Here is a 113,360-nt window from a genome sequence, read left to right as displayed (position 1 = left end):
TCAACGCCGTCAAGGGCGTCGAAATCGGCGAAGGGTTTGCGTCCGCCGAGCTGACCGGAGAGGAAAATGCCGACGAGATGCGCATGGGCAATGACGGCAAACGCATCTTCCTGTCAAATCACGCCGGCGGCATTTTGGGCGGTATTTCCACCGGCGAACCGATCGTTGCGCGCTTCGCCATCAAGCCGACCTCCTCGATCCTGACCGAGCGTCAGTCGATCGATGCCGACGGCAACAATGTCGATGTGCGCACCAAGGGCCGCCACGATCCGTGCGTCGGCATTCGCGCCGTGCCGATCGGCGAGGCAATGGTTGCCTGCGCCGTTGCCGATCATTATCTGAGGGATCGCGGCCAGACGGGCCGGCAGAGGTAGGAAATTCGAAATGTCTTACGACCAGAAGCGTGTTGTCGATGCCATCCGGGCTTTCGAAGCCGGCGAGATCGTCGTCGTCATGGACGATAACGACCGCGAAAACGAAGGCGACCTGATCGTCGCCGCTGTTCATTGCACGCCGGACAAGATGGCCTTCATCGTCCGGCACACATCCGGCATCGTCTGCACGCCGATGCCGCGCGAGGAAGCCAAACGGCTGAACCTCAACGCCATGGTGGCGGAAAACGACTCCGCCCATACCACGGCCTTCACCGTCTCCGTCGATTTCAAGCACGGCACGACGACAGGCATTTCCGCCGACGACCGGACGCTGACCGTGCGCAACCTCGCCAACCCGAATGTCGGCCCGGCGGATTTCGTCCGTCCCGGCCACATCTTTCCGCTGGTTGCCCGCGAAGGCGGCGTGTTGATGCGCTCCGGTCATACGGAAGCCGCCGTCGATCTCTGCAAGCTTGCCGGCCTGCCGCCGATCGGCGTCATCTGCGAACTCGTCAATGACGACGGCACGGTGACGCGCGGCCAGCAGGTGGTCGAATTCGCCGAGCAGCACGGGCTGAAGCTCGTCTCCGTCGCCGACCTCATCGCCTATCGCCAGCGCAAGGAAACACTGATCGAGCTCGGCACCAGCTTCGATATCGAAACGCCATTCGGCAAGGCACGCGCCCATACCTATTCGCTGCCCTGGGACCCGATGCAGCATCTCGCCGTCGTCTTCGGCGATATCCGCGACGGCGTCGATATCCCGGTGCGCCTGCATCCCGAAAGCGTCGCCGAGGATCTGTTCGGCAAACGCCGTCCGGTCGATTTCTACATGAAGAAGATCGCCGAGGAAGGCCGCGGCATCATCGTCTACCTGCGCGAAGGTTCCGTCGGTGTCGGTCATTTCGACAATGGCCGCAAGGCGCGCCAGGCTGAACGCGAAAGCCATGCCGAGGCACAGGTGCGCGACAGCGAATGGCTGGAAATCGGGCTGGGCGCACAGATCCTGAAGGATCTCGGTGTCAGCTCGATCAAGCTGCTCACCAGCCGCGAACGGCACTATGTCGGTCTCGAAGGCTTCGGCATCAAGATCGCCACGACGGAAATCTGCTGATTCCACCCTCCCCTCGAGGGGGAGGGTCGGAGCGAAGCTCCGGGGTGGGGTGATGCCCCACACGATCACCCCCACCCACCGCTGCGCGGCGACCTCCCCCCTCCAGGGGGAGGTACCTAAAACTCGCGATCCAGCAGGCCCATCATGATGTCGTCGTGCCAGCTGCCATTGACGTAAGCGGTCTCCCGCTCCCTTCCTTCAACGACGAAGCCGCATTTTTCATAGGCTCGGATGGCGCGCTTGTTGTAGGCGAGCACGCGTATTCCGATGCGATGCAGCTTCATCTCGCCAAAGGCGTGATCCAGCAGAAGCGCAATCGCTTCCGTGCCAAAGCCTTTGCCAAGCAACGCCGGATCATAAATCCCGATTGCCATCGTCGCGCGCCGGTCCTGGCGATTGACGTTGTCCAATCTGATCACGCCGGCAAAGGCGCCGTCGATTTCGATGACCCATGCGTGAAGGTGATCGGCAATACCTTGAACCCATCGCGCCGCGCCCTCCCGGGTGACGGGCTTGATGTCCTCCTTGTTGACGCCATACATCTCCGCGATCTCTGCATTCGTACCCAAAGCGAAGCGCACTTCGGCGTCGTCGGCACACGGCGGGCGGAGCCTGACATTTCTGCCCTCGAGAATTGGTGACGACAACGAACCCTCCGTTTTCAGGTGCTCCTCCGACTATTCGCCCCCATGAGCATGCCCTCCACCAGAGGTGGCGGTCTGAAACGCGCTGCATCCGAACTAATAGAAGTGGTTTTGCTGCAGCTTGCAAGTGTTGAGCGGCACTATGTCGGCCTCGAAAGCTTCGGCATCAAGATCGCCACAACGGAAATCTGCTGATTTCCACCCTCCCCTCGATGGGGAGGGTCGGAGCGTAGCTCCGGGGTGGGGTGATGCTCCACACGATCACCCCCACCCGCCGCTACGCGGCGACCTCCCCCCTCAAGGGGGAGGTGACAAAGCCTGGGATCAATTCCGCCACGTGCGGCCGAATACGCGAAGCCAATTATCATAGGCGAATTTTCGCAAAGCCTGTTCATCGAATCCGCTCTTGCTCATGGCCTCTATGAGGCGTGGCAGGCCACTTGCATCTCCGATCTCACGAGGCATGACCGCTCCGTCAAAATCTGATCCGAGCGCGACCCCATCCGCGCCGATGCGGGCGCTGAGATGGTCAATCTGGCGGATGACCGCTTCGAGCGGGGTGTCCTCGTCAAGATTGGCATCCGCGCGGATATCGTTGACGGCAAGATTCAGCCCGACGACGCCGCCTGTATCTCGAATGGCGTCCAATTGCCGATCGGTCAGGTTCCTGGTCGACGGACATATGGCATGGGCGCAGGTATGCGTGGCGACGAGCGGAGCGGTGCTCAATGCGGCGACATCCCAAAATCCGCGCTCATTCAGATGGGAAACATCGATCATGATCCCCAGCTCGTTACATCTTCTAACCAGATCCTTTCCCAAATCGGTGAGGCCGGGTCCGGTATCGGGCGATCTCGGATAGGTGAATGGAACGCCATAGCCGAAGATATTCGGACGGCTCCACACAATACCCAGGGACCGAAGGCCGGCATCATAGAGGCTATCCAGATAGGCGAGATCGGGGCCGATTGCGTCGGCGCCTTCCATATGGAGCACAATGGCAAAGGCGCCGTCATATCGAGCCGCCTCGATCTGGCTGACGCTCGTTGCCAGACGGATTCTATCACCCGAGCGCCCGATCAGCTTCCTTATGGCCGAAAGCTGCCCGTCGATTTGCCGGTGGGCATGGTCCGGAGGCAGGGCCTCGGCATAGCGGACTTCGTAGCCATCATGGGTGATCGTCAGATCGTCCACCGGCTTATGTTCCGGCGCGGCATACATCGCGAATAATCCGCCGGCCAAGCCGCCTTCGAGTGCTCGCGGAAGATCGAGATGCCCGGCCTCGGACCGAACCAGAAAATCGCGGCCGTCAGGTCTATAATCCAGCATGAACTGGACCGCGTCGTTATGCCCATCGAAAATCCGAATAGTGTCCATGCGATCGCAGTTCCCATAGATCAGAGGCCGCTTCGCTCTCCCGTCAACGCAATCCGCAGGCGATTTCCCGAACAAGGAATATCGGTCATTCTCGCCAGCCGTCGAGAAACACAACCTTCTCGACACCGGTGAAACGGGCAACGCGCTCCAGCTCTGCTTCCAGCTTCTCCAGCCGGCCGGAAGATGCTTTGACACCCGGTTCCAGCCACAGGCGTTTGACATCCAGTGTTCCCGCCTTGCGGTCGGCCTTCATGTCAATCCGTCCGATCAGACGGTCTCCTTCCAGGAGCGGAAAGACATAGTAGCCATATTCGCGCTTCGGCTCGGGCACGAAAATCTCGATGCGGTAGAAGAAGCCGAAGAGGCGTTCGGTGCGGTTGCGATCGCGTAGCGTGGGATCGAAGGGGCTGAGAACGCGGATGCGCGCCGGCGCTTCGGCGTGACTATCGAGCGTGTCATGAAAGTCGAGGAAAGCTAAGGAGGGTCGAGGCTTGCCGCCACCGGCAGGCTCGATCAGCACATCGGTCAATTCGTCGCGATGGGTCTCGACCCAGCTCTTGGCCTCCTGCGGCGTCACCAGATCCCAGAAAGCGGCGATTTCGCCCGAGGTGGCAAAGCCGAGGCGCTGCAGCGCGCTGCGGCAAGCCCAATCGACAAATTCGTCATGCTCCACTTCCGGCTCATGGAAATGGGCCGGCAGGACGCGTTCGACGAGATCGTAGACCTTCTGGAAATTGGTGCGGCCGGCAATGGCGAACTTGCCGGTGCGCCAGAAATATTCGAGCGCCGTCTTGTTCGGGTGCCAGTTCCACCAGCCGCCGGAGACGTGATCCTCCGCCTTGACCTCGCGGGCGGTAATGGCGCCGTTCTTCAGCACGCGCTCGTAGGTTTCCTCGAAAGCCGCCTCGAACCCCTCTCCGCGCCATTTGCGCCAGCGCGCAATGATCGCCTCCTCTTCACGGCGAAAGCGGTGCTTCCAATAGACGAAGAAGGCGCTCGGCAGGATCGAGGCATCATGCGTCCAGTTCTCGAAAAGCGCGCCATCCTTTTCCAGAAGCTCCGTCAGATGTTCGCGCCGATAGGTCTGGTTGCGCGAAAACAGGATCTGGTGATGGGCGCGCTCGACGGTTGCGATGCTGTCCACCTGCACGAAGCCGATGTCATGGATGAGCTGCAGCAGCCCCGCCTTTGTCAAGGCGCGGTTGGGCGGATTGGCAAGCCCCTGTTTGGCAAGAAACACGCGGCGGGCATCACGATTCGAAAGCAGATTCGTCATAAGCGGATCATAGGCATAAATTCCCATGCTTTCAAAGAGGCCCTGATTTGATAAATCGAAGCGATGCGCTATAGCTCCGCGATCACACTGTTGAACAGGGAAAGCGCTTGGATATCCGCTTCGACAACGCCGGCGTCGATTATGGCACGCGCACTGCGCTGTTTCCTTTGAATCTCACGCTTCAGGAGCGCCGCATCGGGGTGATCGGCCTCAACGGCTCCGGCAAGACGACCTTCGCGCGGCTGATCAACGGGCTCGTCAAGCCGACGACGGGACGCGTCTTGGTCGATGGGCTCGACACGGTCGGCAACGCCAGCGAGGTGCTTGGAAAAGTCGGCTATATCTTCCAGTCGCCGCAGAACCAGATCATCCTGCCCATCGTGCGCGACGATATCGCCTATGGGCTGAAGGCGCGCGGATATGACAAGACGCAAATCGAGGCGGCGGTCGAGGGTATTCTTGGCCGCTTTGGCGTCGGCCATCTCGGCGCGCGGCGGGCGCATGAGCTTTCCGGTGGCGAGCTGCAGATGGCCGCGCTCTGCTCTGTACTCGTGACCGGACCCGATATCCTCATTCTCGACGAACCGACCAACCAGCTCGATCTCAAGAACCGGGCGCTCGTGCGGAAGACCATGATGGAGCTGCCGGAAAGCATCATCGTCATCAGCCACGATCTGCCCCTGCTCGAGGATTTCGAGCGGGTGCTTTTGTTCGACCAGGGCCGGCTCGTCGCCGACGCTCCGGCAGAGGAGGCGATCGCTCGCTACAGGGGGATGGCAGGCTGATGCAGACGCTGCATGTCGATGTCGATACATGGTTGCACCGGCTTTCGCCGCGCGTAAAGCTCCTCACGTTGACTGCATTCGGCGTATTGCTTTTCCTGACGCAGTCCGTCGCGGTGCTTGCCTGTGCAAATCTTGTCGGCGCCGGCCTCTATTTCCGCAGTGGCCTGCCGATCCGAGACGCATTGAAGCGGCTGCGGCCGATCCTGATCTCGATTGCCGTGCTCGCCGTCTTCGCCGCACTCGTCGGCCCGCTGCACGCCGCCATCGTCACCGCCCTGCGATTGACCGCGCTCGCATTGTTTGCCGCCACGGTGACGGCGACGACATCGATGGCTGCTTTCATCGACGAGATCACGGCGCTTGCCATGCCGCTCCAAAAGTTCGGCCTGCTGAAGGCCGCCGATATTGGATTGGCGATCGGCCTCGTCATCCGGTTCGTCCCCGAGATCCTCGATCGCTACCGTGCGATCCGCGAGGCGCATCAGGCGCGCGGGATCAAGGTTCGCCTGGCGACCACGCTCGCGCCGCTGATCATCCTGACGCTGCGCGATGCGGACAATATCGCCGCCGCGATTGACGCGCGCGGCATTCGGCGTCAATGAACATAGATCTTTTTCGGAAGGAGCCGCCATGAACACCCGCGATCTCGTCCTCTCGGCACTTTTTGCCGCCATCATCGTGGCGCTCGGGCTCTTGCCGCCCATCCCGATCGGCATCATTCCGGTTCCGATCACGGCACAATCGCTCGGCGTCATGCTAGCCGGCGTCGTGCTCGGCGCCAAGCGCGGGGCGATCGCGGTGCTGCTGGTGGTCGTCCTTGTCAGCATCGGCCTGCCGGTGCTGTCGGGCGGTCGCGGTGGCCTTGCCGTCTTCGCCGGCCCGACGGCCGGCTTCTTCGTCGGCTGGATCTTCGCGGCCTTCGTCACCGGCTATTTCTCGGAGAGGCTGGTAAAGCCGGAACAGAGCGGCCTCGTTCAGGGCGTCGGCTTCTTCATCGCTGCCGTCATCGGCGGCGTGGTCGTGCTCTATGCGTTCGGCATCGCCTGGCTGACGATCAATATCGGTTTCAGCAAGGCGTTTCTCGGGTCCTTGGGCTTTGTGCCGGGAGATGTCATCAAGGCCGTCGTCGCGGCTCTCGTCGGCCGTGCCGTCATGGTCGGCTATCCGCTTCTGCCGCAGCGGAGCTAGGGCACGTCGCCTAAAAATGCGCGGCGGTTTTACGGCAGCGACGTGCGTCTCAGCGTGACTTACGTCAGGTATTTATAGAGCCAGTCGCGCGTGTCTTCCGGCAGCGGCGCCGGATCGTGTTCATCGCCACGGACCGCGAGCCAGAGAATTTCCACTTCCGCCGCCAGTTCGTTGCCGGTTTCGACCATGATCATGAAGCCGATCGACTTGCCGCCGATCTTGTTGACGCTGATCGAAAAGCGGGCAAGATCGTCATAGTGCAAGGCCCGGTGCAGCGAACAGGATGCCTTCCTGGCGATGTAGAGCGGTTCGTCCTCGACCAGCGGCCGGGTGCGCCAGAAATTCGAGAGCGCCGTTTCTGCCTGAGAGATATAGGAGGCGACAAACATCTGGCCGTGCCGGTCGACATCGCGCGGCGGCACCCTTACCTCGACGACATCGGATCGTTCTGCTCTCGCCATCACGCAATAACCCTGGCCGACGCCATACTCGCCTTAATGAAAGCTTAACACCGCGCCTCGATAAGTAAACGGCGCCACGCCAAAGTGGTTAAGATGGATTGTTGACATTGTAGTGACATGGTCCATGTCCTGTAATAGGCGTCACACCTCATTTATAGATTGGCCCCATGAGCACACGTCTTTACGAACACCCGATCTTCCTGGAACATATTGTTCCGCCTGGCCACCCGGAGCGGCCGGATCGGCTGCGCTCGCTGAATATCGCGCTGGAGCATCCGAATTTCGAGCGACTGGACCGGCGGAAAGCGCCTGCCGCACACGAGGATGCAGTCCTGCTTGCGCATCCCGAGGAGCATCTGGAGTTCGTGCTGCGTTCGATGCCGGACAGAGGCGACGACGGCGAGATCAACCAGCTCGAAGCCGATACCTATGCCAGCCCGAAGACGTTGCAGGCAATCATGCACGGCGTCGGCGGAGCCATGGCGGCGGTCGACGACGTCTTTTCCGGTGCGGCCGACAATGTCTTCGTCGCGGCCCGTCCGCCGGGGCACCATGCCGAGAAGACCAAGGCCATGGGCTTCTGCTTCTTCAACAATGCCGCAATCGCCGCCCGCCATGCGCAAAAGGCCCACGGCGCCGAGCGCGTCGCCATCGTCGACTGGGACGTGCACCACGGCAATGGCACTCAGGATATTTTCTGGGACGATCCGTCCGTGCTCTTCTGTTCCACCCACCAGATGCCGCTCTATCCAGGCACCGGCAAGAAGGATGAAAGTGGCACCCACAATACCATCGTCAATGCGCCGCTCTCTCCCAATACCGGCGGCGATCATTTCCGAGAGGCCTTCAAGTCGCGCATCCTGCCGGCGCTCGCCGACTTCAGCCCCGATCTCATCATCATCTCGGCCGGCTTCGACGCCCATCACCGCGATCCCCTGGCGCAATTGAACCTAACGGGCGAGGATTTCGACTGGGCGACCGGGCGGCTGCTCGAAGTTGCAGACCGCAGCGCCAAGAACCGGGTCGTCAGCCTGCTCGAAGGCGGCTATGATCTGGAAGGTCTCGCCGAGTCGGCGGGGATGCATATTCTACGCATGATGAAAGGTTGACGATGAGCGAGAACGCCAAGGCAGATGTTTCGGGCTATTCCTTCGAGAAGGCTGTGGCGGAGCTTGAAAGCATCGTTGCCCGGCTTGAGCGCGGCGATGTGGCGCTGGACGAATCCATCTCGATCTACGAGCGCGGCGAAGCGCTGAAGAAGCACTGCGAAGCGTTGCTTTCAGCGGCGGAAAACCGCATCGAGAAGATCCGGCTCGACCGCGCCGGCAAGCCACAGGGTACGGAAGCGCTGGACGGCGCATAGGATCAAAACGGGAAATTTGAGTTTGGCACGCATTCCCGATAGGTTGGGCCCCAACCGAAAGGAGAGCCTTCATGTCATTCTTCCCAGGCAACGATCCTCAGGCCGGCGATGCCTTCGCCTGCGATGCGATCGAGAACCTTATCATTCCGCGCACCAGCGACCTTGGCGGCTTCTCCGTGCGGCGCGCGCTTCCGAGCAGCCGGCGCCGGTTGGTAGGACCGTTCATCTTCTTCGACCGCATGGGACCTGCGATTTTACGGCCGGGCCAGGCGCTCGATGTGCGCCCACATCCGCATATCGGCCTTTCCACGGTCACCTATCTCTTCGACGGCGAGATCCGCCATATGGACAGCCTCGGCACGGCCAAGGTGATCCGTCCCGGCGACGTGAACCTGATGACGGCCGGGCGCGGTATCGTGCATTCCGAGCGCACGCCGGAGAACCTGCGCGATCACCCTTTCGCCATGTCCGGCCTGCAGACCTGGCTGGCGCTCCCCGACGACAAGGAGGAGATCGATCCCTCCTTTGCCCACACCGAGAAGGACGAGCTGCCTGTGATCGCCGATGGCGGCGTGACCGGGCGCGTTGTCATCGGCGAATTCGAGGGTCTGAAATCGTCGGTGAAATCCTTCTCCGACACGCTCTATGTCGATCTGCAGCTTCAGCCCAATACGACGTTTCCTTTTGGGTCAGCGCATGAGGAGCGGGCCCTCTATATTCTCTCCGGTTCGCTCATCGTCGCGGGCGACCGTTTCGAGCAGGATCAGCTCCTCGTCTTCCGTCCCGGCGATGCGATAACGCTGGAGGCAGGCGAAAAAGGCTGTCATCTCATGCTTTTTGGCGGTGCAGCGCTCAATTCGAAGCGCTATATCTGGTGGAATTTCGTCTCGTCCTCAAAGGAGCGCATCGAAAAGGCCAAGGAAGAATGGCGCACAGGCCGCTTCGATATCGTGCCGGGCGACGAGGAAGAGTTCATTCCCCTGCCGGAAGGCTAACGGGTTCATAACACTCCCACATGTTTCTTGTTCGGGAGCACCTTGAATTCGGCGCCTTTTGTCGCAATCTGTTTTGACGTAAAGGCGGACCACCGCCCAAGAATAGCAAGAAAGAGGCATCAGCCTTGACACAAATGCCACAGACGCCCCTGCTGGACCGGGTCCAATATCCTTCCGACCTGCGAAAGCTGGAGGACCGGGAATTGCCGCAACTCGCCCGCGAAGTCCGCGATGAGATGATCGATGCGGTGTCGCGTACCGGCGGACATCTCGGCGCCGGCCTCGGTGTCGTCGAATTGACCATCGCGATCCACAGCGTCTTCAACACGCCCGACGACCGGCTGATTTTCGATGTCGGGCATCAGTGTTATCCGCACAAGATCCTGACCGGCCGGCGGGACCGCATTCGCACGCTTCGCCAGGAAAACGGTCTTTCCGGCTTCACGCGCCGGGCTGAAAGCGAGTACGATCCCTTCGGCGCCGCGCATTCCTCGACATCCATTTCCGCCGGCCTCGGCATGGCGGTTGCCGCCGAGCTCGATAATACCGACCGCCGTGTGATCGCCGTCATCGGTGACGGCGCCATGTCGGCCGGCATGGCCTATGAGGCGCTGAACAATGCCGGTGCGCTCGATGCACGGCTGATCGTCATCCTCAACGACAACGACATGTCGATCGCCCCGCCGACGGGGGCCATGAGCGCCTATCTCGCGCGCCTCGCCTCCGGCCGCACCTATATGGGCTTCCGGGATTTCGGCAAGAAACTGACCGCCTATCTCGGCAAGAAGGTCGACCGCGCCATCACGCGGGCAGTCGAGCACGCACGGGGCTATGTGACCGGTGGCACCATGTTCGAGGAGATGGGCTTCTATCATATCGGCCCGATCGACGGTCACTCCTTCGAGCATCTGCTGCCCGTGCTGCGCAATGTGCGCGACAATGCGCAAGGCCCGGTGCTGATCCATGTCGTGACGCAAAAGGGCAAGGGTTATCCGCCGGCCGAGGCAGCTGCCGACAAATATCACGGCGTCAACAAGTTCGACGTCATTACCGGCGCGCAGACGAAGGTGAAGCCGAATGCGCCGAGCTACACAAGCGTCTTTGCGGACGCTTTGGTCCAGGAGGCAACCCTCGACGACAAAATCGTCGGTATCACCGCCGCCATGCCAAACGGCACCGGCCTCGACAAGCTGCAGGAATTCTTCCCCAAGCGCTGTTTCGACGTCGGCATTGCCGAGCAGCATGCCGTGACTTTCGCCGCGGGCCTTGCTGCCGAAGGCTACAAGCCCTTTGCCGCTCTTTATTCCACCTTCCTGCAGCGTGCCTATGACCAGGTGGTGCATGACGTGGCGATCCAGGGCCTGCCCGTCCGTTTCCCGATCGACCGCGCCGGCTTCGTCGGCGCCGATGGACCGACGCATGCCGGGTCCTTCGATACCGCCTTTCTTGCCACCCTGCCCGGCTTCGTCGTCATGGCCGCCGCCGACGAGGCGGAACTCAAGCATATGGTGCGCACGGCCGCCGCCTATGATCTCGGCCCGATTTCCTTCCGCTATCCGCGCGGTGAAGGCGTCGGCGTCGAGCTGCCGGAACGGGGCCAGATCCTCGAAATCGGCAAGGGGCGCGTCGTCAAGCAGGGTTCGAAAGTCGCGCTGCTGTCCTTCGGCACGCGCTTGGCCGACAGCCTTGCCGCAGCCGAGGATCTCGATGCCGCCGGCCTGTCGACGACGGTCGCCGATGCGCGCTTCGCCAAGCCGCTCGATCACGACCTCATCCGACAACTCGTGGCTCACCATGAAATGCTGATCACCGTCGAGGAAGGTTCGGTCGGCGGCTTCGGCAGCCAGGTCATGCAGTTCCTCGCCAATGAGGGCCTGCTCGACAATGGCCTGAAGATCCGCTCGCTCGTCATGCCGGATATGTGGATGGATCAGGCAAAGCCTGAAGCCATGAATGCCAGAGCCGGTCTCGACCGTGCCGGCATCGTGCAGACAGTATTCCGCACGCTCGGCCACGGCCGCATCGTCGAAGCCGCTGGATAAACGCAAACATCAGGCGGCCCCGGGGCTGCCTGATGTCGTCAACCATCGAGCCCGTTGAAGATCGCCACGCGGTCTCGACCGGCGGCCTTGGCCTGATAGAGCGCGGAATCGACATTTCTCAACAGCAAGGCACGTGTCGCGCCATCATCCGGCGCCAGTGCTGCGCCGATGCTCAATCGTGCGGAGACGGATACGCCCTCTACCGCGAATGGCGCTCGGAATGCAGCCAACAAACGCTCGGACAGGGAGACAAGCGCGCTCCTGTCGGTCGGGTCCGGCACGAAGATGGCGAATTCGTCGCCTCCCATACGAACGACGATGTCATCGGTGCGGATGACAGAGCGGATGCGGGATGCCGCCTCACAGAGAACTTCGTCGCCGACATTATGACCGAAGCGGTCATTGATGGATTTGAAGCCGTCCATGTCGAGATAGAGAACGCCGAAGTGGCGGCCAGCAGCAATGGCTGAACTCAATGCGCTATCAACCAGGTTTTCCAGTGCCGACCTGTTGAAGAAACGGGTCAGCGGATCGGTCATGGCAGCCGCCCGCAAGCTGTTCTCGGCGATTCCCATCAGCAGGTTTGACTTCTGCAGCCGCAGAAGCGCACTGGCAATCTGTGCAAACCGCATGAGACTCTCTTCTTCGCCTGGAGAGAACCGCCTCGGCTTCTGATCGAGAACGCAGAAGGCACCCACGGGCAAGCCGTTCTCCAGTCGCACCGGAGCGCCGGCATAAAAGCGGAAATAGGGATCATCGAGAACGAAGGGGGCAGCCTTCAGCTCCGGTTCCTCCATAAGATCTGGAAGGACCAGCAGTTCGTCGTCAAACACCACCCGCGTACAAATCGACATGTCGCGCGAGCATTCGGCAATCTTCAAACCCGCCTGCCCTGCGATGCGCTGCCAGTCCTCATCGATGATATTGATGGCTGCATAGGGCGTTTCGAACACACTCCTCGCCAGTTCGGCAAGGATCGCAAGCTCGGGTGTCGGGCTGTTGTGAATCGCATTCAGGGACCGTACGGCCAAAAGCCTCTGTGTTTCATTGGCCGGAACTCGGACCAGCTGTCCCATTCGAATCTCCCTCTGCGATCAGCGTGCGACTTACGGAATTAGCGGTTCTTCGCTCAGGGCAACCCTGCCGCCGATAAAATATCTAACAAATCTCGACCGAAAGGATGACTCACCAGCGCGCGAGAACGATCCCACGGCTCAAACAACCTATCCCCGAAAGGGAGACGCATTGCCCCAGCAAAACTGGGCAAGTTGTGGCAATGGAATAGTATCATCCATGAAAAACGAAACGGCCCGCCGCAAAGCGGCGGGCCGAGAACGTTAACGGCAGCGATTCGCAGAGATCGATCAGAATTCTTCCCAATCGTCCTGGGGCGCGGCAGCGGCAGCGGTTGCCTTGCCGGCAAAGGCCTTGGCGACCGTGCGCCCGAGAGCGCGGGCCGGAGACACCGCCGGCTTCGAACGCGCCGTTGCCGCGACGGGTCGGGCAAGCGTTGGCTGCGCGGGCGCCGCCTGAATGGAGTTGCCAAGGCGGAACTGCTGCAGCAGCTCGTTGAGCGCCGCGGCTTCGCGGGCGAGCGCATGGCTTGCGGCCGTCTGTTCTTCGACCATGGCCGCATTCTTCTGCGTGCCCTGATCCATGTTGTTGACGGCCGTGTTGATCTCCTGCAGACCGGTCGACTGTTCGCGGGTCGCCGTGACGATCGCGCCGACATGGCGGTTGATCTCCTGCACTTCGGAGACGATCAACTGGAGGGCCTTGCCGGTTTCGCCGACCAGCGAGACGCCGGTATTGACCTGATCGCTTGAAGTCGTGATCAGCGCCTTGATCTCCTTGGCGGCGTTGGCGGAGCGCTGGGCGAGCTCACGCACTTCCTGGGCAACGACCGCAAAGCCCTTGCCGGCCTCGCCAGCGCGGGCCGCCTCGACACCAGCGTTCAGCGCCAGCAGGTTGGTCTGGAAGGCGATGTCGTCGATGACGCTGATGATGTTGCTGATCTCGCCCGAGGATTTTTCGATCTGCTGCATGGCCGAGACGGCGTTGCGAACCACTTCGCCCGACCGTTCCGCACCCTGGCGGGCGCGCTCGACGAGATGGCCGACATCTTCGGCACGCTTGGCGGAGTCGCGGACCGTTATGGTGACCTGCTCCAGTGCGGCCGCCGTTTCCTCGACGGCAGCGGCCTGCTGTTCGGTGCGCTGCGCCAGATCATCGGCTGCAGAGCGGATCTCGTCGGCGCCGGCATTGATGGCGGAAGCATTGCGGCCGACGGACTGCAGAGCGGCTTCCAGCTTTTCCACCGCATTGTTGAAGTCGTTACGGACACTGTCGAACTGCGGCGCAAAGCTGTTGCGCAGGCGGGTCGCGACATTGCCGGAAGACAGGGCGGAGAGCCCATCCGCGAGCGCTTCCATGGCAAAGCGGATCTCGCCCTCCTCACGCGCCTTCTGTTCGTCATTCATCTGACGCTCGCGCTCGGCATCGCCACGCATGCGCTCGGTCTCGCCGGCGAGGCGCAGCTTCTCGATCCCCGCCTGCTTGAAGACCAGGACGGCATCGGCCATGCGGCCGACTTCGTCGCCACGGCCGACGGCCGGGACTTCGACATCATGCTCGCCATTCGCCAGTCGGCCCATCGCAGCGGTCATGCCGACGATCGGGCGCACGATGAGGCGCGACAGCAGCCAAGCGAGAACGGCGGCGGCGAGCGATACGAAGATGCCGCCGACGATAAGCGTCATGCGCAGATCGCCATTGGCGTCATCCTGCATGGCTGCCAGATCGCTCGCCTTGGCGCGGGCGGCCTGCTTGATCTTGGCGGCGGCGTCGCGGAAACTATCGAGCTGGCCCTTGGTTTCGTTCTGCCCGAGCTTGACGATCTGGTCGAGCGGCATCTCGGTTTCCTTGCGTGCCTTGGCCTGCGGCTCTGCCAGCTGATGGAAATAGACATCAGCGGCTTTCTGCATATTGTCGATCGCCTGCAACAGATCGGGGGAATCTGCCGCAATCTGCTTGGCGCTGGCGATGCTCTTCAGCATCCGCTCGCGATTGTTGAAGATATCGCCATAGGTGCTTTCGCTATGCAGCAGCAGGAAGCCGCGCAGATTGACGGCCTGTTCCAGCATCGCCTGCAGGGAGTCGTCGATCAGGCTGACGAGTTGCTGCGACTTGGTCTGCTCGGCGGCGGCACCGGCCGACGCTTCTTCCTTGGAATAGACGAATGCGGAAACGCAGGCGAAGATGGCGATCAATGCCGTGAACGTGATGGCAAGCTTGCCATTCAGCGAGAGTTTTTTCGCAAACATGGGCGAGCGCCTCCTGAGCGCCGGTCCTGGCGAGCCTCGTTAGGCCGCGATTGGGAGGAAACGCGACCGATGCTCGAAGAATTCAGGGAGGGGCATGATTGGGACGCAGACGCGCGAAGCCTTCATGGCAGGCGATGATCTCAAAACGATCACCGTAATCACAGGCATCAGTAGAGGCTCGGGCTTTAAATTTATTTAACTCCGCGCAACCGCACTGAGATGCCGCCGAACCACGGTGCGTTTCGTCTTCCGGCCGCTCTAATTCACCGCACGGCAGCGAGAATGAGAATATCCAGATCGTGTTCGGGATAGAAATCCTGCGCCGTCATCTGGAAGGTGGTCGCGCCGGTCTTTTTCACATCCTTGCCGCAGAAGCTGATGTAGTTGTCGGGACTGCCCTTATCGACCGTCAGCTCGAAATGCTTGATCGGACCGGACCAGTTGGCGCCCGTCGTCAGCACATAGGAGATCCAGCTTTCGGTATAGCCGCGCCCGCCCTTATCGACTGCGGCGGCAAGCTTGGTCGCCGTCTTCAGGAAAGGCTCATCGAGACAATACTTGGCGCGATAGGCCTGCAGCTGCTGCTTCTGATAGTCTTCCTCGCCGGCGAAGGTGATCGCCACGGTGCCGCCGACGCTGGGCTTGTAGCGATGTTCAACCGCGATCTTCACCTTGGCCGGAAACCTCGTGCGCCACCAATAGGTGGTGTGCAGCGTCCACATCGGCGTTGGGTGGTGCTTCATGCCCTGACCGTCAGCGTCGTATTCGTCATCGGCGATCAGGCCGCGGGCCGTCCAATCGTCGAGCACGTCGGCTGGCAGCTTGGCGACAGCATCTGCCGCCGCCTTGCTCAGCGGCAGCAGCGGGACACCGCGAGCGTTCAGCTCATCCGTCATGTCGACCCCGGCGACCGATACGCGCTGCTGTAAGGTCGGCGTGATGGCTTTGCCATCCTGCGTCACGGTGAAACCCAGGAAATTGTCGGAATCGACATTCCCTGCATCGACCATACTGTCTATATCGCCTTTGATATCGGGCATCGGAAAAGCGACGACGCTTTCGACATCCTTGTCGGAGGTATTTTCGAAGATGTAATCGACGCGGACCTGTTCCGCCGAAACGAACAGCTTTTCCTGCGCCATGCTGATATCTCCAGTGCGGACATAGGCGAGACCACCCGTCCTCAACTCGGCCATCGTGTCATTTGCCATAGCCGGAACGGCGAACATCGCCATTAGCGCCGCATAGCCACCGATCTTCCGCATGATGCCCTCGCCCGTTGATTGCAGCGATTATGGCCGGTTGCGATCCGTCGTCAACGCCGATATCAACATAAAGGGCTTGCAACATGGCCCATTGCCCGGCATGGACAGCCCATGTCCGAACCGCAACGCCTCGACCAGCTCCTCGTCACCCTTTCGCTCTTCGCCAGCCGCTCTCGCGCTCGCGATGCGATCCAGCGCGGCACGGTGACCGTGAACGGCAGGATCGTCACGAAGCCCGGCGCGCTGTTCACCGAAGACGCACAGATCAGCATTGATGATCCCGCGCAGGATTACGTCTCACGTGCGGCCTTGAAGCTGGTGGCGGCACTCGACCATTTCGGCCTCGATCCGCAAGGGCAGCATTGTCTCGATGTCGGCGCATCGACCGGAGGCTTTACCGAGGTGCTGCTGCAGCGTGGTGCTTCCCATGTCACGGCGATCGATGTCGGTCACGACCAGATGCATCCGCGCATAGTCGCCGATCCGCGCGTGACCAATATCGAGGGTTTGAACGCGCGCAATCTGACCGCCGAGGACATAGGCGAGCCCTTCTCCTTCGTCGTTTCCGATGTCTCGTTCATTTCGCTCAAGCTGGCGCTGGCGCCGGCCCTTGCGCTTGCCGAACCGGGCGCGCGGGCGGTACTGCTCGTAAAACCGCAATTCGAGGCGGGCCGCGATGCGATCGGTAAGGCCGGCCTCTTGAAGGACCCCACCTCCGCTCCGGCGGTGGCGGCCGAACTCGAGCGCTGGTTCACCGAAGACATGGGCTGGCAAAGCCTCGGCCTCATCGCCTCGCCCATCGCTGGCGGTGACGGCAATCAGGAATTTCTTCTCGCAGGGATCAAGCCATGAGCACCGAAACCGTTACCATCCAGAAGCTCGGCGCCCAGGGCGACGGCATCGCGCAGGGCGCCGATGGCCCGATCTACGTACCCTTCACGCTGCCGGGCGAAAGTGTCGCCATCGCGCGGGTGAAGAGCCAGGGCACGCTGATGTCGATCAGGGCGGCCTCGCCGGATCGCCAGGAGCCGCACTGTCGGCACTTCGGCCCGCATGGCGTCAACGGGACCTGTGGCGGATGTACCCTGCAGCATTATGCCGACGCCCCCTATCGCGCCTTCAAGCGCCAGCTCGTCGTCGATGCCCTGCGGTCGAAGGGTCTGACACCTGAAGTGGACGATATCGTCGCCGCGCATCCGGGCGAACGGCGCAGGGTCGTCTTCGCCGCGCGTAAGACTGAAAAGGATATGCTGATCGGCTTCAACCAGGCTGAAAGCCATCATATCGTCGCCATCGAGGAATGTCCCATCGCTTCGGCCGGCATCATGGCCCGTCTGCCGGCGATCAAGACGATCGCCGCCGCAATCGCCATTAACGCCGAAGCCTTCCGCATTTCCGTCTTGGAGACACAGACCGGCCTCGATCTCGCCGTCGACGGCATCAAATCGCTTTCGGACAAGCAGCGCCGCAGCACGATCGAAACGGTGCTGTCGCTTCGCGGCATCGCGCGCCTTTCGCTGAACGGCGAGATCCTGGTGGAACCGGTGAAGCCGATCATCGATTTCGGCGGCGTGCCGGTCGCACCGCCGCCGGGCGCCTTCACGCAGGCGACCAAGCAGGCCGAGGATGCCATGGCCGAGCTGGTCTCAACCCATGTCGGCAAGGCCAAGCGCATCGCCGATCTCTTCGCCGGCAGCGGCACCTTCTCGCTTCGCCTGGCGCGGATCGGGCGGGTGCATGCGGTGGAAGGTGAAGAAAAGCCGCTCGCCGCATTGGATCACGCCGCGCGCAACACGCAGGGGCTGAAGCCTGTCACCGTGGAACGCCGCGATCTCTTCCGCCGACCCTTGATGGCGCAGGAACTGAAGGTCTACGACGCCGTCGTCTTCGACCCGCCGCGCGCCGGCGCGGAATTCCAGTGCAAGGAGTTGGCCCGCTCGCAGGTCAAGAAGATCGTCGCCGTCTCCTGCAATCCGCTGACGCTTGCCCGCGACCTCGCCATTCTGGTCGAGGGAGGTTACCGCATTACGCGGGTGACGCCGATCGACCAGTTCCTGTGGACCTCGCATGTCGAAGTGGTTGCGGCGCTGGAGAAGTAGCTCTCTTCGCCAGAAGTCGGGTGGCCGACCCTCGTGGTTCGAGGCTACGCCCTTCGGGCTTCGCACCTCACCATGAGGGCGGAGTCGCTCACGATCGAGATGCGCCAGAGATTAGCCCTCATGCGGAGGCCCGAAGGGCCGTCTCGAAGCACGAGAGCGGGTGAGCTTCACCGCTTCATGAAGGCTTCGAAAGCCGCGCGGGCTTCGGCGCTTTTCAGCTGGGCGGCGAAATGCTCGGCTTCTTTCTGGATTCGGTCGAGAACAGAATCCGGTGACCCGCGCATCAGGTCGCGGGCGATCCGAAGCGCCTCTGGCGGCTTGGTGGCGAGTTTTGCGGCCAGCGACAGCGTTTCGGCCTCCACCGCGTCCGCCGACGTTACCTTCCAGATCAGTCCGGCTTCCCTGGCGTCAGCGGCGGAAAAGCCTTCACCAAGGGCGAGCAGGGCGAAGGCGCGCTGATGCCCCATGACGCGCGGAGCAAGCAGGCTCGAAGCCGCTTCGGGGACCAGCGCGAGATCGACGAAGGGTGTCTTGAACAGACTGCGGTCGGAGGCAACAGTCAGATCGCAATGCAGATGGATCGTGGTGCCGATGCCGATCGCGAGGCCATCGACGCCGGAGACGACCGGCTTCTTCGTGCTCGCCAGCGCGACGAGAAAATCAATCACTTCGCGCCCCATATTGCCGCTCATGGCGAAGGCGAGGAAATCGGCCAGATCGTTGCCGGCGGAAAAGCAGCCTTCCGTGCCGAGGAAGGCATGAACGCGGATATCCGCCGCGTCCTCCGCTGCTGTTAGCGCAGCGGTCATCGTCCGATACATTTCGCGGGTGATGGCATTCTTCTTTTCCGGTCGGTTGAACCGGATGACCTGGACCTGCGGCGCGGTCTCGGGGCGTTCGATGAGGATATGGTCGGTCATCATATATCCTTAGGCAAGCGCGATGCGAGCAGCTTCAAGGCTGCCGGCTCCGGCAACGACGCGATCGGCAAGGGCGGTGGTTTCAGCCAAAAGGTTCTCGGCGGCGAAGCGGCAAAGCGCGATGCGCTTGCCACCCTCGCCGTCGCCCGCATCGACGAGGCCGCCCTTGGCGAGATAGGATCCGGTCAGCACCAGTCCGAAGAGCCGCTGGTAAGGCGTGGCGCCCGCAAGGGCCTCAGCAATGGCGCCCTCGGCCTGCTTCGACAACAGCCAATCGCTCGCCTTTTCGAGATCGGCAATGGCCGCCCGCAGCCGCGGCGCAGTCTCCCCGAAACCGTCGAGATTGGACTTGGCGACCATATCGGCGATATCACGCAGTTCTGCGATGAAGCCGCGCACGTGATCACCATTGGCGATCGTCAGCTTGCGCGTTACCAGATCGATGGCCTGGATGCCGTTGGTGCCCTCGTAGATCGGCGCGATGCGCGCGTCGCGCAGCAGGCGCGCCGCACCGGTCTCTTCGATGAAGCCCATTCCGCCATGAACCTGGATGCCGAGCGAGGCGACATCGACGCCGGCATCGGTGGAGAAGGATTTGGCGATCGGCGTCAGCAGCGCGGCGCGCTCCTGCCAGAAACGGGCCTTCTGCGGATCGCGATGCGACATGTCGATCGCCTCGGCACAGGCGTAGCAGATGGCGCGCGCCCCTTGAGTCAGGGCTTTCATCGTCAGCAGCATGCGTGCGACATCGGGATGCTCGATGATCGGGCTCATGCCAGACGATGCCGTGCCGGGCGCGCGGCCCTGCGTACGCTCCCGGGCATAGGCAATAGCCTTTTGGGTCGCAGCCTCGGCAATCGCGACACCCTGGATGCCGACAGCGAGACGCGCGTTGTTCATCATCGTGAACATGCAGGCGAGGCCTTTATTTTCCTCGCCGACGAGCCAGGCGACGGCGCCCTTTTCCGACCCGTATTTTCCATCGCCATAGATCATCGTGCAGGTCGGCGAACCGTGGATGCCGAGCTTGTGTTCGAGCGAATGGGCGAAATAATCGTTGCGCGCGCCGAGCGAGCCATTGTCGTTGACAAGGAATTTCGGCACGAGGAACAGCGAAATGCCGCGCGTGCCGGCGGGCGCATCGGGAAGACGGGCGAGAACGAAATGAACGATATTCTCCGCCGCCTCGTGATCGCCCCAGGTGATGAAGATCTTCTGGCCGAAAAGGCGATAGGTGCCGTCGTCGCGGCGTTCGGCGCGGGTGCGCAGCGCCCCGACATCGGAGCCGGCATGCGGCTCGGTCAGGTTCATCGTGCCGGACCATTGTCCGGATACGAGCTTTTCCAGGTATTTTCTCTTGAGGTCGTCGCTGCCATGGGCAATCAGCGCCTCGACCGCGCCCATGGTCAGCGTCGGGGCGAGACCGAATGCCATGGAAGCGGAGTTCCACATTTCCAGCGTCGCGACATTCAGCATATGCGGCAGGCCCTGCCCGCCGAATTCCTCGGGCGCGGTCAAGCCGTTCCAGCCACCGGCGATCCAGTCGCGATAGAGCTTCTCCCAGCCATCCGGGAGCACCACCTTGCCATCGACCAGTTTCGCCCCCTGCTTGTCGCCAATCTCGGCAAGCGGCTCCATCTCCTCGCCGGCAAAACGACCGGCTTCCGACAGGATGGCATCGACGACATCGGCGCTCAAATCGCCAAGAATGCCCTCGTCCATCGCGCGCTCCATGCCCGCGATATGCTTTAGCGTGAACGCGATTTCTTCGACTGGCGCCTTGTACATGCTGCCTCCTCCGCATTGGTGCCGGCAATGACCCGCCTCACCCGGATCATCGCTCGTCTGTGGTCATAGCTAGTTTATTTTTACGTAAACGTCAATTTAAGTGAGGTGGCAAAGATGTTGATTCCACCGCCTCGCGAACCTTCAGCTCCCATACGTCTTGCGCGCGCCGCACGGCTGTGACATCGCCGCCCGCAGCCGCGATTATTCCACCAGCGCGCGGACTTGCATAAACAATCGTCATGAACGAAGACTAAGGCAACTGTTCAGAAACCGAATGATACAGCCATGAACACGATCACGTCAGTCAACACGATACCCGGCTTCATCTGGGCCTATCGTCTCCGCCCGGGCGAAGCCAAGCCGGAGCGGTTGCCCGACGATACCGATCGTTCAACGCTCTTTAGCGGCGACGGCTTCCTATGGCTGCATCTCAATCTTGTCGATGCGCGCGTTCCGGCTTTTCTGGAGGATGCGCCGGGCCTGAACGAAGCCGCACGCATCGCGCTGACAAGCCACGAGACACATGCAGCAGTCACCGTCGACGAACAGATGCTCTTCGGCACGCTGGTCGATTTTCAACGCGACTTTGCGAGGGATACCCATGATATCGGCTGGCTGCATTTTGCCGTGACCGATCGCATGCTCATCACCAGCCGGCTGCAGCCGCTTCGTAGCCTGGATCGGGCGCGAATGCTGATCGACAAGAATGCCACGAAGTTTTCCCGTCCCCTCGATATTTTCGAGCTGCTGGTCGTCGAATTCCAGCGCACCCTGATTTCGGTCGTCATCGAGATCGGCGAAGAGCTCAACCTCATCGAAGACTTCGTCCATGGAAATACGTCACGCGACGAACGCGCGCGGCTGCCGCCCGTGCGGCGGACGATCGTACGGCTCCATCGGCATCTGCGCACGGTGCTGTCGCTGATGCGCCATGCGGCCGCCTCCGACGATGAGGAAATGCCGCTCGGTTTCGAGGACGTCGCCGCGCGCTTGACGGGCCGGCTCGAGGCAGTCGAACACGATGTCTATGCATTGCAGGAGCGAGCCAGGCTGCTGCATGAAGAAATCGATTCGAAGCTTGGGTCCGAGATCAACCGACATCTCTACATCCTGTCGATCATGACCGCATTTCTGCTGCCGCCGACGCTGGTGACCGGCTTCTTCGGCATGAACACCTCAAACCTGCCGCTTTCCGGCGGCGTGGGTGGTACGGAATATGCCGTCGGCTTCATCGTCGCCTCCATGCTGCTGGCATGGTGGCTGCTCAAGCGGGTCAACATTCTCTAGGGCTGAGACATGGAAAAGCCGCCCGGAAGGGACCGGACGGCTGGTATCGGCAATCTGGAACCGCCGCTTAGAAATACGGCGAATAGCACTGGCGGCGCGGACCGTAGTTCGGCTGGAACGTATTATCGTAAGCACGGTAGGAGCGATAACGCGACTCGCACCAAGCAACGTGACGCGGATTGATCCCGGCGCTCGGAGCCGGAGCCGGCGCATAGTAACGCGGCTGGCTGGCGATCGCGCCGCCGATCAGCGCGCCTGCGCCGAAGGCTGCCAGCGGGAACCAATAGCCGTCGTGGTAGCGATAGCCATGGCGATAGCCGCCGCGATAGCCGCGGTAGCCGCCATACCAGCCGCGGCGATAGTAACCGTCATGGCGCCACTGCACCTGTTCGACATTACCGGGCGCGGCCTGGGTGGGCGCGGACTGTTTTACGATCGGTGCGGCGGGCATCTGCATGGCGAAAGACGGTGTGAAGCTCGTCAGAGCGACGGCGGCCGTTAAGGCGACAGTCGCGATTTTTGCACGGAAACCAAGCATTTTCATCTCCATTCCCTGGTTCGACTTGTACTCAAGCCTGTAGCGTTTCATGTCGGGAATGCTTCCCGAGCAAGGTTTCGCCGCCTGCTTCGTCGCATATCCGAATAGATGGCAAGAAACGCGGCAGCGCGTTATTTAGTTCCTCAAATCCCTACCGATTTAAGGAGTTACGAGGGGCTCCACGATGAATTTATAGTGATCGCTTTCTTAACCCAAGATTAACCAGCAATCCTTACTATTATTTCATGAAAGGATACCGAAAGAGTAACCTCCTCATTTACGGCTTGCTGACGATCCTGACCCTGATGGGGCCGGTCTCCAAGCCTTCGGCCGGTGAAAGCCAGCCCTGGGGCGATCCCAAAAACGCCCTGATCGTCGATGCTTACGAGCTGAACACCATCGACTGGAACGCGTTTCTACAGGACAAACGGATAGCCGGCTTCATCTCCAAGGCCTCAGACGGGTTGCCCGAAAGCTTCAGCTGCACCGGGGACCACGGCGGCGATACGGTGGCCCATTGTAGGACGATGTGGCGCAAATATGCTGTCAGCCGCGAGCTGTTCCAGACGCGGCGCATGCTGGCAAAGGCGAATGGCCTGTTGTGGGGCGCCTATCATCTGGGGCGACCCGGCAATCCGATCAATCAGGCCAATCATTTTCTCGATTATGCCGATCCGCAGCCCGATGAGTTGATGGTGCTCGATATCGACGGCATGGACACGACACAGTTCATGTCACTCGACGATGCGCAGATCTACGTCGCCCACATCAAGGTCAGAACCGGCCGCTACCCCATTCTCTACGTCAATCACAACACGGCGCGATACATAGCCGACCACCGCGGCACCTATCCGCTGCTGTCGCGGCTGCCCTTGTGGTATGCGCGCTACAAGCCGGATTTGAAAGGCACATTCCCGCTCGGCAACTGGGACAATTATGCCATCTGGCAGTTCGCTTCTTCGGACAATTGCTCGGAGAAGAGCTGTCCCTATCGCGTGCCGGGCACGCTCACCGACATCGATGTCAATGTCGTGCCGATGACGAAGGTTCAGCTCGCCAAGGTCTGGCCCCAGGGCGATCTCCTGCCGGCCAAGCCGCTGCCCGCGCCGGACCTGACGATCGCGCTTGCACGGATGTGCAACGGGCCGCGGCAGACGCTCGTTTCGCTCGTGGCCGATATCGACCCGGTCGTCACGGCGTCAACGCCGCAATCGACGCCGGTCGAGATCAACGAGCTGAACTATCAGGATTTCTAGAGCGTGATGCCGAAAAGTGTGGGCGGTTTTCGGACAACATCACGCTCTACTTCTTTGCTTCTAGAGCGGATTCAAATTTTAGGTCGAATAGACCTAAAATCGTCCGGCTCTAGGCCTCGACCTGGACGTCCGTCTTCGGACGCGAACAGCAGGCGAGGATATAGCCCTCGTCGATCTCGTCATCGAGGATGCCGCCATTGTGGCTCATCTCGACTTCGCCCGAAAGCTTCAACACCCGGCATGTGCCGCAGAGCCCCGATTCGCAGGCCGCACCGATGCGCACGCCGGCACCGCGCGCCGCCTGAAGCACGGTCTGTCCCGCCGCGCAGACGACATCCTTGCCAGCCATGGTGAAGCGAATCGTCGTCGCGGCCTCGCCCGATGCATCATCGGAAACCTCCGCAAGCGGTGTCGCCGCATTGGCCGGCTGGAAGCTTTCCTGATGGTAGCGCGACATGTCGAAGCCATGGGCTTCCAGCATGGAGCGCACGGCATCCATGAAGACTTCCGGGCCGCAGCAGAAGATCGTCCGATCCATAAAATCGGGCGCCAGCAGGCCGATCTTCGCCTTGTCGATGCGTCCCTTCAATCCCGACCAGAGATCGGTGCGGCCGCAGCCCTCGACGATGAAGCCGAGATTGAGGTTCGGCATGAAGCGCGCGAGATATTCGAGCTCGGACCGGAAGATGATATCGGCCGGGCCGCGCGAGCAGTTGACGAAGGTGATATCAGACAGCGGCGCGGTATCGGACATGTAGCGGGTCATCGACATCATCGGCGTGATGCCGGAGCCGGCGGAGATGAAGAGGTATTTCTCGCCGGGATGACGGATATGACTGAAATCGCCGAGCGGGCCGAACGCCTTGATGCGCATGCCGGGCTTCAGGTTCTCGAACATCCAGCGCGTGCCGATGCTGTCCTTCTGCGCCTTCACCGTCACGGCGACCGAGAAGGGCCGCGACGGCGTCGACGACAGCGTATAGGTGCGCATGACCGGCTCCGGAGCCGTGGGCAGCTCCAGCGTCACGAACTGGCCCGGCAGATAGCGGAACCAGTTATCCTTGTCGGAGCGGAACGTGAAGGTCATCACTTCGGGCGCTTCGGGCGTTGCCGAGAGGCATTCGAGCACATGCTGCCTGTCATTCCAGGGCTGCATCTGATCGAGGTGACGATGCGGAAGGGAGACGGTCATGTTCATGCTCAGGCAACCGCCGACAGCTTGGACTGGTCACCCTGCAGCCGGTTGATCATGAACGTCGTGTACCATTCGACGAATTGCATGACGCCGCCTTCGTGGATTTCCGAATAGGGGCCAGGCTCATAGGCCGGCGAGCGGATACCGAAGGCGTTTTCCTCGACGATGCGGCGATCCTGATCGTTGGTTTCGGTCCAGACGTGGGTCAATTCCTCGAGATTGTAGTCGACGCCCTCGACGGCATCCTTGTGGACGAGCCACTTCGTGGTGACGGCGGTTTCCTCGGCACTGATCGGCAGGACACGGAAGGAAATCGCATGGTCGCCGAGCATGTGGTTCCACGTGGTCGGGTAGTGGAACAGCAGCATCGTGCCGATGCCATTGATCGTCACATCCGGTGAAAGCGGCCGCCTGACGGCATTCTGGCCGGACATGGTGTAGCTCTCGGCTCCTTCGATCAGCGGCATGCGCGCGGCGCGAAACTGGCCATCCGGCGAAATCTTGAACTCGCTCGGCAGTCCGGCAGCTTCGCAGCGCTGCCAGTGCTCGGTGATGACAGGATCGCTCATCGCGCCCTGCACGCCGGTCACGGTCGGCGCTTCCGGGAAGGTGCGGCAAAGTTCGGGGTGGTTGGCCGCGCAATGATAGCATTCGCGGTTATTTTCCCAGACGAGCTTCCAGTTGCCCTTTTCGATGATGGTACTCTGGAAGGCGACCTTGGCTTCGCTGATGCGGTGTGGGGCCATGTAGGGCTCGATCGTGGCGCGAACCGGTGCGAAATCCGGAGCGTTCTGCGCCAGGCAGATGAAGATGTAGCCACCGACACTTTCGCAGTGAACCGGCTTCAGCGAATACTGGCTCTTGTCGAAATCCTCGGCCATCTGACGGGCAAAGAGCAGCGAGCCGTCGAGCTCGTAGGTCCACTGGTGATAAGGGCAGACGAGCTTCGCCGAGGAGCCGCGCTCGGTGGTGCAGACACGCGAGCCGCGATGGCGACAGCTGTTGTGGAAGGCGCGGATGACCTGATCGCGGCCACGGACGATGACGACGGGATAATCGCCGATCTGGACGGTGAAGTAGTTGCCCGCGCGCGGCACTTCGCAATCATGACCGATGAACAGCCAGTCGCGATAGTAGATCGTCTCCATATCGAGTTTGAAGTAATCCGGGTCGGTATAGAATGGTTGCTCCAGGCTGAAACCTGTCCGGTGGTTCTTCAATTGCCGCAGAACTTTGCTGCCGATATCCATTTGCCTATCCTTCGCAGTACCAGGAAACGGGCGAAGGACATGCATGGCTGGTTGAAGACAGCCGAAAGCAATGTCCCGGCCGCCCGCCGCGGTCAGTAAACCATATGTGCCCAAGGCTGGTTTCCGGGCTCTGGAGCGGCCCTGTTTCCAGAGCCCCATGGCACCTTCCCAGGTCGATCGACCCAGTGGCTTTATTCGCCATGCCTCACTCCACCACCGTTGCGGGGGCAGCGCCGGATTTTGACCGGCTTCCCAATTCTCCGTCTCCCTAGCAGACGGCACCTTGAGATTGATGTCATCATATCGCTCGGCCCGAGCGCCCGCTGTGCTGCAATGCGACATCGGCTTCGAAATTGACGACAGGCGAAACGGGACGCCGGGACGGTTCCAGAAAGAAGCGATATAGAAAAATAATTCAATCGCTTATACGGCCGCACCAAAATGCGGGCATGCGGTCAATCCGCCCCTAACTGATGACGCTTTATCCTGAATGCGACAGGGCTGTTATCGACGGGTCGCCTAGGTGGCGGCAAGCGCCAGCAGCGCGGTCATGGCGCGATCCGCGTCGGCGGCCGGAACGAAGATGTGATCGTGGTAATAGGCCGCGACGACATTGGCGCTAACGCCTTCATTTCCAAGGGCCGTGGCAAAGGCTGCGGTGAGTCCGACCGCCTCCAGGGACGAATGCACTTCGAGCGTGATCATGCGCATGGCGGGAGCGGCTGGAAATCCCGCCATGCGGGCCGTCTCCAGCGGAAGGATCAGCGTCACACCCTCCTTTTCCCGGAACAGCCCGATCGGATCCAGATGCAAATGATCCGCCAGTGTCGATGCCGGCACACTGCAATAGACGAATTCGCCCTCGGCGAGATTCGGTTTCATCTCGGACAGAAGCTGCTTGAGATCGATTATTCCAGGCATGTTCTCTGTCTCCTCAAGGTTCGGCGTCTCAAAACGGTTAAGCCCGGCTCAAGCTATTCCCTCTACAATGCCGTCCAGAGACATCTAAAGCGAGATCCGGCATGGCCAAACTCAGATATTTCGACGCTGGGAAGCCCGCCGAGCCCGAACCGGCGCCACCGGTATCGACGACGGGGTACAGCGAATTCCTGCGCACCGGCCGCATCAACCGCAACAGGCCGCATTGGCTGGCGGAAGAGCGGGAATACCTCACCCATGAACAGGTGGCTGAGCGTACGGCACAGAAGCTAAGGAATGCCGGCGAAAAGACCCATGACCGGCTCAACAACTTCCATAAGTCCATCCGCTTTCCGAAGCTTATCTTTCATCATACGCTGAAAGACACGCCGCATCTCGGCTATTGCCATGTCACGGCGGCGCGGACGCAGTTCGCACGATATGAGGAAGTGAACTGGGCTTTCTATATCGCCAACTTCTTTGCCCGCATCGGCCAGGAAGAGAACTTCTTCGAAGACATCAGCCTGAAATATTCGCGGATGTATTTCGCCGTCGCCATCCATCCGGACAGGCAAGCCGAAGACAAGAAGCTGACGATCAACCGCGACATCCGCGGCAATGGCGTGCTTTTTCATACCCACGATCCGCAGATCGCCATCCGCAATGTTCTTCTCCTCGGCGCCCGCAACGAGCAGCTTCGCGACATCATTCGCCAGCTTTGACGATTGATCCGAAAACTCGAAGAGCATAAGAAACGGCCTGAACTGCAAGCAGGCAGGCCATGGCACGACACATAGATATTCTCGAACATCCGCAAACGGCGATAGAAGTGGCGACGGCGACCCTTGCCGAGGGGCTGCCGATCGGACTGCCGACGGAGACGGTCTACGGCCTTGCCGCCGATGCCACCAATCCTGCCGCGATTACCCGGATCTACGAGACGAAGGGCCGTCCGCGCTTCAATCCGCTGATCTGCCACATGAGTGATCTCGCCATGGCCGAACGCTATGCGGTCTTCGATCCTATCTCCCGTAAATTGGCGGAAGCCTTCTGGCCCGGCCCGCTGACGCTGGTGCTGCCGCTGAGATCCGACAGCGGCATCCATCCGCTGGCGACCGCCGGCCTCGACACGGTCGGCATCCGCGTACCGCAGGGCTTTGCCGGCGAGCTGATCCGCGCCTTCGACCGGCCGCTTGCGGCGCCGAGCGCCAATACTTCGGGCAAGATCAGCGCCACAAGCGCCGATCATGTTAGTGACGACCTCGGGGAGCGGATCACGCTCATCCTCGACGCCGGAGCGTCAGCTGTCGGCGTGGAGTCGACCATCGTCAAGGTCGAGGATGGCGAGATGCGCCTCCTGCGGCCGGGTGGCCTCGCGGCAAGCGAGATCGAACGGGTGGCCGGCAAGGCGCTGAAGCGCAAGAAAAAGGCTTCGGCTGCCATTGAGGCACCCGGCATGCTAGCCTCGCATTATGCGCCGGGAGCGGCGGTGCGGCTCGACGCGACGGAGGTTTCCGCAAGCGAGGTGCTGATCCGCTTCGGGACGCCTGATATTCCTGGCACCGAAAAGGCTATTGCCGTGCTGGATCTGAGCGCCAACGGCGATCTCTCGGAAGCCGCCGCGAATCTTTTCGATTTCATGAAGCGCGCCGATGCTACGGGAGCCGCGACCATTGCTTTTTCGCATATTCCTGACGAGGGCCTCGGCGAGGCCATCAACGACCGGCTGCGCCGTGCGGCCGCGCCCAGAGAATAAATCCGCCCGACACCATCAGGCAAAGGACACGCCATGAGCAGCTCCGCCCCCTCTTCCGACCTTCTCGACCGCTTCACCGCCATCGTCGGCGAAAAACATGCCGTGCGGGACCCTGCGGAAATCGCGCCACATCTCGTAGAAAATCGCGGGCTCTATCACGGTGCCTCGCCGATGCTGCTGAAGCCCGGCTCGGTGGAAGAGGTTTCGGCCATCCTCAAGCTTGCCAGCGAAACCGGCGCGGCCATCGTTCCGCAGACCGGCAATACCGGCCTTGTCGGGGGCCAGACGCCGCGCGAGGGCGGCTCGGACATCATCCTGTCGCTGGAACGCATGAACCGCGTGCGCGATATCGATCCGGTCGGAAATACCATGATCGTCGACGGCGGCTGCGTTCTCGCCGATGTTCATAAGGCTGCGGCCGAGCACGGCCGCATGTTTCCGCTTTCGCTCGGTTCCGAAGGCTCCTGCCGCATCGCCGGCAATCTTTCCACCAATGCCGGGGGCACGGCCGTTCTCGCCTATGGCAATATGCGCCAGCTCTGCCTCGGCCTCGAAGTCGTGCTGCCCACGGGCGAGATCTGGAACGGCCTGCGCCGTTTGAAGAAGGACAATACCGGCTACGATCTGCGCGATCTCTTCATCGGCGCGGAAGGCACGCTCGGGGTCATCACCGGCGCAGTGCTAAAACTCTTTCCGCAGCCGCTCGGCCATCAGGTGGCCTTTGCCGGCCTGCAATCGGTCGATGACGCGCTGACTTTATTCAAGAATGCCTCCAGCCTCTGCGGCACGGCGCTGACCGGCTTCGAGCTGATGCCGCGCATCGGCGTCGAATTCACCACGCGACATATTCCGGGCGTGCGCGATCCGCTGGAGACGACCCATCCCTGGTATGTGCTGATCGACATCTCCACCTCGGATTCGGCCGAAACGGCCGAGCGGATGATGACGACGCTGCTGGAAAAGGGCTACGAAGACGGTCTGGTGCAGGATGCGACCATCGCCAGCTCCGAAGCGCAGCAGAAGGCCATCTGGCATATGCGCGAGAGCATGTCGGACGCCCAGAAGCCGGAGGGCGGCTCGATCAAGCACGATGTTTCCGTGCCGGTCGCGCAAATCCCCCAATTCATGGCGGAAGCCGAAAAGGCCGTTGTCGCCGCCATGCCTGGCGCGCGCGTCTGCGCCTTCGGCCACATGGGCGACGGCAATATCCACTACAACATCTCGCAACCCGTCGGCGCCGACAAGGCCGAGTTCATCGGCCGCTGGCGCGAGATCAACAAGATCGTGCACGGGCTTGTTCTGCAGCATGGCGGTTCGATCTCCGCCGAGCACGGCATCGGCCAGCTGAAGCGCGACGAACTGGCTTCGATCCGCTCCGATATCGAGATCGACCTGATGCGGCGGATCAAAACGGCCTTCGACCCGGCAGGCATCATGAATCCGGGCAAGGTTCTCAAGATCTGAGGTTTAGATCGTGACGACGACCCGCTCGGAAGCGAAGCAGCCGATCTGGCAGGAAATGACCGTACCATCGGCATCAATATCCTCGCCGGCATAGGCCAGCACTGGTGTCAGGCGCGATTGCTGCAGCAGGCGTGCTTCGGCTTCAGTCGGCATGCGCGCCGTGATGTCGGTGGAGCGCCGCCAATAATCCGTCACGCCATAATCTCTCAGGGCTGCCGTGAACGAGCCCATTGCGGCAAACTTCTCCGCCAGACCGGGGAAGCGCTTTGCCGAGCAGTTGCGCATGACGACGGAGACGGGAAGCGCGTCGGCATAGGCGACCAGGCACATGTCCAGCACGGCCTCGCCCGGCTGCAAATTCAGCCTTGCGGCGATATCGGCGGATGCCGGCCCCTCCTTCGCCGAGAAAACCTTGCGCGTGAGGTTCGCATCCGTCGCAGTCAGATCCTTGCTGAACCGCACCTTGTCGCCCAATTGGAAACGGACGGGCATGTCGGCGCGGACATAGGCGCCGCTGCCGCGCGCCACTCGCAGCAAGCCCTCCCCTTCCAGTTCTGCGATCGCACGCCGCATCGTCACCCTGGAGACGCCGAATTGTTCGGACAGGGTCCGCTCGCTCGGCAGGCGACTGCCTGGAGCATGACTGCCCTTGTCGATAGCGCGTCGGAGTTCCGCGGCAACGCTCACCCAGCCTCCAGCAACTTTTGCGCCTTCGCCCTGTCGATTTTTCTCGTCCATCACAATACTGTCGCCTTGAAATTGGTATATACCAATTTATAAAGATCCAGATCATTTATGGAAGGGTTCGGCATGGGCGACAAGCGCATATATGTGACTTCGGTCAGCAGCAGCGGCGTGCACGAGTTCAGCAAGCAGACCAAACATTACATTCAACTACTGACCGGGCTCGGCGTGGAGGGCGACGCGCATATGGGGGTGACGGTGAAGCATCGCTCACGCGTCGCGATCGATCCGACCCAACCCAACCTGCGCCAGGTGCACCTCATTCAGGAAGAGCTGTTCGACGAGCTTACTGAAAAGGGTTTTTCCGTTTCGCCGGGTGACATGGGCGAGAACATTGCGACCCGAGGGATCGACCTGCTCTCGCTGCCCCAGGGGACACGCCTGCATATCGGCGCGGAAGCGATCGTCGAGGTCACGGGCCTGCGCAACCCCTGCAAGCAGATCGACAATTTCCGGAAGGGCTTGCTGCACGCGGTGCTCGACAAGGATGCCGACGGCGGTCTGGTCCGCAAGGCGGGGATCATGAGTATTGTCGTACAGGGCGGCCGGGTGCAGCGCAATGATGCGATCCGCGTCGAGCTGCCGCCACTGCCGCATGTAAAGCTTGAGCGCGTTTGATATCGAGATCGATGTGATGCGTTCTGTGCAGGGAGAAGTCAGCTTTGAATATGCCGAGCGTCCGAGACCCCCTCTGTCACTTCGTGACATCTCCCCCACAAGGGGGGAGATCGTTGGGAGTTTGACGGCCGCGCTCGTTAAAAACAGAACTTCGATTTCAACAGACGCGATATCAGCTTGATGCGAAAGAGTGCTGTGGGCCGGTAATCTCCCCCCTTGTGGGGGAGATGTCCCGATAGGGACAGAGGGGGTGCGCACTCTCCGCGACGACCGCGGCCAGCGTCGCCCCCCAGCTGGATCAATCGAAATCCTCATTGCCCGAATTGCCGCCGCCATTGCGGTTGCCGGAGATGATCTCGCGTTTGCCGACATGGTTGGCGGGGCCGACCAGACCGTCCTTTTCCATGCGCTCGACCAGCGAGGCGGCGCGGTTGTAGCCGATGCCGAGGCGGCGCTGGATGTAGGAGGTCGAGCACTTCTTGTCGCGCATGACCACCTTGATCGCCTGCTCGTAGAGATCGTCGCCGTCTTCCGAGGCAATCGCACCCTTGTCGAAGACGGCCGTATCTTCTTCCTCGTCTTCTTCATCCTCGTCGGCGGTGACCGTGTCGAGATATTCCGGACGGCCCTGCAGTTTCAGGTGCGCCACGACCTTCTCGACTTCCTCATCCGAAACGAAGGGGCCGTGGACACGGGAGATACGGCCGCCGCCGGCCATGTGCAGCATGTCGCCCTGGCCGAGGAGCTGTTCGGCACCCTGCTCGCCGAGGATCGTGCGGCTGTCGATCTTCGACGTCACCTGGAAGGAAATGCGGGTCGGGAAGTTCGCCTTGATCGTGCCGGTGATGACGTCGACGGACGGACGCTGCGTCGCCATGATCAGATGGATACCTGCGGCACGCGCCATCTGTGCCAGACGCTGGATCGCACCTTCGATCTCCTTGCCGGCGACCATCATCAGATCGGCCATTTCGTCGACGATGACGACGATGTAAGGCATCGGCGTCAGGTCCATTTCCTGTTGCTCCTCGATCGGAGCGCCGGTGCCCTTGTCGAAGCCGGTCTGGACCATGACGTGGATCGTCTCGCCCTTTTCCTTGGCGGAGGCAACGCGGCTGTTGTAGCCGTCGATGTTGCGCACGCCGAGACGCGACATCTTCTTGTAGCGATCTTCCATTTCGCGCACCGCCCATTTCAGCGCCATGACGGCCTTCTTGGGATCGGTGACGACGGGGGTCAGGAGGTGCGGAATGCCGTCATAGACGGAGAGTTCGAGCATCTTCGGATCGACCATGATCAGACGGCACTGCTCCGGCGTCATGCGATAGAGCAGCGACAGGATCATCGTATTGATCGCGACGGACTTACCCGAGCCGGTGGTGCCGGCGACGAGCAGATGCGGCATCTTCGCAAGTTCGGCGATGACAGGCTCGCCGCCGATCGTCTTGCCGAGGCCAAGCGCCAGCTTGTAACCGCTCTTCTCGAAATCGGGCGAGTCGATCATCTCGCGGAAATAGACGGTCTCGCGATTGACGTTCGGCAGTTCGATGCCGATCACGTTGCGGCCGGGAACGACGGCAACGCGAGCCGACAGGGCCGACATCGAACGGGCGATATCGTCGGCGAGATTGATGACGCGCGAGGATTTGACGCCGGGCGCCGGCTCGAATTCATAGAGGGTTACGACCGGACCGGGGCGGACATGAATGATCTCGCCCTTGACGCCGAAGTCCTCCAGCACGCTTTCCAGCAAGCCGGCATTCTGCTCCAGCGTTTCCTGCGTCATGATCACGCCGGAACGGGCAACGGGTTCCTGCAGCAATTCACGCGGCGGCAGTTCGTATTCGCCGTCCATAGTACGGGCGATCGGGCGCCATTCGGGCGGCGTCAGGGAGACGGGCCGGCGCGGCGAGATCGGCGACGGTGGAGCATCGATCAAACGCTGAGCAGCGGCCTCGACCGCTGGAATGGTGGATGCAGCCTTGGCGACCGGTTCAACGGCAGCCGGAGCGGCGACTTTCGCCGGCATCGGTGCCACAACCATGACCGGAGCGGGGCGAGTTTCGACGGCAGGAGCGCTTTCAGCGCCATAAACGGCGGTGACAAAGGCAGGCGGTACGAATGTCTCGGCCGGCTCCGCCACAATCTGCTGCTCGGCTGGAGGAGCTTCAGCGACGACCGGCGTTTCTTCGATGGCGGGAGCCAAAACGGCGGCTTCCAATGCGGCGAGTTCATCCAGGGCGGGGTTGCTCAAATGCGCCGCCGCCTGGCTGGAAGCGGGTTCGGCGGGTGCCGCAACTTCGACCGCCGGAGCCGACATGACGATAGGCTGCGCCTCGACGGCGACAGTCGGGCGACGGCACTCGACGACGCGGAACTTGGCGATGATCGATTCGGCATCGACTTCCGGCTTGGACGGCGTCGCCGGCTGCTTCGGCTCACCCTTGAGGGCGGAGACGAACTCGCCGTCGAATGGCATCGCATCCCAGAAAGCGAAATCGGAAAGATGGGCAAGACGCGACTCGACCACAGGCGCGGCTAGGGACTCGGGAACACTTGACTGAACAGGGGAAGCATCCAGCGCGATCGCGGGAGCTTTCGAGAATGCGGTAGCGATAACGGTCATCTCCAATGCGTCCGGCTCGGTTGCCGGGGAATTCTGAATTACTGTCGGCATGTAGTTTTGCACCGCAAAGGGCATGTCCTCCAGCGGCGGCAGATGGAATTCGTCCGTCCGCGCGGACGGAACGATGGTTGCGGGCGGGGTTGCGGCCGCCTCGACAACCGGCGGCTCCATCACGCGCATGGTAGCGTGCGCGGAGACCTGTTGCCGAACCTCGGCCTTCGGCTCGACCGGCGGGCGACGGCTGATGATTTCGTTTTCGCGCGTGCGGGTGAAGCGCACGTTGGGACCCATCAGGAACGCGTTTTGCCAATCCGGTGATGCGAGGTCTTCCGCGGAGATTCCCTGCGGCAGAACCGGCATTTCCTGCTCGCTCGTAGCGGCGGCTGCCTTGAGCGCTTCCACGACCGGCGGCGGCGCGGCGGCGGTGCACCTCCTTACCTCTTCGGCAAGGCGCTTTTCCTCGGCGCGGCGCTGCTCTTCAGCCTTGCGCTTGGCTTCGCGGGCGTTGCGAATCTTCTCTTCCAGGAAGGCACGGCGAGCAGCGATCTGCTCGGCCCGGCGTGCCTCTTCGGCCGCCTGCTCCGGGTCGAGATCGCCCTCCGGCTGGACGCCTTGAGACGCATTGGAAAGTGTCGTTCGGGAAAGACGCATGAGACCTGCAACCCAGTCATTGATATTGCCGTTGGCTTCCCAAATCGAATAGGGCAAGGATGGTTAATAAGTTCCTTCCTGCCGTTGTGGAAAGCAGCCATCCTGCACCCGTCGAACGGCCCTGCGCATTCCAGAAAATCCTACGGAAACAAGCGCATGGCGGCCCCTTCCCCGCACGGAACGGGGACGGGAAGACGGGTTAAATTTTTTGCTGGAGCCTGCTATCGCGATGAGGACAGTTGCGCGATGGAAAACAGCGTGTCGGCGCTGATGCCGGAGCTGGAAGAGGAGCCCGTGAGAATCGAAAGTGCCGGCGATGTCGAGGAGGTCGTCTTGTTATCAAGGTCGTACATCGCGGAGAATCGCTGCAGCAGCTTGGTGACCTTGTCGGGATCCTGCAGGTCGGTAACGTCGATGAATTTGCTCAGCATCTTGGCCTGGGTATCGACATCCATGTTGGAGATCGAACTCGGCAAGTTGTAGGTCGTGGTAATGACTTCATAAAGCGCCGGATCGCCCATGATGTCGTAAACCGAATTGATATCCGACGCCTTGCGCTGGAAGTAGAGGGCCAGGCGCACGCCGGCATTGGTCTCGCCTTGCTGATCTTCCAGCGTTTGATGCAGGAAGAGATCATTGGTCGCCGCAAGAGCGCCCTGGTTTTGCGCCGCGCCGAGCTTGCTGTCTGTCAGGTTGCCGTCGGTGCCGAAATTGAAGGCCTCGACGATGCTCTTGAATTTGGCGCCGTCATTCGTGTTGATGAAGCTTTTCGGATCGGACGGATCGGAAGCAAACGCCTTCTTCAACGTCGCCGTATCGACGGTCTTGGGATCGATGCCGTTGGCGGTCAGGATGAAATTGGTCAGTTTGCTGTCGGCCAGCAGATCCGTGACACTGGTGATCTTGACGATATTGGTCGCAAAATAGGTGCCGGCGTCCTTGGCATCGCTGGTCGCCTTGGTCAGCTCGGCACCCGTCAGGCCGGCCCTAGTCCGGCTGGAATAATCGGAGATATAGCTGTTGATCTGCGTCTGCGACAGAGACTGGACGGGCGCCTTCAGATTACCCTTGCTGTCGAAGTTGAAGGCCTTGGCAAGCTCGGTAAAGCGTGGATCCTTCAGCGAGTTGACATAGCTCTTCGGATCGTAGGGATCGCTTTCGAGGATCTTCGTCAGCTGCGACTTCGTGACTTCGTCCTCGCCGATGCCATAAGCCCGCAGCGCCATCTCGTAGAGTTCCGGCGCACTGTCGTTGGAGGAATCACTGTCGGCCGTGTTGCTCGTGAAGAAATCCTTGATGGTCTTCACGTCGGTGATGCGGTTCTTGTAGTTGTTGACGGCATCCGTCGTCAGCGCCGACTGCGACGACTTGTAGGTGCTCATATAGGCCTTGGATGCCGCATCGATCTCATCCTGTGACTGCGCGGTCTGGCCGGAAGCGAGCGTGCCGTCCGATTGGAAATTGAACTGCGAAACGACATCGGTCAGGCCGAAGATGGCGGCGGTCGACGGATCGGCGAAAGCATTCTTGAAGACGACCGCCGGCGTTGTCGGATCGATGTTGTAGGCCTGCTTGATGTAATCGAAGAGGCGCGTATCCGAGGTCAGTTGGTCGACGGAGGTGATCGAACCGATGTGGTTCTTGTAGTAGAGGTCATTGTCGGCCGCACCGACGCTCGTGACGAAGGAGGGCACGGTGGAATTATAGGCGCTCATCACATCGGCCTGCTGGCCGAGGGTCTGAGGCCCTCCCGGATAGTTTGCGGCATAGGCCGCCGTTGTGGCACTGATCTGACCCGCGGTCTGCGCTTGCGAGCCTGAGGCGACCGTTCCATCGCTCTCAAAGTTGAACTGGGCCATGACATCCGTCAGCCCGTTCGAACTCGCCGTCCCTGCATCCTTGGCCGAAGCGTTGAACTGATCGGCTGTGATGTAGGCGGGGATATTGAATGCCGTCTTGACGTATTGGAACAGCTGCGGATTGGACGTCAGCTGATCGACCGAGGTGATCTTGCCGATATTGGCCTCGTAATAGGCCGTATCGCTGTCCGCAGTCGATGTCTTGACCGTGCCGTCGGCATTGAAATTGAATTCCGCGACCATCGCCTTGTCGGCGGCGCTGCCATTCTGATTGACATAGCTGTTGGGGTCGCTGGGATCGCTCGTCAGCATCTGCTTCAGAATCGAGTTCGAGGCATAGGTCGGATCGATGCCATAGGCCTGCAGGACATAATTGCGCAGGCGGGTATTGCCGAGGAGATCATCGACCGTCTTAACGGAGCTGATATTCTGGCTGTAATAGCTCGTCTCGGTCGCCGCGGCCGTTTCCTCATTCGTAAACGACTGCTGATAAAGGCCGATGAGATCGTCTTCCTGCGTGCTGGTCTGTGCCGTATTCGTGCTGCCCGTGCCGAAATTGAACGCGGCCGCCATTTCCTTGTAGCGCGGATCGGTCAGCTTATTGGCGAAACTGCTGGAGTCGCTGAGGTCGCTCGTCAGCACCTGTTTCATAAACGCCTTGGCATAGGTCATGTCCGAAAGCCCGTAGGCTTCCATCGCGTAACTGTATAGCTGGTAGTCATTCAGGAAGTCATCGACATCGGTTACTTTGCCGATATTGGCGTTGTAATAGTCGATCAAACGCTTGTTTTGCGACTGTGATGCCACCTGGTTGAGCGAGGTCGCCATATCTCTGGTTGCGATCGTATAACCAAGATAAGTGGAAATCATCATCAGAATCCCAATAGATCTCTAATATAGAGGACGAATCTAGCTGCCATTATTGCATGTAAACCTTACCTGAGACTTACACGGACTCTCCTTATGCGTGTACTATATTGGCGCACTGCCCTGCCGTGTGTTCATCTTATGGAAACCCTGATGGATTCGATTTTGCTAACCATTTGAGGACGCAAAGTTTTCTTAACCTCGATTTTTAAGCTGTCTGGAAGGGACGGCGCCTAATCTGCCCAACAACGAGAGGACAGAAGTTCTCCGAGAGAAGACCGGAACAACCGGCTCTCAGGTAAAGCAAGGGTAGAGAAATCGATGACAAATACCGTCCTGAAGCCCGATTGGGCTGGAACCACACTGCGGCTTGATCCGGCGCGCTTCCCGCAACAGGTCAGCTATGCCATGCAAGGTGCCGCGGGTGATGTCACCATTACGATCGACGAGCGTGGCGCGGTGCTGCGCAAGATCCTGCCGTCCAGTGGCCTGCCGCTGTCCGTCGCCCTGCCGAAACGTGCCTTCAAGGGTGTCGCCGCCCGCGCCATCGACCATGGCGACGGCGAAGTCACCGTAACGCTGGAACTGCATCATTCCGATCCGGACCTCTGCATCCCCCTTCTCGTCGCTCACGACTTGAGCGATATCGCCGCCGACTGGCGCTCCTGGTCGGAAGCCTTCCGCATTCCGATGCTGATGATCGAAGCTGACGGGGTTGCCCGCCCGCTCGAAGAACATCTCGGCGGCGTCCGCTCGCAGGACAGCCAGCCGCGCCGGCGCCACTCCTATTTCGCCGATCGCCGCCCGCGCTTCCTCGTGCGCCGCACGACGGGCAAGCTCGGCGTCAAGATGAAGATCGAAGGCCGCGAGATCATCGCAAGGCATTGAGCCGCACAGGCTCGAAATCAAGTCGTTCAGAAAGACCGGCCGTGGGACGAACAATCCCGCGGCCGAAGCTTTCATGGTATCAGCGAACGCTCCATGATGACCGTCCGTTCATCGCCATAGAAACTATCTCCGACGACGTTGAAGCCGAGCTTCTCGTAGAAGCGCTGCGCCGTAACGGATGAGGGTACAGACAAGCTGGCAACGCCTCGGGCCATGGCCGCGTGTTCGATTGCGGCCATGAGGCTGGCGCCAATACCGCGCCTTTGTGCGGAGGGAGAGACGAACACCGTACGCACGACTGCGTCGTCGAGGCTGGCAGTGCCAACAATTCTTCCATCGTAGATCGCCACAAAGACGGCACGACTATCCAGCAGCTTACGCACGGCCGCGGGATTGAAGTTTTCGGCAACGCGATCGATGATATGCGGAGGGTAATCCTTCGCATTGGTCTCACGAAGCGCGGCGAGGATCACGCCACTGATCGCTTCGGCATCAGCCTCGGACGCTCGACGGATTTCACATGCCATGACGAGCCTTCAAGAACCGCATGCGCTGGATCCAGTCCCCTCAGGGAATCAGCAACAGGAACGACAGGAAGAGACCGGCAAAGATGATCAGGCCGACGCGATTGTTCGATTTGAACAGGGCAAGGCATTGCTCGCCATCTTTGATGTCAAGCACGGCAATCTGGTAGGCGAACATGCCGCCAGCTACAAACAGGCCGAGATAGGCAAGCCAGCTCGTTCCGGCCAGCGCGAAGGACACCAGCATCAGCAGCAGGGTCGCGCCATAAAGGCCGACGAGCCACAGACGCGTCTGGTCGCCGAAGAGCCGGGCCGTCGAGCGTACACCGATGAGTTCGTCATCTTCCTTGTCCTGATGTGCGTAGATCGTGTCATAGCCGATCGTCCACAGGATGGAGGCGGCGTACAACACCATCGGAGCGCAGGACAGGCTGCCGAAGAGGCCGGCCCAGCCCATCAGGGCACCCCAGGAAAAGGCAAGGCCGAGGAAGAATTGCGGCCAGTCGGTGAAGCGCTTGGCGAAAGGATAGAGCGCGACAATCGCAAGCGACAACACGCCGAGAATGACGGCAAACCAATTGAACTGCAGCAGCACCAGCAGGCCGACCACGGCCTGCAGTGCGATGAAGACCTTGGCCTGCGTGCGGGTCACGCGGCCTGAAGGCAGCGGGCGCGAGCGCGTGCGCGCGACCGACATGTCGATCTCGTGATCGACCAGATCATTATAGGCGCAGCCGGCGCCGCGCATGGCGACAGCGCCGATGAAATAGAGGAGCAGGTGATAGATCATCACGAAGCCCGGCGAGCCCTGCCCGACGACGACGGAGGCATTGGCGGCGAGTCCGACCGACCAGAAGCACGGCCACATCAGGAGCTGCCAGCCGATTGGCCTGTCCCAGCGCGCAAGCTGGGCATAGGGCCACAGCCACGGAGGCAGGACGCGATAGACCCAGTTGCCGGATGGCGCGTCGGCAACGCGCCCATTGATGTCGCCTGTCTTTTGCATAGACGAGTAGTAGTGACATCCGGCGCCCGAGGTCAAGCGGCGGCGTGTCAGAGTCGGATGATTTTAGGTCGCAGCGGTCTAAAATCCGAATCCGCACTAGAATCAAAGAATTAGAGCATGATACCGTCCGAAAGCCGCTCGAACACTTTTGGCATCATGCTCTGACCTGCCTATTTCTCAATGCGTGGTGAAATTGAACTTGTAGCTGGCCGAGAGGCCGATCAGCAGCTGGTTGCGGTCGCCCCGCTCGCGCACGAGGCTGCTGTCGGCAGCCGGGCCGGTAAGGCGCGTGTATTCCAGGAAGGTGCTGGTGGTCCAGTTTTCCGATGCCTTCCAGGTCAAGGCGCCGCCGACGCCGACGGATTTCACCCCGCCGCCCGGCTTGTAGCCGCTGAGGCCGGATGCAGCCGATTCGCGCGCATTGACGCCGTAATAGATATCGAAATAGTCGTTGGTGGCCATCGTCATGCGCGGACCACCCGACAGGCGCAACTCTGGCGTAATATCGGTGAAGGCATCGATGGCCGTATCGGCGACGAGGCCGCTGTGCGAGCGAATGCCCTGGCGGACTTCGATGCGGGCGCGCAGCCAGTCCGTGGGATAGGCTTCGGCGAAACCACCGGCTTCAGCGCCCCATTTCACCTTCCTCAGCCCCCTCAGCTCGCGCCCATCGCTGCTGTCGCGGCTCGGCACGAACTTGCCGACGATACCGATGCGGAAGGCATCGCTCTCGATCAGGGCGAAGGACGGATTGTCATTGCGCGAGGAGAAACGCGGCCCGGGACCCTGCCGGCCGATCGAGACCAACGGCGACCACTGCAGCTTGTTGTGCTTGCCGCCTTCGAACTTCGGCGCGGAGAAACCGGCTGCACCGACGCTTAGATACCAGTCCCCCGACCAGAAATGCTGGCCATCGCCTGCGGAGGCAGCGCCGGCATAGGCGACGGAGAGGCCGAAAATGAAAAGAAAACGCGACTTTGCAACCACACTGCAACTCCATGATACGCATTACAGGGGCTATGAACGCAGCCCCGGAGTTGCTGCAAATTATTCGGATCGCGTTACCGCTCTCTTAACCACAAGGCGCTGAATCCGCCAAGAACGTCAAAATCAGGTTGAAGCGTCGGATCCCTTGAGATGCGCCAATCTGTCGCGGTGATTTAATTATCGCATGAGCTACTCAATCATAGGTAATGGCCGGCATTTCCTTTGGTGCTCGCCATCTTGCAGCCCCCGATTTTCAAAGAAGAGCAACCAATGAAGACCATATCCCTGATTTCCTTAGGTCTGTCCCTCAGCGCCGCCATAGCGCTATCCGGCTGCGTCAGTGCCCCGATCGGCGGGGCGAAACAAACTGAGACGACGGGAAGCATCCAGGCCGGCAAGAGAACCCAGGTCATGTCGGTTTCGTTTCTGAAACCTGACTGCACGTTCTCGTCCTATCCCTATACTGCGATCGTCAAGCCGAGCAGTCACGGCAAGGTGGAGATCACTCACGGATCCGTAAAGGCGCATTTCCCGAGCGATGAACCCATGCATATGTGCAATGGCAAATCGGCGGAAGGCACCATCGTCTACTATACGCCCGATGCCGGCTTTGCCGGCGCCGATCAATTCACGATCCGGATGACGGGGCTGAATGCAGCAAATGGCGTTGCCGAGCACACTTTGAAGATTCACGTTGTCAAATAAGTTCAGAGCGTGCCGTACCGGCTGAAGCCTGGAATAAGAAACGCCGGCGCATCTTGTCATGTCGCCGGCGTAAGAGCCACTTTGGTTTCAGACCCTCAGCTAGAACGTCACCTTCTCCAGAGGTGCGCGCTCCGCCTCGAATTCTTTCAGCTTCGCCTCGCGCTCCGCGATGTAATTGCGATTATCCGGCACGGCGAACTGGTTCTTGGTGATCTGGAGCTGCATGATGAAGAGCTCATCCCAGCGGAAGCCCATTTCCGAGCCGGCCAGATAGAACTCCCACATGCGGAAAAACTTTTCGTCATAGAGCGCGATGGCATCGGCCTTGCGCGCAACAAAGCGGTTGCGCCAATGCCTCAGCGTATAGGCATAGTGCATCGGCAGGGTCTCGACGTCTCGCGTGAGTAAGCCGGCCTTTTCCAGCGGCGGCGTGGTCTCACCGATCGACGGGATGTAGCCGCCCGGGAAAATATACTTTTCGATGAAGGCGTTGGTGGCAAAACTCGGCTTCGGGCGTGCGATGGAGTGCAGCAGCATGACGCCATTATCATCAAGCAGCTCCGAAACCTTGCCGAAGAACTTGCCGTAGTCGCCGATGCCGACATGCTCGAACATGCCGACCGAGACGATACGGTCGAATTTCTTGCCGGTCATGTAGCGATAGTCCTGCAGCTCGAAGCGGACGCGATCGGAGAGGCCACGCTTGGCCGCCCTTTCGCGTGATACTTTCAGCTGCTCTTCGCTGAGCGTGATGCCTGTCACGTCGAGGCCCGGATAGGCCTCGGCGAGATACATGGCCATGCCGCCCCAGCCGGAACCAATCTCCAGCACCTTCTGGCCGGGCTCGACCAGAAGCTTGGCGGCGATATGGCGCTTCTTGGCGACCTGCGCTTCATCCAGGCTGATGCCGGGCGGATTGAAATAGGCGCAGGAATATTGCCAATCCTCATCGAGGAAGAGATCGAAGAGCTTCGCCGACAGATCGTAGTGATGCGCAACATTGTGCTTGTTGCGATTGATCGGCGAGCGGCTCTTGATCTGCTGCCAGGCGATGCGGCCGACAAGCAGCGCCGCCATGCGGAAATCGAAGACCTCGTTGGTGGTATTCTGCTTCACCAGCGACAGGAACTCGTAGATATCCCCCTGCTCGAGGATGAAGCGGCCTTCCATATACATTTCGCCGAGCTTGAGCGTGGGATCGCGTGCGACGGCATCTTCAGCCTGCTGATCGGCAAACCGGACGGCCACCGTCTCGCCAGTTCCGTCGCCGACCATATGGGTCTCGCCGGATGCGAGCGTAAGCCTGAGTGAACCTTTGCGGATGATTTTCTGGACGAGAGGAAAAAGGGTCGACGCCATGGACGCCTCGAATGTTATGACATGACATTAAGGCAACTTTAACGCCTCCCAGCATTGTGGCAAGCTTACCTTTTCGCAGTCATTGGCACTCCGGCAACAACTCTGCCAGAGTGTGACATTCTTGCACAGAGTTCCGCTAAGTCCTTATTTTCGTTTGAAAGCGTCGGCCAAAGCAGCGCCGAAACTGCCCTGTTGTTCGGCCTTCGGACGAGCATTTCCCCTCGCCCCCGCGTTGCGCGCGCCGCCCTGCTCGCGCGACTCCCGCCCGGACGAAGCCGCCACAGTACCGCCATCTTTGCGCATGGAGAGACCGATTCGCTTGCGTTTGACATCGACTTCCACGACCGTGACCTTGACGACATCGCCGGCCTTCACGACCTCATGCGGGTCCTTGACGAAGCGGTCGGCCAGCTGCGAGACATGCACCAGACCGTCCTGATGGACGCCTATATCGACGAAAGCTCCGAAAGCGGCGACGTTGGTCACGGTGCCTTCCAGCAGCATTCCCGGCTTGAGGTCGCTGATCTCGTTGACGCCCTCGGCAAAGGTTGCGGTCTTGAAGCTCGGACGCGGGTCTCGGCCTGGCTTTTCCAGTTCGGCGATGATGTCGCGCACGGTCGGCAGGCCGAATTTGTCGTCGATGAATTGCCTGGGGTCGATGGCCTTCAGCGTTGCCGTATCGCCCATCAGCGTGCGGAGATCACGGCCGCAGGCAGCGACGATCTTCTTGGCCACACCATAGGCTTCCGGGTGCACCGAGGAAGCGTCGAGCGGCTCCTTGCCGTTGGGAATGCGCAGGAAGCCGGCGCATTGCTCGAAGGTGCGCTGGCCGAGACGGGCGACCTTCAGAAGATCACGGCGCGTCTCGAACGGACCCTCGCCGTCGCGATGCTTGACGATGGCATCGGCGATCGACGGCCCGAGGCCGGAGACCCGGGAAAGCAGCGGTGCCGAGGCCGTGTTGAGATCGACGCCCACAGCATTCACCGCATCTTCGACAACGGCATCCAGCGAGCGGGACAGCTTCTGCTGGTCGACATCGTGCTGGTACTGGCCGACGCCGATCGACTTCGGCTCGATCTTCACCAACTCGGCCAACGGATCCTGCAGGCGGCGGGCGATGGAGACGGCGCCACGCAGCGAGACGTCAAGCCCGGGGAATTCAAGCGCAGCCGTTTCCGAGGCAGAGTAAACCGATGCACCGGCTTCGGAGACGATGACCTTGGTCGGCTTCGGCGCCGGCAGTTCGGCCAGCATGTCCGCCACCAGCTTTTCGGTTTCGCGGCTGCCGGTGCCGTTGCCGATCGCGATCAGCTCGACCTTGTGCTTACGGATGAGCGAGGCAAGTGCGGCCTGTGTGCCGCGCACGTCGTTCTTCGGCGGAAAGGGATATACGGTCGCCGTTTCCAGGAGCTTGCCCGTACCGTCGACCACGGCGACCTTGACGCCCGTGCGGATGCCCGGATCGAGGCCCATGGTGGCGCGCGAGCCGGCAGGCGCTGCCAGCAGGAGATCCTTCAGATTGCGGGCGAAGACATGGATCGCCTCCTCCTCCGCCCTCTCCCGCAACTCGCGCATCAGGTCGAGCGAGAGCGACATGGAGAGCTTTACGCGCCATGTCCAGCTTGCGACCTCCGTCAGCCAGCGGTCGCCGGGCCGGCTTGCGCCGATATCATAGGCCGCAGTGATCATGCGTTCGACCGGCTTGTTGGGCGAGACGGCGTCGGTATCGACTTCGATATTCAGTGTCAGGACTTCTTCGTTCCAGCCGCGCAGCATGGCGAGCGCGCGATGACCGGGCGCAGTCGCCCAGCGTTCCTGATGCGCAAAATAATCCGAGAATTTGGCGCCTGCCTCCTGCTTGCCGTCGACGACGGTAGCCTTCAGCGTCGCATTGGCCTTCATGTAATTGCGCAGCTTGCCAAGCAGATCGGCATTTTCGGCAATACCTTCGGCGATGATATCGCGCGCACCCTCCAGCGCCGTTTTCACGTCAGGCACATCGGCCGTGATGAAGCCTTGGGCCAGCATCGTGGGCTCCTTGGAGCGATCGGCAAGGATGGTGTCGGCCAGGGGGCCGAGGCCACGCTCCCTGGCAATTTCGGCGCGGGTACGGCGCTTCGGCTTATAGGGCAGATAAAGGTCTTCCAGCTCGGACTTGGTGGCGACCGTGGCGATCTTGCCCATCAGCTCGTCGGTCATCTTGCCCTGGCCGGCGATGGATTCAATGATGGCGGCGCGGCGTGCTTCCAGCTCGCGAAGATAGACGAGACGCTCCGATAACGTGCGAAGCTGCGTATCGTCGAGACCGCCGGTCACTTCCTTGCGATAGCGCGCGATGAAGGGCACCGTTGCGCCTTCGTCCAAGAGCTCGATAGCGGCCTTAGCCTGATCTGGACGGGAGTTGATCTCGGCGGCAATGGTTGCAGCAAGGGAACGGATATCAGCGGCCATGTGTCTCTCTGAACTGAACGAGCGTAAAGGGACCATAAGCATGATCCCGTGGACATAAGAAGCGGTTTTCGCCGCGGAACACGCCAATCCGGGCACGGAGATGACGTGGAGGGCGAAGCAGCATCCGCTTTAGCGAGATAAAAAGGCATGGCAATGTTGCCGGCCGTGCCTCCACAGGATTTGCCGCTTGACCTTTGGCTCAAGCCCCCTTAACCGCGCAAAAGGACGCAACGAAAGGGCAAGCCATGAGAGTTCTGTTGATCGGATCGGGCGGACGCGAGCATGCGTTGGCCTGGAAACTGGCGCAATCGCCTCTCATGACGGAATTCTATGCCGCGCCCGGCAATCCCGGTATCGCCGAACATGCGACGCTCGCCGCGCTCGATGTCGACGATCATGAGGCCGTCGTTGCCTTCTGCAGGGAAAAAGCCATCGATTTCGTCGTGGTCGGCCCGGAAGCGCCTTTGGTCGCCGGCATCGCCGATGCGCTACGCGCCGCCGGTATCGCCGTCTTCGGCCCGTCCGCAGCTGCGGCCCAGCTCGAGGGATCCAAGGGTTTCACCAAGGATATCTGCGCTCGCTACGATATTCCCACGGGCGCCTACCAGCGCTTCAACAATGCCCCGAAGGCGAAAGCCTATGTCCGCGCGCAAGGGGCGCCGATCGTCGTGAAGGCGGACGGCCTTGCGGCCGGCAAGGGCGTCACTGTCGCCATGACCATCGACGAGGCGTTAGCGGCGATCGACGATTGCTTCGAGGGCGCCTTCGGCGAGGCCGGGGCGGAGGTGGTGATCGAAGCCTATCTGGATGGCGAAGAGGCGAGCTTCTTCTGCCTTTGCGACGGCAAGCATGTGCTGGCGCTGGCGACAGCGCAGGACCATAAGCGCGTCGGCGATGGCGACACCGGCCCGAACACCGGCGGCATGGGCGCCTATTCCCCTGCCCCCGTCATGACGCCAGACATGGTCGAGCGCACCATGAAGGAAATCATCGAGCCGACGATGCGCGGCATGGCGGAAAGCGGCCATCCCTTCAGCGGCGTCTTCTTCGCCGGACTGATGATCACCGCCAAGGGGCCGGAACTCATCGAATATAACGTCCGTTTCGGCGATCCCGAATGCCAGGTGCTGATGATGCGGCTGAAGAGCGACCTGCTGCCGCTGCTTTATGCCTGCGCCAACGGCACGCTGGATCAGGTGACGGCCGAATGGAGCGAGGATCCGGCGCTGACCGTCGTCATGGCCTCGAAGGGCTATCCCGGCTCCTATGCCAAGAACACGCCGATTGCGGCGCTGCCGGCCGATGGCGAAGGCGAAAAGGTGTTTCATGCCGGCACAAGCATGAAGGACCGCACGCTGGTCGCAACCGGCGGCCGCGTGCTGAACATTACGGCGACGGGCAAGACGGTGCGCGAAGCAAAAGAGCGGGCCTATGCCCTGGCTGGCAAGGTGAAGTGGGACAACGGCTTCTATCGCAACGATATCGGCTGGCGTGCCGTCGAGCGCGAGACGTAAACGCCGCCGCGGTTCTGCAAGCGCAAGTCCATTAAATTTTTACCTAATCTCCTGACGGGATGGAAACAAAGGCACGCTAGTCTCTTCGTCACTATAGACGGAGTGGATTGTTATGCGTCTCTTGTTTCTAACCTTGGCATGCGCATTGGCAGGCGGCTCCGCCATGGCCTCGTCCATCCAGTCTATCGACGGCACGCTACAGAGCGGCGACAGCAGCATCGTCGACAAGAGCTGCGCCGACTGCCCTCCCCTCAAGCCCAAAGTGGCCGAAAAGGAATATAAGGTGCCGACATTGGCGCCGGGCACGCAATCGGTTGTGATTCGCAGCATAGACGGCGAAAAGAAGGTCGTGCGGACAGAGGCCTGGATGGGCGGATCCCCCGTCATGTTCGTCAGCAAGCCGACACCGGAAGCCCTGGCCGCCACCGCCGAGCCTGTCGACGGGATCGACCTGGCCGTAAAGACCGCAGCCCTGCCGGATACCGCAGCAGCTCCCAAACCCCTCGACCTCTCCGGCTTCCAGCTGCGTCAATAGCTGCAGAAGCCATTCGTTGCGACGGCATTTGCCGATCATTGCCCGGCCACAGGAGCAGCGGCTCATTACATACTTATGAGATGCATCATAAAGTATTCTATTTTTCTAAATTACAAAAGATGAATGCGAAGTAACCGGAGTTATTCGTAAGTCAGTATAAGTATTATTGGCGACGATTTGGCATATCTCCAGTTTCAACTCGCGACGAATACAACCGTTCCCCTATAATTAAAGATTCTTTAGACATAAACAGCGATTTTACTGCCACCGGACAGCAGCATGTCATTTAAGCGGCGGCAAGCGTATTGAGGATCTCTCAGGCGATCGCACAGGCGGTAGGAAACCGCACCGGTATTCACCCCTGTGGGAGGCACCATGAAGAATCTCAAGATTTCGCATCAACTCTTTGCCCTGCTCGGCGTCCTGATGGCCGCCTTCGCCGTGGCGACCTATTTCCAGATCCGGTCGCAGGCTGAGTCCATTTACGACGACCGTTTCGACATGCTGCGCACGCAGGTCGAATCCGGCATCTCGGTTCTGAACCAGTATTATCAGCGCGAAAAATCCGGTGAGATGACGCATGAGGCCGCCCAGGCGGAGGCCTTCAAAGTCCTCTCGCATGTCAGCTTCGAACCCGCGGGCTATTTCTTCGGCTTCGACTATAACGCTGTCATGCGCATCCATCCAAATCCGGTCAATGTCGGCAAGGACATGTCCGGCCAAGTCGACAGGAATGGCACTCATTTCAGCAAGGAAATGGTCGAAAAGGGTATCAAGGGCGGCGGCCGTACCATCTATTACTGGGGCAAGCCCGGCCATTCCGACGACCAGCTTTTCCTGAAGGGCAGCTATTCGGCTGCCTTCGCTCCCTGGCAGATCGTGGTCGGCTGCGGCGTCTACATGGACGACCTGGATGCGCAGATCAACGCAACGATGTGGCGCGCCCTGCTCATCTGCGGTCTCGTCTTCGTCATCGGCGTCGGTGCGGCTCTCTATTTCATCCGCGGCATCACAAAGCCGCTCGCCGATGTCCACGCCGCGCTGAAGGCCGTGGCCGACGAAGATCTGAAGATGGCCATTCCGCATATCGAGATGCGCAACGAAATCGGCTTGATGGCGAAAGCGACCCAGGCGCTGCAGGAAAAGGTTCGCGAGCGCCATCTGCTGGCCGACCGTCAGGCCGCGCAGGAACTCGAGATCAGCAATGAGCGCGAACAGAACCTGCGCCAGCAGCAGGACGAGGCGCATGAACAGGCACGCGTTGTCTCGATCATCGGCCGGGCACTTGAAGACCTCGCTCAGGGGAACCTGACGATACGCTGCGGCGATCTCGGCGCCGGCTATGCCGGCCTTCGCAATAATTTCAACGAGGCGCTGTCGCATCTCGAAGCCGCGATGGGCCGCGTCAACGCCAAGGGCAACGACATCGGCCTCAGCAAGGAAGAAATCCGTCGCGCCTCCAACGAGCTGTCCCAGCGCACCGAGCGGCAGGCTGCCAGCCTGGAAGAAACCTCGGCAGCACTCGATGAGCTGACTGTCGCCGTCCGTCAAACGGCGGAAGGCGCCGATGAGGCTAGCAAGCGGGTCCATGCCGTCAGCACCGAAGCATCGCGCAGCGATGCCGTGGTTGCCCAGGCAATCGAAGCGATGAGCGGCATCGAGAAGTCCTCGGCCGAAATCGGCAAGATCATCGGCGTCATCGATGAGATCGCCTTCCAGACCAACCTCCTGGCGCTCAATGCCGGTGTCGAGGCGGCTCGTGCCGGCGAATCCGGCAAGGGTTTTGCCGTCGTCGCCCAGGAAGTGCGTGAACTCGCCCAGCGCTCCGCGGCAGCCGCTAAGGAGATCAAGGACCAGATCGCCCGCTCTTCCGGCCAGGTCGACCAGGGCGTCCGCCTTGTCGGCGAGGCCGGCGAAGCGCTGAAGCGCATCTCCGACCAGATCAAGGCCGCCAACGAGATCGTCTCGAAGATCGCCCACAGTGCCTCCGAGCAGGATACGACGCTGCGCTCGATCTCCTCTTCGATGAACCAGCTCGACGCTGCGACCCAGCAGAACGCCGCCATGGCCGAAGAGACCACCGCATCGGCCGAGACGCTCGCGGCCGATACGGAAGATCTGCTCGCGCTCATCCGCGGCTTCCGCGTCAACGAAGGCCGCGCGGTCATGGATCATCGCCGCGCCGCCTGATCAGTACAGTTGCAAAAATGGGAAACCGCCGGGCTCGCGTCCGGCGGTTTTCTTTAGAGCAAAGCTTTTACTGCGTCAGTCTGTGCCCTTCAGGCGCTCAACCAGCAGGTCGATCTCGCGATCGGAATAGACCTCTATACCGGCCTGCTTGAGCAGCGCCGCCGTGACGCCGAGGCCGCTCTGCTTGCCGCCGGAAAATGTACCATCATAGATAAAACCCGAACCACAGGATGGGCTGCCGTCGATCAGAAGAGCGTAACGACAGCCGGTTTCCTTGGCGAGCGCCAGCGCATTTTCCGCCGCCTGGCGAAACTCCGCCGTGACATCACCGCCGGTGATCTCCATCACGCGCGCCGAGCCGGCAAGCACGTCCTCGCCGGTCGCACCGCCTGCAATTTCGGCCGGCGGCCTTGGCACCGCCATGCCGGCAGACATTTCCGGACAGATCGTCACCAACAGCCCCTCCTCGCGCCAGCGATCGATCGCCGGATGGACAAGCGGCTTGGAACGGCCGTCATAGCGGACGGCATGGCCCATGAGGCAGGCGCTGACGAGGATCTTTCCGGTCATCGCGCCCCCATGTCTTATCCCGCGATCTTCGAGAAGTCCGCGACCGTGCCGGTCGCCTGACGGATCAGGCGCAGCAGCGCCAGGCGATTGGCGCGGATGGCGGCATCTTCATCATTGACGAGCACGTCTTCGAAGAAGCGGTCGACGGGTGCGCGCAGCTTGGAAAGGGCTGCCATGGCCGAGCGGAAATCCTCCTTGGCGATCGCGCCGGAGGCCTCGGCAGAGGCGGCCTTCACGGCAGCAAAGAGATCCTTTTCGGCATCGAGTTTCAGCAAGGCTTCCGAAACGCCATCGGCAACGACGGTGCCCTTCTTCTCTTCGGCGGCCAGAAGCTGGGTGGCGCGCTTGGTGCCGGCCAAGAGGTTTTTGCCGTCCTCGGAGGTGATGAAGGCGGTCAGCGCCTCGACGCGGCGGGCGACCATCAGCAGATCGTCGGCCTCCGGCGTCAGCACGGCGTCGATGAGGTCATGACGGGCGCCGAGATCGCGGAGATAGACCTTCAGGCGGTCATGGAAGAAGGCGAGCAGATCGGCATCCCTGGTGGTCGCCAATAGCGGCAGGCGGACGCCCCGCTCCAGCAAAATACGGACGACGCCCAGGGCGGCACGACGCAGAGCGTAAGGGTCCTTCGAGCCCGTCGGCTTCTCGTCGATCGCCCAGAAGCCGACGAGCGTATCCAGCTTGTCGGCAAGCGCAACCGTGATCGCAACCTTGTCCTCGGGGACACGATCGGACGGGCCTTGCGGCTTGTAGTGATCTTCGATAGCCGTCGCGATCGAGGCATTCTCGCCCTGCAGCGACGCGTATTTGCGGCCCATGACGCCCTGCAGTTCGGGAAATTCGCCGACGGCTTCGGTGCGCAGATCAGCCTTGGCGAGCACGACGGCGCGGTCGACCAGGGTGGCATCGGCGCCGGTGATCTTGGCGAGGTCAGCGGCCAGCGCACGGATGCGGGCAACACGTTCGCCCTGGCTGCCGAGCTTGGCATGGAAGGTGACGTTGAGCGCATCAAGCTTCGCCATGCGCTGATCGAGCGGCTTCTTCAGATCGAGGCCGAACTTTTCAGCGGAGGCTTCCAGCGTTTCGAGATCGGGCAGATCGCCCTGGTCGCGCTTCCAGAAGTGCAGCGCGTCGGATAGACGGGCGCGCACGACCTTGCCGTTGCCGTGGATGATTTCCTTGCCGCCATCCGTCGCCTGGATATTGGCAACGAGAATGAAGCGGTTGGACAGCGCACCCTCCCCTTGAGGGGCGGCGGCACGCAGTGCCGGGGTGGGGTGATTTCGTCGGGACGAAAGATCACCCCCACCCGCAGCTTCGCTGCGACCTCCCCCCTCAAGGGGGAGGTGAGAGCCTTGCGGCCGCGTGACGAAACATTTCTGGTTGGTCTTGATGGTCAGGCGGATGATCTCGGATGGGATCGAGAGATAATCCTCCTCGAAGGAGCCCATCAGCACCTGCGGCCATTCGACAAGGCCGGAAACTTCCTCCAGCAGGCCTTCATCCTCAACCAGTTCGAGACCATTGGCAAAGGCGACATCGCGGGCATCATGCAGGATGATGTCCTTGCGGCGCTCGGCATCGAGAACGACATAGGCCTTTTCCAGGCTCGAGGCATAATCCTCGAAACGCTTAACCGTGATCGGGCCTGGCGCATGGAAGCGATGGCCATAGGTCACGTTCGAGGCGACGATGCCGTCGATCTCGAAGGGGATGACCGTGGTTTCTTCATGCTCGGTGCCGAAGGTGCAGACGATCGACTGCAGCGGGCGCACCCAGCGCAGCGAACCGGGCTTCACCGAGGCCTTGCCCCAGCGCATCGACTTCGGCCAAGGGAAATTTCTGATGATGTCGGGCATGACCGCGGCGACGATTTCCTCGGCAGCACGGCCGGGCTTGGAAATGATCGCCACGTAGAAATCGCCCTTCTTCGGGTCGCTCTGGACCTGGGCTTCCGAAACTGAAGAAAGGCCAGCACCGCGCAGAAAACCTTCGATCGCCTTTTCGTTGGCATCGGTGCGCGGCCCCTTGCGCTCCTCGCGCACATCGGCCGAGCGCGCCGTCAGGCCGCGAATATCGAGCGTGAGGCGCCGCGGCGTCCAATATTCCCTGGCACCTTCGTAGGAAAGACCTGCTTCGATGAGGGCGTCGGTCACCAGCTTCTTCAGGTCGCCGGCGGCCTTGCGCTGCATACGGGCGGGAATTTCCTCGGAGCGGAGTTCGAGAAGGAGATCGGGCATGTCAAGGTTCCTCACCCTCCCCTTGAGAGAGAGGGTCGGCACGGCGTGCCGGAGTGGGGTGAAAACGGTCGGCCTCTGCTAGCAAAATTTGGCGCTGCTGCACAATGGCAAATATCGTGTCCAGGACAGCCTCGACCTCATCCATGATCTCGGCATTCCAGAATCGGACGACATGATAGCCTTGGCTTTCAAGAAATGCCGTGCGCTCGGCATCATAACGCCTTGCCGCATCTGCCTGATGCTGGCTGCCATCCAGCTCAATAATGAGACCGATCTGATGACAGGCGAAATCAGCGAAATAACGCCCGATCGGAACCTGCCGGCGAAAATGCGTCCCTTCGATCGGGATGCGCCATAGATGCTTCCAGAGCTTGGCTTCCGCATCGGTCGAACCGGCGCGCAGGCGGCGGCTGGCGATTTTGAAGCGATCGAGCTTGGAGGGCTTTTGGGGCATCGAAGATCTCCGTATTGCTGAGACAGCGAAGTTGATGCGTCGGGACAAACACCCTCCCCTTGAGGGGGAGGGTCGGCACAAAGTGCCGGGGTGGGGTGATCGCGGCAACCTCCGCAGCCAACCAATTGTCACCCCCACCCGCCGCTTCGCGGCGACCTCCCCTCAAGGGGGAGGTGATCAGCTACCACCCTCCTCCGCCTCCGCCGCCACCGCCGCCACCGGAGAACCCTCCGCCTCCGCCCCCACCACTATCGCCGAAGGCGGAGGATGAACTCGATACCGGTGCGGGAATCGTCGAGGCTACGGTCGATGCCATGGAAGAGGAGAAATCGCCGATCGTTCCGCCGATATTGCCGGGGTTGAAGTTGCCGGAATACCAGATCGGCGCATAGGCCGCCGCCGCGGCACCCGCAGCCGTCGCGAGCCAGGCCTCGAAAGCACTGGACCAGGGCTTTTCGACGCCGAGTGCGACGGCATAGGGCAGCAGTTTTTCGAAATGCTGCGGCGACATCTGCGGCGCGCCCTGCATGTTCATTCGGTCACGTTCGGCCAGCGTCAGATATTGCCGGAGACCGGCGATGCCATCCATCATCTTGCGTCCGAGCGGCGTCGGCGCGCCCATCAGAAAATAGAAGACGACATTGAGTGCGAAAATGCCGACGATGCCGGCGACCAGCGGCAGCAGGCCCGCTTCCCATAACGGCACGACGGCGGCGGCAAAGCCGCTGACGGCAGTCGATACCAAGACGAAGCCGAAGAAGGCAAAGACCAGGACGGAAATGATGCGCTGGGCAAGGCTGGCATTATGCCTGCGGAACCTGCGGCCGATCGAGCTGGCGAACAGCGTCACAAAGATCGACAGGAAGCCAGGTACGATGATGAGCGGCAGGGCATTCTCGTGCAGGCGGCCGAAGAGGACGATGGACGCCAGGATGAGGATCGAGAGCGCTATGCCGGCAATGACGTAGAGCGCGTTTGCCTTGTAATATTCGCCGCGATGGTCGCGCTCGATGGCGCCGCGGAATTTCGAGCCGAGCCGCTGCACCGCTTCGCCGTTTTCCCTGTCGATGACAAGCGGCGAGAATGGTCCGACAGCCTGCATGATCACCTTGTCGCCGCCGCCGAGATCGCTGCCTGCCTTGCCGGTTGGACGGATGACCACTTTTTTCTGCAGGTCGTCGAGGATCACATAGCCGCGCACGGCAAGATCGATCGCCGTTGCCGAGAATGCCGTCCAGCCGGAGCTGGCGAAGCCCTTGTTGTCGATGTAATTGACCAGCGCCGGCGAGATGCCTTCGGGCGGGTCCCAGCGCGGGACCATGACGCCGGGCGGAGGATCGCGGCCGACGGCGATCCAGCTGCGCATATAGTAGACAAACAGCAGGATCAGCCCGCCGATGGCAATGGTCGTATCGAGATGATCGCGAAGGAACCAGCCCCATTGCTGGCTGGCGCTCGGCGGCGCGATTACTCCCTTTCCCAGCTTGATGGCGATCGTCAGGCCTTCGGCCATGGCGAGCGGTCTGGTCGTGACGAAGGTGACTATATTGCCCTGCGCGCTGGCGCTTGCATTCTTGCCGTTGGCGCCGAGCGGTCCGGTGAAGAAGGCTAGCTGCTGCGGCTCTACGCCAGCGGGCAATGTCACGATCGCCTTGGCATTGACGATCGGGAACAGCCAGCCATTGCCTGTCACGTTCCAATAAAGCTCATCATGATCGCTGAAATAGCGCATCTGACGATTGGTGTCGTAGGTGAGGCGGAATGCGTGGGGGCCTGGGTTGAGGCTTCTGTCGGCGTTACCGATATAGATGCGCTCGCCGCCCTTGATGCGCTCGCTGTGCCAATCCTCCGGCTGTCCATCGCGCTCGACGGATACGACCTTGAAATCCACCTCGATCTCGCGGCCGTCGGCATCGGTCATAACAAGCGGGAAATCCCGGAAGATGCCGCGGCGGATATCACGCCCCTCTGCATTTACGGAGATCGTCTCGATGACCCGCATGGAGCCGTCATGATGCAAGGCGATTGCCTGATCGAAACTGGTGATGAGCTCGGCAGCCGTTGCCGCCGTTGCACAAAGCAGCAGGCACAGAGCCAGGAAGAACCCGCAAAGCCGTGTCATCACTCCCCCAAAAGGATGGCCGCGGCGCCGCTGCCGGCGCCGCTTCACGTCAGGAACATGCCTGCGCTCAGCCTCCCTTGGGATGGCGGAGCGTCAGTCTTCGTAAGCGACTCCGAGAGACGCCAGCACGTTCCAGTAGGACGGGAAGGTCTTGGCGACGCAATCGGGGTCGAGAATGGTGATGCCGCCGATCTTCAGGCCGGCGAGCGCAAAGCTCATGGCGATGCGGTGATCGGCGAAGCTGTCGATCTCGGCCGGCAGCACTTTGCCGGCAAGGCTCGGATCGGATGCGACGATGAGATCGTCCCCCTCTTCCGTGCCGAGGTTCGGCACGATGCGCGACAGGCCGCTCGACAGCGCGCGGATGCGGTCGCATTCCTTGACGCGGAGATTTTCGATGCCGACGAAGCGCACCGGCGTTTCGTTGAAGGCAGCGAGAACCGCGAGCGTCGGGATGGCATCCTGCATCTGCGAGCCGTCGATGACGGCCGGAAGATGCGGGAACTTCGAGATCAGATCATAAGCTTTCGCATCCGGCTGCGAGAACTGCTCCGCCGGCGTACCGAGATCGATCTTGCCGCCGCTCAGCACTTCGGCCGCCCAGAGATAGGTCGCGGCAGAGGCATCGGGCTCGATCACGAAGTCGGCGGCATGATAGCCGGTGGGCTCCACGCGCCAGGCGACCGGGCTCACGCGCTCGACCTTAGCGCCGAAAGCACGCATCGCCGCGACCGTGAGATCGATATAGCCGAGCGCACCGATATGTTCGCCGAGCAGCTCGACATCGACGGCGCGGTCGCCGCCGGCGGCCATCATCAGGAGCGCCGAAACATACTGGCTGGACAGGCCGCCATCGATCTGCACGCGGCTTGCCTCGAAACGGCCGGTGCCGTTGACGGTCACGGGCGGGCAGCCGGTTTCCGTGAAGGCATCGATGCCGAGCGAGCGCAGCGCATCGACGAGCGGGCCGATCGGCCGCTTGCGCATATGCGCGTCGCCATCGACGATGACCTTGCCGTCGACGAGTGCCGCAGCAGCCGTCAGGAAGCGCGTCGCCGTGCCGGCATTGCCGAGGAAAAGCGGGGCAGCCGGCGCCTGCAGCTTACCGCTGCCGGTCACGATGAAAGTCGTGTCGTCAGGCTCATCGATGACAACACCCATGGCGCGCAGCGCCTCGGCCATATAGCGGGTATCGTCGCTCTTCAGCGCGCCAGTCAGCCGGCTGATGCCCTTGGCAAGGCCTGCCAGCAGCAGCGCGCGGTTGGTGATCGACTTCGATCCCGGCGGCATGGCGCGTCCGGTCAAGGGCTTGCCCGGCGGGATAATCGTGAGTTTGGCTCTACCCATCATCATTCTCTTTGGTCAGTCAGGAAGCCAGCCGATGGCCGGCGGTCGGCATCCTTTACCGCCTGATATGAAAAACCGATAGCGGAAATCTCAGAACTTTACCGTGGGAACGGCGCGGTCCGCCTCGTTGGTGATCTCGAAATAGGCCTTCTTGGTAAATCCGAAGGGGCCGGCGATGAGATTGTTCGGGAAGGTCTCGACCTTGACGTTCAGATCGCGCGCCGCACCGTTGTAATAACGGCGCGACATCTGGATTTCGCCCTCGACGCCTTCCAGCGAGCGCTGCAATTCGAGAAAGTTCGTGTTGGCCTTGAGATCGGGATAGGCTTCGGCAAGCGCAATCACGCGGCCAAGTGCCTGCGACAACAAGCCCTCTACCTGGCCTCGGGCGGCGACATCCCCAGACGGCACGGCCTGCGCCTTGTTGCGCAGTTCGACAACCTCTTCCAAGGTCTGGCGTTCATGGCCGGCATAGCCTTTGACCGTCTCGACCAGATTAGGAATGAGGTCGGCGCGCCGCTTCAACTGCACGTCGATGCCCGACCAGGCCTCCTCAGCCACCTGACGTGCACGGACGAGCCCGTTATAGGCGAAGACGACATAGAGCGCGACCAGCACTACGATCGCAAGAAGAACAAGCATCTGAATCCCCCGTGGCGACTGCAACCCAAGGGACACTAGGCAGATTTCATGCCGATGTCACCCGGCTTTAACGGCAGCGCAGAGCCAAGATAGGCTGTGGCGATGCCCAATCCTTGGGAAGCTCGCCTCAGGCGGCCTGCTGGTTCCAATTGATGCCGCCGGCATCGGTCAGCAGGAAAGCTTCGCCGCAAGCCTTTGCCAGCGTGCGCACGCGCAGGATGTAGCTCTGGCGTTCCGTAACCGAGATAACGCCGCGGGCGTCGAGCAGATTGAAGACGTGACTCGCCTTGATGCACTGGTCATATGCCGGGAAGACGCACTTGTGCAGGCGATGGTTTTCGCTGTCGCCCGGCGCGCCGGCTGCCAGCAATGCCTGGCATTCTTTCTCGGCATCGATGAAATGGCGGTGCAGCATCTCGGTATTGGCATATTCGAAATTATGCCGCGAATATTCCTGTTCGGCCTGCAGAAAGACATCGCCATAGGTGATCTTGTCTTCGCCTTCGAGGCCGTTGAAGTTCAGGTCATAGACGCTGTCGACGCCTTGGACATAGGTGGCAAGGCGCTCCAGTCCGTAGGTCAGCTCACCGGCGACCGGTGCGCATTCGATGCCGCAGACCTGCTGGAAATAGGTGAACTGCGAGACTTCCATGCCATCGCACCAGCATTCCCAGCCGAGGCCCCATGCGCCGAGCGTCGGACTTTCCCAATCGTCCTCGACGAAGCGGATATCGTGCAGAAGCGGATCGAGGCCGATCGCCTTCAGCGAGCCGAGATAGAGCTCCTGCAGGTTCGGCGGATTGGGCTTCAGGATGACCTGATACTGATAATAGTGCTGCAGGCGGTTCGGGTTCTCGCCGTAGCGGCCATCTGACGGACGGCGGGACGGCTGGACATAGGCAGCCCGCCACGGCTTCGGGCCGAGCGAACGCAGCGTGGTCGCCGGATGGAACGTGCCGGCGCCGACCTCCATGTCGTAAGGCTGCAGAACCGCGCAACCCTTGTCGGCCCAGTAATTGTGCAGCGTCAGGATCAGCGCCTGAAAGGAGCGCTTCGGATTCATATGATCGGGCACGTTGGCAGTCATGGGAACTGATTTCTTCCGCTAGCGAATGGTTTGGCGGACAGGTGCCACGACGTGGCGAACGGGTCAAGTTTTTACTCTACAGAATGCAGCGACATTACTCGCACTTAACCCGAGGAGCCGTCAAAATGGATTGACGATGGTCAACTGCTTCTCGACTATCAGACCGGCGTGCAGATCTTCCGAATAAAACCGCTCGCAGCCAGCCTCGATCGCTGCCGCCATCATAGTCGCATCATAGAAAGAAAGCTGATAGCGCTGAGCAAGGTGCAGCCCTGCCAACGTGATTTTCTCACTTACAGGAACGATGGTTGCCGACAAAGCGATGAGGGCATCAATTGCCTCGCGAATATCAGCCCACGACATATTGAGCTTCTTACGTCCGACATTGGCAAACTCATTCAATGCCTGTGCGCTGATAGCGAATGGCTTGGCCAGAAGCGCTTGTGCCTTTTCCGCCCTGCCCTCTTCGGTGAAAGCGTAGAGAAGAACATTCGTGTCGAGAAAATCCAAAACGAGACGCATCAGCGAGAATTGGCGTCTTCGCGATCAAACTTCCAATCCTCCGGAAGTTTGAGCTTGAACGATCTGATTTTTTCCAAGGCTTTCTGCCGCCTGTCGTCACGTTCGATCTCGAAGGCGTTTCCCGTGGCGACACGTACAACGATATCGTCGCCTTCCTTCAAATCGAGCGCATCGACAACCGCTGAAGGAATGCGGATGGCTAAACTATTCCCCCATTTTGCGACCTGCATGAAACACTCCAATGATATACATCAGAAAAGTATATCAAAATCTCACGAACGAAGCAATTCGGCTTATTCATCCTCGCGCTTCACATGATACTCGCCGGTTTTCGGGTCCTTGACCAAGGTTCCCATCGCGCCGGTACGGCGTTCCGTTTCAGCGCGGCGGGATTTTTCGGCGAGCCGCTGGGCATCGCGCACGAAACGCCGATAAAGCAGCCAGAGGCCGCCGACGGCGACGACAAAGAAGATGATCTGGGGCATTACCCAGCGCTCCCGACTACAATCCGTACCGGCCCCACAATGCCTTTTCCTCTGCCGCTTCTGCAAGTCCGGATGCAAGCCCCGCGCCAAGACCGTCCATGCTCCCAAGCGAAATGCCCGGAGCCTTGCGGCCGAAAAGGCTGCGCGGCGCGGTAATCAGCATCGGCTTGACCTTGTCGCCGAAGCGCTTCCTCAATTCCTGGCGCATGTCGCCGAGGCCGTCGATCAAGCCAAGCTCCAGCCCGCGACTGCCGGTCCAGAACAGGCCGGAGAACACCGTTTCGTCCGCCGAGAGCTTTCCTGTGCGGCGTTCAAGCACCATGTCGATGAAGACTTTATGGATTTCGAGCTGCAGGCTCTTCAGATATTCGATGTCCTTTTCCTTCTCCGGCTGGAAAGGATCGAGGATCACCTTGTTCGCGCCGGCGGTGTAGACGCGACGCTCGACGCCGATTTTCTTCAACAGATCCGGAAAACCAAAACCGCCGGAAACGACGCCGATCGAACCGACGATCGAGGTGGCGTCGGCGATGATCTCGTCGCCTGCGAGCGCAATCATATAGCCGCCGGACGCAGCCACATCCTCGACGAAGACCAGGACCCTCTTGTTTTTCTCGGCGGCAAGATCGCGAATGCGGTTGTAGATCATCCGCGATTGCACCGGAGAGCCACCTGGCGAGTTGACGATGATGGCGACTGCCGGCGCCGTCTTCATATCGAAGGCTTTTTCAAGTGCCTGCGACACACCCGCGAGATTCAGCGATTGCCGCAGCGGTCCGCCACCTGAAGAGATGACGCCGCTCAGGCGGACAACGGGGACGATCACCCCCTCCTTACGGAAGCGCTTCGGAAGCATGCGTCTCAAGAACCCAACCATTCGTCATCCCTGAATCATGATGTTTGCTGCCCGTGATGTATGCATGGAAACGGCAAACGCAACATTGCGGATCGTATTTCGTGGCTCGATGCTCAAGCGAAGGATAGACTATCGCCGTGGATAGGCGGCGCGGCCATTGTTCAGATCGTCGACGAAATCGGAAAATTTATGCGTTCCCTCGCCGTGCATAATCAGCGGCGCTCGCAGTGCAAGCCTTGCCCTCGAACCCTTGATCGCCGTCACCAGGATACGCACGGCATTCTCGCCTTGGCGCGGATGGATCGGCGTGATCTCGATGCCGCCGAAGCGGCGCCCGCAGGCGGCGATGATCTCGCCGATGGATTCCGGCCGCGCGATGAGCGAGAGCTGGCCGCCGGGGATCATGATCGCGCCTGCCGTGCGGATCCATTTCTCGAACAGGCCATCCGTCATGGCATGTGCCTCAGCCTTCAAAGCATCGGGCGTGAGCCTGTCGCTGGCGTCGTTGAAGGGTGGGTTCATGATGACATGATGGAAGCTGTCGTCGATCAGGCCCGCCTCATTGCGATCCTTGCCGGTCAAGGTCACATCGGCTTCGATGACGGAGACGCGGCCGGCAAAACGGGCATTTTCCTGCAGCGCAAGGCTCTTGCGGGCGAACTCGGCCATGTCGGGAGAGCGCTCGAACAATACGACCTCCGCATGATCGAGCCGAGACGCGACGGCCATTCCGGCGGCCCCCGCCCCCGCGCCGAGATCGGCTACCCTGATCGTGCGGTCATCGGCCACGAGCGCGGCCAGCAGCATGGCATCCATGCCGGAGCGGTGCCCCCTGCCCTTCGGCTGGACGATATGAAAAGCGCCGCGATGAAAGGCGTCGATGGTTTCCACGGAGCTGCCGGTCATGGCGGACCTCAAGCCCGCGCCGGGCGCAGCTCGTCGCCGAGACCGGCATCGATCAGGATGCGCCGTGCCTGATCCGCGCGCTCTTCCTCCACCAGAAATCGGCGCGGCAGCATGCCGAGAGATCCCTCCAGGATGCTCATCGCCTGATCCGCCACCAGACAATGAATTCCGGCATCCTTCATCAGGCTCTCCGCAAAGGAGAGAACGACCGGGTCGTTGGTGCGGATCAGCTCGTGCATAAGCCCTAGAATTCCTGTCAAATTTACGCGACGAGACAATTCGCCTCTTGCCGCCTCTTTCGCCCCTTCTTATTGTGCTTTGCAGAAAATGAACAGGAGTCCGGATCGTTGGGCGTCGTGATACCGCTGGAAGAAAGCAAGAATAAACTGGCATCCATCAAGCCATTGGTGGATCTGACCAAGGCGGACATGGAACGCGTCAATCAGCTCATCCTGTCCAAGGCCGGCTCCGATGTGCAGATGATCCCCGAAGTTGCCGAGCATCTCATCTCCTCCGGCGGCAAGCGCCTGCGCCCGATGTTGACGATCGCGTCTGCCGCACTTTACGGCTATCAGGGCGATAATCACATCAAGCTCGCAACATCGGTCGAATTCCTGCATACGGCGACGCTGCTGCATGACGACGTGGTCGATGAAAGCGATCTGCGCCGCGGCAAATCCACCGCCCGCATGATCTGGGGCAACCAGGCGAGCGTTCTGGTCGGCGACTTCCTGCTCGGCCAGGCTTTCCGCATGATGGTGGAAGTCGGCTCGCTCGATGCTCTCGACGTCTTGTCCTCCGCTGCCTGCGTCATCGCCGAAGGCGAGGTGCTGCAGCTTTCCGTTTCCAAGAACATGGAAACGACGGAAGACGATTATCTCTCGGTCATCCGCGCCAAGACTGCAGCGCTCTTTGCCGCCGCAGCCGAAGTTGGCCCGATCGTTGCCAATGCCGGCAAGGCGGAGCGCAATGCGCTGAAATCCTACGGCACCAATCTCGGCCTCGCTTTCCAACTCGTCGACGACGCGCTTGATTACGGCGGCAAGGCTGCCGATCTCGGCAAGAATGTCGGCGACGATTTCCGCGAGGGCAAGATCACGCTGCCGGTGATTCTGGCCTATCGCCGCGGTACCGAGAAAGAACGCGCCTTCTGGCGTGATGCCATCGAAACCGGCGATAACAGCGACGAGAATCTCGAAAAGGCCCTCGGCCTGATCACGAAATACGGCGCGCTGGCCGACACGATTGCCCGTGCCGTGCACTACGGCACCATCGCGCGCGACGCTCTGGCGCCTCTGCCGGAAACGCCTTGGAAATCGGCACTTCTCGAAGTGATCGATTTCTGCATCGAACGCGTTAATTGATAGCGGCGACCCGAATTTCTTGCAGGGCCGCTTCAAAAAAGCCATCCTGTTGTGAATCAGTTGACACGAATGCGTTGTGCCGCCGGCGACTTCGCCGGCCATTCCCTTGATGAAAGGCTTTCTAATGCGGCAGAGACTTGCCATCCGTTTCCTTTCGGGCGTAGCCTTGGCGGCAATCCTTTCGGTGTCCGCCCTGACTGGCGCGCGCGCGGAGGATAAGCCGGCAGCAACAGCGCCGGAGGCCAGCGCTCCGGTTGCTTTCGATCCCGATAGCGTCGATACCTTCGCAGGCGCGTTTCTCGCTGCCCGCACGGCCGATGTCGATCACGACTACGACACAGCCATCACGCTTTATAAAAAGGCGCTGATGATCGACCCCAGCAATTCCGAAATCCGCCAGCGTCTGATGATCTCGCTGCTGCTCAACGGCAATCTGGAAGAAGGCGTCAAATACGCCAACGAGCTGAAAAGCGATCCCTCTGTCGAGCGCGTGACCACGATCGTGCGCGGCATGGATGCCATCCGTCGCCACGAATACCGCACCGCGCAGGAAATCCTCAAATATAACGGTCCGAACGATCTCGACCGGATGATGACCAACCTGCTTTCCGCCTGGGCCCGGGCCGGATCCGGCCGCGGCAAGGAAGCGATCTCGATGATCGACAAGATGAAGGGCCCGGACTGGTTCAACATCTTCAAGAACTATCATGCCGGAGCCATCGCGCTGACATTGGGTGACCTCAAATCGGCACGCTCGCATCTCAACGATGCGATCCTCGACAAGACGGGCGGTGCAACGGCTCCCGATACCTTCATGCGCGCGGTCATGGCGCTTGCACGGCTCGAAGCCAAGGCCGGCGACAAGCAGAAGGCGCTGGATGCGATCTCGGTCGGCGACAACCTCGTCAGCAACTACGCACCGCTGAATGCGCTGCGCGACAGCATCGCCAAGGGCGACACGCCGGACCAACAGGTCACCAATGCGAGCCAGGGCGCGGCCGCCGTGCTCTTCACCATCGGCGCCGCACTGAACCGCGACGGCGCCGAAGACGTGGTCTCGCTCTACCTGCAGATTGCCAATTCGCTCGATCCCAAGGCCGCCGATACGCTGGTTCTTCTCGGCGGACTTGCCGAAAAGCAGGAGCAGACCGATCGCGCCATCACCTTCTACAAGAAGGTGCCTGATGATTCGCCGATGGCCCGCATTTCCGAGCTGCAGCTCGGTCTTGCGCTTGCCCAGTCCGGCAAGGTCGACGATGCTCGCAAACACCTGAAAGCGTTGATCGATTCCGATCCCAACGATGTTCGCAGCTATCTTGCCTATGGCAGCGTCCTTTCCGACGCCAAGGATTTTCAGGCCATGGCCGAGAACTACGACAAGGCCGTACAGATCATCGGCCCGGTGCCGAAGCGTAGCGATTGGGCCGTGTTCTTCCAGCGCGGCATCGCTTATGAGCGGCTGAAGAAGTGGCCGGAAGCCGAGCCGAACTTCAAGAAGGCGCTCGAACTGAACCCGGATCAGCCACAGGTGCTGAACTATCTCGGCTATTCCTGGGTCGACATGAACATGAACCTCGACCAGGGCCTGGACATGATCAAGAAGGCCGTCGACCTGAAGCCGGATGACGGCTACATCGTCGACTCGCTCGGCTGGGCCTATTTCCGCCTGAACCGCTTCGACGAAGCGGTGAACGAGCTGGAACGGGCGGCACAGCTGAAGGCCGGCGATCCGACGATCAACGACCACCTGGGCGACGCCTATTGGCGTGTGAACCGCAAGCTCGAAGCCGTCTACCAGTGGAACCGCGCACTCGCCTCGAAGCCGGAAGAAGCCGATATTCCGAAGATCAAGGAAAAGGTCGAGAAGGGCCTGCCCGTGCTCGATAACGATCCGAAGACCGTCGACAAGAGCAAGCTACCCGATCCCGCGCCTGCGCCTTCGCCCGACACGAACGCTCCGGCGCCGGTCGACAAGAAGTCCTAAGACTTCCCATGAATACGGTCTTGGCAGCGGGCGATTTCGACCTCATGGAGGAAGCGCCCGCGAAGATCAATCTTGCGCTGCATGTGACCGGCCGCCGCGCCGACGGCTATCACCTGCTCGACATGCTCGTCAGTTTTGCCCGCCATGGTGATCGCGTCGCATTCCGCGCAAGCGCGCAGGATGAGTTCAGCCTTTCCGGGCGCTTCGGCCCACTACTGTCGGCAGATGCCGAGGCTGGCGACAATCTCGTGTTCAAGGCGCGCGATCTGCTGCGGCAGGCCGCACAGGCGGCGGGCTTCGATGCACCCGCCGTTCATATCCATCTTGAAAAGAACCTGCCGATCGCATCGGGCATCGGCGGCGGCTCGGCGGATGCGGCGGCGACATTGCGTGGACTGATGCGGTTATGGCAGCTCACGCTACCTGACGAGAAGGTCACGGCCATCGCCTTGAAGCTTGGCGCCGATGTGCCGATGTGCCTTGCCAGCCAACCGCTGGTGGCGCGCGGGATCGGCGAGGCGATAGGCTTGCTGCCGGCATTCCCCTCCTTTCCGATAGTTCTCGGCAATCCACTCGTCGGCGTCTCCACGCCGGATGTATTTCGCCATCTCACCCGCAAGGACAATCCGCCGCTGCTGTTTCCAACACAGATGCCGCGCGGCTCCAGCGAGTGGATCAAGGTGATCAGGAACCTGCGCAACGATCTCGAACCGCCGGCGCGCTCGATCTGCGGTGAGATTTCGGTGCTTTCCGGTCTGATCGAAAGCCAGCAGCCGATGGTGACCCGGATGTCCGGCTCCGGGGCCACCTGCTTCGGGATTTTCGAAAGTGCCGAACAGGCGAAGGCTGCTGCATCCTCGCTTCACAGGCAGAAGCCGGACTGGTATTTCCAGGTGACGGAAACGATTGCGGGAGAGGCATGATGGCAGGTTCAGTCAGCGAAAGATCCTTCATTCCCGTCGGCATCGCCGTGCTGACCGTTTCCGATACGCGAACGCTCGCAGACGACAAGTCCGGCGATACGCTTGTCGCGCGCATTGCCGAAGCAGGCCACAGGCTGGCGGCCCGCGCCATCGTTCCTGACGACAAGGAGCGCATCCGCATGCAGGTAGAAGCCTGGACGAAAGACGATGCGGTCGACGTGGTGATCACTACCGGCGGCACCGGCTTCACCGGCCGCGATGTCACGCCCGAAGCGCTGGAGCCGCTGTTCGAGAAACGTATGGACGGCTTCTCCGAGGTCTTCCATCGTATCTCCTACGACAAGATCGGCACGGCGACGATCCAGTCGCGGGCGACCGGCGGCGTCGCCAATGCCACCTTCATCTTCGTGCTGCCGGGATCGCCCGGCGCCTGCAAGGATGCCTGGGACGGCATTTTGAAGGCGCAGCTCGATTATCGCCATATGCCCTGCAATTTCGTGGAGATCATGCCGCGCCTCGATGAGCATCTGAAGCGCGGCGCCGTCTCCAAGTAGATCTGCTCATCGCGGACATTCCTATGCCTTCGGCCCTGGCAGGGCAGGAATTGATTCCCAATTATCGCCGCTGAGAATGATGCAGCTGCGCCCCGAGGCGTCGGTGATCAACAGCGTCCAGCTACCGCTCTCAGCGGCGTAGATCTCCACGATCGTATTGGGATCGAGCTTGCCGACCGCCGAAAGTTTTTCGGAAAGGTTGTCGCCAAGAAAGGCGACGATATCGAAGCGCTGGGCGCAAACCAGCATCGCCTGGGAACCTGCAACGCCGGGAAAAAGGATCGCACTTGACATGAGAGCCATGGACAAGAGGCGGTAAAGCATCGTGCGTTTCATGACGCACCTCCCTTCGCCGGTATCCCGGCGGACAAGGAGTGTGCCGCTGACCTGCTCCGCCGCATATCGGCATCTTCATGGTCGGCCGCCCGACGCGACACGCGTAAGGTGCCGCCACAGGAAAATTATCGCAGGTATTTGCAGCTTTTCAAATGAAATCTGGCTCGAAACCCACGTGCTATCGTGCCGCCCGCGCCACCCACGAGGGTATGAGCTCGCTTGAAAGGCTGCGGCCTTTGCGGCCTTTAGCGAATTCGGCCAGCCGCATGCCGGTTCTGGCAGCCGCGATGGCCTGAGCCTTCGACAAAAGCAATCCCAGTTCCAAAGGCTGCGTGCCCTTGCGAATGCGCTGAAGGAGGGGCCGGCGATAACCGCGCGACGCAGTGAAGCGTGCCGGGGCTTTGTTCAGGGAGACATATTCCGCGATCTCGTCGATCCAGCCCGCCTGCGGCCGGGCACCCGGCTCGACCAGCAGCAGCCAGTCACCGCGCGCCGAACGCAATATGTCCTTGATATCCCACTGCGAATAAAAACGGCATCCGGCGGCATCCGCCACTCGCGAAGTGCCGTCCCTGGAGCCGTGATCGAGCACGACGACATCGCAGACCAGCCCTTCGACCGCGCCTGCCACCAATGTCGCCAATGTCTGCGCCAGCTCGGGTTCGTGATCCTGGCATTCCATGATGACCGTCAACATTGCCCATTTATAAAGCGGCGCATAATTTATTGCCAGCACCTAACCCCCGGGCCGGAACGTTTAAGAAAACCCTGATGCACCACCTCGAAACCATGACACCTCCTTCACCAGCGCCTCGAACGCGTGAAGCGGAAGATGGTGATTCCGGATTTTTGTTCTTGCAATGTTCTCATTTGTCGGATAGGAATTTAATCATCTTAGACGCGGCATGCGATGGCATGAGCCGCCCTGGAGCTACCGATGAACGAGCAGTCCCTTGCAGGGCAGGCCGCATTCGCGCCTGCCAATACGGCAGACGTTGCCAACGCTTTGATCACCGAGGCCGGTCTCAGGGTCGACGCGGAGCGCCGGCGCGGACGCGGCGCCGGATTGAACCCGAGCGGCCGGTTCGAGCCGCAGCAGCGTGAGACCGTCGACGACGGCTGGCAGACATGGGAAGAGCTTCCACCCTTCAAGACCGAAGTACAGGTGGAAAAGCCGCGCACCGCGATCACGCGCAACGAATCCCCCGATATTTCCTTCGATCGTTCCATCAATCCCTATCGCGGTTGCGAGCATGGCTGCATCTACTGCTTCGCGCGGCCGACGCATGCCTATATGGGGCTGTCGGCGGGGCTGGATTTCGAATCGAAGCTGTTTGCCAAGCCGGATGCAGCCAAGCTTCTGGAGCGTGAATTGGCAAAGCCCGGCTACAAGCCCCGCGTCATTGCCATCGGCACCAATACTGACCCTTATCAACCGATCGAGAAGGAATGGCGGATCATGCGGCAGATCCTCGAAGTGCTGAATCGGGCAAACCACCCGGTTGCCATCGTCACCAAGTCGGCGCTGGTCATGCGCGATATCGATATTCTGAAGGACATGGCCGCCAAGAACCTGGTGCGGGTGGGAGTATCGGTGACGACGCTCGACCGGAAGCTCGCGCGCACCATGGAGCCGCGGGCAGCGACACCGCCGCGGCGGCTGGAAGCGATCCAGGCTCTGAACGAGGCCGGCATCCGCACCGCGATCATGGTGGCGCCGATCATTCCAGCGCTCAACGATCACGAAATCGAACGCATCCTCGACGCGGGCAAAGCGGCCGGCGCGCAGGAGGCAAGCTATGTCATTTTGCGGCTGCCGCTGGAAGTGAGCCCGCTCTTTCGCGACTGGCTGCTGCAGCATTATCCGGATCGCTATCGCCATGTGATGTCGCTGATCCGCTCGATGCGCGGCGGCAAGGATTATGATGCCGAATTCGGCAAGCGCATGAAGGGCGCTGGCCCCTATGCCTGGCAAATCAGCCGCCGCTTCGAAATGGCAACGCGCCGGCTCGAACTCACGCGTCGCAATATCGCGTTGCGCGATGACCTGTTCGTGCCGCCTGACGGCAGCGGTGTTCAGCTATCGTTGCTCTGATATTCCTTGCGGGTTTTCCCTGTACCCGCTGGAAAAGCCCCCCGGTTCGCCGCCCTGATCCACCGGGGGCTTGCAGGAGATCGGGTGGTGTGCGAGCTTCGCCGCATGTTACGCAGCACACCACCCGATTCTCCAATGTTATTCGAGGACATCCCGCTCGTCCCGACCTTCGAGCTGGAATTGATCGCTCGGCGTGCCGGACATTGGCCCGTTGCCGGAGCAGACGAAGTGGGCAGAGGCCCGCTTGCAGGGCCGGTCGTAGCTGCCGCCGTCATCCTCGATCCCGAGCGCATTCCGAATGGGCTGAACGATTCCAAGCAGTTGACAGCCGCCAGGCGCGAGGAACTGTTCGTCGAGATCCTCGCGACGGCGACGATCTCCATCGCCTCATCCAGCGCGACCCGTATCGACACGACCGATATCCGCAAGGCAAGCCTGGATGCGATGCGACGCGCCATTTGCGGGCTGGCGGTGCCGGCAAGCTACGTGCTGACCGATGGGCTCGATGTGCCGGCTGGGCTCGCCTGCCCCGGGAAAGCCGTGGTCAAGGGAGACGCGCGCTCCTTCTCCATCGCCGCCGCATCGATTGTCGCCAAAGTGACCCGCGACCGGATGATGGCCCGCGCAGGCGTCGTCTTTCCTGCCTATGGCTTTGCCGCCCATGCCGGCTATGGCACGCCGCAGCATCGCGCCGGCATCGAGCAACACGGCCCCTGCTCGCTGCATCGCATGAGCTTCCGCCCACTCAAGAAGGAAGCCGTCTGAGGTCTCAATTCCTCAGTCCTGCGACGATCTCCGGCGACCATTTCGTGATATAGGCAATGTCTTCCCTATAGATGCGATCATGACCATCCTGCAGGTTCCGGCGATATCTCTCAATGCCGCGTGCAGCTTCCCGTTCCATGAAGGCGAGTAGCGCTTCGAGCCGTTCGATAATGCCCGCCGGAAGCGAACTACGCTCGGAAACCGGTAGCCCGTAGGCGTCGACGAAGAGGCGCGCACGCTGGATCTGGGTGGCAAGGCTATCCAATCCCTCCACCGCCACGCTTGAGGACAATGGCGCCCAGCGATAAACGGCATAGGCCAGGTCCCAAATCCGCGGACCGGGATGGGCGGCTTCGAAATCGATAATCCCGATCACCTCGCCGTCGTTCAAAACGACATTATAGGGTGCGAAATCGCCGTGGCAGATGACCTCGGACGGCAGACGGGGTGGCAGCTGCCACGGCCAAGCCACAGTAAGATCGCGCAAGACCAGCGCCGAACTATGATGATAGCGGCGCAGCAATCGCGCGGCCGATTGCAGGATCTGCTTCGAGCGCATCTCGGCACAGTCGCCGAGATCGCCCGTGGCACCAGGCAGATAGGTCACTCTCTCCCAGACGTCGTCAAATCCGTCCGGCTTCGGGGCGGCATCAAAGCCATGCAGCGGCAGGGAAGCCAATAGCGCATGGACGCCGGGTGTCCAAGGGCGAACGGGCCGCACGATAAGATCGTCCTGGCGAAACGGCTCTTCGTCCATTGTGGGCTGCATCTGTCCTCCCCCTCATTTCCTGATCTTGCCGTTCGTTGCGGCAACGATCAATCTGCGAGAAATCGGATGGCCACGATTAACGGGGATTTGACCGCATTGCTTCAGCACCCCGTGGTTCGAGGCTCCGGTCCCTTCGGCGGCTCAAGAGCCTGCGGCATCCCATCATAAGGGGCTGCTCTCCTGCGCAAAACTGCACGTTGAACCGGGCTCATGCGACGGGAAGCCGCTCTGTGATAGCATGTCCTCCCACCAACAAAAAACCCCGCCGAAGCGGGGTTTTCCAAATTCGATATTCCGAACGCGTCAGTTCAGCCGCGTCTTCACTTCCTTGACGGCATCGTTGAAGAGACCGGACTGGATGCTTCCATCGGCCTTCTTCGCAAGCACCGATTCAGCAGCGGCGATCGCCAGGTCGACGGCGGCGGAACGAACCGCCTTCATCGCATCGGCTTCAGCCTGCTTGATCTTCTGCTCGGAGAGTGCCGTGCGGTTGGCGACGAATTCCTCCGTCTTCTTGCGGGCTTCCGTCGTCAGCATATCGGCTTCGCGCTCGGCTGCGGCGACGATATTCGCGGCTTCAGCTTCTGCTTCCTTGCGCTTGCGCTGATATTCGGCCAGCAGATGCTGGGCCTCTTCACGCAGGCGCTTGGCTTCAGCGAGTTCGTTGCGGATCTGGTCGGCGCGGTCGTCCAGAGACTTCGCCATCATGCCCGGAACCTTCAGGTAAACGATCAGGCCGAGGAAGATGAGAAGGCTGACAAACGCGAAGAAAGTGTTGTCGAAAGCGAATTCCATGGATCAGCCCTCCTGCTTGGCGGCAGCTGCTGCAACCGCGGAGGCGACATCGGCCTTGCCGGCGACATTGCCAACCAGCTGCTCGACGACGGCACCAGCCGTCTCCTCGGCAATCGCACCGACATCGCCGAAGGCTTTCGCCTTGATTTCAGCAATGCGGCCTTCTGCGGCCTTGAGCTTCTCAGCCAGGCTCGCCTCGATCGCCTTGCGATCCTCTTCGGCCTTGGCCTTGGCGGCATCGCGGGCAGTGGCGCCGATGGAATTCGCCTTGGCGCGCGCAGCGGCCAATTCGCTTTCATAGGTCGCAACGGCGGCATCGGCTTCAGCCTTCAGACGCGAGGCCTCTTCGATATCCTGGGCGATCCGGTCGTGCCGGCTTTCCAGAATGCTGCCGACGCGCGGAATAACGATCTTCTGCATGGCCACGTAGAAGATGACGAAGGTGATCACCAGCCAAAACAGCTGTGACGGATACGTCGTATGGTCAAACGGCGGGAATACGCCGCCGTGATGGCCTTCATTCGGCGCACCCGTTTCCGTGTGCACCGCTCCGGCGGCCGGCGGTGCTTCTTCAGCATATGCCGGGGTCACAAACATGCTCACCTCCAGGTGGTCTGCAAATACAAAGAATCACGGCTCGCTGCCCGCGAACCGTGATCTATGACGCCGCTGATATCAGACGGCGAAGAGCAGGAGGAGAGCGACGAGCAGCGAGAAGATGCCCAGAGCTTCCGTAACGGCGAAGCCGAATACCAGACGGCCGAACTGGCTGTCAGCAGCCGACGGGTTGCGCAGTGCGCCGGACAGGTAGCTGCCGAAGATATTGCCGAGGCCGAGAGCCGTGCCGGCCATACCAAAGCAAGCCAAACCTGCGCCGATGAACTTTGCTGCTTCCGCGTCCATGTTGAACTCCTTTGAAATGGTTGTGCGGTGAATGACTGACGCCGTTAGACGCCAATGTCTTTATCCTTAGTGGCCGCCCGGATGGATTGCGTCGTTGAGGTACATGCAAGTCAGCACCGCAAAGACGTAAGCCTGAAGGAAGGCGACAAGGAACTCGAGACCGGTGAGGGCGACGGTCATGATAAGAGGAAGAACAGCTCCGCCGATACCAAGCGCGCCGAGTGCTCCGAGCGAGGCGACGAAGCCTGCGAACACCTTGAGCGTGATATGACCTGCCAGCATGTTGGCGAAAAGACGAACGGAGAGCGAAACCGGACGGGACAGGAAGGAGATGATCTCGATCGCCACCACCAGCGGCAAGAGAACTCCCGGAACACCCTCAGGAACGAAGATCTTGAAGAAGCCGAAGCCGTGCTTGATCAAGCCATAGAAAATAACGGTGAAGATGACGAGCAGTGCGAGCGCCAGCGTCACGATGATCTGGCTGGTGACGGTGTAGAAGTAAGGAACGAGGCCGAGCAGGTTCGCCGTCAGGACGAACATGAAGAGAGAGAAGACCAGCGGGAAGAACTTCATTCCCTTTGTCCCCGCCCCTTCTTTCAACATCGAGGCGATGAACTCATAGGCCATTTCCGCCACCGACTGCGAGCGCGTCGGGATGACGCCGCGCGGCGCACTGGCGAAATAAAGGAAACCCGCGGAGAGCACTGCGGAAGCAACCATGAACAGGGAGGCGTTGGTGAACGAAAAATCAATTCCGCCGATATCGATCGGGATAATCTTGAAGATCAGGAACTGATGGGTAGGATCGTTTGCCACCGCTTGTTCTCTTTCATTTTTCCGCTCCACCGAGCGGATGCTTCTCATCTGGAAACAGCGCCGCAGCGTTGCTTCCGCTCATTTCTTATCGTGCCCACCCTCGCCCGGCACCGGTGTCGCCACCTTGCCCGCAGAGCGCAGCACATTCAGCACGCCGGCACAGAATCCGAGAAGCAGAAAAATAATCATGCCCCACGGCGTCGTACCGATAAAACGGTCGAAGACATAGCCCAGAACGACACCAACGATGATCGCAGCTATGAACTCACTGGAAAGCTTCATCGCCTGAGCATAACCCTTACGGCTCTCCTCAGCGCGAACCTCCTCGCGTTCACCCTCTCTCACCGCAGCGCGCTTGTTCGCCAATTCGGCTCCCAACTGCGCTCGCCGCTGTTCCAGACCCTCGTCGCGGTCATCCGTCATGATAACGTCCTCCCCATTTCGCTGCGCGTAATCCCTATCCCCGGTCAACGCGTAAACGAACGGCAGGTTTCGCCACCTTTCGGCCCGTTTTGAAGTCGCGCGCAACATAGTTTTAGGAAAAAGCATAGTCAAGGCGTAGACGACATCTGTCCAGCCATAAATTAGCCCAATTAAATCATGAGTTTAGAGTGAAAGAGCCATATTGACCGAAAACTGAGCGGAAGAATCCTCTTCAGCCCATGCTTTTCTGTGGCCTTTTTGCCAGCCACCACGGCACTCCTCAGGGCCAATCCGCAAACTTCGAACGCCTCAGCTCCAGCCGCCGCCATATGTGCGGTAAAAGATATGCATGCCGATGCGGCCGACCTTCACCATCTCGGCCGCCCATCTCGGCCGAACGTAGACGGCATGGTAGTGAGTGGCCGAGCCGACTTCCGGCAGCCAGATCTTGCCAGCCGTCACGGCCATCGCGACCTGACGGGCGATGCGCCAGTGTTCCGGCGAATTGACCCGATCCTTGACGTTGTCGCAGGCGAAGGAGAACTGGCAGGCATTGGTCCAATCCTCATTCTGATAGACGACGCCGCAGATGGTTTTGGGATAGGCGGGATTGCGGACGCGATTGAGGATGACCTGGGCGACGGCCGCCTGCCCCTTCACGGACTCGCCGCGCGCCTCGAAATAGATGCCGGTCGCAAGGCACTGCTGCTCATCCGACGAGAAGACCGAGGGCGGCAGGACATTGGCTGCCCATAGATGATCCTTCGGTCCGATCTGCGGCACGAAACGGCCCTCGCCGTCCTGATCCTTGGCAAGAATGGAATCGAAAGGCGAGACACGGGCATAGTCCGGCGCCGGCGATGCATAGGCAGCCGCCAGGACATCGGCATTCCGATTGGTGATGAGGTTTGCCAGATAGGCCGGCACGCTATCGTCCGGCTTCGGCGGCTGCTTCTTGTAGAAGGCAGTGGCGATCTGGATTTCCTTGCCGTCGAGCTTCGGCTTCAGGAAGGCGGTGCGCTCACCGGTATCGGATTCCGGCCGAAACAGCATGCTTTGCCGATCCAATACCGAGCCCGCGGAAAAATCCTTCGGCGGCTGCATCGGCGCTATGGCAACGACGCGGCCTTTCTTGTCCTGGCGGTTGATCCGCTCCTCATCCGGTCTGGGATCGCTGCCTTTTTGTTCCGACTGGAATGCGACCCGCCGCCCGTCCGGCAGCACCAGGCCGCCATCGCCCACCGCGGCCGCCGTCTTGGCATCGCCGAAGGCAAGTTCCGCCTGATGGGTGGAGCCGGCCGGCGATGCGGTCATCACCATGCGCCAATTCGCCCCCTCCCTGTCGATACCCGCAAGCAGACCCGCGAGATCGCCATAGGCGGCTGGAGATGGGAAGATCAGCCAGGCACAGAGCCCGAAGACGGCCGGCGAAGTCCAGTTTTTCGGCAAAAAACTCAATTTTCGGCTGACATAACGCGAGCGAGACAACACCGGACTCCAAACGGCACTCGAAACCAGGAGCCGAATAATCTCCCATTAACCTTGATGGATGGTTAATTCAGGCAAATCTGTGATCGTGAATCCGGCAGACTTCCCAGCACAAGAGAAACTTCCGAGCACAAGAGAAAAGGCCCTGCGGACATCCACCGGGCCTTTGAAGGGAAAGCTATGGCATTCGCGTCAGATGATGACGTGCGAGCCCAGTTCCACCACGCGGTTGGCGGGCAGGCGGAAGTAGTCTGAAGGATCGGTCGCGGCGTTGGCAAGCGCGATGTAAAGCCGGTCCTGCCAGTGCGGCATGCCCGATTTGGCATCCGGCACGAGCTTGCGGCGACCGAGGTAGAAGGAGGTCGACATGATGTCGAATTTCAAACCGGTCTTGCGCAAGGTCGCGAGCGCCTGGGAGACGTTCTGCGATTCCATGAAGCCGAAGCGCAGCTCGACGCGCGAGAAGCGATCGGAAACCTTTTCGACCGAATAGCGGTCCTCCTGGAGGACACGCGGCTTGTTGGTGGTGCGGATCGTCAGGATCACGTTCTTGTCGTGCAGGACGTGATTGTGCTTCAGATTATGCAGCAGCGCGGCCGGTGCGGATTCCGGATCGCTGGTCAGGAAGATCGCGGTACCAGGCACGTGGGCGGGCGAATGGTCGCTCTTGCGCTCGATCGAGCTCACGAAGGATGACAGCGGGATATCGGTGTGCCGCGTCTTTTCCATCAGGATCGCCGTGCCACGGCGCCAGGTCCACATGATGACGGTGAACGCGGTTGCGATCAGCACCGGAACGTAGCCGCCATCATGAATCTTGATCAGATTGGCGCCGAGGAAGACGAATTCCAGCAACAGCAGCGGCGTCAGCACGGCAACGGCCATGGGCAGCGTCCAGTTCCAGCGAACACGAACGAATTCGAAGGCCATGATCGAGGTGACGACCATCGCACCGGTAACCGAGATACCATAGGCCGTGGCAAGGGCGTCCGAAGTCTTGAAGGCCAGGACCAGGAAGATGACGCCGAAGAACAGGACGGTGTTGACCGACGGCAGGAAGATCTGGCCGGTATTGGTCTCGGAGGTGAACAGGATTTCCATGCGCGGCAGGAAGCCGAGATGGATGGCCTGGCGCGTGAGCGAGAAGGCGCCCGTGATGACGGCCTGGCTGGCGATGATTGTCGCCATGGTGGCGAGAATGACCACCGGCAGGATCGCCCAATGCGGATACATCAGGAAGAACGGATCGGACATGGCCATGGGCTCACGCAGCACGAGAGCGCCCTGGCCGAAGTAATTCAACGTCAGCGACGGGAACACCAGTACGAACCAGGCCCACTGGATCGGACGGCGGCCGAAATGGCCGAGGTCGGCATAGAGGGCCTCCGCACCGGTGACCGTGAGGAACACCGCGCCGAGCACCACGACGCCAAGGAAACCTTCCCGCATGAGGAAGTTCACCGCATACCAGGGATTGAGCGCTGCCAGGATGCTGTAATCATCGGAAATATGCATGATGCCGACAAGGCCCATGACGATGAACCAGAGAGCCGTGATCGGGCCGAAGAAACGGGCGACGGCACCGGTGCCGTGCGACTGGATCGCAAAAAGCAGCGCCAGGATGGCAACCGATATGGGGACGATATAGTCTGACAGCTGCGGGGTGACCAGCTTCAGGCCTTCGACGGCCGAAAGAACCGAAAGCGCCGGGGTGATCATCGCATCACCGAGGAAGAGCGCGGCACCCAGCAGGCCGAGGAGCATCAGAATGGCGGTATGGCCGTTAGCCGTCTTCATCAACAGCGCCAGCAGCGACAGCGTGCCGCCTTCACCGTCATTGTCTGCGCGAAGCAGAAAAAGAACATATTTGATCGTGACGATGATCGTCAGCGTCCAGAACATCAGCGAGACGACGCTGATGACTTCGCCGCGCGTCAAACCGTCAGCGGCTACCGGCTTCAGTGCTTCGCGAAAGGCATAGAGGGGGCTCGTGCCGATATCGCCATAAACCACGCCGACCGAACCGAGGGCGAGGTATGCGAGCTTACGAGCGTTCATTTTCCCGTCGGGAGAATGATGGTTTTCGTTAGACATTCAGGATCACTAGACTCTCAGAGCCAGCCTTTCCAGCGAAAAAAGAAAAACGGAACGATGGCGGAAACCACCATCAACAACAACGATGCCGGGTAGCCGTAGGCGAAATGCAGCTCGGGCATATGCTCGAAATTCATGCCGTAAACGGACGCCACAAGCGTCGGCGGCAGGAACACCACGGAAGCGATCGAAAAGATCTTGATGATGGCATTCTGCTCGATATTGATCAGCCCGAGCGACGCATCCAGCAGGAAGGTGATGTTTCCCGCGACGAAGGATGCATGCTCCGACAGTGACTGGACATCCCGCGAGACGTTGCGACACAGTTCCCTGGCCTCGCGGTCCTGCTGCATGGTGGGGATGGTATGAAGGAAGGTCAGCAGCCGGGACAGCGAACTCAGACTGTCGCGTACCTTACTGAGCGTACGGTGATAGCCTGCGATGTCCTTGAGCTTTTCTTCCAGATAGTTCGCCGGGCGGCGGATCTTCTTTACGCGATCGCCGAACACGTGCACCGACAATATATCGATACCGGAGACGGTCTGTTCAAGCACCTCGGCTGTACGGTCGACGATGGTTTCGAGAAGTTTGGCTAGGAGCGCGACACCGGTGCGCCGCTCCTGCGGAATGCGCTGCAGCGCCGCGATGAACAACGCGAAGGATTTGGGCTGCGCATAGCGGATGGTGACAAGCCGATGTCCCGTCAGAATGAAGGCGACATCGGTCAGCATCGGCAGATTGGTATCGGCCTTCCACAACAGGGAAGCGGTCAGAAAGACCGAGCCGTTCTCGACGTAAAGCCGGCTGGAAGGCTCTATATCCTTCATGTCCTCGCGCGTCGGCACTTCGAACCCAAGCAGGCGCTCGATATTGGCCTCTTCCTCGCGCGTGGGATCGACCATGTCGATCCAGGTGGCATTGTCAGGCAATCGGTCGGCGGCCGAGAGATCGGGGAGCTGAAGCGGTTTGGAATCTGAGCAATAGGCAGTTATCAACTGCTTGCTCCCGCGGCAGCGGGAACGGCACTCAAGTCGAGGCACTTTGCGCGCACTCGCCGCGATCCCACCAATGGCCAATGAAAAAAGCTCATAAAACCCCGGTCGTATCCCGCCGGTCCGGCCGGGAATCCGTGTCCATGTTCCATTGCGCTGCTGTACCAATCCTTCGTCCGTCCTGGCGGAGGCGCCTGCTCGGACGAAATGAAACCACCATGCGGCGGAGGGCGGTCATCGGAAATGCTCGACCAGTTCCACGCCGGCGGCGCATATGCAGCAAAGCTCGCAAAGAATCAAGTCACAACCTCTTCATTGCGCGATTTCACCGCAGTTTCGATGATCTTGCGAAGTCATAGCACAGGATGCCGACAAGACAATGCGTCGCTATACAGAAAGCAGACAGGTCTCTGTAAATTATTCGAATACGATCGATGGCGCAGCGCGCTGTGGTGTGCCTTCCACTTGCCTCCAAACCTTGGCGGCAATCTCGCGATAAATATTCGCGACGATCCCATTCGGTTCGGCGGCGACGAGCGGCGTGCCGGCATCGGAGGTTTCACGAATGCCCATGGTCAGCGGTACTTCGCCGAGGAAAGGCACGCCGATGCGCTCGGCCTCCTTGCGCGCGCCGCCATGGCCGAAAATATCATAGCGGGCGCCGGTGTCCGGCGCGATGAAATAGCTCATGTTCTCGACGATGCCGAGGACCGGAACCTCGACCTTGCGGAACATGTTCAGGCCCTTGCGTGCATCGATCAAGGCGAGATCCTGTGGCGTCGAAACGATGACGGCGCCGGCAAGCGGCACTTGCTGCGCCATGGTCAGCTGCACGTCACCCGTGCCGGGCGGCATGTCCACCACCAGGACGTCGAGTTCGCCCCAGGCGACTTCGCGCAGCATCTGCAGGAGCGCGGATTGCACCATCGGCCCGCGCCAGATCATGGCGGTTTCTTCCTCCACGAGGAACCCCATCGACATGACCTTGAGGCCATAATTCTCCATGGGATTGATGATGCGGCCGTCGATCTGGGTGGGGCGCCCAGAAATCTTCAGGAGGCGCGGCATCGAAGGGCCATAGATATCGGCATCCAGAATGCCGACGCGCAGGCCGTTGGCCAGCAGGCCCAAGGCGAGATTGACCGCCGTCGTCGATTTGCCGACGCCGCCCTTGCCCGAAGCAACCGCGATGATGGCCTTCACTCCGGGCACGCCGATCTTGGCGGCTCGAGGCGGTTGTTGCTGACCATGCGGATGGGAGTGGCCATGCGGGGCAGCTTGCGCCGGTGCCGGCCGGGCGACGGGTGCACCGGCCTTCTTGTCGGCGGTCAAAGCGACCAGGGCGCCCTTCACTCCGGGCATTTCCTTGATGACGCGCTCGGCCGCGAGCCGCATCGGCTCGAGATCCTTGGCGCGCTCGGCAGGAACAGTAATGGAGAAATAGACCTTGCCGTCGGAAATGAAGACATCCGACACCATACCGAGTTCGACGATATTGTGCTCCAGGTCCGGGCCGCGAACCGTCTTCAACGTTTCCAGCACCTGTTCCTTGGTGATATCTGCCATTCCATCCTCACTGCACGATCTTCATCCGGAGCGCAGCATCTGCCCGCACTTCCTGAAATCTTTCTGGTTTAGATAGTAGAGCGGCGGGACTTCGCCAAACGAAATTCAAGGCGCTGCCGATAAAAAGCGCCTTCGTTGCGGCCGGCAGGTCCGCCGGGTCCATCTATGACCCCACCAGCCGCAACGGTCTCCCAACACGGACAGACGTTCGCCGGTCGGCATAGAGCAATCGCTTGGAAGGAATAGGGCAAGGTGGGAAAAATCGCCTCATCGGCGGCTTCGATCTTTGTGAGCGTGCCAAATAGGCAACAACCGCCGCCGACACCCTTTGCCTGGGAAGCTATGGCAACAGCATCGGCGACGGTCGTTTGATCCGCGCCCGTTTCATCGGCGCTGTTATCAAAGTCCCCTCTGGACCTCTGCCATTTAACAAGCAGGAAGCATGCCAGTTTTCGCGGAGTTAAAAAAATCGCACTATTTCAGTGGCTTGGCGAGGAACTGATGGACTTGACATGACCGATGCGCCGATGTTCCTCGTCATATTTTATTCGCAACGCACAAAATTCATTCAGGAACTGCCCGAATTGCGGTCAATAGGCCGCGTCCTGCCCGCACTTAAAACTGACGGCGGCATCTCCGCGAACGCACAAGGATTACTTGATCAGACCGACACGTAGGGCCTTGGCAACGGCCTGCGTGCGGTTGACAGTGTCGAGCTTCTTGGTAGCCCGGTTGAGGTAATGATTGACCGTATGTTCGGATAGAGACAGGATTTCGGCTATTTCCGCACTCGTCTTTCCCGCCGCCGTCCAAATCAGGCAGTCGATCTCACGATCGGTAAGGGCGTCAACGACGCGAACGTCGAGATTGCGGATCTCAGCGAGCCGATCGAAGACATGGATGGCAATGTAGGAAAGATCCTTGATCTCCTCGGATGAAAAGAGATCGCGATCACCCGCCAGGGAGACTGCACCCCGAAGACCGGAGGCATCGTGGGTCGGCAGGTAAAGGAAACGCGTCATGCGAAAACGCTCGAACAAGGTGACGACGAGCTGCGATTTGCCGGCATCGCGATCGGGGCTCGCCACCACCTCATAGACAAAGGGAAGTGTGGAGTTGCGCAAGCGCATCAATGCGGGGCTGGTCGGCAGCAGCCCTTCCTGATCGTAAATCGACAGTAGTTCAGCCGGCCAATTGTTGATCACCGAATTGCTCTGAAGTTCGAAAGAGGTAATCGGCGGTAAATTGAGTACCATGAAAGCACGGCAGCGATAGGCCTCGGTCAGCCCCTTCATGAAACGGAACACATCAAACTGAGTCTTCAGCCTGCCGATTTCCTCGATATAATCCTCGCCACGAGGGGGTGTTCCCGCCTGTACCAATGCCGCCATCATCAGTCTTCTTTAGTAAAAGAGGAAAAAAATACGGAATTTCCGTATCTTGCCCCCCAGCGATTAACGCACCGGCGCCGATATCTGGCACCCGCCGAAATATAAGTTTTCGAAATTCGTGGCAGCTTCAACGATCTTTACTATGTCGTCCGGTCATAATCTGGCCAAATCCTCGATGACTCCAGCAATCATTCACGGATAATGGCAGCTCTTACGCATATCTCAACAGTAAAATTCAAGATTAACGGGCAATTTGGCTAAAGTCCGGCATTGCCAGCATTAAAATTGATAAGACCGTAACGGCCGGGCCGAGAATTTGCGGAACTAGCGTTTCGGGCCCATGCGATTGCGCATATCCATCATGATCGAATCAGCTGCCGCCACAACGAGGGGCGCCCATGCCTGCAAGCTCTGCGGCGTGACGCGATAGGCCGGTCCGGTGACCGAGATACCGGCCAGCATATGACCATCATCCGAGCGGATCGGCGCGGCAACGCAGCATATGCCCCTTTCGTGTTCCTCGAGATCGAACGCATAGCCGCGCCGCCTGACCTCGGAAATATCCGAGAGCAGCTCTCCGGCATTGCGAAGCGTCTGCTCCGTATAGGGATGAAATCCGATACCGGCGATCCGGATTGCAAGATCGGCATCGTCGAGCGCGGAAAGCGCCGCCTTGCCGACGCCGGTACAATAGGCCGGCGAGGCATTGCCGATCTGCGAATACATGCGAATGGACTGCCGTCCCTCCACCTTGTCGAGATAGATGACCTCCGCCCCATGCAGAACGCCGAGATGCACAGTTTCGCAGGTGACGTCGTGCAGGCGTTGCAAATGCGGCTCGGCAACAGAGCGAAATTCGTTGCGCGCCCAGCTGCGCGAGGCAAGCGTCAAAAGTCTGAGACCGATGAGATATCGACCGCCGCGATCGACCTCCAGAAGCCCCTCCTCGACGAGATGCGACAATTGGCGATGCAGCGTGCCGCGCGGCTGATCTGACAGCGAAAGAATATCGGTAAAGCGCATGGGGCCATCGGCAAGCGCAACGAGATCGAGCAGCGCGACGAGTTTCCCAAGCGTTCCGGTTTCCCGGTCGCGGCGGCCATTCGCTTTCACGCCTTCTGTATTCAGATCCATGCCCTTCCATTTATCGCTGGCACTGCAGCGTTATCCTTGACACGATGGAAGGGTAATCCGATAATTCCATATAGTCAAATTTTGTTCCACTATATGGAACATGATAATCCATCTCGGAGGAGAGATCTTGGTTGAAACGCACGCGCAATTTCCCGATCTGAAGGATCGAACCGTACTCGTCACCGGCGGCGGCTCCGGCATCGGTGCGGCACTTGTAGAGGGTTTCGCCAAGCAAAGTGCGAAGGTTGCCTTCATCGACGTTGCGGAGGAACCGAGCAGGGCGCTGGCTGCCAAGCTTTCGACGGAATCCGCCCATCCTGTCATCTTCTATCATGCCGACCTGCGCGATGTCGGCGCTATCAAAAGCACGGTCGCGGCGGTCGAATCCGATCTCGGCCCAATCCGCGTCCTCGTCAACAACGCAGCCTGGGACGATCGGCACGATATCGACACAACGACCGAGGAATATTGGGACAACAACCAGGCGATCAACCTTAAACAGGTCTTCTTCGTCTCGCAGGCGGCGGTCCCCGGCATGCGGGCCGCCGGCGGCGGCGCAATCATCAATTTTTCCTCGATCGTCTTCAAGACCAGTCCGCCGCAGCTGTCTTCCTACGCCGCAGCGAAGTCCGGCATCCTCGGGCTGACCAAGAGCTTTGCCGGGCGCTTCGGCCCTGAGAACGTTCGGGTCAATGCCGTCCTGCCCGGAATGGTCGTGACCAAGCGGCAGCTCGACCTCTGGCTGACGGAAGAGGGAATGGCGGAGACGATCGATCGGCAATGCCTCAAGCGCGTGCTGAGCGCCGACGATCTGGTGGGACCGGTGCTTTTCCTGGCGTCCGACTGCTCGGGCGGCATGACCGGACAAGCCATCACCGTCGATGGCGGCATCTACTAACGAAAGACTTTGGAGCATTTCTCATGACCAAGCCCGCATATGTCGCGGTGGACTGGGGTACCAGCAGTTTCCGTCTGTGGCTGATCGGCGACGACGGAAGCATTCTGGCAGAGCGCCGGAGCGGCGAAGGCATGACCACGGCGGCCCAGGCGGGCTTTGCCAAGGTCCTGCAGGTCCACTTGGACGCAGTGTCCGCACCGGACACCATACCCGTCCTCGTCTGCGGCATGGCCGGAGCGCGCCAAGGCTGGGTGGAGGCCGGATATATCGACACGCCGGCATCGCTTGCCGCGATCCTCACCGGCGCCGTTTCCGTGCCCGGGCAATCCCGCGACATCCGCATCCTGCCGGGCCTTGCGCAGCGCAGCCGGCAGGCACCCGACGTCATGCGCGGCGAGGAAACGCAGCTGCTCGGCACGATCGCCGCCGATGTGAGGGGCGAACAGCTCGTCTGCATGCCGGGAACGCATTCGAAATGGGTGCGCGTGCTTGATGGCCAGGTGACGGGCTTCTCCACCTTCATGACCGGCGAGCTCTTCGACGTCATTACCAAGCATAGCATACTGTCGCATGCCGTTGCCGGCGCGGCGGATCAGCCTGCCGATACAAAGGCATTCGAGACGGCCCTCAGGACGGCGTTCGACAAACCTGCCCTTGCGACCAACCTGTTGTTCACCGCGCGTTCGGGCCAGCTTTTGCACGGACTGACCGCAACCGGTGCGCAGGCGCTGATATCAGGAACCCTGATCGGAGCGGAAATTGCCGGTGCGCTTGCGTCAGCCGCGCAGAACGCGGCGATTACGCTTGTCGCTTCCGGCCGCCTGCAGGCTCTCTATGAGGATGCGTTCCGCGCCCTATCTCTCACCTACAAGACCATCGACGCCGACGCCGCCGTCCGTCGCGGCCTTTCCGCCGCAGCCGAAGCGATATGGTTCAAAAAAGAAAGCAAAAGCTGATGACCACCCGCATCCCCTTCCCGCCCATGAAACGTCCGCTCATTGCCATTCTTCGCGGCATCAAGCCGGAAGAAACGGCCGATATCGTCGGTGCGTTGATCGAGACCGGTTTCGGGGCAATCGAAATTCCGCTGAATTCGCCGGAGCCTTTCCGGTCCATCGAAACCGCGGCCAAGATGGCGCCCGCCGGTTGCCTTATCGGCGCGGGCACGGTGCTGACGGTCGAGGATGTCGACCGATTGGACAGCGCCGGCGGCAAGCTGCTCGTCACGCCGAATGTCGAGCCTGCGGTCATCAGCCGTGCCCGCGACAAGGGCATGGTAACGATGCCCGGCGTATTCACCGCAACGGAGGCACTTTCCGCCGCCCGCGCCGGTGCCACCGGCCTTAAATTCTTCCCTGCCGGCGTGCTGGGTGCCTCCGGTATCACCGCCATCCGCGCGGTCCTGCCGCCGGAACTCGTCATCGCCGCGGTCGGCGGCGTTTCGGACAAGAATTTTGCCGATTACACCAAGGCAGGCATTCTGGCTTTCGGTCTCGGCACCAGCCTTTACAAGCCTGGAATGACCGCGGCAGAGGTTGCCGAACGCGCCAAGGCCACCATCTATGCCTATGATGCAGCCATAGGAGCCTGACTATGACCGATATCCATGATTTTCAGGGCAATATTCTCTGCAACACGTCCTCCGTCCTGGGGGAAGGCCCGACTTACGACCCCGACACGGACACCGTCTGGTGGTTCAATATTCTCGGCAAGGAACTGCACGAATTGCACCTGCCGACGGGCAAGAAACAGGTTCACCAGCTGCCGATGATGGCAAGCGTGCTGGCCCGCGTCGATGCGGAACGGCAGATGATCGCCACGGAACAGGGCCTCTTCCTTCGCAACATCGCGACCGGCGAGCTGAGTTTTTATGCGGCCATCGAGGCCGACAAGCCGGAGAACCGCTCCAATGACGGGCGCACGCATATTTCCGGGTCGCTCTGGATCGGCACCATGGGCAAGCGCGCGGAGATGCAGGCGGGCGCCATCTATCATGTCGCCGGCGGCAAGGTCACCAAGATCTTCGATCAGATCAGCATTCCGAACTCCATCTGCTTTTCGCCCGACGGCACGATCGGCTATTTCACCGACACGCGTGTCAGCCAGCTCATGCGTGTTCTCGTCGACCCGGAGACGGGGCTTCCGACGGGCGAGCCGATCGTCATGGTCGACAGCATGGAAGATCCGGGCGGGCTCGACGGCTCGGTCTGTGACGCCGATGGCTATATCTGGAACGCGCGCTGGGGCTCCGGTTTCGTCGATAAATACAGCCCGGACGGCCTGCGCATCGAACGTTATCGCGTTCCCGCCATGCAACCTTCCTGCCCGGCCTTTATCGGCAAGAATGCCGACCGGCTGGCAGTGACGACCGCCTGGGAAGGATTGGACGACGAAGCCCGTTCCATGCAACCCCAGGCCGGCGCGCTCCTGGAACTCGGCCCGACCGTGAAGGGCGTCTTCGACCCGAAATACAAACTGTGATTGAAATCCCTCTTCAGGCGCTCCGTACTTGAAGAGGGATTTGCTTTGACGATCGACACCCTATCAGCTTCCACTGGTTTGCAAAAAATCTGAATCCGTATCGATCTCTTTTCTAGTTCAGCCAGTCCCTCAGGTTGTTTTTTGAAACGGCAACCTATTGTTTTCATGTTCGGTTCCCTTCATTTTCAACTTGCAGCCACCGACTTCTGCAACTTTTGACGGAACCAAAACCTCAGTGAACCATTTGCCTTTATAACCGACACGATGAATGTCGGTAAACGGAGGTTCCACTCGCGCTGGTAAGCATGCGCATCCGATAAAGCATGCCCATCAGAATGAAAGGTAGGTTCACGATGACTGGGAAACTCTTCACTTCTGTCGCTGCAGGCGCAATCTTTGCCACCGCCTCGGTGCTTTCGCCGATGGCGTACGCTCAGGCGCAGCAACCGTCGAACGGCGGTACCGGCAACGCGCCGGTGACGCAATCGGCCCCTGCAACGCCGGACGCCGCAAAGCCGGATAGTTCGACGCCGGAGACCAAGGCTCAGGCGCCCGCTCCGACTGGCACTCAACAGGCCAGCGGCTACCTGACCACACAGTCGGCTGATCAGATCAGTGCCAAGACCTATATGGGCCAGTCGGTCTATAATGGTCAGAACGAAAGCATCGGTAGCATCAACGACCTGATCCTGCAGAAGCAGGGCGGTGTTGTCGCCGCGATCGTCGGCGTCGGCGGCTTCCTTGGCATCGGCCAGAAGAACGTCGCCGTACCGTTCGACAAGATCAATGCGACGCAGAATCCGCAGGACGGCACGGTCAAGCTCACGACGACCGAAACGGCCGACTCGCTGAAGGCCGCGCCGGAATTCAAGACGCTGGCAATGCAGGCTTCCGACAAGGCGGCAAGCTCGGCGGGTACGTCGACAATGCCGGCGACGGACAACACTACGACTTCGTCGACCACCAACAAATAATGCTCAAATAAAATAACGGTCAGGCGAAATGCAGAAGCGGCGGCCCTTCCCCGGCCGCCGCTTTCTTTGTTTTCCGGAACGAAAAGCCGCTGCGCACCTTTCGTGAACTTGGCTTCAAGCATACCGCGCAAAAGTGTGCAGCGGTTTTGCGACAATGACATGCCCAAGATCAAAGGCCTGAAGCGCGGGAAGTGAATCTGAAAGATCGCGTTGCGCTTCAGGCGATCTCGCGTTCGTTGCTGAGTTCCAAATAGTGGCTTTGCAGATAACGCAGGGTCGCGGCGCTGTCGGCCGGCTTGCCGAAATAATAGCCCTGCCCCATGGCACAGCCCAGCGCCTTCAGTTTCGCCGCTTCTGCATATTCCTCGATGCCTTCCGCCACCACGCGCAGTTCGAGCCCCTCACACATGGCCAGCACCGCCTTGATGATATGTTCGGACACCCGATCCGAATTCATGCGAGAGACGAAGGCGCGGTCTATCTTAACCTTGTCGAAGATGAATTCGCGCAAGCGCCCGAGGCTGGATTGACCGGTGCCGAAGTCATCGAGCGAGATGCGCGCACCCGCGGCGCGGAGATCGGCTATGATGCGTTGCGCCGTGTCGGCCGAACTCATGACCGCCGTTTCGGTGATTTCAAGCTCGAGGCGATGTGGATCGAGGCCGGCGCGCGCAAGGATGGCAAGGATGCTGCTGCTGGTCCCGGGATCCATCAATTGCGCCGAAGACAAATTGAAGGACAGGAAAAGCTCGCGCGGCCAGGAAAGCGCCGCCTCTGCCGCCTTCCGCAGAAGCGTTTCGGACAAGGCATCGATGAAGCCGCGCTCCTCGGCGAGCGGCACGAAGACAGCCGGGGAGACGAAGCCGAGGTCCCGATCGTTCCAGCGAGCGAGTGCCTCGAAGCCGACAACCATGTTGTTGGCGAGTGAAACGATTGGCTGGAAATGCACATCGATGGCATCCGAAATGATGGCATTGCGCAGCGCCTGCTCAAGCTGGGTCGCGCGCTTCATTTCCTGAGCGATTTCTCTGGAATAGACGGTGATCTGCCCGCGGCCGCGACGCTTGGAACGGTAAAGCGCAGTTTCCGCATTCTTCAGGAGGTCGTCGAATTCCTCTCCGGCGAAAGGATGGATGGCGAAGCCGAAAGAGGCGGAAAGCCTGACATTGCGATCGCCGAGATCATAGGGTGCCGAAAGCACCTCGCGGATCATCTGCCCGAACTTCTCGGCTCCGACGCGCTCGAAAACCAAGGGAAGAACAAAGGCGAATTCGTCGCCGTCATGGCGCGTCACCGTCGCTCCATCGGGAATGCAGGCCTTGAGGCGATGCGCGACCTGGCAGAGAATTTCGTCGCCGGCTTCGACCCCAAACAGGTCGTTGATCGGCTTGAAGGCATCCAGATTGACGATGCCGATGGTGAAGGGTGCCGGATCGCTGGCCCGCTCGAGCGAAATCGAGCGCGTGCGTTCGCGCATACGATGTCGATTGCCCAATCCGGTGAGCGGATCGGTATAAGCGATTGCCTGTGGCTCCTGACTGACTGGCCCTGGCAGCGTTTCAGCCGATTTCATATGCGGTCCCGACGTTTTCTCCACCCTCTAAAAAGCATGACGGCGAAGTCTTAACAAAGAATAGCGGGAGGACGGTGATTCAATGCCGGCGATAAGTTGTCGTCACCGACGATCTCCTTGTAACATCTATCTATTTTGCGCCTTGTGGAGACTGCGCATATACTTCTGGAACACCGTCTCGATGATGTCGGGACTGACCGGTTTCAGGATGACATCGTCCATGCCGGCATTCCCACACTCCTTGCGGTCGCGCTCGAAGGCCTGCGTCAGCACGCCGACGATCGGCGTATGGAAGCCGATCCCATTCTCCGCATTGCGGATCAGCCTTGCGGCCTCGAAGCCATTCAGGCCGGGCAGCGAAATATCCATCAGGATCAGCTCCGGGCGATGCTCCTGCCACAACCGCACCGCCTCGTCGCCGCTTGCGGCGATCACATAGCTATATCCCAAACCTTCCAGGATCTGAGAGAAGACGATCTGATTGATGTCGTTATCTTCGGCGACGAGGATCTGTGCCCGACGATCGTCACCGGCCGTGCGACGCCATTCCGGCAAGAGCCCCGCTTCCGTAACATCCCCGGGCTCGCCGCGGATATTGCGGTTGACATGGCGAGCGATCAGAAAGGCAAGTTCCGTGGCAAGCTGCGAACCATCCAACGACAGAGCGGCAAGGTTCTGCCGTTCGGCCAGCTCGATGCCGCGCTTGCCCAGCTGGTTGTCGACGATGACCAGATCGATCTTGACGCCGTGCGCACTCGCCACGTCCAGAAACGCCGCCTCTTCGTTCTCATTATGAACGACGCAAGCCTCGAAACCGTATTTCTCGAGTGTCTTCAACGCCGCCGTTTCTGCAGAAAAGTCAGGCGTAACGACGAGAACCTTGCGGCCGCTGAAACTTTCCGGAACGAAGGTCTCCATGGCGGCAGGACGGCGCGAAATGGTCTGCAACGCGGCCATGGGGACATAGGCACGCCGATAGGAGCGGTCGCTGTTTTCCCGGATATGCGAGGCAAGCGCGAATTCGTCGAAATCGCCACCATCCTTGGGCAGATCCTGCATGGTGCAGACAAGGAAATAGCGGCCGGATTTGCCGATACGCTGCTTGCGCGTCACGATATCGCGCTCGATGCCGTCGCGGGCAATCTGGCGCTGCCGCGAGATCGACATCTCGCCGGTCTCGATCACATGCCGGTCGCTCTCGTGGAAGCGATTGGCAAGATCCGTGGAAAAGAGATCGATGCTCTTGCGACCCCGCACCTCATCGGCCGCCGTCTGGTATTTTTCGCAGAACGCCCTGTTGACCGCGACATAGACGAGGTTTTCGTCCTTGACGAATACCGGGAATGGCAGGTTATCGAGAATATCCTCGGTCAGCTGCACGCGCTCCATGTCGACGCGCCATTGCTCTTCGCGCTTCTTGACGTCGGAGACGTCGGAGATGATGCAGAAGCCGATGCCGGAAGACAGCCGCCGCTTGCTGATGCGCACCCAACGGTCATCGGTGAAATGCTCCGTCGTCTCGAAGCGTTCCCGCCAGTGCGAGGCAATGCGCTGCGATATCCAGCTATCGCGGTTGGCGGCCGTCTTGGCCTGATTTGCCAGAGGCCGCATGCCCGTGTCGAAGACGGCACCGAGGAAGTCGCGCAATCGCGTCGACGGCCGCAGGTATTCCGGTTGGATCGGGAAGAAATTCAGAACCTGGCGGCTGGCGAACAGCAGCAGATCGTTCTTGTCATAGGCAAAGAACGCGCTGGAAAGACCGTCACAGAAAGCATCGAAGAACATCGCCTGCAGATTGCCGCCAAAGGACGCATCCGCAGTCGCCTTTGCCAGGGCTGCCTTGTCAATCTCGGCAGTCATTCGTCCGATTCCTACGCTCAACCAGTTTTACAGCAGGGCAAACCGACGGGTGGCCTGCTCGATAAAGGGATGTTTGAAAAGTTGCATGCTGGCCTGTGTACTTGAAGCAGATGGCGCCTGGCTCATGAAAGTTGACGGCCACCAACCTGCCATCAAGAGCCGTCGGCACGCACGAAGCGCGCCACCTGTAGTCATTTCAAGCTTCTCTCCTACAACCTGTCATCATTCCCTTAAGCATTGATTAAATTTCTTAACAAAGCCCCAGAGGCGGAAACGGTGAAAGAAGGCGAGCCGATCGCCTTTCCTCTTTCCACGCCGCCGCGAATCCACGACAATGACGCCATGGCCATCAAGCAACTCTCCGAAACATTGATCAACCAGATCGCCGCCGGTGAAGTGATCGAACGCCCGGCAAGTGCTGCCAAGGAGCTGATCGAAAACGCTCTGGACGCTGGCGCCACGCGCATCGAGATCGCGACTGCCGGCGGCGGCAAGGCGCTGCTGCGTGTCACGGACAACGGCTCCGGCATGGAAGAGGCGGATCTGGAACTTGCTGTCCGGCGTCATTGCACCTCGAAGATATCCGAAACGCTCGACGATATCCGCACCCTCGGTTTCCGCGGCGAAGCCCTGCCTTCCATCGGTTCCGTGGCGAAGCTTTCGATCGCGAGCCGCAGGATGGGTGCAACTGGCGGCGCAGAGATCGCGGTTGCCGGCGGCAAGGTTCTGTATCTGCGCCCGGCGGCCGCCAATCCCGGCACGATCGTCGAGGTGCGGGATCTGTTCTTTGCGACGCCGGCGCGCCTGAAATTCCTGAAAACCGAGAAGGCGGAGGCGGCCGCGATCACCGAGGTCGTCAAGCGCATGGCGATTGCCTTTCCGCGCGTCCGTTTCGTGCTGTCGGGCAGCGACCGCTCGACGCTGGAATTTCCGGCGACCGGCGATGATCATCTCGCCCGCATGGCGCAGGTACTCGGCGCCGAATTCAAGGACAATGCCATCGCGCTCGACGCCGAGCGCGAGGATGTAAGCCTGACCGGATTTGCCGGCGTGCCGACCTTCAACCGCGGCAACTCCGCCCATCAATATGCCTTCGTCAACGGCCGGCCGGTCCAGGACAAGCTGATCCTCTCTGCGATCCGCGGCGCCTATGCCGAAACCATCCCTGCCGGACGCTATCCCATCGCCGTGCTTTCGCTGACGCTCGATCCGGCGCTGGTCGACGTCAACGTGCATCCGGCGAAATCCGACGTGCGTTTCCGCGATCCGGGGCTGGTGCGCGGCCTGATCGTCGGTGCCGTTCGAGAAGCTCTGGCGCGCGAGGGCGACCGCGCGGCCACGACCGGCGCGGACGGCATGCTGCGCGCCTTCACCGCCGGTCGTTCCGGCTTCCGGCCGGGTTGGCGACCCTCGCCAGCTCCGGCCCCTTGGGCGGCCGAAACGTCGCCGTCTCGTCCCTACGAAAGAGCGGCGGCAACGGCAGGCTACGGATTTGCCGAAAGACCGCAGGCCGCCTTCGAGGGACTTGCCATGCCCACCGCGCGCGCCGAAGTGGCGCCCCCGGTGGAACCAATGCGAACCGAGGAGCCGGCGCGCTTTCCGCTGGGTGCCGCCCGCGCGCAGCTGCACGAGAACTATATCGTCGCCCAGACGGAGAACGGGCTTGTGATCGTCGATCAGCATGCAGCTCATGAGCGGCTGGTGTTCGAGGCCATGCGCAAGGCCTTGCATTCGAAGCGGCTGTCCTCGCAGGTGCTGCTCATTCCCGAAATCGTCGACTTGCCCGAGGAGGATTGCGACCGGCTGATGGTGTTTGCCGAGGAACTCGGCGAACTGGGGCTCGCCATCGAACGCTTCGGGCCAGGCGCAGTCGCCGTAAGGGAAACGCCGGCCATGCTGGGCGAGGTCGACGCACAGGGCCTGGTCCGGCAGTTGGCCGATGAGATCGCCGAATGGGATACCGCCTCTGGCCTTGCCGCCAAGCTGGAATATGTGGCCGCGACCATGGCCTGCCACGGTTCGGTGCGCTCAGGCCGGCGCTTGCGACCGGAAGAAATGAATGCGCTTTTGCGGCAAATGGAAGCCACGCCCGGGTCCGGGCAGTGCAATCACGGACGGCCGACCTATATCGAGCTGAAGCTTTCGGACATCGAGCGGCTCTTCGGACGCAGCTGACGGCAGTCGTTTCGAAAGGAACTTTCCGGGGAATGCTCTGGAAAAGTCGTCCCCGCCGCATAATTTTATCGTTATGTCGAAGTCGATTTGGGGATAGAATTATGCAGCAGATTTAAAGTGCTGCAGCGACCTTTACGCGTCATATTTGACGGGCGGCGCTGTAGTGCGGTATGGCAAACAGATGACAGAGATCAAGGACGCCGTCAGATGAATCTTTTCGAAGGACATGGAAACCGCGAGGCGAAAGTTCGCTATCTCGACGGCGATTTCCAGATCCTCATGCCTGGCTCCTATGTCGTCTGCGCCATGACCGGCAAACATATCGCGCTCGATGAACTGCGCTATTGGAGCGTTGCCCGCCAGGAGCCCTATGCCGACGTCATCACCTCGCTCGAAGCCGAAAAGCGCGCCGGCGCGCTGCCCAATCAGAAGCGCTGATTTCTCGCTGAGCAGCTGATCTAGTTTTAAGCCGTTTTGCCGCGCTTTTCCCGCAGTCGACGCTCGCGGGCGGCTGCAATGGCCCTGTCGATAATCAGAGCCGGCGCCTGCGGATCGGCAAAGACCATGTCGATCTCGACTACCCTACAGCGCTGCAGCAATTCGTCGGCGCGCCCATGATGGCCGATCAGGCGCACATAGTCCTTCGATGTCGTGACGATTTCCAACCCTTCGCGCGAGGCTATGTCGAGCATGTCGGAGACATCGTCTTCACCGGGATGTTCATGATCGCCGAAGCTGCGCGCGATTACGATGTCGGCCCCCAGCGTCTCGACCGTGCGGAAGAACTTGGCCGGATCGGCAATGCCGGCGAAGGCAAGCACCTTGCGGCCGCGCAAATCCTCCTGCCCACGCACCCTGACGCTTGCGGAAAAGAAGGGCTTCCCCGCCCTTGCCGCCAGGCGAACGATGCGATCGGCGGCAGTGCCCTCACCCACCTTCAAGAGAGCGGATGCATAAAGAAGCTGTGTGCGCAGCGGCGCACGCACAGGGCCGCCTGGAACGAGATGGCCGTTGCCGATGCCTCTGCCGGCATCGATCACGACCAGCGCGTAGTCGATCGCAAGCTGCGCGCTTTGGAAACCATCATCCATGATGATGAGGTCGGCGCCCTCCCGCACCAACCTTTCCGCGCCATCGGCCCGGCGACGGGCAATGACCGTCAGCGCCTCACGGGCAAGCAGCAGCGGCTCGTCGCCAACGGCCGTGGCATGATGATGCGAGGGATCGACGATCGTGGTGACGTCGAGCGAACCGCCATAGCCGCGGCTGAGGAACCCTGGCTTCAGCCCCTTGGCTTTGGCAGCCTGGGCAAGCGAAAGCGCCGTCGGCGTCTTGCCGGCGCCGCCGACCGTGAAATTACCGACGCAGATAACAGGCACCGGCACGGAGGCGCGTTTGCCATTCACCATGCGATGCCCGGCGATACGGCCATACAGGAAGGAAAAGGGTGAGAGCCCCCAAGCACGCCAATCCGGCTTTCGCCACCAGAAAGGTGGGGCTTCCGATACCATGCGTCTAATCCAGCCCTATTCTTGTGCCTGCGACGAACCGCAAGAAAAGGCAGATTGCGTGAAAAAGCAAGCCATTGCCACGATCAGGCCGATTGCGCCGCGGGCATGAGCAGGCCTTCCAGCTCGGTAATGTCGTTGAGGCAATAGTCCGATGCCCCCGTCAGCGTCTCGCGCGAGCCGGTGCCCGTCAGCACGCCGACGGTCAGGCCGACGCCGGCGTTGCGGCCCATATGAAGGTCGTGATTGTTGTCGCCGACGACGGCGACCTGTGCCGGCGAAAGACCGGTTGCCGCATAGAAGCCGAGCACCATGCCCGGCTCCGGTTTGGTGCCGAAGCCGCTGTCATAGCCGGCGATGTAATCGAGATAATCGATGAAGCCGAAGCGGCGCGCCGTCTGGCGGATGGAGCGCTCATTGTCGCTGGAGGCAACGCCGAGCTTGTAACCGCGCTCATGCAGCCGCCGGAAAAAGGCCGAAAGATCGGTGACGGGCGAGGAGAAATCGGCCGCATGCGCAAAAAGCGCATCGAGTTTCTCCACCAATTCCGCGACATCCACTTTCGAGCCGGCGGCCACCAGCCCCTCCGAAATCTGTCGGGTATTACCTGCCGCAAGCAGGCTGTCCGGAACGATGTGGCCGGTGATCGGATCCATGCCGCAGGCGGAGAGAAGATGATCGGCGAGAATGGGATCGTCCTGAGCGGCAATCCTGGCGAGCTCGCGATTGACCGGCAGCCAGCTCTGATCATAATCGAGCAGCGTGCCGTCCTTGTCGAAAAGAATGCCCGCAATCGCTCCTAGCTTGACCGCCGTCATGCCCTTGCCTTCTTAACCGTTCGCCATCGTCTTCGGCATCAGCCGCGCCTTCACTGAAAGCGGATTGATATAGGGCTCCAGCCCTTTCACCGTTGCTGCCAGTGCACCACGCATTTCATGCACGGCTGCGAAGCCGGCATCGATCATGCTGCGTCGCGCCGTGTCGTTGGTGAGCAAATAATGCACGCCGCGCGCCAGCATCTCGGTATCGCGTACCATACGGGCGCTGCCGCGGCGGGCGAGCAACTGATAGGAGTCGCGGAAATTTTGGACATGGCCGCCCGTCAGGATCGCGCAGCCGAGCATGGCCGGCTCGAGCGGATTCTGGCCACCCTCGTTGAACAGCGATTTGCCCATGAAGGCCACTTCGGTCATCCGCAGGTAAAGCCCCATCTCGCCGATCGTATCGCCAAGGAAGACGTCGACATCCGGCGAGAGAATATCGTTGCGGGTGCGGCGCGCCACCTTCAGGCCCTGTTCAACGAGCATAGCCTCGATCGCGTCGCAGCGCTCCGGATGACGCGGCACGATGATGGTGAGCTGGCCGTTGTGCTCCTTCAGCATCTTATGGACGGATGCCGCGGCACTTTCCTCACCGTCGAAAGTAGAGACCGCAGCCCATGTCTTGCGGTCGCCGACCTGCTTCATGTAGCCGGCAAGCGTCGGCGCATCGTAGGACGGCGCGTCCGTGTCCACCTTGAGATTGCCCGACCTGATCACCTGCACGGCACCGAGATCACGGAAGCGTTCTGCGTCGAGATCCGACTGGGCCACGACCAGGGCCAAGTTTTCGAACAGCGCCTCGGCAAGCGTAGGATGGCGGCTCCAGCGGGCAAAGGAGCGATCCGACATGCGGGCATTGACGAGGATCTGCGGAATGCGTCTGCGGCCGAGCTCCGTGATGGTCGTCGGCCAGATCTCGGATTCGGCGAAAATAGCGCAATCGGGCTGCCAGTATTCGAGGAAGCGCTTGATGGCAGGCTTGAGATCGAGCGGCACGTATTGATGAATGACCTCTTCACCTAGGCGCTGATGTGCGACCTTGGCCGAAGTGATCGTGCCCGTCGTCAGGATGACGTGAATGTCGCGGCGACGGATTTCACGGATCAGCGGAATGACGGCAGATGTCTCGCCGACACTTGCCGCGTGGAACCAGATCAACGGCCCTTGTGGACGATTGGCGCTCGCATAACCGGAACGCTCCAGTTTGCGGGAGCCCTCCTCCTTGCCCTTCGCCGCGCGAACGGCAAGATAAGGCCCGATGAACGGATAAACCGCGATCCCGCCAAAACGATAGGCGCTCAAGGCAAGACGCGCCCTGAGGCTACTCATTTCGATCGCCTCCTATCCCAGCTGATCATCATCTATGCCAAATCCCGATTGTCAGACGGCCGAATAAGCAGCCGAATTTTCGTTCTTATTGTGTCAAGGATACTGCTTCATGGCCGGATTTAAAGCGAGAACGCCTCACCGACTGGAGATATCAAATGCAATTTCGCTGATGCGGCCTCAGGATGCCGCTTTTTCCTGAGGATCGAGCAAGCGATGCAGATGGACGATGAAATAACGCATATGAGCGTTGTCGACAGTCTGCTGCGCCTTGGATTTCCATGCCGTCAGCGCACTCGCATAGTCGGGATACATGCCGACGATATCGAGCTCGTTGAGATTGCGGAATTGAACGTCTTCGAGGTTTTCCAGTTCACCGCCGAAGACTAGGTGCAGGAGCTGCTTCTTGCCGCTGGTATCAGTCATTTTCGTCTCTTTCTACTATCGTCCCCCTCCGCTCTTCATCTGAGGGATTTTGCCCGAAAGGTCAACCGTCTCGTCGGTGCGAGAGCTGACGGAGAAACTCCGGCAATTGCGATGCCGATGCCCCGCAAAGTTCGTCATGCGATACCTCGGCGCGATTGTAGCGCAGGACGTTGCCCGAGAGATCCACGAGAGCGCCACCGGCCCGCTGCAGAATGAGATCGGCGGCCGCCAGATCCCAGTCATGCGAGTTGCGCTTGACGATGGTTCCTTCGAGGCGGCCGTCCGCCACCATGGCGAGGCGATAGGCAAGCGAGGGAACGTGCTTCACCCGCTCGACCGTCTTGCGGAAATCCGGATCGACGCCCTTCAGCATATCCTCGCCGGTCGCCAGACGATGGACTTCGTCACCGATCCTCTCGGAAACGTGGATCGGCTCGCCGTTCTTCAAAGCCGGCCCATCGGCGGTTGCCACGAACAGCTCGTCCAGCGCCGGCGCATAAAGAACGCCGGCGACGGGCCGGCCATCGGTGACGACGGCAACGCTGACACACCAAAGATCCAAGCCTGAGAGAAAGCCGCGGGTTCCGTCGATCGGATCGACGACGAAAACGGTCGCGTGCTTCAGCCGCGCGGCATCGTCATCGGTTTCCTCGGAAAGCCAGCCATAATCCGGCCGCGCCGAGCGCAGGGTGGCGGCGAGGCTCTCATTGGCGGCAAAATCGGCAGCGCTGACCGGGGACTGGCCGTTGTTCTTCCACCAGACCTCCGGCGATTGCCGGAAGAAACCGAGAGCGATCTTGCCCGCCTCGAGCGCTGCACCCACGAGCAGGTCCACATCGCTCAAACGGCCGGCCTTCTGGCTATCGATCATTCACAAATTCCAATCTCCGCTCTTTTTCAGCGGCCAGCCAGCGTCATGCCTTCGATCGCAAGCGTCGGAGCGGCGACACCGAAATCGCGATCGATATCGCTCGCCGGCGTCACACGCATGAACATGTCCTTCAAATTGGAGGCGATCGTCACCTCCGAAACGGGGAAGGTCAATTCGCCGTTCTCGATCCAGAAGCCTGTCGCGCCTCGGCTGTATTCGCCTGTTATCATGTTGACGCCCTGGCCGATCAGCTCGGTCACATAGAAGCCCGTTCCGACACTGCGGATCAGTTCTTCCGGCGAAATATCGCCCGGTTCCAGCGCCAGGTTGGTGGACGCGGGCGATACGGATGTGCCGCCGCGCACGCCGCGACCGTTGGTCTTAAGGCCGCCGCCGATTTCCCGCGCCGTCGCCGTGGACAGGAACCAGGACTGCAGCACGCCGTCCTCGATCATGACGAGCCGCTTGCCGGACACACCCTCGCCGTCGAAGGGACGCGAGGATGGGCCACGCACGATCAGCGGATCGTCCGTGATCGAGAGGCCTGATTTCAGCACCTGCTGGCCCATCTTGTCGCGCAGGAAGCTGGTCTTGCGGGCGACGGAAGCACCGTTGATCGCGCCGGCAATGTGGCCGACGAAGCCGCGGGCGACGCGCGGATCGAAAACGACGGTGACGTTCTTGCCCGTCGGAACCTGGCGCGGATTGAGCCGCTTGACGACGCGTTCGCCAGCGCGGCGGCCGATTTCCTCGGCCGCATCCAGCTCCGCAAAATAGAGGCGGCTGTCGAAATCATAGTCGCGCTCCATGCCGGTGCCTTCGCCGGCAATGACGCTGACGGAGCGCCCGAAGCGCGAGCCCATATAGTGGCCAGAAAAGCCATGCGAGGTGACGAGCACGAGCCCGCCCATGCCGGCCGAAGCGCCGGCGCCGGAGGAGTTGGTGACGCCGGGAACGGCAAGTGCGGCCGCTTCGGTCGCAAGGGCCGCTTCACGCAGCTGCCCGGTGGAAACCTCGGTCGAGTCGAACAGTTCGAGATCAAGGTAGCTCTTGGCGAGATCCGCCTCATCGGCGAGGCAGGCAAAGGGATCTTCCGGCGAAACCTTGGCCATGGCGACCGCGCGTTCGGCGAGAGCGTCGAGATCGAAGCCGGGATTGGCGGAAACGCTGGCCACGCGATTGCCGACGAAGACCCTCAGCGAGAAATCGTCGCTCTCGGAAGACTCCGTGCCCTCGACCTTGCCGAGGCGGACGCTGACGGAATGGGCTCTCGATCGCACCACGACGGCATCAGCGGCATCCGCACCGGCTTTCCGGGCAAGATCGATCAACTGGCTGGCGCGGGAAAGCAGAGTGGCGGAATCGATTTCAGAGGTCATGACTTGGCCTTTCCTTCGCGTTCCATTTATTGTGCACTACATGAAGCATCAAGGGCGGCAAAGCCGATTCTTGTTCTAATCCCTTCACGCATGGTCGTTTATCACGACCATGTGTCGCAACACCGCCTGCCCCATAGAAAGAAACAGACGATGTCCGCCGCCAATAGCCTCTTCACCGAAACCCTGATGCTGCTCGGAGGCGCCGTCGTTACTGCGCCGATCTTCAAAAAACTCGGATTGGGGACAGTGCTTGGCTATCTGGCTGCCGGTGTGGTGATCGGCCCTGTCCTGCACGGCATCGGCGACAGTGAAGCCGTGCTTGCCGTGGCAGAGCTGGGCGTCGTCTTTCTGTTGTTCATCATCGGCCTGGAATTGAAACCCTCGCGCCTTTGGCAGATGCGGCGGGATATTTTCGGTCTCGGCTCGGCGCAGGTGATTTTGAGCGGTCTCGCCCTGATGCTCGCCGCCTATTTCGGCGGCATTGCCGGATGGAAGGGCAGCATCATTATCGGCTTCGGCTTGGCGCTCTCCTCGACCGCCTTTGCCATGCAGATCCTGGAACAGCAGGGTGACGTCAATACGAAATACGGGCAGCGTTCCTTCTCCATGCTGCTGCTGCAGGATCTTGCCATCGTGCCGCTGCTGGCGCTCATCACCGTCCTCGACGGGCCGAAGGAAACAACCAATCCGCTCCCGGATCTTGCGATCGCCATCGGGGCGGTAGCGGCCATGGTCATCGCCGGCCGCTATCTGCTGACGCCGCTCTTCCAGGTGATCGCGCGCACCGGCGCACGCGAAGCGATGATTGCCGCCGCTCTCCTCGTCGTCATGGGATCGGCGACGCTGATGCAGCTTGCCGGCCTCTCGATGGCAATGGGCGCCTTTCTCTCCGGCGTGATGCTCGCGGAATCCTCTTATCGTCACGAGCTGGAAGCGGATATCGAGCCCTTCCGCGGCGTGCTGCTCGCTATCTTCTTCATCGCCGTCGGCCTGTCGCTGAAACTTGAGGTCATCCTCGATAACTGGATGCTGATCCTGCTCGCCGTGCCGGTCATGATGATCATCAAGGCGATCGTGATCTATGCGCTCTGCCGCGTGACGGGCTCGCCGCACAATGATGCCGTCCGCATCGCCGGCCTGCTGCCGCAAGGCGGTGAATTCGGCTTCGTGCTCTTCAGCGCCGCCAGCGCCAGCGGCGGTCTCTTCTCGGCCAATACGGCCTCGATGCTGATCGCCATCGTCACGCTGTCGATGGCGCTGACCCCGCTCACGGCGGCGCTTTCGAATTGGCTGATGAAAGGCGACACGCAGGAGGAACTGGACGAGGATTTCGAAGGCGCCGGTTCCGACGTGCTGATGATCGGCTTTTCGCGTTTCGGCCAGATTGCCGCGCAGATACTGCTTGCCGGCGGCCGCGACGTGACGGTGATCGATTTTTCCGCCGATCGCATCCGCCAAGCATCGAGCTTCGGCTTCCGCATCTATTTCGGCGACGGAACCCGCAAGGACGTGCTGCGCTCCGCAGGCATCGACCGCGCCAAGATCGTCGTCGTCAGCACGCATCAGCGCGAGATTACCAACAAGATCGTCGAGCTCGTACAGACGGATTACCCGCATGCGCGCCTATTCGTCCGCTCCTATGACCGTATTCACTCGATCGAGCTGCGGCACAAGGGCGTGGATTACGAGCTGCGCGAGACACTGGAATCCGGCCTGCTCTTCGGCCGCCGTACCCTGGAAGCGCTCGGCGTCAGCGAAACGGAAGCCTATGAGATCGGCGAGGATATTCGTAAGCGCGACGAACAACGGCTGGTGCTGCAGGTCAGCGAAGGACTGCAGGCAGGCACCGATATGCTCTATTCCCGCCCGGTCAAGCCGGAGCCGCTGGTGAAACCGAAGCGCTCGGCCGACACCTACAGCGATGCCGACGATCTCGTCGCCTTGCCGCAGGAGGAGCCGGAGCGGGTTTAGACACCTTCGCTTCTCGATTTCTGGCTCAAGCCGCATCCCGCGCTTCTGCCTGAATGCTAGCTCTTCGCCGTCATCACCCGGTCAAGCGCGAATTTCAGTTCGTCCTTGACGCCGGCCGACATGGCGAGGATATCGCGTGCCTTCAGGAAGTCGAGGACGCCGGTGCGGCCGACGGTGGGGCGCAGGAAGATCTGCGGTGCCTGCAGGCGCAGCTTCAAGGCAATGTTGGACTGCATGGTGAGCTGGCCTGCGCCGAACAGGCTTTCGATGCGGTTCGGAATATGCCGGCCGCCGCCCTCCGGGCCGCCGACGACGTCGATGCCGATGATGATATCGGCAAGTCCGGCGAGATGCTCGTAAGGAACCGGATTCATGATGCCGCCGTCGATCATCACGCGGTCCCCAAGCTTGACCGGCATGAACACGGCGGGAATGGCGGCAGAGGCGGCAAGCACGGGGAAGAGTTCGCCCTTCTCGATGACGACCTCCGCCTGGTCGTAATAATCGGTCGTGATCACCTTCAGCGGGACATGCAGCTCGGAAAAGCTTTCCGGAATGGCCGGCGGCAGAAAGGTGCGCAGAATGCGTTCGAGATTGAACTGACCGAAGCGGATGCTGCGCATGCTGACCGGCCGCAGGCTCCAGATCTTGTTGAGAACGGCCGGGCGATTGCCGACGGTTGCCAGGGTATAATCGCGGATCTCAGCACCGCTCATGCCGACGGCCATGGCCGCGCCCATGATCGAGCCGATGGAGGAGCCTGCTATGGCGACGGGGCGGATACCAAGCTCGTCCAGCGCCTCGATGATATGAATATGGGCGAGACCCCGCGCACCGCCGCAGCCGAAGGCGACTGCGACGCTCGGCGTACCGGAAGCGGCAACCGGGTAATCGCTGCCGACGAAATCAGCATAATCGCCCATGTCTTTCTCCTTCCCCCGTTACGCCATCCTCGGCTGATAACGGAAGAAATGCATCTTGCTGTCGCCGAAGGTCCGTTCCTCCAGAAACAGGAAATCCGACGGCGCGGCAACTGTGACATCGGCGCGCTCCTCGAGGATCGCCAGAGCGCCCGGCACCAGCCAGCCACCGGCGGCGGCCGCCGCGAAAGCCTTCTCGCCCAGCCCCTTGCCGTATGGCGGGTCGGCGAAGAGAAAATCGAAGGGTTCGAGATTGCCGACGCTGCCGAGATCGGTCGCGTCGCGGCGCAGCATGCGCGTGCGGCCGTGCAGGCCTAGCGCATCGATATTTTCCCAGAGAAGGCCCCTGCCCTCGACGCTGCTTTCCACGAGGAGCACATGGCGGCAGCCGCGCGAGGCTGCCTCCAGCCCGACGGCACCGGTGCCGGCAAAGACGTCCATCATCCGGGTGCCGTCGATGGCTTCCGGATAGGCGTGGCTCAGGATGTTGAACAGGCTTTCGCGCGTGCGATCCGCCGTCGGACGAATATCGTTCGACTTCGGCGTTGCAAGCGAGCGCCCGCGAAACTCACCGCCGACGATCCTCATCGCGCGTCAGCCCCTGCCGCCCTTGGGGCCGCCCCTGCCGGGGCCACCTCGACCGGAGCCACCGCGCGGACCGCCCGAGGGACGACCTGCGCCACCCGGCTTGCCGCCAAAGCCGCGCGAACCACCGGGCTTACCACCCGGCTTGCCGCCAAAGGATTTGCCGCCGGGCTTCTTGCCGAAGGGCTTGCCGGCCGGCCGATCGCCGAAGGAACGCTCGCCCTGAGGGCGTTCGCCGAAGGGCCGTTCACCACGCGGCGGACGATCCGCCTGCGGGCGATCGCCGCGGGGGCGTTCGGAGCGCTGTTCGCCGCCGAAAGACTTGCTGCGCGGACGCTCGTCTCCTTCGGCGCGTGGACGCCGGTCGCCACGGGGCTTGTCGCCGAAAGGCCGGTCGCCACGCGCGGGACGATCTCCGAAGGAACGTTCGGAGCGGGCTTCGCCCTGAAAGGATTTCGCACGGGGACGGTCACCGCCCTCCGACCGGGAACCGCGTTCGCCGCGCGGACGATCGCTAAACGCTCGATCGCCGCGGGGACGATCGCCGAACGGTCGGTCCCCGCGGGCGGGACGATCACTCTGCGGGCGGTCGCCGCGAGAGCGCTTGCGATCAAAGCCCTCGTCATCGCCACGCGACTTGCGGGGAGCTTCCTCGCTCGAACGGATCCATTCGCCATCGCCCTCGTCGACGCGATTGATGCGGACGCGCGGGCCTTCGTCCGCACGGTCGAAGCCGCTGCGCTGCGGGCGTTCAGTCTCGCCGCGCTTTGCAGCAGTCCTTGCATTCTTGGCCGCCTTCGCTGCCGCCTTTTCGCCGAGCGGGCGGGCACCTGGCGCCATCCAGACATTGGCGCTGCGACGCGGGCCGAGCGGCTGGCGCTTCGCCCTATCATCATCCTTGTGACCGCCTTCGCGGCGATCGTCACGCTTGGCATCGCGCTTGGTGTCGAGGCGGCTGAGCGCACGCTCGCGCTTGTCCTCGGGACGCTCGCGGCGCGGGCGCTCTTCCTTGGCCGTGCGGGCCGGGGTCGCCCGAGCCGATTGGGCATCCGTCTCTTCGGCATCGGCAACGGCCGGTGCGTTGTACAGCGGGGCATCGAAATTCGCCTTGGCCTCATCGACCAGGCGCGGACCCAGCTGATCGCGCAGCGTGCGGCCGCGCACCTCGAGCACATGGCCTTCCGGCAATTCGCCGAGCTGGAACGGGCCGTAGGAAATGCGGATCAGGCGGTTGACCTCAAGGCCGAGCGCACCCAGCACGTTCTTGATTTCGCGGTTCTTGCCCTCACGCAGTCCCATGGTGATCCAGACGTTGGAGCCTTGCGTGCGGTCGAGCGTCGCGTCGATCGAGCCGTAGAGCACGCCATCGACGGCGATGCCTTCCTTCAGCTTGTCGAGCGCTTCCTGATCGATCTCGCCATGGGCGCGGACGCGGTAGCGGCGCAGCCAGCCGGTGGTCGGCAGCTCAAGAACGCGGGCCAGACCACCGTCATTGGTCAAAAGCAGCAAACCTTCGGTGTTGATATCGAGGCGGCCGATCGACAGGACGCGCGGCAGCTCTTCCGGCAGGTTGTCGAAAACGGTCGGGCGCCCTTCCGGATCGGCATTGGTGGTCACCAGGCCTGCCGGCTTGTGATAGAGCCACAGGCGCGTGCGCTCGATGCCGCGGATCGGCACGCCGTCGACCTCGATCTTGTCGGCAAGGGTCACGTTGACAACGGGCGTATCCAGCGGCACGCCGTTCAGCCGAACGCGGCCGTCCAGGATCATGCGCTCGATATCGCGGCGCGAAGCCACGCCGGCGCGTGCCATCACCTTGGAAATGCGCTCAGCCTTTCCATCGCCTGCCACGGTTTCATCTGCGGCCTTGACGGCTGCGGCCTTCGCAGGCTTCGCGCCATCGCGTTTCATCGTCTTCTTGTCGCCAGCAAAGGGTTTAGACCCAGGCCGCTTGGGCTTGTCATTCATCGTCATTTGTTGTTTGCCTGAATTTTTAACGCGTGTTCCTATCAGGTCACGCCCTTGCGGTTAAGTGGAAAAACTTGAATGGCGGCTACAAATCAATTCATGGAGCTTGCTTTGGCCGAAGCGCACCGCGCCGGAGAGCGTGGCGAAGTGCCGATCGGCGCCGTTGTCGTGCTTGACGGCAAGGTCATCGCCACAGCCGGCAACCGCACCCGCGAGCTCAACGACGTCACCGCCCACGCCGAAATCGCTGCCATCCGCCTGGCCTGCGAGGAGCTGGGCCAGGAACGTCTTGCGGGCGCAGATCTCTACGTCACGCTGGAACCCTGCACCATGTGCGCCGCGGCCATCTCGTTCGCGCGCATCCGTCGTCTTTACTATGGCGCCGAGGATCCGAAAGGCGGGGGCGTCGACAATGGCGTGCGCTTCTATCGCCAGCCGACCTGCCATCATGCGCCGGAGGTCTATTCCGGCCTCGGCGAAACCGCATCCGCCGATATCCTCAGAGGCTTCTTTCAAGCGAAACGCTCCGAAGACTGAAAAACGGCAGTTTTGACGCTGCCGCTTTGAAAACTTCTTATTGGAAGGGCTTCCACCAGCTGCTGTTGTTGGTCTGCTGCGCAGCCTCAGCATCCTTCTTGCGCTTCTTTTCCTTCTTGGATTCCGGCGTGCCGAGATCGTTGAGGGCAGCCTGGTCGGCGACCTGGCGATATTGCTGCGGCGGGTCGATCAGATAGCGGCGCTGGTCGATATACGTGCCGGCCTGATCCTGTCGTGTGGCGCGATAGGCAGCCGTCTGCTGCGCTTCCGTCATGCGATTTCTGCTGTTGTCGGCCTGGGCGAGCGGCGAACGATAGTTGACGTCGTTCTTCTTTTCGTCGGCTTCTTCGGCGAGGCGTTTGCGCGCCTCTTCCGGCGATTCGAGCCAGGCCGGATTATCCTTGCTCGCCAGAGACTGCTGCGGCGGGGTCAGGGTGCCCTTGTCGCCACCAACAACCAGACCAGGACGGTTCGGATATTTCACGCCCTTGTCCTTCGGCGTCGCTGCCGAAACGGAGGCGATATCGCCAAGGTCGTCCAGGAGCTGCGCGCCGGCGGTCTTGTCGGTGCCATAAGTCGGGCTGCTCAGGCAACCGGACATCGCGCCACAGCCAACCACAAGTGCCGCCAAGCTGACGCCGACACGAACCTTATGCATCGCTCTCATGAAAACCCTTCCCAGCCATGCCGGAATAAACGTAACAGGACCCCATTGAACGGCAACTGCCGTAAAAATCGGGCCATTTTCAGGCAGCTTTTACCGGATGAACGCCGCAAAGGCAATTCATCCGGCAACTTTCTTCAGTTGACAGCCATCAGTTCGCGCAGTGCCGCGGCATCGCGAGCCGAGACATCGGGATATTCCGGATCGGAGCCGACATCGGTGGTGATGCGCCAGGAACGGGCACATTTACGGCCGTCGGCAAGCTTCGGAACGACGCTGACCCTGGGCGTGTCCTCGAGGCGGAACGCATCGGCCGGACCTTCGCCACCAAGGACGGTGATGCCCGAGGTAATGCAGATCTCGGAGAAGTCCTGCCCTTCGAGCACCTTCAGCAGCTCCGGATCGGCGATGTAGACCACCGGGGCGGCTTCCAGCGAGGAGCCGATACGCTTGTCCTTGCGCTCGATTTCCAGCGCGCCGGTGACGACGCTGCGCACGGCGCGGATCTTCTTCCACTTCTCGGCCAGCGCCTCGTTCTTCCATTCGGCAGGAACGGTCACGAATTGCTCGAGATGAACCGAGACCGCCGACGGATTGCGTGACAGCCATGCCTCTTCCGTGGTGAAGGGCAGCATCGGCGCCAGCCACGTCACCATGCAGTCGAAGATCGCTCGGATAACGGCGAGAGCGGCACGGCGGCGCAAGCTCGACGGAGCATCGCAGTAAAGCGCATCCTTGCGAACGTCGAAGTAGAAGGCCGACAGCTCGACATTGGCGAAATCGATCAAGGCGCGGGCAATGCGCTTGAAATCGAAGGCATCGTAGCTTTCGCGCACCAGCTCGTCGAGCTCGGCGAGACGGTGCAGCATCAGCTGTTCCAGCTCCGGCATGTCGGCATAGGCGATCACCTCGCCCTTGTCGTGTGCCAGCGTGCCCAGCATCCAGCGGATGGTGTTGCGCAGCTTGCGATAGGCATCGACATTGGTCTGGATGATGGCCTTGCCGACGCGCAGATCTTCCGAATAGTCCGACGTCATGACCCAGAGGCGGAGGATGTCGGCGCCCGCATCCTTCATCACCTCTTGCGGCGACGTGACGTTACCCTTGGACTTCGACATCTTTTCGCCCTTCTCGTCCATGGTGAAGCCATGGGTGAGGACGGCGTCATATGGCGCGCGGCCACGCGTCGCAGCACTTTCGAGCAGCGACGAATGGAACCAGCCGCGATGCTGGTCGGAGCCTTCGAGATAGAGGTCGGCCGGCCACTTCAGATCTGGACGGTCCTCCAGCGTGAAGGTGTGGGTCGAACCGGAATCGAACCAGACATCAAGGATGTCCATGACCTGCGTCCAGGGCTCGTTGGCCTTTTCGCCAAGGAAGCGCTCACGGGCGCCTTCCGCGAACCAGGCATCGGCACCCTCCTGCTCGAAAGCCTCGAGGATGCGGGCGTTCACACGATCGTCTTGCAGGATGTTGCCCTGTTCGTCGACGAAGATCGCGATCGGCACGCCCCAGGCGCGCTGGCGCGAGAGGACCCAATCCGGACGCTGCTCGATCATGGCGCGCAGGCGGTTCTGGCCGGCAGCCGGCACGAAGCGGGTATCGTCGATCGCCTTCAGGGCGCGCGAGCGTAGCGTCGAACCATCCGCGAAGTCCTTGTCCATGTAGACGAACCATTGCGGCGTGTTGCGGAAGATGACCGGCTTCTTCGAGCGCCAGGAATGCGGATAGGAATGCTTCAGCCTCCCGCGTGCAAACAGCGTGTTCGTCTCGATCAGCGCCTTGATGACGAGATCGTTGGCATTGCCCTTCTTGCCGTTGTCGTCCATGACACGGCCGCCCTCGAAGCCGGGGGCATCGGCGGTGTAGAAACCGCCGTCATCGACCGGGAACGGGATGGCGGAGGAAATGCCGCGCTTTTCGAGATCGCGGGCATGCGACATCCAGGCGTCAAAGTCCTCGCGGCCGTGGCTGGGCGCCGTATGCACGAAGCCCGTACCGGCATCGTCGGTGACGTGATCGCCATCGAGAAGCGGCACCTTGAAGCCGTAACCGAGGGTTGCTAGCGGATGCGCACAGGTGAGCGCGGCGAGATCGGCAGCGGTGACATCGCCAAGGCGCTTGTACTGCAGCTTTGCCTTGACGAAGGATTCCTCGGCAAGCTTGTCGGCGAAGATCAGCTTCTCGCCCGGACGCGGACCGAAATCATTGGCGGCTTCCGTGACCTCATAGAGGCCGTAGGACACGCGCGAGGAATAGGCGATCGCGCGATTGCCGGGGATCGTCCAAGGGGTGGTCGTCCAGATGACGACGAAGGCGTCGGCAAGATGCGCCGGACCTTCGGCCACCGGGAACTTGACCCAGATCATGTCGCTCTCGACATCGGCATATTCGACTTCGGCTTCGGCGAGCGCCGTGCGCTCGACCACCGACCACATGACCGGCTTGGAGCCACGGTAAAGCTGACCCGTGCGGGCGATCTTCAGAAGTTCGCCGGCGATGCGGGATTCCGCGTGGAAATTCATGGTCAGATAGGGATTGTCGAAATCGCCCGTGATGCCGAGGCGCTTGAACTCCTCGGACTGGATCTTGATCCAGCCGGCGGCAAAGTCGCGGCATTCCTGGCGAAACTCGTTCACCGGAACCTCGTCCTTGTTCTTACCCTTCTCGCGGTACTTTTCCTCGATCTTCCACTCGATCGGCAGACCGTGGCAATCCCAGCCCGGAACGTAGTTGCTGTCATAGCCGCGCATCTGGAACGAGCGGGTGATGACGTCCTTCAGGATCTTGTTCAGCGCATGGCCGATATGGATGTGACCATTGGCATAGGGAGGGCCGTCATGCAGGACGAACTTCTCGCGGCCGGCGGCGGAGGCGCGCAGCTTCTTATAAAGGTTCATCTCCTCCCAGCGCTTCACCAGCTCCGGCTCTTTCTGCGGCAGCCCTGCGCGCATCGGAAAATCGGTTTCCGGCAGGTAAAGGGTCTTGGAATAATCCATCTTTTCAGCGGTATCGGTCATAGTCGTGACAATTGCCTCGGTGTCTCGGGCGTCTTGCGCCTGAACTGGCGCAGCCATATGGGGATTTTTCGGCGGCGGAAAGCGTCTCGGGAACGAGACGCCAAAAACCCGGACCCTCCGGCAGCTTACAGCGCGCGGAAGGCCGGGCCAATAATTCGTATCGAGTAGCTCAGCCGAAATTGGGTCATGATCGCCGGTTCATAGGCGTTTTTTCCAAGGAAAGGAAGAGGAAACAATGCCGGCGACACATAGAAAGGCCGCGGACGTTCCCGCCCGCGGCCATTAGGGCATTGTTGCGATCAGGCCCGTGCTGCTGCCCGTGCCGGTACGACCGCGTTGACGATGACGGCCACGACGATATTGGCGAGAAGCGCCAGCAGCCCCGTATAGACGGTGAAGCCGGTTTCGCCGAGCGGGACCATATGCAGCGGTTTCCAGCCGGCATCCCAGACGAGGTAGGTGCCGCCGAAGAAGCCGACGAACCAGCCGGCGAGCAGGCTGGGTGCACGGAACCACTTGGTATAGAGACCGAAGACCAGGGCCGGCAGCGTCTGTAATATCCAGATGCCGCCGAGCAGCTGCAGATCGAGCGCGAATTGCGTCGGCAGGAAAATGATGACGAGAAGCGCGCCGACCTTGACGACCAGCGAGGTCATCTTGGCAACCTTCGCCTCATCGGCATCGGAAACCTGCGGATCAATGTAAGCCTTCCAGAAGTTGCGGGTGAAGAGGTTGGCAGCGCCGATGCTCATCACGGCCGCAGGCACCAACGCCCCGATAGCGATGGCCGCGAAGGCAAAGCCCGCAAACCAGCTCGAGAATAGCGTCTGGAACAGCGCGGGCACCACGTCATTGGCGCTGTCGAGTTTCAGTTGCGCGGCATGCCCCATATAGCCGAGCAGGGCCAAGAGACCGAGCAGCAGCGTATAGGCCGGCAACAACACGGCATTCTTGCGGATGGTGTTGCCGCTGTTGGAGGCGAAGATGCCGGTCAGCGTATGCGGGTACATGAAGGCGGCTAGCGCCGAGCCGAGCGCCAAAGTCGCATAAGCGACGTACTGGTTACCGCCGAGCAGCAGGCTGCCCGCCCCCTTGGCTTTGAAATCCGCATCGGCCGCCGCAAAGACATTCGCATAGCCACCGAGTTTCGCCGGAATGAGCGCGATCGCCGCGATCACCACGATGTAGATCATGATGTCCTTGACGAAGGCGATCAGCGCCGGGGCGCGAAGGCCGGCCGAATAGGTATAGAGCGCCAGGATGATGAAGGCGACGGCAAGCGGCAGCTCGCCATGGAGCCCCAACGCCTTGAAGACCGCTGTCATGCCGACGAGCTGCAGGGCGATATAGGGCATGGTCGCGATGACGCCCGTCAGAGCGACCGCCAATTCGAGCGCCCGCGAACCATATTGCCCGTGCACCACATCGCCGGCGGTGACATAGCCGTAGTCCTTGGCGCGCCGCCACAGAAGCGGCATGACCATGAAGACGAACGGATAGACGACGATCGTATAGGGCAGTGCGAAGAAGCCATAGGCGCCAACTGTGTAGACCAGCGCCGGAACTGCGATGACCGTATAAGCAGTGTAAAAGTCGCCACCGACGAGGAACCAGGTGATCCAGGTGCCGAAGGTGCGGCCGCCAAGGCCCCATTCGTCGATATGGGCAAGGGTCTTCGGCCGGCGCCAACGCGCCGCAACAAAGCCCATGACGGTCACGAGCGCCAGAAAGAAGATGAAGACGGCGAGTGCTGTCGGATCGATATCAGTCGTCATGGCGCATGCTCCGGTAGGCGATCCACGTCAGGATTGCTGTGATCGGCACCCAGGCCAGCTGGTACCAGTAGAAGAAGGGGAAACCGAACAGCACCGGATCGTGGCTGTTGTAGAAGGGAACCCAAAGCAAGCCTATGTAGGGAATGACGAGCAGCCAGCAGGCCGCCGTCCCGAAACGTTTGTCCATCTCGTGCGCCTTTCGGAAAAATGGGTGCCGCGACTCGCACCCAGCTATATGAGCATTGCAGCATCTTCCTACCCGCTCAAGGCAAAAACATACTGCACTGCCACGATCTCCGCGCGCAGCATGCCCAATAAAATCAGTCGAAGGCGATGACGCGATCGAGATCGCTCAGCGGCTGAACGCCGGCGAGCAGCGCCCGCGCCTCTTCCTCATCCTTGCGGATCTGTGCGACCAGCGGATCGAGGCCGTCGAACTTCAGTTCGGGACGGAGATAGCCGAAAAAGGAGACGGAGCAGACCTGGCCGTAGAGGTCGCCGCTAAAATCGAAGACGAAGGTCTCAAGCAGCGGCGCGCCATTGTCCGTTACCGTCGGGCGGCGTCCGTAGCTGGCAACGGCGTCACGAATGACGCCATCGGCTGTGCGGAAGCGTACGGCATAGATGCCAGATTTCAGCGATATTTCCGATGGAAGCCGCATGTTTGCCGTGGGGAAGCCGAGCGTGCGGCCCAGCTTCTCGCCGCCGATGACAGGCGCCTCGACAGTGAAGCGGTATCCAAGCAGACCGGCAGCCTGGGCAACATCGCCTTCGGCCAGGAGCGAACGGATGCGGCTGGACGAAATGACCTCGGTATTCTCATCGCGGAAAGCGTCGATAAGTGTCACGCCGAAGCCATTGTGACTGCCAGCCTTCATGAGAAAAGCCGGACCGCCCTGGCGATCATGGCCGAAATGGAAATCGAAACCGGTGACGACTTCGGAAGCATGCAGCCAGTCGATCAGGATCGAATGGACGAATTCATCCGCCGAACGCTGCGAGAAGGTTCTATCGAAGGGATATTCGATGACGGCGTTGAAACCGAGGGCTTCCAGGAGACGCGCTCTCAACGGTGCTGGTGTCAGCCGAAAGACCGGCTGTTCGGGCTTGAATATGGTGCGCGGATGCGGCTCGAAGGTCAGCACGAGGGCTGGAATGCCGCGTTCCCTGGCGATCTCCAATGCGCGTGTAAGCACGGACTGATGGCCACGATGTACGCCATCGAAATTGCCGATGGCGACGACACCGCCCTTCAAGGTATCGGGAAGCGGCTCCCGGGTCTCGTTGCGATGGAAAACGGTCATCGTCTACCACTCTCCTCAGACAAGGCGCGGCATCCACCACCTCGGCGAAGCCTGCTCGCGCGCCAGGAAGGCGCCAAGAGCGGCCTCATCCGTGTGGCCCTCGACGACATATTCGCGGGCGTGGATGCCATGGCTGATATAAAGAAGATCGAGGCCGTAATCGAGCGCGCCGCGCACGTCGGTCGGCATGCCGTCGCCGATCGCCACCACGCGCGACAGCGGAAATTCGCTCTTCACCTCGCGTGCCGCGGCGATCGCTGCATCGTAGATCGGCCGATGCGGCTTGCCGGCGATGCGCGTCTGGCCGCCGAGCCGCTCGTAATAGGCGGCCATGGCGCCGGCGCAAGGGATCATCCGGTGGCCGCGTTCGACCACGAGATCCGGATTGGCGCAGATCAGCGGCACGTTGCGGGCCGACCAGGCCGTCAGCATCTCGGTGTAATCGTCAGGTGTTTCGGTTTCGTCATCGAAAAAGCCGGTGCAGACGATGCTTTCCGCCTCGCCGGCCTCGACGCGCTGAACGTCCAAGCCTTCCAGGATGCCGATATCGCGCTCTGGACCGAGCAGGAACACCTTCTTCGGTCCCTCGGCGATCAGCTTGCGGGTGACATCGCCCGATGTGATGATGCGATCGTAAACGCTGTCAGGAACACCGATCGCCCGCAGCTGCTCGACGACCTTCGGAGCGACGCGCGGAGAGTTGGTGATGAGGACGACAGCAAGGCCTTTGCCGCGGGCCGCTTCGAGCGCGATGGAGGCCTCCTTGTAAGCCGTGACGCCGTTATGGAGTACGCCCCAGACATCGCAGAGCGCAACATCATAAAGTCCGCCGATGTCGCGAAAGCTCTCGATCCGTTTGCCCATGCCGTCCTCGCATCAAATAAATCACGGGCTGACATCGCAAACCGGCCGGCAAATTACAAGAGCGGCATGCAAGGTTTTTGCGGCGCACAAGGCCTGAGAAGAAGACATGCGCAAGGTCGGCGAGCGGCAAGATTGCGCAGCGGAAGCAATGATATGACGCTCTGGAAAAGGCACGACCTGAGCCTTCTTCACGGGGGCAAAATGAGAGAACATTTGCAACGACGTGCTACGCGGCACCGCCTTGGGCGTTAATCATCCTCGAAACAAGGCGATACGCGCCGCAAAAAATTCACAGTGCTGTCCTTGACTCGTCCGGAAGCCACCCCTAAATCACCGTCGCTAGCACTCTCCGAGGATGAGTGCTAACAAAATCCATACGGATCTCCGCTGATCCGTGAATGTCATTTGATCGAGGGATTAGACAATGGCAAGCACCAATTTCCGCCCCCTTCATGACCGCGTCGTCGTTCGTCGCGTCGAGTCGGAAGAAAAGACCAAGGGTGGCATCATCATTCCCGACACCGCCAAGGAAAAGCCGCAGGAAGGCGAAATCGTCGCCGTCGGTTCCGGTGCTCGCGATGAATCCGGCAAAGTCGTAGCACTCGACGTCAAGGTTGGCGATCGCGTTCTGTTCGGCAAGTGGTCCGGCACCGAAGTCAAGCTCAACGGCGAAGACCTTCTGATCATGAAGGAAGCCGACATCATGGGCATCATCGGCTAATCTGGCCGGTTCCCTTTTCCGATAAAGCTGACGGGCCTTAAAACCCGGACAACGCGAATTCAGGAGTTCAAACAATGGCAGCTAAAGAAGTAAAATTCGGCCGCGGCGCCCGCGAAAAGATGCTTCGTGGCGTCGACATCCTCGCTGACGCAGTGAAGGTCACGCTCGGCCCGAAGGGTCGTAACGTCGTTATCGACAAGTCCTTCGGCGCACCGCGCATCACCAAGGACGGCGTTTCCGTCGCCAAGGAAATCGAACTGGAAGACAAGTTCGAGAACATGGGCGCCCAGATGGTCCGCGAAGTCGCTTCGAAGACCAATGACGTCGCCGGTGACGGTACCACCACTGCAACCGTTCTCGCCCAGGCTATCGTTCGCGAAGGTGCCAAGGCTGTTGCAGCCGGCATGAACCCGATGGACCTGAAGCGCGGTATCGACCTCGCCGTTGCAGAAGTCGTCAAGGATCTCCAGGCCAAGGCCAAGAAGATCAACACCTCGGAAGAAGTTGCCCAGGTCGGCACGATCTCCGCAAACGGCGAAAAGCAGATCGGTCTCGATATTGCTGAAGCCATGCAGAAGGTCGGCAACGAAGGCGTCATCACGGTTGAAGAAGCCAAGACCGCCGAGACCGAACTCGAAGTCGTCGAAGGCATGCAGTTCGACCGCGGCTACCTCAGCCCTTACTTCGTGACCAACCCGGAAAAGATGATCGCCGACCTCGAAGACGCGTTCATCCTCCTGCACGAGAAGAAGCTCTCGAACCTGCAGGCCATGCTTCCGGTTCTCGAAGCCGTCGTTCAGACCGGCAAGCCGCTCCTCATCATCGCTGAAGACGTCGAAGGCGAAGCGCTTGCGACCCTCGTTGTCAACAAGCTGCGCGGTGGCCTCAAGATCGCTGCCGTCAAGGCT

The 113,360-nt window shown here is 60.9% G+C and carries 106 protein-coding genes and 1 riboswitch (1 of these 107 running past the window's edge); of the genes, 41 read left to right on the top strand and 65 right to left on the bottom strand.

What is annotated here, in order from left to right; all coding sequences use genetic code 11:
• Together aroC and ribB are read left to right on the top strand one after the other, a co-directional pair.
• Positions 1 to 374, top strand: partial view of a chorismate synthase gene (aroC, locus tag DQ393_RS07685; protein WP_112341175.1) — the 3' portion only. 724 nt of this gene lie to the left of the window's left edge; the window shows 374 of its 1,098 coding nt (coding positions 725-1,098); its start codon lies beyond the left edge, outside the window; it ends in the stop codon at positions 372 to 374.
• Between the two features lie 10 nt (positions 375 to 384).
• The gene (gene ribB / locus DQ393_RS07680; RefSeq protein ID WP_112341174.1) at positions 385 to 1,488 is read left to right on the top strand and encodes a 3,4-dihydroxy-2-butanone-4-phosphate synthase; all 1,104 of its coding nucleotides are present in this window, start codon (positions 385 to 387) and stop codon (positions 1,486 to 1,488) included.
• 116 nt (positions 1,489 to 1,604) lie between these two features.
• On the opposite strand, the gene DQ393_RS07675 is transcribed toward ribB, so the two are convergent.
• Entirely contained in the window at positions 1,605 to 2,135 is a 531-nt protein-coding gene (locus DQ393_RS07675; RefSeq protein ID WP_112341173.1) for a GNAT family N-acetyltransferase, read from the bottom strand.
• Between the two features lie 48 nt (positions 2,136 to 2,183).
• Here DQ393_RS07675 and DQ393_RS33365 point away from each other — a divergent pair, with 48 nt between their 5' ends.
• Entirely contained in the window at positions 2,184 to 2,327 is a 144-nt protein-coding gene (locus DQ393_RS33365; RefSeq protein WP_210209411.1) for a hypothetical protein, read from the top strand.
• A 129-nt stretch (positions 2,328 to 2,456) separates the two neighbouring features.
• On the opposite strand, the gene DQ393_RS07670 is transcribed toward DQ393_RS33365, so the two are convergent.
• Positions 2,457 to 3,509 (bottom strand): dipeptidase, encoded by a 1,053-nt coding sequence (locus DQ393_RS07670; protein ID WP_112341172.1) that lies wholly within the window; start codon positions 3,507 to 3,509, stop codon positions 2,457 to 2,459.
• Positions 3,510 to 3,594: 85 nt separating this feature from the next.
• A complete protein-coding gene (locus tag DQ393_RS07665; protein ID WP_112341247.1) occupies positions 3,595 to 4,785 on the bottom strand; it encodes a winged helix-turn-helix domain-containing protein in 1,191 nt (396 codons plus the stop codon).
• Positions 4,786 to 4,892: 107 nt separating this feature from the next.
• Here DQ393_RS07665 and DQ393_RS07660 point away from each other — a divergent pair, with 107 nt between their 5' ends.
• The 3 genes from DQ393_RS07660 to DQ393_RS07650 are packed head-to-tail and all read left to right on the top strand — an operon-like array spanning position 4,893 to position 6,758.
• Positions 4,893 to 5,570, top strand: a complete 678-nt coding sequence (locus DQ393_RS07660) for an energy-coupling factor ABC transporter ATP-binding protein (protein WP_112341171.1) — start codon at positions 4,893 to 4,895, stop codon at positions 5,568 to 5,570.
• A complete protein-coding gene (locus tag DQ393_RS07655; RefSeq protein WP_112341170.1) occupies positions 5,570 to 6,172 on the top strand; it encodes an energy-coupling factor transporter transmembrane component T family protein in 603 nt (200 codons plus the stop codon). Before DQ393_RS07660 ends, DQ393_RS07655 begins: the two co-directional genes overlap by 1 nt.
• 28 nt (positions 6,173 to 6,200) lie before the next feature.
• Positions 6,201 to 6,758 carry a biotin transporter BioY gene (locus tag DQ393_RS07650; protein ID WP_112341169.1) on the top strand — a complete coding sequence of 186 codons (558 nt, stop codon included), beginning with the start codon at positions 6,201 to 6,203 and terminating at the stop codon, positions 6,756 to 6,758.
• Between the two features lie 59 nt (positions 6,759 to 6,817).
• Here DQ393_RS07650 and DQ393_RS07645 read toward each other — a convergent pair whose 3' ends face one another.
• Positions 6,818 to 7,219 carry an acyl-CoA thioesterase gene (locus DQ393_RS07645; protein WP_112341168.1) on the bottom strand — a complete coding sequence of 134 codons (402 nt, stop codon included), beginning with the start codon at positions 7,217 to 7,219 and terminating at the stop codon, positions 6,818 to 6,820.
• Positions 7,220 to 7,386: 167 nt separating this feature from the next.
• Here DQ393_RS07645 and DQ393_RS07640 point away from each other — a divergent pair, with 167 nt between their 5' ends.
• From DQ393_RS07640 to dxs, 4 genes are all read left to right on the top strand, one after another.
• Positions 7,387 to 8,328 (top strand): histone deacetylase family protein, encoded by a 942-nt coding sequence (locus DQ393_RS07640; RefSeq protein WP_112341167.1) that lies wholly within the window; start codon positions 7,387 to 7,389, stop codon positions 8,326 to 8,328.
• Positions 8,329 to 8,330: 2 nt separating this feature from the next.
• Positions 8,331 to 8,582: an exodeoxyribonuclease VII small subunit gene (locus tag DQ393_RS07635; protein WP_015339025.1), complete on the top strand. Its 252-nt coding sequence runs from the start codon at positions 8,331 to 8,333 to the stop codon at positions 8,580 to 8,582.
• A 71-nt stretch (positions 8,583 to 8,653) separates the two neighbouring features.
• Complete coding sequence (locus DQ393_RS07630; protein WP_112341166.1) at positions 8,654 to 9,577, top strand: pirin family protein; 924 nt, start codon at positions 8,654 to 8,656, stop codon at positions 9,575 to 9,577.
• Between the two features lie 125 nt (positions 9,578 to 9,702).
• Positions 9,703 to 11,619: a 1-deoxy-D-xylulose-5-phosphate synthase gene (gene dxs / locus DQ393_RS07625; protein WP_112341165.1), complete on the top strand. Its 1,917-nt coding sequence runs from the start codon at positions 9,703 to 9,705 to the stop codon at positions 11,617 to 11,619.
• Between the two features lie 38 nt (positions 11,620 to 11,657).
• Here the strand turns inward: dxs and DQ393_RS07620 are convergent, their stop codons facing one another.
• The 3 genes from DQ393_RS07620 to DQ393_RS07610 form a co-directional block, all read right to left on the bottom strand.
• The gene (locus DQ393_RS07620) at positions 11,658 to 12,695 is read right to left on the bottom strand and encodes a sensor domain-containing diguanylate cyclase (RefSeq protein WP_112341164.1); all 1,038 of its coding nucleotides are present in this window, start codon (positions 12,693 to 12,695) and stop codon (positions 11,658 to 11,660) included.
• A 288-nt stretch (positions 12,696 to 12,983) separates the two neighbouring features.
• Entirely contained in the window at positions 12,984 to 14,942 is a 1,959-nt protein-coding gene (locus tag DQ393_RS07615; RefSeq protein WP_112341163.1) for a methyl-accepting chemotaxis protein, read from the bottom strand.
• Positions 14,943 to 15,205: 263 nt separating this feature from the next.
• Positions 15,206 to 16,207, bottom strand: coding sequence for a DUF4424 domain-containing protein (locus DQ393_RS07610; RefSeq protein ID WP_112341162.1), 1,002 nt, complete (start codon positions 16,205 to 16,207; stop codon positions 15,206 to 15,208).
• Between the two features lie 111 nt (positions 16,208 to 16,318).
• Here DQ393_RS07610 and DQ393_RS07605 point away from each other — a divergent pair, with 111 nt between their 5' ends.
• On the top strand, positions 16,319 to 17,059 hold the full coding sequence (locus tag DQ393_RS07605; RefSeq protein WP_112341161.1) for a TlyA family RNA methyltransferase: 741 nt from the start codon (positions 16,319 to 16,321) through the stop codon (positions 17,057 to 17,059).
• Positions 17,056 to 18,306: a class I SAM-dependent RNA methyltransferase gene (locus DQ393_RS07600; RefSeq protein WP_112341160.1), complete on the top strand. Its 1,251-nt coding sequence runs from the start codon at positions 17,056 to 17,058 to the stop codon at positions 18,304 to 18,306. Before DQ393_RS07605 ends, DQ393_RS07600 begins: the two co-directional genes overlap by 4 nt.
• A 167-nt stretch (positions 18,307 to 18,473) precedes the next feature.
• Here DQ393_RS07600 and DQ393_RS07595 read toward each other — a convergent pair whose 3' ends face one another.
• Positions 18,474 to 19,226 carry a crotonase/enoyl-CoA hydratase family protein gene (locus tag DQ393_RS07595; RefSeq protein WP_112341159.1) on the bottom strand — a complete coding sequence of 251 codons (753 nt, stop codon included), beginning with the start codon at positions 19,224 to 19,226 and terminating at the stop codon, positions 18,474 to 18,476.
• 9 nt (positions 19,227 to 19,235) lie between these two features.
• Positions 19,236 to 21,014 carry an acyl-CoA dehydrogenase gene (locus tag DQ393_RS07590; protein ID WP_112341158.1) on the bottom strand — a complete coding sequence of 593 codons (1,779 nt, stop codon included), beginning with the start codon at positions 21,012 to 21,014 and terminating at the stop codon, positions 19,236 to 19,238.
• A 285-nt stretch (positions 21,015 to 21,299) separates the two neighbouring features.
• Between DQ393_RS07590 and DQ393_RS07585 the strand changes: the two genes are divergently transcribed.
• Positions 21,300 to 22,301 carry a transporter gene (locus DQ393_RS07585; protein ID WP_112341157.1) on the top strand — a complete coding sequence of 334 codons (1,002 nt, stop codon included), beginning with the start codon at positions 21,300 to 21,302 and terminating at the stop codon, positions 22,299 to 22,301.
• Positions 22,302 to 22,368: 67 nt separating this feature from the next.
• Here the strand turns inward: DQ393_RS07585 and DQ393_RS07580 are convergent, their stop codons facing one another.
• Entirely contained in the window at positions 22,369 to 22,839 is a 471-nt protein-coding gene (locus DQ393_RS07580; protein ID WP_112341246.1) for a BA14K family protein, read from the bottom strand.
• Positions 22,840 to 23,084: 245 nt separating this feature from the next.
• On the opposite strand from DQ393_RS07580, the gene DQ393_RS07575 reads away from it, so the two are divergent.
• Entirely contained in the window at positions 23,085 to 24,095 is a 1,011-nt protein-coding gene (locus DQ393_RS07575; RefSeq protein ID WP_112341156.1) for a glycoside hydrolase family 25 protein, read from the top strand.
• 109 nt (positions 24,096 to 24,204) lie between these two features.
• Here the strand turns inward: DQ393_RS07575 and DQ393_RS07570 are convergent, their stop codons facing one another.
• The 3 genes from DQ393_RS07570 to DQ393_RS07560 form a co-directional block, all read right to left on the bottom strand.
• Entirely contained in the window at positions 24,205 to 25,293 is a 1,089-nt protein-coding gene (locus DQ393_RS07570) for a hybrid-cluster NAD(P)-dependent oxidoreductase (protein ID WP_112341155.1), read from the bottom strand.
• Between the two features lie 2 nt (positions 25,294 to 25,295).
• Positions 25,296 to 26,540, bottom strand: a complete 1,245-nt coding sequence (locus tag DQ393_RS07565; protein WP_112341154.1) for an aromatic ring-hydroxylating oxygenase subunit alpha — start codon at positions 26,538 to 26,540, stop codon at positions 25,296 to 25,298.
• Between the two features lie 97 nt (positions 26,541 to 26,637).
• A riboswitch (cobalamin riboswitch) is annotated at positions 26,638 to 26,841 on the bottom strand.
• 218 nt (positions 26,842 to 27,059) lie between these two features.
• Entirely contained in the window at positions 27,060 to 27,461 is a 402-nt protein-coding gene (locus DQ393_RS07560; protein ID WP_112341153.1) for an ACT domain-containing protein, read from the bottom strand.
• A 101-nt stretch (positions 27,462 to 27,562) separates the two neighbouring features.
• Here DQ393_RS07560 and DQ393_RS07555 point away from each other — a divergent pair, with 101 nt between their 5' ends.
• The 3 genes from DQ393_RS07555 to DQ393_RS07545 are packed head-to-tail and all read left to right on the top strand — an operon-like array spanning position 27,563 to position 30,678.
• Entirely contained in the window at positions 27,563 to 28,180 is a 618-nt protein-coding gene (locus tag DQ393_RS07555) for a DUF6656 family protein (protein WP_112341152.1), read from the top strand.
• Between the two features lie 59 nt (positions 28,181 to 28,239).
• Positions 28,240 to 29,214: an L-threonylcarbamoyladenylate synthase gene (locus DQ393_RS07550; RefSeq protein WP_112341151.1), complete on the top strand. Its 975-nt coding sequence runs from the start codon at positions 28,240 to 28,242 to the stop codon at positions 29,212 to 29,214.
• Positions 29,215 to 29,247: 33 nt separating this feature from the next.
• Entirely contained in the window at positions 29,248 to 30,678 is a 1,431-nt protein-coding gene (locus DQ393_RS07545; protein ID WP_112341150.1) for an FAD-binding oxidoreductase, read from the top strand.
• A gap of 3 nt (positions 30,679 to 30,681) precedes the next feature.
• Here the strand turns inward: DQ393_RS07545 and phnF are convergent, their stop codons facing one another.
• Positions 30,682 to 31,416, bottom strand: coding sequence for a phosphonate metabolism transcriptional regulator PhnF (gene phnF, locus DQ393_RS07540; protein WP_112341149.1), 735 nt, complete (start codon positions 31,414 to 31,416; stop codon positions 30,682 to 30,684).
• Between the two features lie 72 nt (positions 31,417 to 31,488).
• Here phnF and DQ393_RS07535 point away from each other — a divergent pair, with 72 nt between their 5' ends.
• Complete coding sequence (locus DQ393_RS07535) at positions 31,489 to 32,040, top strand: MOSC domain-containing protein (RefSeq protein WP_112341148.1); 552 nt, start codon at positions 31,489 to 31,491, stop codon at positions 32,038 to 32,040.
• Between the two features lie 298 nt (positions 32,041 to 32,338).
• On the opposite strand, the gene DQ393_RS07530 is transcribed toward DQ393_RS07535, so the two are convergent.
• Both DQ393_RS07530 and DQ393_RS07525 read right to left on the bottom strand, forming a co-directional pair.
• Positions 32,339 to 35,317 carry a DNA translocase FtsK gene (locus DQ393_RS07530; RefSeq protein WP_181592301.1) on the bottom strand — a complete coding sequence of 993 codons (2,979 nt, stop codon included), beginning with the start codon at positions 35,315 to 35,317 and terminating at the stop codon, positions 32,339 to 32,341.
• Between the two features lie 221 nt (positions 35,318 to 35,538).
• Positions 35,539 to 38,049, bottom strand: a complete 2,511-nt coding sequence (locus DQ393_RS07525; RefSeq protein ID WP_432421992.1) for a DUF1217 domain-containing protein — start codon at positions 38,047 to 38,049, stop codon at positions 35,539 to 35,541.
• A gap of 315 nt (positions 38,050 to 38,364) precedes the next feature.
• On the opposite strand from DQ393_RS07525, the gene DQ393_RS07520 reads away from it, so the two are divergent.
• The gene (locus DQ393_RS07520; RefSeq protein WP_112341146.1) at positions 38,365 to 38,931 is read left to right on the top strand and encodes a DUF6101 family protein; all 567 of its coding nucleotides are present in this window, start codon (positions 38,365 to 38,367) and stop codon (positions 38,929 to 38,931) included.
• 71 nt (positions 38,932 to 39,002) lie between these two features.
• On the opposite strand, the gene DQ393_RS07515 is transcribed toward DQ393_RS07520, so the two are convergent.
• From DQ393_RS07515 to DQ393_RS07505, 3 genes are all read right to left on the bottom strand, one after another.
• Entirely contained in the window at positions 39,003 to 39,458 is a 456-nt protein-coding gene (locus tag DQ393_RS07515; RefSeq protein ID WP_112341145.1) for a GNAT family N-acetyltransferase, read from the bottom strand.
• A 40-nt stretch (positions 39,459 to 39,498) separates the two neighbouring features.
• Positions 39,499 to 40,461, bottom strand: coding sequence for a 4-hydroxybenzoate octaprenyltransferase (gene ubiA, locus DQ393_RS07510; protein ID WP_112341144.1), 963 nt, complete (start codon positions 40,459 to 40,461; stop codon positions 39,499 to 39,501).
• 177 nt (positions 40,462 to 40,638) lie between these two features.
• Positions 40,639 to 41,421: a MipA/OmpV family protein gene (locus DQ393_RS07505; RefSeq protein WP_245430286.1), complete on the bottom strand. Its 783-nt coding sequence runs from the start codon at positions 41,419 to 41,421 to the stop codon at positions 40,639 to 40,641.
• A gap of 297 nt (positions 41,422 to 41,718) precedes the next feature.
• Here DQ393_RS07505 and DQ393_RS07500 point away from each other — a divergent pair, with 297 nt between their 5' ends.
• Positions 41,719 to 42,153, top strand: a complete 435-nt coding sequence (locus DQ393_RS07500) for a hypothetical protein (protein ID WP_112341142.1) — start codon at positions 41,719 to 41,721, stop codon at positions 42,151 to 42,153.
• Between the two features lie 99 nt (positions 42,154 to 42,252).
• Here the strand turns inward: DQ393_RS07500 and DQ393_RS07495 are convergent, their stop codons facing one another.
• Complete coding sequence (locus DQ393_RS07495; RefSeq protein ID WP_112341141.1) at positions 42,253 to 43,512, bottom strand: SAM-dependent methyltransferase; 1,260 nt, start codon at positions 43,510 to 43,512, stop codon at positions 42,253 to 42,255.
• A gap of 144 nt (positions 43,513 to 43,656) precedes the next feature.
• Positions 43,657 to 45,966: a Tex family protein gene (locus DQ393_RS07490; RefSeq protein WP_112341140.1), complete on the bottom strand. Its 2,310-nt coding sequence runs from the start codon at positions 45,964 to 45,966 to the stop codon at positions 43,657 to 43,659.
• Positions 45,967 to 46,211: 245 nt separating this feature from the next.
• Here DQ393_RS07490 and purD point away from each other — a divergent pair, with 245 nt between their 5' ends.
• The 3 genes from purD (at position 46,212) to DQ393_RS07475 (ending at position 50,205) form a co-directional block, all read left to right on the top strand.
• Complete coding sequence (gene purD / locus DQ393_RS07485; protein ID WP_112341139.1) at positions 46,212 to 47,480, top strand: phosphoribosylamine--glycine ligase; 1,269 nt, start codon at positions 46,212 to 46,214, stop codon at positions 47,478 to 47,480.
• 112 nt (positions 47,481 to 47,592) lie between these two features.
• On the top strand, positions 47,593 to 48,015 hold the full coding sequence (locus DQ393_RS07480) for a plant virulence effector HPE1-like domain-containing protein (protein ID WP_112341138.1): 423 nt from the start codon (positions 47,593 to 47,595) through the stop codon (positions 48,013 to 48,015).
• Positions 48,016 to 48,390: 375 nt separating this feature from the next.
• On the top strand, positions 48,391 to 50,205 hold the full coding sequence (locus DQ393_RS07475; protein ID WP_112341137.1) for a methyl-accepting chemotaxis protein: 1,815 nt from the start codon (positions 48,391 to 48,393) through the stop codon (positions 50,203 to 50,205).
• A gap of 75 nt (positions 50,206 to 50,280) precedes the next feature.
• Here DQ393_RS07475 and DQ393_RS07470 read toward each other — a convergent pair whose 3' ends face one another.
• From DQ393_RS07470 to DQ393_RS07410, 13 genes are all read right to left on the bottom strand, one after another.
• On the bottom strand, positions 50,281 to 50,775 hold the full coding sequence (locus tag DQ393_RS07470) for a DUF523 domain-containing protein (protein WP_112341136.1): 495 nt from the start codon (positions 50,773 to 50,775) through the stop codon (positions 50,281 to 50,283).
• A 14-nt stretch (positions 50,776 to 50,789) separates the two neighbouring features.
• Entirely contained in the window at positions 50,790 to 53,015 is a 2,226-nt protein-coding gene (gene glyS, locus DQ393_RS07465; RefSeq protein ID WP_112341135.1) for a glycine--tRNA ligase subunit beta, read from the bottom strand.
• Between the two features lies 1 nt (position 53,016).
• Complete coding sequence (locus DQ393_RS07460; RefSeq protein WP_112341134.1) at positions 53,017 to 53,469, bottom strand: endonuclease domain-containing protein; 453 nt, start codon at positions 53,467 to 53,469, stop codon at positions 53,017 to 53,019.
• 181 nt (positions 53,470 to 53,650) lie between these two features.
• On the bottom strand, positions 53,651 to 55,594 hold the full coding sequence (locus tag DQ393_RS07455; protein ID WP_432421991.1) for a DUF2207 domain-containing protein: 1,944 nt from the start codon (positions 55,592 to 55,594) through the stop codon (positions 53,651 to 53,653).
• A 90-nt stretch (positions 55,595 to 55,684) separates the two neighbouring features.
• Entirely contained in the window at positions 55,685 to 56,941 is a 1,257-nt protein-coding gene (locus DQ393_RS07450; protein WP_181592300.1) for a 3-phosphoshikimate 1-carboxyvinyltransferase, read from the bottom strand.
• Between the two features lie 87 nt (positions 56,942 to 57,028).
• Positions 57,029 to 57,580: a LemA family protein gene (locus DQ393_RS07445; RefSeq protein WP_112341131.1), complete on the bottom strand. Its 552-nt coding sequence runs from the start codon at positions 57,578 to 57,580 to the stop codon at positions 57,029 to 57,031.
• Between the two features lie 127 nt (positions 57,581 to 57,707).
• Positions 57,708 to 58,667, bottom strand: a complete 960-nt coding sequence (locus DQ393_RS07440) for a glycine--tRNA ligase subunit alpha (protein WP_112335445.1) — start codon at positions 58,665 to 58,667, stop codon at positions 57,708 to 57,710.
• A gap of 120 nt (positions 58,668 to 58,787) precedes the next feature.
• A complete protein-coding gene (locus DQ393_RS07435; RefSeq protein WP_112341130.1) occupies positions 58,788 to 59,189 on the bottom strand; it encodes a PIN domain-containing protein in 402 nt (133 codons plus the stop codon).
• Complete coding sequence (locus tag DQ393_RS07430) at positions 59,189 to 59,419, bottom strand: AbrB/MazE/SpoVT family DNA-binding domain-containing protein (protein WP_112341129.1); 231 nt, start codon at positions 59,417 to 59,419, stop codon at positions 59,189 to 59,191. The genes DQ393_RS07435 and DQ393_RS07430 overlap by 1 nt, the downstream gene beginning before the upstream one ends.
• A gap of 63 nt (positions 59,420 to 59,482) precedes the next feature.
• The gene (locus tag DQ393_RS07425; RefSeq protein WP_095434098.1) at positions 59,483 to 59,674 is read right to left on the bottom strand and encodes an NfeD family protein; all 192 of its coding nucleotides are present in this window, start codon (positions 59,672 to 59,674) and stop codon (positions 59,483 to 59,485) included.
• A 16-nt stretch (positions 59,675 to 59,690) separates the two neighbouring features.
• Entirely contained in the window at positions 59,691 to 60,551 is an 861-nt protein-coding gene (locus DQ393_RS07420) for a S49 family peptidase (protein WP_112341128.1), read from the bottom strand.
• Positions 60,552 to 60,659: 108 nt separating this feature from the next.
• On the bottom strand, positions 60,660 to 61,436 hold the full coding sequence (locus tag DQ393_RS07415; RefSeq protein ID WP_112341127.1) for a tRNA1(Val) (adenine(37)-N6)-methyltransferase: 777 nt from the start codon (positions 61,434 to 61,436) through the stop codon (positions 60,660 to 60,662).
• 8 nt (positions 61,437 to 61,444) lie between these two features.
• Positions 61,445 to 61,675: a DUF2007 domain-containing protein gene (locus tag DQ393_RS07410; RefSeq protein ID WP_112341126.1), complete on the bottom strand. Its 231-nt coding sequence runs from the start codon at positions 61,673 to 61,675 to the stop codon at positions 61,445 to 61,447.
• 108 nt (positions 61,676 to 61,783) lie between these two features.
• Here DQ393_RS07410 and DQ393_RS07405 point away from each other — a divergent pair, with 108 nt between their 5' ends.
• From DQ393_RS07405 to moaB, 4 genes are all read left to right on the top strand, one after another.
• On the top strand, positions 61,784 to 62,800 hold the full coding sequence (locus DQ393_RS07405) for a polyprenyl synthetase family protein (RefSeq protein WP_112341125.1): 1,017 nt from the start codon (positions 61,784 to 61,786) through the stop codon (positions 62,798 to 62,800).
• 124 nt (positions 62,801 to 62,924) lie between these two features.
• Complete coding sequence (locus tag DQ393_RS07400) at positions 62,925 to 64,784, top strand: tetratricopeptide repeat protein (RefSeq protein WP_112341124.1); 1,860 nt, start codon at positions 62,925 to 62,927, stop codon at positions 64,782 to 64,784.
• 8 nt (positions 64,785 to 64,792) lie between these two features.
• The gene (locus DQ393_RS07395; RefSeq protein WP_112341123.1) at positions 64,793 to 65,707 is read left to right on the top strand and encodes a 4-(cytidine 5'-diphospho)-2-C-methyl-D-erythritol kinase; all 915 of its coding nucleotides are present in this window, start codon (positions 64,793 to 64,795) and stop codon (positions 65,705 to 65,707) included.
• Complete coding sequence (moaB, locus tag DQ393_RS07390) at positions 65,707 to 66,261, top strand: molybdenum cofactor biosynthesis protein B (RefSeq protein ID WP_112341122.1); 555 nt, start codon at positions 65,707 to 65,709, stop codon at positions 66,259 to 66,261. The genes DQ393_RS07395 and moaB overlap by 1 nt, the downstream gene beginning before the upstream one ends.
• Positions 66,262 to 66,282: 21 nt before the next feature.
• On the opposite strand, the gene DQ393_RS07385 is transcribed toward moaB, so the two are convergent.
• A complete protein-coding gene (locus DQ393_RS07385; protein ID WP_112341121.1) occupies positions 66,283 to 66,597 on the bottom strand; it encodes a hypothetical protein in 315 nt (104 codons plus the stop codon).
• A 178-nt stretch (positions 66,598 to 66,775) separates the two neighbouring features.
• On the bottom strand, positions 66,776 to 67,294 hold the full coding sequence (locus tag DQ393_RS07380; protein ID WP_112341120.1) for a glycosyl transferase: 519 nt from the start codon (positions 67,292 to 67,294) through the stop codon (positions 66,776 to 66,778).
• A 240-nt stretch (positions 67,295 to 67,534) separates the two neighbouring features.
• Here DQ393_RS07380 and DQ393_RS07375 point away from each other — a divergent pair, with 240 nt between their 5' ends.
• Positions 67,535 to 68,692, top strand: coding sequence for a PA0069 family radical SAM protein (locus tag DQ393_RS07375; RefSeq protein WP_112341119.1), 1,158 nt, complete (start codon positions 67,535 to 67,537; stop codon positions 68,690 to 68,692).
• A 105-nt stretch (positions 68,693 to 68,797) separates the two neighbouring features.
• Positions 68,798 to 69,457: a ribonuclease HII gene (locus DQ393_RS07370; RefSeq protein WP_112341118.1), complete on the top strand. Its 660-nt coding sequence runs from the start codon at positions 68,798 to 68,800 to the stop codon at positions 69,455 to 69,457.
• 4 nt (positions 69,458 to 69,461) lie between these two features.
• On the opposite strand, the gene DQ393_RS07365 is transcribed toward DQ393_RS07370, so the two are convergent.
• The 10 genes from DQ393_RS07365 to apbC all read right to left on the bottom strand — a co-directional run bounded on the left by DQ393_RS07365 (position 69,462) and on the right by apbC (position 79,306).
• Complete coding sequence (locus tag DQ393_RS07365; protein ID WP_112341117.1) at positions 69,462 to 70,226, bottom strand: phosphotransferase; 765 nt, start codon at positions 70,224 to 70,226, stop codon at positions 69,462 to 69,464.
• 303 nt (positions 70,227 to 70,529) lie between these two features.
• Positions 70,530 to 71,021, bottom strand: coding sequence for a F0F1 ATP synthase subunit B (locus tag DQ393_RS07360; protein ID WP_112341116.1), 492 nt, complete (start codon positions 71,019 to 71,021; stop codon positions 70,530 to 70,532).
• A 3-nt stretch (positions 71,022 to 71,024) separates the two neighbouring features.
• Positions 71,025 to 71,618, bottom strand: a complete 594-nt coding sequence (locus DQ393_RS07355) for a F0F1 ATP synthase subunit B (RefSeq protein ID WP_112341115.1) — start codon at positions 71,616 to 71,618, stop codon at positions 71,025 to 71,027.
• Positions 71,619 to 71,696: 78 nt separating this feature from the next.
• Positions 71,697 to 71,924, bottom strand: coding sequence for a F0F1 ATP synthase subunit C (locus DQ393_RS07350; protein ID WP_015338972.1), 228 nt, complete (start codon positions 71,922 to 71,924; stop codon positions 71,697 to 71,699).
• Between the two features lie 66 nt (positions 71,925 to 71,990).
• The gene (locus DQ393_RS07345; RefSeq protein WP_112341244.1) at positions 71,991 to 72,743 is read right to left on the bottom strand and encodes a F0F1 ATP synthase subunit A; all 753 of its coding nucleotides are present in this window, start codon (positions 72,741 to 72,743) and stop codon (positions 71,991 to 71,993) included.
• 78 nt (positions 72,744 to 72,821) lie between these two features.
• Positions 72,822 to 73,166 (bottom strand): AtpZ/AtpI family protein, encoded by a 345-nt coding sequence (locus DQ393_RS07340; RefSeq protein ID WP_112341243.1) that lies wholly within the window; start codon positions 73,164 to 73,166, stop codon positions 72,822 to 72,824.
• Positions 73,167 to 73,475: 309 nt separating this feature from the next.
• The gene (locus DQ393_RS07335) at positions 73,476 to 74,654 is read right to left on the bottom strand and encodes a cell wall hydrolase (RefSeq protein WP_112341114.1); all 1,179 of its coding nucleotides are present in this window, start codon (positions 74,652 to 74,654) and stop codon (positions 73,476 to 73,478) included.
• Positions 74,655 to 74,846: 192 nt separating this feature from the next.
• A complete protein-coding gene (locus DQ393_RS07330; RefSeq protein WP_432421990.1) occupies positions 74,847 to 76,712 on the bottom strand; it encodes a potassium transporter Kup in 1,866 nt (621 codons plus the stop codon).
• A 53-nt stretch (positions 76,713 to 76,765) separates the two neighbouring features.
• Complete coding sequence (locus DQ393_RS07325; protein WP_112341112.1) at positions 76,766 to 77,743, bottom strand: magnesium transporter CorA family protein; 978 nt, start codon at positions 77,741 to 77,743, stop codon at positions 76,766 to 76,768.
• Positions 77,744 to 78,157: 414 nt separating this feature from the next.
• Positions 78,158 to 79,306, bottom strand: coding sequence for an iron-sulfur cluster carrier protein ApbC (gene apbC, locus DQ393_RS07320; protein ID WP_112341111.1), 1,149 nt, complete (start codon positions 79,304 to 79,306; stop codon positions 78,158 to 78,160).
• Positions 79,307 to 79,818: 512 nt separating this feature from the next.
• On the opposite strand from apbC, the gene DQ393_RS33360 reads away from it, so the two are divergent.
• Complete coding sequence (locus DQ393_RS33360) at positions 79,819 to 79,983, top strand: hypothetical protein (RefSeq protein ID WP_162737087.1); 165 nt, start codon at positions 79,819 to 79,821, stop codon at positions 79,981 to 79,983.
• Here DQ393_RS33360 and DQ393_RS07315 read toward each other — a convergent pair.
• Complete coding sequence (locus DQ393_RS07315; protein WP_432421989.1) at positions 79,960 to 80,700, bottom strand: helix-turn-helix transcriptional regulator; 741 nt, start codon at positions 80,698 to 80,700, stop codon at positions 79,960 to 79,962. The two genes, DQ393_RS33360 and DQ393_RS07315, sit on opposite strands and share 24 nt — an antisense overlap.
• 321 nt (positions 80,701 to 81,021) lie before the next feature.
• Positions 81,022 to 81,831 (bottom strand): IclR family transcriptional regulator, encoded by an 810-nt coding sequence (locus DQ393_RS07310; RefSeq protein WP_112341110.1) that lies wholly within the window; start codon positions 81,829 to 81,831, stop codon positions 81,022 to 81,024.
• A 100-nt stretch (positions 81,832 to 81,931) separates the two neighbouring features.
• On the opposite strand from DQ393_RS07310, the gene DQ393_RS07305 reads away from it, so the two are divergent.
• The 5 genes from DQ393_RS07305 to DQ393_RS07285 all read left to right on the top strand — a co-directional run bounded on the left by DQ393_RS07305 (position 81,932) and on the right by DQ393_RS07285 (position 86,184).
• A complete protein-coding gene (locus tag DQ393_RS07305; protein ID WP_181592297.1) occupies positions 81,932 to 82,729 on the top strand; it encodes an SDR family NAD(P)-dependent oxidoreductase in 798 nt (265 codons plus the stop codon).
• Between the two features lie 23 nt (positions 82,730 to 82,752).
• A complete protein-coding gene (locus DQ393_RS07300) occupies positions 82,753 to 83,685 on the top strand; it encodes a 2-dehydro-3-deoxygalactonokinase (protein WP_112341108.1) in 933 nt (310 codons plus the stop codon).
• Entirely contained in the window at positions 83,685 to 84,320 is a 636-nt protein-coding gene (locus DQ393_RS07295; protein WP_112341107.1) for a 2-dehydro-3-deoxy-6-phosphogalactonate aldolase, read from the top strand. Before DQ393_RS07300 ends, DQ393_RS07295 begins: the two co-directional genes overlap by 1 nt.
• 2 nt (positions 84,321 to 84,322) lie before the next feature.
• A complete protein-coding gene (locus tag DQ393_RS07290; RefSeq protein WP_112341106.1) occupies positions 84,323 to 85,210 on the top strand; it encodes an SMP-30/gluconolactonase/LRE family protein in 888 nt (295 codons plus the stop codon).
• A gap of 353 nt (positions 85,211 to 85,563) precedes the next feature.
• Positions 85,564 to 86,184 (top strand): PRC-barrel domain-containing protein, encoded by a 621-nt coding sequence (locus DQ393_RS07285; protein ID WP_112341105.1) that lies wholly within the window; start codon positions 85,564 to 85,566, stop codon positions 86,182 to 86,184.
• 217 nt (positions 86,185 to 86,401) lie between these two features.
• Here DQ393_RS07285 and DQ393_RS07280 read toward each other — a convergent pair whose 3' ends face one another.
• Entirely contained in the window at positions 86,402 to 87,757 is a 1,356-nt protein-coding gene (locus DQ393_RS07280) for a putative bifunctional diguanylate cyclase/phosphodiesterase (RefSeq protein WP_112341104.1), read from the bottom strand.
• Between the two features lie 126 nt (positions 87,758 to 87,883).
• On the bottom strand, positions 87,884 to 89,617 hold the full coding sequence (locus tag DQ393_RS07275) for a response regulator (RefSeq protein ID WP_112341103.1): 1,734 nt from the start codon (positions 89,615 to 89,617) through the stop codon (positions 87,884 to 87,886).
• A 342-nt stretch (positions 89,618 to 89,959) separates the two neighbouring features.
• Between DQ393_RS07275 and mutL the strand changes: the two genes are divergently transcribed.
• Both mutL and DQ393_RS07265 read left to right on the top strand, forming a co-directional pair.
• A complete protein-coding gene (gene mutL, locus DQ393_RS07270) occupies positions 89,960 to 91,792 on the top strand; it encodes a DNA mismatch repair endonuclease MutL (RefSeq protein WP_112341241.1) in 1,833 nt (610 codons plus the stop codon).
• A gap of 207 nt (positions 91,793 to 91,999) precedes the next feature.
• Positions 92,000 to 92,230 (top strand): DUF2093 domain-containing protein, encoded by a 231-nt coding sequence (locus DQ393_RS07265; protein WP_069612411.1) that lies wholly within the window; start codon positions 92,000 to 92,002, stop codon positions 92,228 to 92,230.
• 26 nt (positions 92,231 to 92,256) lie between these two features.
• On the opposite strand, the gene lpxK is transcribed toward DQ393_RS07265, so the two are convergent.
• From lpxK to DQ393_RS07235, 6 genes are all read right to left on the bottom strand, one after another.
• Positions 92,257 to 93,303, bottom strand: coding sequence for a tetraacyldisaccharide 4'-kinase (gene lpxK, locus DQ393_RS07260; RefSeq protein ID WP_112341102.1), 1,047 nt, complete (start codon positions 93,301 to 93,303; stop codon positions 92,257 to 92,259).
• A gap of 83 nt (positions 93,304 to 93,386) precedes the next feature.
• On the bottom strand, positions 93,387 to 94,118 hold the full coding sequence (locus DQ393_RS07255; protein ID WP_112341101.1) for an HAD family hydrolase: 732 nt from the start codon (positions 94,116 to 94,118) through the stop codon (positions 93,387 to 93,389).
• A gap of 12 nt (positions 94,119 to 94,130) precedes the next feature.
• Positions 94,131 to 95,450: a lipid IV(A) 3-deoxy-D-manno-octulosonic acid transferase gene (waaA, locus tag DQ393_RS07250; RefSeq protein ID WP_112341100.1), complete on the bottom strand. Its 1,320-nt coding sequence runs from the start codon at positions 95,448 to 95,450 to the stop codon at positions 94,131 to 94,133.
• A 177-nt stretch (positions 95,451 to 95,627) separates the two neighbouring features.
• On the bottom strand, positions 95,628 to 95,873 hold the full coding sequence (locus DQ393_RS07245; protein WP_112341099.1) for a DUF4170 domain-containing protein: 246 nt from the start codon (positions 95,871 to 95,873) through the stop codon (positions 95,628 to 95,630).
• 61 nt (positions 95,874 to 95,934) lie between these two features.
• A complete protein-coding gene (locus DQ393_RS07240) occupies positions 95,935 to 96,744 on the bottom strand; it encodes a 3'(2'),5'-bisphosphate nucleotidase CysQ (protein WP_112341098.1) in 810 nt (269 codons plus the stop codon).
• A 26-nt stretch (positions 96,745 to 96,770) separates the two neighbouring features.
• Complete coding sequence (locus DQ393_RS07235) at positions 96,771 to 98,123, bottom strand: TldD/PmbA family protein (RefSeq protein WP_112341097.1); 1,353 nt, start codon at positions 98,121 to 98,123, stop codon at positions 96,771 to 96,773.
• 150 nt (positions 98,124 to 98,273) lie between these two features.
• Here DQ393_RS07235 and DQ393_RS07230 point away from each other — a divergent pair, with 150 nt between their 5' ends.
• Positions 98,274 to 100,094, top strand: coding sequence for a monovalent cation:proton antiporter-2 (CPA2) family protein (locus DQ393_RS07230; RefSeq protein WP_112341240.1), 1,821 nt, complete (start codon positions 98,274 to 98,276; stop codon positions 100,092 to 100,094).
• A gap of 56 nt (positions 100,095 to 100,150) precedes the next feature.
• On the opposite strand, the gene DQ393_RS07225 is transcribed toward DQ393_RS07230, so the two are convergent.
• The 3 genes from DQ393_RS07225 to DQ393_RS07215 are packed head-to-tail and all read right to left on the bottom strand — an operon-like array spanning position 100,151 to position 103,573.
• Positions 100,151 to 101,017 carry a patatin-like phospholipase family protein gene (locus DQ393_RS07225; protein ID WP_112341096.1) on the bottom strand — a complete coding sequence of 289 codons (867 nt, stop codon included), beginning with the start codon at positions 101,015 to 101,017 and terminating at the stop codon, positions 100,151 to 100,153.
• Positions 101,018 to 101,035: 18 nt separating this feature from the next.
• Positions 101,036 to 101,602 carry a 16S rRNA (guanine(966)-N(2))-methyltransferase RsmD gene (gene rsmD, locus DQ393_RS07220; protein WP_112341095.1) on the bottom strand — a complete coding sequence of 189 codons (567 nt, stop codon included), beginning with the start codon at positions 101,600 to 101,602 and terminating at the stop codon, positions 101,036 to 101,038.
• A gap of 6 nt (positions 101,603 to 101,608) precedes the next feature.
• Positions 101,609 to 103,573: a pseudouridine synthase gene (locus DQ393_RS07215; RefSeq protein WP_112341094.1), complete on the bottom strand. Its 1,965-nt coding sequence runs from the start codon at positions 103,571 to 103,573 to the stop codon at positions 101,609 to 101,611.
• 72 nt (positions 103,574 to 103,645) lie between these two features.
• Here DQ393_RS07215 and DQ393_RS07210 point away from each other — a divergent pair, with 72 nt between their 5' ends.
• Positions 103,646 to 104,104 carry a nucleoside deaminase gene (locus DQ393_RS07210; protein ID WP_112341093.1) on the top strand — a complete coding sequence of 153 codons (459 nt, stop codon included), beginning with the start codon at positions 103,646 to 103,648 and terminating at the stop codon, positions 104,102 to 104,104.
• A gap of 37 nt (positions 104,105 to 104,141) precedes the next feature.
• On the opposite strand, the gene DQ393_RS07205 is transcribed toward DQ393_RS07210, so the two are convergent.
• From DQ393_RS07205 to DQ393_RS07180, 6 genes are all read right to left on the bottom strand, one after another.
• Positions 104,142 to 104,771, bottom strand: a complete 630-nt coding sequence (locus DQ393_RS07205) for a hypothetical protein (RefSeq protein WP_112341092.1) — start codon at positions 104,769 to 104,771, stop codon at positions 104,142 to 104,144.
• A 134-nt stretch (positions 104,772 to 104,905) separates the two neighbouring features.
• Positions 104,906 to 107,788 carry an isoleucine--tRNA ligase gene (ileS, locus tag DQ393_RS07200; protein ID WP_112341091.1) on the bottom strand — a complete coding sequence of 961 codons (2,883 nt, stop codon included), beginning with the start codon at positions 107,786 to 107,788 and terminating at the stop codon, positions 104,906 to 104,908.
• 299 nt (positions 107,789 to 108,087) lie between these two features.
• On the bottom strand, positions 108,088 to 109,563 hold the full coding sequence (mctP, locus tag DQ393_RS07195; protein WP_112341090.1) for a monocarboxylate uptake permease MctP: 1,476 nt from the start codon (positions 109,561 to 109,563) through the stop codon (positions 108,088 to 108,090).
• Entirely contained in the window at positions 109,553 to 109,750 is a 198-nt protein-coding gene (locus DQ393_RS07190) for a DUF3311 domain-containing protein (RefSeq protein WP_034488324.1), read from the bottom strand. Before DQ393_RS07190 ends, mctP begins: the two co-directional genes overlap by 11 nt.
• A gap of 133 nt (positions 109,751 to 109,883) precedes the next feature.
• Positions 109,884 to 110,867, bottom strand: a complete 984-nt coding sequence (locus DQ393_RS07185; RefSeq protein WP_112341089.1) for a bifunctional riboflavin kinase/FAD synthetase — start codon at positions 110,865 to 110,867, stop codon at positions 109,884 to 109,886.
• Between the two features lie 15 nt (positions 110,868 to 110,882).
• A complete protein-coding gene (locus DQ393_RS07180) occupies positions 110,883 to 111,731 on the bottom strand; it encodes a TIGR01459 family HAD-type hydrolase (RefSeq protein WP_112341088.1) in 849 nt (282 codons plus the stop codon).
• A 424-nt stretch (positions 111,732 to 112,155) separates the two neighbouring features.
• On the opposite strand from DQ393_RS07180, the gene groES reads away from it, so the two are divergent.
• Together groES and groEL are read left to right on the top strand one after the other, a co-directional pair.
• Positions 112,156 to 112,452 (top strand): co-chaperone GroES, encoded by a 297-nt coding sequence (gene groES, locus DQ393_RS07175; protein ID WP_004109735.1) that lies wholly within the window; start codon positions 112,156 to 112,158, stop codon positions 112,450 to 112,452.
• Positions 112,453 to 112,526: 74 nt separating this feature from the next.
• The coding region (groEL, locus tag DQ393_RS07170) for a chaperonin GroEL (RefSeq protein WP_146758965.1) at positions 112,527 to 113,360 on the top strand (834 nt) is incomplete at its 3' end.

The sequence above is a fragment of the Martinezella tropici genome, assembly GCF_003287875.1.
GTDB classification, from domain to species: Bacteria; Pseudomonadota; Alphaproteobacteria; order Rhizobiales; family Rhizobiaceae; genus Rhizobium; species Rhizobium tropici_C.
The sequence above is the reverse complement of the archived record's forward strand: the minus strand, read 5'-3'. Positions and strand labels throughout refer to the sequence as shown.

Bases quoted from the DNA above. Each gene is read 5' to 3' on its own strand.
- DQ393_RS33365 (WP_210209411.1), top strand. From the start codon at position 2,184: ATGCCCTCCACCAGAGGTGGCGGTCTGAAACGCGCTGCATCCGAACTA.
- DQ393_RS07495 (WP_112341141.1), bottom strand. From the start codon at position 43,512: ATGGCGTCGACCCTTTTTCCTCTCGTCCAGAAAATCATCCGCAAAGGT.
- mctP (WP_112341090.1), bottom strand. From the start codon at position 109,563: ATGACGACTGATATCGATCCGACAGCACTCGCCGTCTTCATCTTCTTT.
- DQ393_RS07445 (WP_112341131.1), bottom strand. From the start codon at position 57,580: ATGCTTGTTCTTCTTGCGATCGTAGTGCTGGTCGCGCTCTATGTCGTC.
- DQ393_RS07620 (WP_112341164.1), bottom strand. From the start codon at position 12,695: ATGGGACAGCTGGTCCGAGTTCCGGCCAATGAAACACAGAGGCTTTTG.
- DQ393_RS07295 (WP_112341107.1), top strand. From the start codon at position 83,685: ATGACCACCCGCATCCCCTTCCCGCCCATGAAACGTCCGCTCATTGCC.
- DQ393_RS07655 (WP_112341170.1), top strand. From the start codon at position 5,570: ATGCAGACGCTGCATGTCGATGTCGATACATGGTTGCACCGGCTTTCG.
- DQ393_RS07460 (WP_112341134.1), bottom strand. From the start codon at position 53,469: ATGCCCCAAAAGCCCTCCAAGCTCGATCGCTTCAAAATCGCCAGCCGC.
- DQ393_RS07585 (WP_112341157.1), top strand. From the start codon at position 21,300: ATGAACACGATCACGTCAGTCAACACGATACCCGGCTTCATCTGGGCC.
- DQ393_RS07550 (WP_112341151.1), top strand. From the start codon at position 28,240: ATGGCACGACACATAGATATTCTCGAACATCCGCAAACGGCGATAGAA.
- mutL (WP_112341241.1), top strand. From the start codon at position 89,960: ATGGCCATCAAGCAACTCTCCGAAACATTGATCAACCAGATCGCCGCC.
- DQ393_RS07300 (WP_112341108.1), top strand. From the start codon at position 82,753: ATGACCAAGCCCGCATATGTCGCGGTGGACTGGGGTACCAGCAGTTTC.
- DQ393_RS07275 (WP_112341103.1), bottom strand. From the start codon at position 89,617: ATGACTGCCGAGATTGACAAGGCAGCCCTGGCAAAGGCGACTGCGGAT.
- waaA (WP_112341100.1), bottom strand. From the start codon at position 95,450: ATGAGTAGCCTCAGGGCGCGTCTTGCCTTGAGCGCCTATCGTTTTGGC.
- DQ393_RS07360 (WP_112341116.1), bottom strand. From the start codon at position 71,021: ATGGAATTCGCTTTCGACAACACTTTCTTCGCGTTTGTCAGCCTTCTC.
- apbC (WP_112341111.1), bottom strand. From the start codon at position 79,306: ATGGCAGATATCACCAAGGAACAGGTGCTGGAAACGTTGAAGACGGTT.
- DQ393_RS07515 (WP_112341145.1), bottom strand. From the start codon at position 39,458: ATGGCATGTGAAATCCGTCGAGCGTCCGAGGCTGATGCCGAAGCGATC.
- DQ393_RS07305 (WP_181592297.1), top strand. From the start codon at position 81,932: ATGATAATCCATCTCGGAGGAGAGATCTTGGTTGAAACGCACGCGCAA.
- DQ393_RS07395 (WP_112341123.1), top strand. From the start codon at position 64,793: ATGAATACGGTCTTGGCAGCGGGCGATTTCGACCTCATGGAGGAAGCG.
- DQ393_RS07185 (WP_112341089.1), bottom strand. From the start codon at position 110,867: ATGACCGTTTTCCATCGCAACGAGACCCGGGAGCCGCTTCCCGATACC.
- DQ393_RS07595 (WP_112341159.1), bottom strand. From the start codon at position 19,226: ATGACCGACCATATCCTCATCGAACGCCCCGAGACCGCGCCGCAGGTC.
- DQ393_RS07385 (WP_112341121.1), bottom strand. From the start codon at position 66,597: ATGAAACGCACGATGCTTTACCGCCTCTTGTCCATGGCTCTCATGTCA.
- DQ393_RS07665 (WP_112341247.1), bottom strand. From the start codon at position 4,785: ATGACGAATCTGCTTTCGAATCGTGATGCCCGCCGCGTGTTTCTTGCC.
- DQ393_RS07330 (WP_432421990.1), bottom strand. From the start codon at position 76,712: ATGAACGCTCGTAAGCTCGCATACCTCGCCCTCGGTTCGGTCGGCGTG.
- DQ393_RS07310 (WP_112341110.1), bottom strand. From the start codon at position 81,831: ATGGATCTGAATACAGAAGGCGTGAAAGCGAATGGCCGCCGCGACCGG.
- DQ393_RS07365 (WP_112341117.1), bottom strand. From the start codon at position 70,226: ATGCAGCCCACAATGGACGAAGAGCCGTTTCGCCAGGACGATCTTATC.
- DQ393_RS07235 (WP_112341097.1), bottom strand. From the start codon at position 98,123: ATGACCTCTGAAATCGATTCCGCCACTCTGCTTTCCCGCGCCAGCCAG.
- DQ393_RS07610 (WP_112341162.1), bottom strand. From the start codon at position 16,207: ATGCGGAAGATCGGTGGCTATGCGGCGCTAATGGCGATGTTCGCCGTT.
- DQ393_RS07575 (WP_112341156.1), top strand. From the start codon at position 23,085: ATGAAAGGATACCGAAAGAGTAACCTCCTCATTTACGGCTTGCTGACG.
- DQ393_RS07500 (WP_112341142.1), top strand. From the start codon at position 41,719: ATGAAGACCATATCCCTGATTTCCTTAGGTCTGTCCCTCAGCGCCGCC.
- DQ393_RS07255 (WP_112341101.1), bottom strand. From the start codon at position 94,118: ATGACGGCGGTCAAGCTAGGAGCGATTGCGGGCATTCTTTTCGACAAG.
- DQ393_RS07225 (WP_112341096.1), bottom strand. From the start codon at position 101,017: ATGGGCGATTATGCTGATTTCGTCGGCAGCGATTACCCGGTTGCCGCT.
- DQ393_RS07560 (WP_112341153.1), bottom strand. From the start codon at position 27,461: ATGCCTGGAATAATCGATCTCAAGCAGCTTCTGTCCGAGATGAAACCG.
- DQ393_RS07415 (WP_112341127.1), bottom strand. From the start codon at position 61,436: ATGACCGGCAGCTCCGTGGAAACCATCGACGCCTTTCATCGCGGCGCT.
- DQ393_RS07435 (WP_112341130.1), bottom strand. From the start codon at position 59,189: ATGCGTCTCGTTTTGGATTTTCTCGACACGAATGTTCTTCTCTACGCT.
- glyS (WP_112341135.1), bottom strand. From the start codon at position 53,015: ATGCCCGATCTCCTTCTCGAACTCCGCTCCGAGGAAATTCCCGCCCGT.
- DQ393_RS07285 (WP_112341105.1), top strand. From the start codon at position 85,564: ATGACTGGGAAACTCTTCACTTCTGTCGCTGCAGGCGCAATCTTTGCC.
- rsmD (WP_112341095.1), bottom strand. From the start codon at position 101,602: ATGAGGATCGTCGGCGGTGAGTTTCGCGGGCGCTCGCTTGCAACGCCG.
- DQ393_RS07555 (WP_112341152.1), top strand. From the start codon at position 27,563: ATGGCCAAACTCAGATATTTCGACGCTGGGAAGCCCGCCGAGCCCGAA.
- DQ393_RS07635 (WP_015339025.1), top strand. From the start codon at position 8,331: ATGAGCGAGAACGCCAAGGCAGATGTTTCGGGCTATTCCTTCGAGAAG.
- DQ393_RS07580 (WP_112341246.1), bottom strand. From the start codon at position 22,839: ATGCTTGGTTTCCGTGCAAAAATCGCGACTGTCGCCTTAACGGCCGCC.
- DQ393_RS07180 (WP_112341088.1), bottom strand. From the start codon at position 111,731: ATGGGCAAACGGATCGAGAGCTTTCGCGACATCGGCGGACTTTATGAT.
- DQ393_RS07245 (WP_112341099.1), bottom strand. From the start codon at position 95,873: ATGACTGATACCAGCGGCAAGAAGCAGCTCCTGCACCTAGTCTTCGGC.
- DQ393_RS07370 (WP_112341118.1), top strand. From the start codon at position 68,798: ATGTTACGCAGCACACCACCCGATTCTCCAATGTTATTCGAGGACATC.
- DQ393_RS07350 (WP_015338972.1), bottom strand. From the start codon at position 71,924: ATGGACGCGGAAGCAGCAAAGTTCATCGGCGCAGGTTTGGCTTGCTTT.
- DQ393_RS07420 (WP_112341128.1), bottom strand. From the start codon at position 60,551: ATGGTTGGGTTCTTGAGACGCATGCTTCCGAAGCGCTTCCGTAAGGAG.
- DQ393_RS07430 (WP_112341129.1), bottom strand. From the start codon at position 59,419: ATGCAGGTCGCAAAATGGGGGAATAGTTTAGCCATCCGCATTCCTTCA.
- DQ393_RS07410 (WP_112341126.1), bottom strand. From the start codon at position 61,675: ATGCACGAGCTGATCCGCACCAACGACCCGGTCGTTCTCTCCTTTGCG.
- DQ393_RS07450 (WP_181592300.1), bottom strand. From the start codon at position 56,941: ATGATGGGTAGAGCCAAACTCACGATTATCCCGCCGGGCAAGCCCTTG.
- ubiA (WP_112341144.1), bottom strand. From the start codon at position 40,461: ATGCAAAAGACAGGCGACATCAATGGGCGCGTTGCCGACGCGCCATCC.
- DQ393_RS07315 (WP_432421989.1), bottom strand. From the start codon at position 80,700: ATGATGGCGGCATTGGTACAGGCGGGAACACCCCCTCGTGGCGAGGAT.
- DQ393_RS07630 (WP_112341166.1), top strand. From the start codon at position 8,654: ATGTCATTCTTCCCAGGCAACGATCCTCAGGCCGGCGATGCCTTCGCC.
- phnF (WP_112341149.1), bottom strand. From the start codon at position 31,416: ATGGACGAGAAAAATCGACAGGGCGAAGGCGCAAAAGTTGCTGGAGGC.
- DQ393_RS07650 (WP_112341169.1), top strand. From the start codon at position 6,201: ATGAACACCCGCGATCTCGTCCTCTCGGCACTTTTTGCCGCCATCATC.
- DQ393_RS07565 (WP_112341154.1), bottom strand. From the start codon at position 26,540: ATGGATATCGGCAGCAAAGTTCTGCGGCAATTGAAGAACCACCGGACA.
- DQ393_RS07400 (WP_112341124.1), top strand. From the start codon at position 62,925: ATGCGGCAGAGACTTGCCATCCGTTTCCTTTCGGGCGTAGCCTTGGCG.
- DQ393_RS07440 (WP_112335445.1), bottom strand. From the start codon at position 58,667: ATGACTGCCAACGTGCCCGATCATATGAATCCGAAGCGCTCCTTTCAG.
- DQ393_RS07670 (WP_112341172.1), bottom strand. From the start codon at position 3,509: ATGGACACTATTCGGATTTTCGATGGGCATAACGACGCGGTCCAGTTC.
- DQ393_RS07530 (WP_181592301.1), bottom strand. From the start codon at position 35,317: ATGCGTCTTTCCCGAACGACACTTTCCAATGCGTCTCAAGGCGTCCAG.
- DQ393_RS07425 (WP_095434098.1), bottom strand. From the start codon at position 59,674: ATGCCCCAGATCATCTTCTTTGTCGTCGCCGTCGGCGGCCTCTGGCTG.
- DQ393_RS07615 (WP_112341163.1), bottom strand. From the start codon at position 14,942: ATGTTTGCGAAAAAACTCTCGCTGAATGGCAAGCTTGCCATCACGTTC.
- DQ393_RS07355 (WP_112341115.1), bottom strand. From the start codon at position 71,618: ATGTTTGTGACCCCGGCATATGCTGAAGAAGCACCGCCGGCCGCCGGA.
- DQ393_RS07240 (WP_112341098.1), bottom strand. From the start codon at position 96,744: ATGATCGATAGCCAGAAGGCCGGCCGTTTGAGCGATGTGGACCTGCTC.
- DQ393_RS07600 (WP_112341160.1), top strand. From the start codon at position 17,056: ATGAGCACCGAAACCGTTACCATCCAGAAGCTCGGCGCCCAGGGCGAC.
- DQ393_RS07475 (WP_112341137.1), top strand. From the start codon at position 48,391: ATGAAGAATCTCAAGATTTCGCATCAACTCTTTGCCCTGCTCGGCGTC.
- DQ393_RS07490 (WP_112341140.1), bottom strand. From the start codon at position 45,966: ATGGCCGCTGATATCCGTTCCCTTGCTGCAACCATTGCCGCCGAGATC.
- DQ393_RS07590 (WP_112341158.1), bottom strand. From the start codon at position 21,014: ATGTACAAGGCGCCAGTCGAAGAAATCGCGTTCACGCTAAAGCATATC.
- DQ393_RS07230 (WP_112341240.1), top strand. From the start codon at position 98,274: ATGTCCGCCGCCAATAGCCTCTTCACCGAAACCCTGATGCTGCTCGGA.
- DQ393_RS07340 (WP_112341243.1), bottom strand. From the start codon at position 73,166: ATGACGGATGACCGCGACGAGGGTCTGGAACAGCGGCGAGCGCAGTTG.
- lpxK (WP_112341102.1), bottom strand. From the start codon at position 93,303: ATGGTATCGGAAGCCCCACCTTTCTGGTGGCGAAAGCCGGATTGGCGT.
- ileS (WP_112341091.1), bottom strand. From the start codon at position 107,788: ATGACCGATACCGCTGAAAAGATGGATTATTCCAAGACCCTTTACCTG.
- DQ393_RS07380 (WP_112341120.1), bottom strand. From the start codon at position 67,294: ATGTTGACGGTCATCATGGAATGCCAGGATCACGAACCCGAGCTGGCG.
- DQ393_RS07645 (WP_112341168.1), bottom strand. From the start codon at position 7,219: ATGGCGAGAGCAGAACGATCCGATGTCGTCGAGGTAAGGGTGCCGCCG.
- DQ393_RS07605 (WP_112341161.1), top strand. From the start codon at position 16,319: ATGTCCGAACCGCAACGCCTCGACCAGCTCCTCGTCACCCTTTCGCTC.
- DQ393_RS07375 (WP_112341119.1), top strand. From the start codon at position 67,535: ATGAACGAGCAGTCCCTTGCAGGGCAGGCCGCATTCGCGCCTGCCAAT.
- DQ393_RS07205 (WP_112341092.1), bottom strand. From the start codon at position 104,771: ATGAGAGCGATGCATAAGGTTCGTGTCGGCGTCAGCTTGGCGGCACTT.
- purD (WP_112341139.1), top strand. From the start codon at position 46,212: ATGAGAGTTCTGTTGATCGGATCGGGCGGACGCGAGCATGCGTTGGCC.
- DQ393_RS07265 (WP_069612411.1), top strand. From the start codon at position 92,000: ATGAATCTTTTCGAAGGACATGGAAACCGCGAGGCGAAAGTTCGCTAT.
- DQ393_RS07215 (WP_112341094.1), bottom strand. From the start codon at position 103,573: ATGACGATGAATGACAAGCCCAAGCGGCCTGGGTCTAAACCCTTTGCT.
- ribB (WP_112341174.1), top strand. From the start codon at position 385: ATGTCTTACGACCAGAAGCGTGTTGTCGATGCCATCCGGGCTTTCGAA.
- DQ393_RS07190 (WP_034488324.1), bottom strand. From the start codon at position 109,750: ATGGACAAACGTTTCGGGACGGCGGCCTGCTGGCTGCTCGTCATTCCC.
- DQ393_RS07520 (WP_112341146.1), top strand. From the start codon at position 38,365: ATGACAAATACCGTCCTGAAGCCCGATTGGGCTGGAACCACACTGCGG.
- groES (WP_004109735.1), top strand. From the start codon at position 112,156: ATGGCAAGCACCAATTTCCGCCCCCTTCATGACCGCGTCGTCGTTCGT.
- DQ393_RS07640 (WP_112341167.1), top strand. From the start codon at position 7,387: ATGAGCACACGTCTTTACGAACACCCGATCTTCCTGGAACATATTGTT.
- DQ393_RS33360 (WP_162737087.1), top strand. From the start codon at position 79,819: ATGACCGATGCGCCGATGTTCCTCGTCATATTTTATTCGCAACGCACA.
- moaB (WP_112341122.1), top strand. From the start codon at position 65,707: ATGGCAGGTTCAGTCAGCGAAAGATCCTTCATTCCCGTCGGCATCGCC.
- DQ393_RS07545 (WP_112341150.1), top strand. From the start codon at position 29,248: ATGAGCAGCTCCGCCCCCTCTTCCGACCTTCTCGACCGCTTCACCGCC.
- DQ393_RS07470 (WP_112341136.1), bottom strand. From the start codon at position 50,775: ATGACCGGAAAGATCCTCGTCAGCGCCTGCCTCATGGGCCATGCCGTC.
- DQ393_RS07480 (WP_112341138.1), top strand. From the start codon at position 47,593: ATGCGTCTCTTGTTTCTAACCTTGGCATGCGCATTGGCAGGCGGCTCC.
- DQ393_RS07290 (WP_112341106.1), top strand. From the start codon at position 84,323: ATGACCGATATCCATGATTTTCAGGGCAATATTCTCTGCAACACGTCC.
- DQ393_RS07210 (WP_112341093.1), top strand. From the start codon at position 103,646: ATGGCGGCTACAAATCAATTCATGGAGCTTGCTTTGGCCGAAGCGCAC.
- DQ393_RS07535 (WP_112341148.1), top strand. From the start codon at position 31,489: ATGGGCGACAAGCGCATATATGTGACTTCGGTCAGCAGCAGCGGCGTG.
- DQ393_RS07525 (WP_432421992.1), bottom strand. From the start codon at position 38,049: ATGATGATTTCCACTTATCTTGGTTATACGATCGCAACCAGAGATATG.
- DQ393_RS07280 (WP_112341104.1), bottom strand. From the start codon at position 87,757: ATGAAATCGGCTGAAACGCTGCCAGGGCCAGTCAGTCAGGAGCCACAG.
- DQ393_RS07570 (WP_112341155.1), bottom strand. From the start codon at position 25,293: ATGAACATGACCGTCTCCCTTCCGCATCGTCACCTCGATCAGATGCAG.